The following is a 115,343-nucleotide window of genomic DNA, read 5'->3' as shown; positions in this document are numbered from 1 at the left end:
AGGGACGCCGTACACGATATCTATTATCCTTTGATCGACGAACTGATCGCCAAATTGGAAGAGCTGTCCGAAGAGTGGAAAGAGATTCCCATGTTAGCCAAAACACACGGTCAACCGGCGTCTCCTACCCGTTTGGGAAAAGAGATTAAAGTATTTGTTTATCGTCTGACCAAACAACTGGATCTGCTGAAAAAAATCGCTTGTTCGGGAAAATTCGGAGGAGCTACCGGCAATTTCAATGCCCACCACATCGCCTACCCCGAAATCAATTGGACGGAGTTCGGCAATTCATTCCTGACCGGAAAATTGAAAATAGAAAGAGAACAATATACAACTCAAATTTCAAACTACGATAATTTCGCTGCCGTGTGCGATAATTTAAGACGCCTCAATAATATCGTCATCGATCTGGACCGGGATTTCTGGACCTATATCTCTATGGCTTATTTCAAACAACGCATAAAAGCAGGAGAAGTCGGATCGTCGGCCATGCCTCACAAGGTGAATCCTATCGATTTTGAAAACTCGGAAGGGAATCTGGGTATCTCCAACGCCATACTGGACCACCTGAGCAATAAATTACCGATTTCCCGTTTACAACGGGACCTGACCGACTCCACCGTCCTTCGGAATATCGGTGTTCCGTTAGCCCACACGGTTATCGCGTTCAAATCCACCCTTAAAGGATTGAACAAACTGATTATCAACCAGACGGCCATAGAAGCTGATCTGGAGGAAAACTGGGCGGTCGTTGCCGAAGCCATACAAACGATTTTGCGCCGCGAAGCCTATCCGAACCCTTATGAAACACTGAAAGCCCTGACGCGAACGAATAGTAAGGTGACACAACAATCGATTGCCGAATTTATCGATACCTTAGAGGTATCTCCGGAATTGAAAGAGAAGCTAAAACGAATCACTCCTTCGAACTATACAGGAATCTGAATCATATTACCGGATTGAATCCGGTAATATATAACTCCGTAAATATGCACGATCTACTCACTATATTCAAAAGGTTTATTCCTCCCTATAAACTGAAGCTGACTAAAAGTATTCTTTTCAATTTCCTGCATGCCCTTTTCGGTAGTCTGGCTATCGCTATGCTTATGCCGGTATTGGGAATTATTTTCGACAATCAAAAGGACGTACACGAGCTTGTTCCGTATGCGCTCACCAAGGAGGCCGTCAGTAATAATTTCTATTATTACATCACGCAAATCAAACACGCCTTCGGCCCTTCGACGACCTTGATTTTTGTCGGTCTTCTCGCCGTAATAGCAACTGCTCTAAAAACCGGATTTGCTTATTTGGCAGCCTACGAATTGATCTATATCCGAAACGGCGTCGTGAGAGACATTCGCCGTAAAATTTACAGCAAAATATTATCCCTGCCTCTGCCTTTTTTCTCGGAAGAACGCAAAGGGGATATCATCTCCCGTATGACGGGAGACGTGCAAGAGGTGGAAGCTTCCGTAATGAGCTCCTTGGATATGCTATTTCAAAGTCCCATTCTAATTATAGTATACTTAACAACCATGCTGATCATGAGTTGGCAATTGACCCTGTTTGTCTTTGTCTTACTCCCCATCATGGGAGGATTGATCGGTAAAATCGGTAAGAATCTCAAGCGTCACTCCTGGGAAGGACAAAACAAAATGGGAGAAATATTATCATTAATGGAAGAGACCTTATCGGGATTACGTATCATCAAGGCCTTCAGCGCAGAGAAAAAAATGAAAAGCAAATTCTCGGAAGAGAACGAGTCCTACCGTCGTATCCAAAACCGGCTGATGCGCCGCCGGTCATTAGCCCATCCGGTCAGCGAATTTTTAGGTACCATCGTCATTGTTATCGTCCTTTGGTTCGGGGGATCATTGGTATTAGAGCACCGGGGAGCCTTAGATGCAGAAGCCTTTATCGCCTATATCGCCTTATTCTACTCCATCATAAATCCGGCTAAAAATTTAACGAACGCCTATTACAGCGTACAAAAAGGTTTGGCCGCCATGGACCGAATCGATATGATCCTGGACACTCAACCCTCTATTCAAGAACCGGCAGAACCGCAACGACTCGAAGAGTTTCAAACGAGCATAGAATATAAACAGGTCCGATTTTCTTACAATGACAGCAAACAGGTACTGAAAAATATCAATGTCTGCATCCCCAAAGGCAAAACGGTTGCCCTCGTCGGTCAATCCGGTTCGGGGAAAAGTACATTCGTGGATTTATTGCCCCGATTCTATGATGTCAATAACGGAGCCATAACTATCGACGGCATCGATATTCGCAATCTGACATTTCACAACCTGAGGGAATTAATGGGAAATGTCAACCAAGACCCTATTCTGTTTAACGATACGATATACAATAATATCGCTTTCGGGGTGGAACAGGCTACGCAAGAGGAGATAGAAAACGCCGCCCGTATAGCCAATGCTCACGATTTCATCCTACAAACCGAACAAGGTTATCAAACCGTAATCGGGGACCGGGGATGTAAACTAAGCGGAGGTCAACGACAACGGTTAAGCATTGCGCGAGCCGTTCTGAAAAATCCTCCGATCATGATTTTGGACGAAGCGACTTCGGCTTTAGACACGGAATCGGAGAAATTGGTTCAGGATGCGTTAGATAACCTGATGAAGAACAGAACATCTATTGTTATTGCCCACAGGCTCTCCACGATCAGAAATGCAGATCTGATCTGCGTATTCCATGAGGGAGAGATCGTAGAGCGGGGACGCCATGAAGAATTGCTCGCCCTAAACGGCGTATACGCCAAACTATACAACATGCAAAATTTCTGATCATGGAAATTGAAGCCAAAGTACTGGGGCAACAGGTCGCTTATCCCACGGATTACTGTCCGTCGATACTCGTCCCTGTTCCTCGTAGCTTAAACCGGGAAATGTATGACATTCGTCAACCGGAAGAACTTTTCTGCGGTTACGATACCTGGCATGCTTATGAAGCAGGTTTCATCACCCGAAAAGGACTTCCCGTTTGTGGCGTGCTTAAAATCGTATACCCTTCCACCAGCAAAAAATTGGTGGAGAGCAAGTCCCTGAAGCTCTACTTGAACTCCTTTAATATGGCTCGTTTGGGAGAGAACGTTTCCGAGGGGATCAGGTTATTTACTCAAACCGTTCAATCCGACCTGCAAGAATTGTTGAACACCTCCGTTCAAGTCTGTTTTCATGAAAAACTTCCTGATCGCATACCGTTTGATTTTGAAGGTTATACTCTACTGGAAGAAATTCCGTTAAATCAGGAGACAGAGTTTACGGAATACAACGAGGCTCCTGCCTTACTTCGACAGACAATCCAACCCGGGGGAGAGATAAAAGTATATAGCAATCTGTTAAGAAGCAATTGTAAGATTACCAAACAACCGGACTGGGGAACCTTGTACGTCTGGATAAAGGCGCAACAACTGCCCTCTCCCGTTTCCCTGTTGAAATACATCGTCTCTTTACGAAACGAGAATCATTTTCACGAAGAGATATGCGAGATGACCTATAAACGCCTGTGGGACCTGTTTCATCCGGAAATACTTTCCGTCAGTTGTTTATATACTCGTCGCGGAGGCATAGACATATGTCCCTCCCGGGCCAATAGAAAAGAGTATCTTCCCTCGTATTTGCACACTCCGGAAATATTGACCCGAAGAAATCTGAGGCAATAAAAAAACCGATCTCGACGGATCGGTTTTCCTGTTTATCTCGTTCCCGATTAAAATCTCCAACCGGCAGAGAGTTGAAACAATCTATTCTGGTTGTTATCTCCAAACGTATCTTTGTCTATCGCATTGCTCAACCCTAAATTATAACGGGCCGATACCATCAATCCCATATTGAAATGGTAAGTAGCTCCGAGAGCAAAGGTCAGTCCGACCGTATTTAATTTCCGGATTTTCTCTTTCACGGTAGTTCCTCCCTGCTTAGCCACATGCTTCCCGTTCAACACGAGATCCAATTGAGGACCGCAATCGATACTGAGAGCTTCCAACACGTAGAATTTTGCTAACACCGGGATATTCAAATAATTTAATCTTGATTTTATTTTTACTCCCCCAACCTTATCGCGAGCTCCTTGCCTGGAGTACAATAACTCGGGTTGTAAACCGAAAAAGTCATTGAATTTAAACTCCGCAAACGCACCTACATGAAAACTGAATTTATTATCCATTTCAGAATTATGGACATTAGACAGATTAAAGCCGAATTTCGGTCCGAAATAGAATTCAGTTCCTGTAACACCTTCCACTCTTGACTTAAACATACTTTGAGCGTTTACTGTACCACACAACATAACCGCTACCACCAACATCAATACTAATTTTTTCATTTTCTAATAATTTGTTTGGTTTATTATTTTGAATATCAATTACCTATGCAATAAACACATGGATAAACGTTGCAAATATATAAAATTATCCAAACAAAAAACAGGCCAACTAAAATTTACTGTTCAGAAAACCGTTTAGGTCAATAAAACAGAGCATGAAAAAAAGGAGAGCACAATTGTTATTTTTCAGGAAATACGATGAACTTTTTCCTGTTTGACTCCTCAACCCGACTTATCCGGTAGAAGTCTCTCTTCACTTCGATGTTATAAACCAATCATTTTACCGGATGCCAAAACTTCACGTACCGCATGACAAAACCCGCAAACCATCTCCGCCCATCCCATCCAAGTGTAAACAACGATACCCGTAATGACGATCAGCAAAAAGATCACGATAAACATTTGATTTCCTTTTAATTTCATAGTCCTTTCGAATTAAGTATATCAAATATCCATCTCTCGCTCCGATCCTTTCTTTCCAGTAAATATATAACAATATTTTTATTTATCCAAATTATTTCTTGGAAATATCTTAAAACTGTTAAATACCATTTATCGGATCTATCTCCTGCAAAGCCTTTGCCAATTGATCCGGACAGGATGTCGTTTTCTGCTTACAACATATTCCCCGCAACCTCCGAATAGCTTCCTCCCTCTGCATTCCGCACAACAAAGCAGCTATTCCCTGTGTGTTTCCGTGGCATCCTCCGGTAAAACACATGCGAATAATTCTATCATCTTCCAATTCAATAAGAATCTCCTTCGAACAAACCTCAGCTGAAGGAATAAAATGAATCTCTCTTTTCATACAACCATTCGTTATTAACGAGACAAAAATATAATTTATGTCTCGAAGAACAAAAGCAATCCAATTGATTGTCGAAGGTCAAAAAAGCAAAACAGAAAAATGTTCAGGGTAAGTCCGCGTGTCTTACCCCATCACTATAAATTAATCCTTCTTAAAAAAAGCAGAAAAAGCAACTTTTTACAATCATTACAGTAAAACATATAAAAACATAAACAGAAAAAAATATGAAAACAACATTATCGCTTATAATCGTTTTTATGGCTACCATGATAGCCGCAGCAAATACCACATACGATAAACACCGTGTACCTGACCCGAAAATAGTTAAAGCATTCAATGCAAAATATCCCGATGCTATACACGTGGAATGGGAAACGAAATACAACTACTATATCGCCGAGTTCAACTTAGGGAACATAGAGACCGAAGCCTGGTTTACTCAAGAAGGAGTGTGGCAAATGACCCAAAGCGAACTTTCTTATAACTTATTGCCGGAAATAATTAAAACCAATTTCGTTACAAGCGAATACGCTACCTGGAAAACAGAGGATGTAAAAAAGATCGAAAGAGCGGGCATGGAGACAATCTATATTTTGGAAATTGAAAAAGGAGAAGAAGAGATTGATCTTTATTATACTGAAAACGGAATACTTTTGAAGAGAATGTCCCACAACATGAAGGAGCATTTACCGGATACTCTCCCACAAGCCGTTTTAACTTTTATACAACAAAAATATCCTCAAGCGACGATCGTTGAAATAGACCGGGAAAAAGGCATGCTCGAGGTGGAAATATTTGACAGCAACATAAAAAAAGAGGTAGTGTTCAATGTTCAGGATCAATGGCAAACCACAACCTGGGAGGTTCGTAAAAACAGCGTCCCGGCATCTGTCATGAATACCCTGCAAAAAATGGGTTATAAAGATTACCGGATAGATGACATCTACTTTCAACAGAGAAATAACGGTTCTGAAGTTTATATATTCGAGCTGGAAAAAGGGAATAATGAAATTAAGCTCACGCTCAACGCGGCAAATGGCGAAGTTATTTCAAATATACCTAAACGATAAATTCAAATACTACTGACTTTAGTAAAAAACCTTTCATGTATTCCGGGGGATGACAACATATCTTCCGGAATATTTTTTATCCCGATAAATAGGGATTCGTATCTATCATAATCCCCACAAATAGCGATTGCCCGCCTCTTAGATCCGGTCTATTTTTGTCCATACTAAAAATAGTACATAGGATGATTCATAGATTATGGTTTATTAAGGTGTTTTTGTTACTTCTGCATGTACATTTTTTCTCACTGCTGTCTTTCGCACAAAAAGACAGTGGTGAGTTTAGTTTGCAACTGACGGTAACAGATGCGCGGACAAACGAAAAATTGGAATTTGCCACGGTATCCCTTCGGGACTCAATTCGTAAAAGACAATTTTCCACGATTACGGATACCAAAGGTATGTCCCGGTTAAAAAACATCCCACAAGGCGAATACCAACTTCACATCTCGTTCATAGGTTATCAAAAGCTGCTCCTTTCTCTTGTACTGGACAGAGACACATCCCTGACCCTCTTCCTGACACCCACCGCAACACAATTAAAAGATATCATAGTCACGGCTTCCGAATCGAGGGGATTGACAAGCTCTTCCAGAATAGATCGCAAAGCCATGGAACTGTTACAACCTTCCAGTTTCTCGGATATTCTGTCATTGATACCCGGACATATGTCCCAAGATCCGGCCCTGGGAAAAGTAAACCTAATCGGACTCAGGGAAGTAGGCACTTCTTCCGAACAATACAATACCTCTTCGTTGGGAACTTCTTTTATGATCGACGGGGTTCCCATCAGCACGGATGCCAATATGCAATACGTGTTAGGAAGCTCACAAAGTGAAAAGAGTCATAGTCTCGACATCACGGGAAAAGGTGTCGATATGCGAACCATTCCCACCGACGATATTGAAACGGTGCAAATCATTCGGGGTATTCCTTCCGTAGAGTTCGGAGATCTGACCAGTGGATTGATTAAAATAAAACGTAAAACAGGATATACCGAATGGGAAGCTCGCTTTAAAGCAGATCCGGGCAGTAAACTATTTTATGTCGGGAAAGGATTTTCTACCTCGAATAACTGGAATTTCAATATAGGAATCGATTACCTGAACGCCAAACCCGATCCCAGGAATAACCTGGAAATTTACAAGAGATTCACCACATCTTTGCGAATCTATAAACAATGGAAAACCTCTTCTCACGAGGTCAATTATAACTTAAATCTGGACTATGGAGGATCTTTCGATAATCAGAAAAGTGATCCGGATATCAGTTATCAAAAAGTAGATCGGTATAAATCTACCTATAATCGCATGGCTATCTCCAACCAGGTAGAATGGAAGACAAAAAAAGAACTTTTTATTCGTTCATTTTCCCTGCTGACAGCCGTGAATTATCAGAAAGATCAAATAAAACAAACCAAATTCGTCTCCTTAAACCGGGATACTCCTATTCCTACCCATGACGAAGAAGGTGAATACGACGGGGTATTCCTCCCCTATCAATATACAGCCAACTTATTGGTAGATGGACAACCGATAAATGCGTATGCCAAAGCAACAAGTAATCTTCAACTCTCTACTTATCAGATTACCCATAACATAAAGGCCGGTATCGAGTGGAGTATGGACAAAAATCTGGGTCGAGGACAAGTATATGACCTTGCACAACCTCTCTATCCTTCGATGAGTGCAAGACCTCGTCCCTATAAGGATATCCCGGCTGGTCACGAACTCTCTTTCTTTGTTGAGGATGTTCTATACATGCCCATCAAGAACCATGATTTGACGCTCTCGGCCGGTATTCGTTCCCTCTCCTCATTAAACTTGAAAAGTACCTATAGAATGCACGGAAAATTGTACTGGGATCCGAGAATCAATATTTTATGGAGCCTTCCCTCCCTCTTTATTAAAGGATATGCCTTAAAGGTACAAATAGCAGGAGGTATCGGATGGCATACTAAAGTTCCGGTACTGGCTGACCTTTACCCTAACCTGATTTACAGGGACTTCATCCAATTCAACTATTACCACACGAATGAAACTTTCAGACGAATAAACATCCGGACTTACAAAATAGATCCCACGAATTACGAGCTGGAACCCGCCCGAAATAAAAAGATAGAATTACGGGCAGACCTCTCCTACCGACAACACTTGTTATCCGTCACCTATTTTCATGAACAATTAAATTCAGGCTTCCGGAATTCATCCCGGTTTCGTACATTCGAATATAAAAAATACGATAACAACTCGGTCGATGCCTCCCAGTTACAAGGACCCCCGGATTTGAATAAAGTAAGCTATATACTCGATACCGTTATATCGTCTTACAATATTACAACAAACGGAAGTACCATACGCAAAGAGGGTATCGAGTTTCAATACTCTTCCCAACGAATCCCTTTTATCCAAACCAAAATAACGATAAACGGAGCCTGGTTCAAATCCATCTACCGAAATAGCCAGCCCATATACAGCAAACCGTCGGTCATCCTCGGGGGAAAAGAACTTCCCTACGTCGGACTCTATAAAGACGACAGCGGATATAACAAACAACAACTGAATACCAATTTTACCTTCGACACCTATTTACCTTCGTTGGGACTCAGTTTTGCCACCTCCGTACAATGTATGTGGTTTTCCAATCAACGGAATATGAAACAAAACGGGATTCCTATAAAATACATCGATATACAAGGTATAGAACACGACTATACCGAAGCCGACAAAACTCACGCCGAACGTCAATGGCTGACCGTCAACTATAACGACATCTTGTGGAAAAAACAGACGGAACCGCTCTATTTTTATGTCAATTTCAAAGCGACCAAAACGTTCAAGGAAAGAGTAAGGTTGGCCCTTTTCGTGAACAAGATGTTGGACTATACCCCGGATTATACCTCCAACGGAATTAAAGTCCGTCGAAATGTTACCCCCTATTTCGGAATGGAATTAAATCTTAAACTTTAAATAATAAATTATGAGACAATTTATCTATCTATTACTTATTATCATCATCTATGGAGTATCTTCCTGCCAGAAAGACGATAATGCCCGAATCACGAGCTTTACAATCAGCCTAAGCACTCCCGAAAACCTGGGAGAAGCGACCCTGTCCGGTATTACTTCTACCTTTGAAAACGTAAATACCGGTAAAAAAATCACGGGAGGCGTCTATAATAACAATCAAATAAGCGTTGATCTTCCCGAAGGTTTGTATCACGTGACTATAGAAGGAAAAGTAAGTTATACATGGGAAGATCAATCGTTAACTTCCGACATCAAAGGGTATCAAGAATCCGTAAGTATCGTGGGTGAAACGAAAGTCGAGACTATCCCGCTTTTTCTTCACACCTCAAAAGCCGATTTTGTGATTTCTGAAATCTTCTTTTCCGGAACATTAACCAAGGAAGGCAAACAATACTACGGAGATCAGTATATCAAAATATATAATAACTCGGATGAAATCTTATACGCAGACGGATTGGCCGTCGTTGCCTCCACGTTTTACAACAACATGAAACAGGATATTTCACCGGATATTCGCTCCATGGGTTTAACCGTCGAGTGTCTTGCCGTTATTCCGGGAAACGGCAAACAATATCCGGTTGAACCTGGTGAGTCGATAATTCTTGCAACCGACGGCATCGACCATAGTCAAGCAACCGGCAATTCGTTCGACCTGAGTCATGCCGATTTTGAATTTTACCAGGACGGAAGTTACGACGGGGATGTCGATAACCCCGGCGTTCCCAACATAATCAATATTTACGGCTTCTTCATGCTCAACAACCAAGGGAATCAGACTTACGCCATAGTCCGCTTACCCGTATCCGCCGAAACCTTCCTGGAAAAAAATAAACACGATTATACTTGGACCTATGTCTATCCCGGAGGGACCTTAGTAAACAATTACAGTGCTTATCAAGTCCCTAACGAATGGATAATCGATGCCGTCAATCTTTGTCCCTCCAAAGAGTACGAATGGCTCGTGACCGCCCCCTCCGTAGACATGGGATATACCTATGTTTCCGAAAACGCAAGTAATAACGATCGCTACGGGAAAAGCGTCCGACGGAAAGTCTCCGCAACCCAAAAAGATGGACGGCAAATTCTACAGGATACCAATAATTCCAGTGCCGATTTTATACACGGAACAACCCCTTCTTTGAAACAATAACCAACAATCGATAAAATCATGAAAAACAAAACATTCTATTATCTCTTACTTTTAAGCTGTATTTTCGGACTCCACGCGTGCGATAAGGACGATAATATAAAAACGACTGTATATACCTTAAGTTTAACCGCCCCTGACGGATTAAACGACGCCCTGTTATCGGATCTCAACGTCTCGTTTAAAAACACGAACACGACCAGAACGATAACAAGCGGTGATTTTACAGAAAATAAAATCACCCTCTCATTACCGGAAGGATTATATACCGTTACCGTTGAAGGTAAAATCCAATATACGATGGATCAGAAAGTAATGGAAGGTGCGGTAAAAGGATACAAAGAATCGGTTTATATCGCCGGAGAGACGAATCAAGCTACTCTTCCTCTATTCCTGCACGATGCGAAAGCAAATTTCGTGATAGAAGAGGTTTTCTTCGTTGGAAATATTACACCGGAAGGAGATGTATACGACGGGGATCAATACCTCAAGATTTATAATAACTCCGATACTATTCTCTATGCCGACGGTCTGGTTATCCTGGAATCGGCATTCCTGACCTCGACGAAATACGAATACGATCCGGACATTATGTCCACCCATTTTGCCGTCACGGCAGTCTATAAAATTCCGGGAAACGGGAACGAACATCCCGTAAATCCAGGAGAATCGATCCTGATCTGCGATATCGGTAAAAATCATTCACAAACGAACCCCAATTCATTCGACTTGAGCAACGCCGATTTCGAATGGTTTGACGAGGGCACAAACGATGTGGATACTCCCGTACCGAATATGGAAAAGATCTATTGCTCCTCGAAAACCATCTGGACCATGCATAAACAAGGTCTGAAGGCATATGCCATCGGTCGGTTAGGTGTAGACAAGGAGACTTTCCTGCAAGGTTATAAATATGATTACAACTACACGATGGTATTGCCCAGCGGAACCTATCCCATGAGTAACAGCGCCTATAAAATTCCGAACGAATGGATCATTGACGCCGTTAACGTAAGTAACGTGTCCCAATACGTATGGAATGTCACGGCCCCGACTTTGGATACGGGATGGACCTATTGTGCCGAAATCAAAAACGACAATGACAGATACGGAAAAAGTATCAAACGAAAGACATTAAGTACAACCTCGGACGGAAGAAAGATTCTAAAAGACACGAATAATTCGACCAACGATTTCGAAGCCAAAGCTACACCGACATTAAAAAGGAATTAACAGATGAACATGAGCTCTCGTTTAAGTTTTATTCTGATCTTACTCACTTGCTATCTTACAGGATGGGCAAAAGATTCTATCCCCCCGACTGAACGGATTCGAATATATTTCTCTCCGGGAGAGGACTTTGCATCGCAAATATATCGAAATCCGGCCACAAATTATTATTTCAGGGATATAACCTTTTCTGAACTCAGCTTGGGATGGAAACACGAAAAAGCCAATAAACCGCTTATACTTCAAAAGGGGAATGGAGATGAAAGCTTCATGTTTAACGCCTCTTCCTATCTCTCTTTAAAAAAGAACAGCAAGGTGTGGGGAAAAGCCCATTTCTATACCGGTAAGAAAAAAGACATCACTTACAACGAGAGCTCTGATATAGACATTACATACCCTTATATTTCAGCCGATACGTTAGGAGGAAATCTCACTTACGAAGAGTATTTCTTTGCGGGAGGCTATGCCCAGGAAATTCGAAAAATAGTATGGGGTATCTATGCAAACTACCGAGCTCTGATGGAGTATCGCCGGGTAGATCCGCGACCGAAAAACACGACTTCGGATCTGAACGTTTCCGTCGGTATCACCCTAAAAACAAAATCCCGTTATTCCGGGGGAATCGCACTGCATGTAAGGAAGTACAAACAAACGAATCTTATTAAGTTCTTTAGCGAATTAGGAGGTATTAAAATATTTCATGCCAGTGGTTTAGGTATGGATTACAATCGTTTCTCTGGCAACAATACCAACTCTTATTATAAAGGCTGGGGATACGGTAGCAGTCTCTCTCTGTTTCCCAAAACAAAACAAGGAATCTTTATCACGGCCTCCTACGATTATTTTACCTTCGAGAAAATTATCTCGGACCTGAATGAACTACCTCTCAATCAACTGAACGAAAATAAAGGAGATATCGAAATGGGATATCGGTTCAAACGGGGAAACCGGGAATGGGGTGTCAAACTCCAAGGGAAGCTATTATCGAAAAAAGGGATTGAGAACTTATTCGGAGATGCAGCCAGTAATATCTATCCTCAAATCGGAGAAGCCAAACAATTCACCCTCCAAAACTATCACGTAGCACTGGAAGCGACATACGGCAAATTTTCTCAAAGCAAGCGTTACCAATGGTTTATCTTACCCCGTTTGGGGATGAATAACACGGAGATGAAATACGCGGATCCGCATCGCCTGATGAGACTCTGTCTCCTCTCGGGAGGAGTGGAATTCCGGTTATCTGCCCTATACAAAAAATCCATCTTCCAATTTCATTTGGAAGGAGAATACAATTACACCTATCACTCCGATCTGCAACTGACGGAGATTGAAGAAAAACAAAAAATGCTTTACCCACTACAAATCAACTATTCCAATCTGTCAGGTAATGGAAAAAACGGTTCGACCTCCATCCGTTGGGATCATCCCATTGCCGGAGATAAAGGTATATTTATTTCTCTGCAATACAGCAAGCACTTCCACGCTAATTCCATCCACAACGACGGTGTACAGATAAAGGGAGGACTCACTTTTTAAAATATTATACATGGAAAAAGTAATCGAATGCAAAAATATTACATATGTCATGCGGACAAAGTTCTCTGATCGCACGAGGACTTCTATTCGCCCAAGACCCGGAATCGTTCTCTTCACGGGAATCGTCAGATCCATCACGATAACCTTATTAAATAACGAAAAAAATAATGTTTCATCTAATAAATCATACTATGGTAAAAACAATCGCTATTTTAATTTTGGCAGGAACTCTTTCTTATTCTCTAACCTCCTGCAAAGAAAGTCAAAAGACCAAACAAGCAACAACAAGCGTACAAACCCAAACGAGCTTGAATGTAGATAGTTTACTACAAGTGGCAGAACAGAAAGTAAACGACACGATCGTTTTACAGGGAAAGGTAAAACATACCTGCAGCAATTCAGGACGCCGTTGCTTCATTACCGACCCGAGCGGAGAAACCACCCTCCGGGTAGAAGCCTCCGGTAATATCAAAGGCTTTAACAAAGAGTTGGTAGGTTCGGAGATACAAGTCACCGGAATCGTGAAAGAACAACGTCTCTCCCAGGAATACATAGACAATTGGGAAAAAAAGATCAAGGAAAAAGAGGAAGAGGGAGAACATTGTGATTCTGAAAGCAATAACATTACCCAAATGAGGGAATGGATGAAAAAAAACAATAAAGATTTTTACTCCATCTACTACCTCCAAGGTATTGATTACGAAATCGTAAAATAAATTCATCCGGTTAGGAAACCCGGTGATTAGAGGATTCTGTGATTAAGTGATGTCATATGAATGATTATTCGTCACACTCACAGAATCTTTTTTGATTTACGACTCTTCTTTTCCAGTTTCTTTCCAGAATATTTCACTATTTTTGTTTGAATAATATATCGTATACCATGAAAATCTTAATTATTGAAGACGAAGAGAATTTACGGGAAGTCATGACAAAATCGTTGGAAAAAGAGCGTTTTGTCGTGGAACAGGCTCCCGATTACCATTCCGCATTATTAAAAATCAATGATTACGATTACGACTGCATATTGTTAGATATTATGCTACCGGATGGAAACGGACTTACTTTACTCGAAGAACTAAAGAAAAACAAGAAAAGAGAAAGCGTTATTATCATATCGGCCAAGGATTCCATAGAAGACAAAGTTTCCGGATTGGATCTCGGCGCAGACGACTATTTAGCCAAACCTTTTCATCTGGCAGAACTCAATGCGCGGGTTAAATCGGTCATCCGTCGCAATCAACAAGACGGGAATATAGGCATAGAACTGGCAAATTTAAACGTGTACCCCGATCGGCATACCGTTCAGGTCAACGGTTCGGAGCTGACTTTAAACCGGAAAGAGTTCGATCTGCTCTACTATTTCGTAACCAACCCCGATCGGTTGATCAACAAGACCACCTTAGCCGAATCCGTATGGGGCGATCGTATCGATCAGGCGGACAGCTTGGATTTTATTTATTCACAGGTGAAAAACCTACGCAAGAAAATGAAACATGCCGGAGCGATACCCGAAATAAAAGCTATTTACGGATTCGGCTACAAACTAACCACTCACCCGGAAGAACTATGAAATTACTTCACCACACGCTTGCCCGTCTTTCTGTCCTATTGATTGTAATCCTTTCCGTATGGGCTTACCTGTTCTATCTGAATATTTTAGATGAAATAATGGATGAAACAGACGATACCCTCGAAAACACAAAGGAACTGATCATTAAACAATCCCTCCGAAACGGAGTCGTGACCGGCGAGCATAAGGACGTGATGACACATTATTCCATCAGGGAAATATCCCCGCAAGAGGCCGAAAACTACAAGGAACACTATTTCAATTCCACCCGCTTTTACGAAGTAGAACTCGAAGACGATCCGGTAAGGGTACTCAAAACTTCTTTCAAATCCAAAGAAAACCGTTATTATGAACTGACAATCATGATCTCGACTTTGGAGCAGGACGACATGATCGAAGCCATGATTCAATGGATCATTATTTTATACGTCTCTCTATTGATTACGATCCTTATCGTTACGGAGATCGTTTTTCGCAAGAGCCTACGCCCTCTACACAAATTATTGAAATGGCTGGATTCCTTCACCTTGGGAACGAACTGCAAACCTTTAGACAATCAGACTAAAATCAAAGAGTTCAAACAACTGAACACCACCATCGAAAAGATGACCCGCCGAAATGAAGAACTTTATGCACAACAAAGACAGTTCATTGAAAATGCCTCTCATGAGCTACAAACCCCATTGGCCATATGTCAGAACAAATTAGAGATGTTGGCAGAAAAAACAGAAGGCAATGAAGAGATGCTGCAAGAAATAGAGGAGATACAAAAGAATATCGGACGAAGTGTAAAATTGAATAAATCGCTTTTATTACTTTCACGTATCGAAAACGGGCAATTCCATGAAGAGAAAGAGGTTTGTTTCAATACCTTGATTCGAGATACGATAGAAGATTTTTCCGAAATCTATGCGAATAAATCTATCCGGACAAACGTAAACGAAGAGGCAGAACTAATCCGTCCCATGAACGAATCATTGGCCACCACACTCATCACCAATTTGCTAAAAAACGCCTTTCTTCATTCTCCCGAAAAAAGTGAGATAATAATCTCCGTAACCGATAACAGCATACGGTTCACCAATGAAGATACGGACGGACCTTTAGACCGGGAAAAAATTTTCACGCGGTTTTATTCCGGACGTAAAAAAACAGGATCTACAGGATTAGGGCTATCCATTATTAAATCCATCGCTACCCTGTACCGGATTCAAGTTTCGTACCGATACGACGGTAAACACCATTTTAAATTGCAATGGCCTCGCCGAAATTGTAGTTGAAATAATAAATTACCGTTTGTCCTCAAAAAAAATAGGAAAAACACGTTTTTCCCAAATCTTTCCCAAATTCAATTGTTTTTTTGTATCAAAATTAAAAGCAAAAGATATGAAAAAAATTATTGTATTTCTCATCTGTATCCTATGGTTTACCGGAACCTATGCTTACAATGATAAAATAGTAAACGACACGAATGCTCTGCCGGTAAAAGCTCGAAATTTCATAAAGAAACATTTCCCCCGGTCCGATATTTCGCACATGGAAGAAGAGGACGGAATCTGGTTATGGAAAAAATACGAAGTTATTTTAACGGATGGTTTCGATCTGGAATTCGATTACAAAGGAAGATGGACGGAGGTGGATTGCCAAAGACAACCCGTTCCTGTCGATATCATTCCGAAAAAGATTTACCAGTATGTAAAAACAAATTTTAAAGACCAAACAATCGTTTCCATAAAAAAAGAGGATAAAGGTTATGAAATCCAATTACTCAACGGGGCGGAACTGAAATTCGACAAAAATGAAAAGTTTCTGCGTTTCGATGATTAAATAAGCAAATCACTAAAATAATAACATTATGAAAACAAGATTCACTATTTTAATTCTATTGTTGGCTACAACATTAACCGCCACGAGTTGTGACAAGGATGACGATAACAACTACCGGCCGAATGAAAAAGTTATCGGTACGTTCAACTCTAAGTATCCCGATGCTCAACACGTCGAATGGGAGATAAAAAACAATTACAATGTAGCCGAATTCCGGAATAACGGAATCAAAACCGAAACTTGGATCAATTCATCCGGAATATGGTACATGACCGAAAGCGATATTCCGTTTGAGAGTTTACCGGAAGCAGTGAAGACGAGTTTCAACGCCAGCGAATACGCCCGATGGAGAAAAGAAGATGTGGATAAAGTGGAAAGAGCGGACATGGAAACCATTTACGTAATAGAGGTAGAACAAGGAAATCAGGAGATGGATCTCTATTACACGGAAGACGGGAACTTATTCAAAGCCGTACCGGATAACGATTCCGATAATTACCTGCCTACCTCTCTCCCCGAAGAGATAAAAAACTTTATCAATCAAACCTACGATAACGCACCTATCATCGATATGGAAATCGAGCTCGGTTTTATCGAAGTAGAAATATGGGATAACAATCGGAAAAAAGAGGTAATATTCGCGGCCAAAGACAACAAATGGCAACTCACGACCTGGGAAATTCGGGAAAATGAAGTACCGGCAGATATATTAAACCTGATCCGTTCCCGCTATGCCGATTATCTTATAGATGATATCGATTACGAAGAGAGAGCAAACGGCACGAACGTTTATCTTTTCGAACTGGAAAAAGGAAAAGAAGAGCTTCAAGTCGTGGTGGACTCCGAGGGAAATATATTGTAATTAATGTATTCATGAATCAAAATACTCCGCCGAAATTCGGCGGAGTATTTTAATTTCACCCTATCATTCACTATCTGCAATCGTCAACCTGCATTTCCATAAAAACCTATCCCTACCGATGAGGAGTACAACATAAAATATCCCCACAAATAGGGATTGCTACTACCTCCCTATCCCCTTACTTTTGCAAAAGTAGATTAAGGTATTTCGTTATTTCTTTGTTTTGTACCCGCCATTGTTCTGAAACGATGGCGGGTTTCGTTTCATATGTTACCGGAATAACCTCACCTCCACGGGATCGTCCTTCACCTCTACCCTTTTTTCGTATTCCTTCCCCTCATCATCCCAATATTTCAACGTGTATCCTTTATTCTTTTCGACGATAAACTCCAAAACATCATTCATATCCCGAGTCGGACCGGCCGTTCGTCCTCCGCCGACCTGATCGGAACCGCAAAAAATATCGATATTGCCGGCAATTCTGTCTTCCGATTTTTGCGAACATCCGGCATTTTTAAACATCATGACCCGCATCGCCACGTGGTTACCGTCCGATAATTGTTTATCAGCTACTTTTTTGTAGAGATCTATATAACGCTGAGTCACGTTCCATGCCGGAACATAGGTAATATTCTCATCCCAAACCAACGGAAAACTCTCTCCCGTGGACTTAAAGGAAGAAGCAAAAATAGCATGCTCCCGGTCTTCCGGATCGGCTTTACCCGCATCCGCCAAAAACCACGAGCGATTCAGTTCGTTCGGATAATACTCCGTGAAATACCACTCTCCGTCTACCCAAACCTCACACCAATTGTGATTACCGCGATTATCATGCCAATTAGGAGTTCCGGCAATACGGGAAGGGATACCGACCGCACGAAAAGCATCTGTCAACAAGATCGACAAACCGCTGCAGGATGCCATTCCCTGACGCATGGATTCGGAAGGATTCTGGTCCGGCTTTTCCCGGTTCGTATTGTAATCGACCCTCACCTCATCCCGTATATGTTTATTAACAGCCCATACGGCCTCTTTCAAGGTCTTACAATTCTCCACGTACGGAGTAAAACGATTGTAAAAATCGGAACGCCAATCATCGCGTTCCTCGTTCAAGCAAGCATAAGGCAATACCTCGTTCAAAAAAATAGAATCAGGTACGCTCTTCGCCCATTCGAAACGATTCCTTGCCTTATAAGCAGACTCCACATTATCCAAAAGGAATTTTCCTTTCATGGAGAGTAGATCCCGTTTCGGCATATACGCGATTAAAAACGCCACTCCCTCCTTCGTCTCCGGGGAAGCCTGCTTCAATGCCCAAGCCAATTCGCTCCGGTTCGAATCGGCCTTCGCCAAAGCCTCGTCCAACAAAGCGTGATATTTTTCAGGTACACCGTCATACTTGCTGCAAGCCATGCAGATACAACAAAACACGATCCAGCATATCCTTTTCATCTCAATACTGCTTGTTGCTAAAGTATTTCATGAATTGAGCCCGCTCGTATAAATCCGGATTCTCAATGGAGGAATAAGATAGCTGTCCCCTGTACTCCTCTACCGAATGGAAACCTTTGGATTCCATCCATTCCGATACGAATTGATTGATCTCCCCGATCACCGGAAGGCCTTTTTCGTAAAGCACGGAACAAAGTTGCACGGTAGTAGCCCCGGCCAGTAACATCTTAACCACAGCTTCTCCGCTATGCACTCCCGTGGAAGCCGAAATCTCCAATTGTTTATCTTTCCCGGCCAAGATTCCGGTCCATCTTAAAGTCGTTCTCAGCTCGTTCGCCGTACTGAATACGGAAGCCGCTCCCATTGTCATCGTGTTTATATTGATATCCGGTTCGTAAAAACGATTGAACATCGTTACGGCATTCGCACCATATGCCTTAAGCTTATCCACGAAAGCCGAAAGATTAGTAAAATAATGACTGATCTTCACCGATACCGGAATCTTTATCTGTTTCTTAATGGATTTCACTATTTCGAAATAAATATTTTCGACCTCGGCGCTCTCCGTAAACTCGTTGACAGGCAAAATAAAGACATTCAATTCCAAGGCATCCGCACCGGCCAACTCTAATTGATGGGCAAAAGTAACCCACTCTCCCCCGCTAAAACAATTGACACTCGCTATTACCGGAATGGTCAAACGACTTTTAGCCGTACGGACCAACTCTACATACTTTTGAATCGTGTTGGAACGAATATAGGCTTTAATATAATCTTCCGCTTCAGGATAGGCATCTCCCATACCGTAACCGGACTTAAATATTCCCACGCTCTCCTCGTTGATTTGCTCCTCAAAAATGGACTTCAAAACAACAGCTCCGACTCCCGCTTTTTCCATCTCTACCATTTTTTCTATATCCGAGGTCAAACCGCAACTACCGGCGACAATAGGGCTTACCAAATCCAACCCCATGTATTTCGTCTTTAAATTTGCCATATGAACAATATTTAATTAATAATGTATGTTACTTCTTTCAATTCCGATACCCGAAAATGGAACTCCCTACTCTGACCATGGTACTTCCCTCTTCCACGGCAATCGGATAGTCCCCGGACATTCCCATGGACAACTCTTTAAATGCCGGATCATGGGAGAAATAGTTTTGTTTCAAATCATCGAAAATCGTTTTCAAATGATGAAACTCTTTCCGAATCTGTTTCCTGTCCTCCGTGAAAGTAGCCATTCCCATCACACCCATGATATGTATATTCTTCATCCGGCCATAGTTTTCACTCTCCAACAACTCTTTAGCCTCCGCCTCATCCAAACCGAATTTAGTCTCCTCTTCTGCGATGTGGAACTGCAATAAACAGGGAATCACCCGTCCGTTCTTCTCTCCCTCCTTATTGATCGTATCCAGTAACCTTAAACTCTCCACTCCATGAATCATGGCAACGAAAGGAGCCACGTACTTCACCTTATTGGTCTGCAAATGACCGATCAAATGCCACTCTATATCTTTGGGAAGCGCCTCGTACTTCTCGACTAACTCCTGCACCCGGTTTTCTCCGAACACCCTTTGTCCTACCTTATAAGCCTCTTCGATCGCTTCTACCGGTTTTGTTTTGGAAACCGCAATCAATTTCACCCGCGAAGGTAAATTATTCAATACCTGCTTCAAATGCTCACTAATATCACTCATCTCATTTCAATTATACATTCCAAACGAACTATGAATTCACAAATATAGCGTAAAAAGATCATAATTTGTTATCGACTACCGACAAAATATAAAAGGCATTCGGATTATTTCAGGGATTTGTACTACTTTTGAAACACAAATCCAAAAACAGGAGCTGAGTATGTGCAGGTATTTTATTGAATTAGCTTACAACGGGAGAGAGTACAACGGCTGGCAAATACAACCGAACGCCCCTTCTGTCCAGGAAGATTTAAACCGGGCCCTCTCTCTCCTTCTCGGACAAGAGGTTAACGTTACTGGAGCCGGAAGAACGGATACCGGAGTACATGCCTCTTTTTTCGTGGCACACTTCGACAGTCGTACTCCGATCGAAGAGGTATCGGTTCTTACCGATAAATTGAACCGTTTTCTAAATAAAAACATTGCCATCAAACGAATTTATCCGGTAAAAGAGGAGGCTCATGCCCGCTTCTCCGCCCTCTCCCGTACTTACAAATATTATATCGACAAGGCAAAAGATCCTTTTACCTATCCGTTCACGTTTCGCATTCGTCCTTTACCGGATATAGACCGCATGAACGAAGCTTGCCGGATACTGTTCGAATACGATGATTTTACCAGTTTTTCGAAACTCCATACAGACGTGAAGACCAATAATTGCCGAATCATGGAAGCTCATTGGAAAGAAGAGAACGGTCAATTGGTATTTACCATAAAAGCCGACCGCTTTCTTCGCAACATGGTACGTGCCATTGTCGGTACTTTATTGCAAGTAGGACAACATAAAATTACACCGGAACAATTTCGCCGGATCATCGAATCCCGGAACAGGGGAAATGCCGGAACATCCGTTCCAGGAAACGCTCTTTTCCTTTGTGACATCGAGTACCCCGATCTTTTAAAACGCTAAACAAGACTTTATGAAAAATATCCTGACACTCTATCGGACCTTATGGTTGATCCTATGTTTTTCCTTTCCGGCCACAGCTTCAGAAGAGAAAATCACGCTCTCCGAAAAGGCTACCATCAGCATATTGACCTGTGCCCCGGGAAATGAACTCTACTCCCTGTTCGGACATACGGGTATACGGGTAACAGATCCAACCAACCGGATCGACGTCGTTTTCAACTACGGGACATTCGACTTCGATACCCAGGGGTTCTATCTGAAATTCGCCCGGGGATTACTTCCCTATCAACTTTCCATCAGCAACTATTACGGACCTTACGGTTTCCTTAGTGCATACGACAAACAGAAAAGAAGCATCTATTCTCAAACCCTTAACCTCGATTCCATACAGAAACAAGAGTTGATGAATCTTCTGTTAGAAAATTACGAGCCGCAAAACCGCTCTTACCTGTATAATTTCCTGTATGACAATTGCTCTACCCGGGTCCGGGATATCATTGAAAAAAGTTTGAACAACGAGATCACGTGGAAAACACTGGAACAGGACAAAAGTTTCTGGAATCTTTTGGACGAATACCTGCAACGTTCGCCCTGGACCCAATGGGGAATCCATACCATCCTCGGTTCCCCGGCCAATGCCGACGCCACGAACCGGGAGCAGATGTTTTTGCCCGACTACCTGATGTATGCCCTCGACTCGGCATATTATCCCGACGGAACCCGTTTGGCCCAGCCGATAGAAATCCTTTACCAGGCACCGGAACAGGATCATGCGACCCCTTGGTTTCTATCTCCTTTCTTCGTCTTTTTCATCGGCATGGGAGTATTGATTTTCATCTACCAAAAAGCCAAAAGAACTCGCCTCCTCGGAAGCTTGTCCGTACTCTTTTTCGCGGTAACCGGATTAATCGGATGCCTGATCGTTTTTTTAGGCTTTTTCACGAAACATCCTACCACTTTCCCGAACTTCAATATCCTATGGGCGAACCCTCTCAACCTGATTGCAGCCTTTTTTATAGCCCGGAAACACACTCCCCCGTTAATTGGCAACTACCTATTGATTTACTTAGGGTTCCTTATCATCGGACTGATCAGCTGGTTCTTTCTGACTCCGGCTGTTCTACCTTCGACACTGTTTATCATTATCTGGATGATCTATCTGACAATCTACACCCGCTATCTTAGACCCAGAATGAAATTTTCTTAAAACACCCTTGCAAATTCAAATAAAACCTCTATATTTGCACCCGCAATGAAAGCTGGTGCCATAGCTCAGTCGGTAGAGCAAAGGACTGAAAATCCTTGTGTCCCCGGTTCGATTCCTGGTGGCACCACGCAAAAGAGAGTCACGAAAGTGATTCTCTTTTTTATTATAGATTGACGATTTTAACTATAGAGCAACTTTCCCTTACGAACATAGTAATTCAACCGTTCGTTTAGTTTCTTAAAATCGCTCTCCCCGATAAGCATTTTAGTTAACAAAAACAAGAAGTAATTCTGATTCGGCATGCTTTAATATCTATCAGGTATACGCATGGCAGCCCGATTTTGACCGGAATAACCTTTCCCGTTGGGTGAAGAAAGGGTATCATCCGATTGAGACAGGGATACTTTATCTTTTTTGAATATAAGAGCAAGCCAGATTATTTCCTATATTTCGTCAACAGAATTTATCAACCATCCTATATTAGCCTGCATACGGCATTGGCATTTTACGGAGTGATACCGGAAGTAGTAGTACAAATTGTTAGTATATCATCGTTGAAAACCGCATCATTTAGCAATTGCATTGGAGAATATTCTTATCATAGTGTCAAAGAAAACCTAATGTTTGGTTACGAGTTTAAGCCAATGGCAGACAACCGCACCATCCAGTTTGCCACATCCGAAAAGGCATTACTTGATTTGCTGTATTTTTATCCGTTCTATAACAGCGAACAAGAATTGGAAGAATTGCGTTTGGATGAATATTATCTGAATAACAATTTGAACAAAGATTTGCTGATGGATTATTGCGATAAATTCCAAAGTAGAGCTCTTTTTCATAGGGTAAAACTGCTTCTTAAAACTTACCAACTTTAAGAGAATACTACTTCTTTCATTTTAAATAAAAGATTTCTTTCATTATATCGAAAGATTTCGTATCTTTACAGTGAAAGATTATTCATATTATAGTTAAGAATATGATACGGCAGGAAGAAATAGCTTTAGTTATAGATGCACAGCGGGAAACTTTTTTGAAACGAGATTCCGGTTTCACCCGTGATGCGCTCTCTGAAATACCCGTTGCAGATTCGTTTGCCACGATAATAACCGGAATACGCCGATGCGGAAAAAGTACCTTGCTTCTGCAACTGCTTCGCCGGGATTATCAGGATGCTATATACCTCAATTTCGATGATATACGTCTATCCGGTTTTGAAACCGGAGACCTTGTACGCCTTCACCGGGAAATAGAAAAACGTGGAATAAAAGTACTCTTTTTTGATGAAATACAAACTGTCAAAGGATGGGAAACGTATATCAATCAGCTTTTGCGCGAAGGATACAAGGTATTTATAACAGGTTCCAACGCTTCTATGCTTAGTGTAGAATTAGGAACACATTTAACAGGCAGGCATTTGACTATGGAACTGTTTCCTTTTTCTTATTCGGAATTTATCCGGTTTAAAATATTAAATAGCGGAGAGAACTCCGTAATGGATTATCTGAAAAACGGAGGAATACCCGAATATCTTAAAACCGGAGCATCTATTATTCTGAATGCATTAGTGGACGATATATTAATGCGGGATATAGCTGTCAGGAATAATATCCGTGATGTAATCTCATTGAGGCAATTAACAGCATACCTGATAACGAATATAGGGAATCTCGTTTCTGCAAACAAGCTCGTTGGAATGTTTGATATCAAATCACCGGCTACTTTTCTGGAATATTTTTCATTCCTGAAAGATGCTTATCTATTTGAATTTATCCCCATATTCAGTCATTCATTGAAGGTACAGGCACGTAATCCCAAAAAGATATATGTTATGGACTTGGGAATCTATACGGAAAACGCTATATCGATAAGCGACAATATGGGAAGACGTTTAGAGAATCTCGTATTTTTGCATTTACGCCGGAAATACAAGCATATCTTTTATTACAAAGACCGTGGCGAATGTGATTTCATCACAATGGAAAAGGGTACGGTAAAAGAAGCCATACAGGTATGCCTGACCATAGACGATGAGAATTTTGAAAGAGAATACAACGGTTTGCTTGTAGCCATGCAGAATCTCGGCATAAAAGAAGGAAGTATCGTAACCCTCAACCAAAGTGATACATTTGAGAAGTACGGCATGACAATCAGAATGATACCTGCTCATATGTTTTTTCAAGAATGAGGGTTAGTCAGATACAATTAAAATATATTTGTCGCAAATTTGCAAAAGCAATTGCGCACATGGCAACTCTATTTTGACTGGAATAGCCTTCATTATGCTAAGAAAGGATTACAGAAAACAGTCGATTTGAAGAAGAAGCAAAAAGACTTCGAACACTTACTTTTCAATAAAACAAATAGCGAGAAGATTTTGCGATTTGGGGAATTTGTAGGTTCGTTTACAGAATAATTCGATTCGAAACGTACATTTCGGAATAAAGGAAAGGCGAATTAAAATACCAACATATAACGAATAAAAGAATCTCAATATCTTAATAGTGACACCACTTTTTAAAAATATGCCATAAAAAGATAATTATCCTATTCTTTTACAATATGTTGTGTCATCTGAAACCAGATAAAGAAGTAACCCACTGGATAATTTCAACGAGTTCTCAGGTTTCAGGCAGTCGTCGAAGACAGGAGATTTTCTTTTGCAGCGGGGTTATGCCGGAAAACAGCTCCGACTATCCGGCAATGTTCCAATTCCTTACAGTCGCCGCAAGTTCCGAATCCTTTTTCAGATACACATTTGCGGATTTCACAATAATCGCTGCAATAGGCAAATTTCACCCCGACGGATCGGCATCCCGTACAGTTGATCGTCGCAGCCGTAATCTCCGGGGCATTATTCATTACGCTCCATTTCCGAGCCGTCCTTTCTCTCAACTCATTGTCATTCCTGACCGTGGCGATACGGGCCTCGCAACTTTCGCAATCCAACCCGCAACAGGCTATCAGTTGTTTCGTCATCATCAAAATACAACACATTCAAATCTTCCGATGTACAAACTTGCCATCTATCCAAAACGTAGCGTGATGCCCGGTAAATTTCAACAAAACATAATTCGGGTCCGTTACTCCTCCCGTGAAATGCTCTATAAACCAACCTTGCCAAAATTTCTCCAAAGAGACCTTATCGGTAATAATTTCGACGATCCCTGTCAGGACGACACTGTTCCCGTTTTCGGAAAAACATAAACCGGCTTTCGGATTTCCGGCAAAATCTCGTGTCTTCAATGAATCTTTCCCGGTAGCCATCCACACCTCCGCATATCCTTCCGAATGGATTTTGCTCATGGGAACGGGACGAGGGAATCCCCCATTATTTACGGATGCAACAACAACCGTTTCGCATCGCTTCAACATTTCTGCCGCCTGTTCTTTCAATGTTTTCATTTCAATTGTCTTATTCGTTTGAAAAATAAATTAACCACATACTCTATCATTCCATTGTATAAAAACGACTTTATGAAGAAACGCAGCTTAAAGTAACATCCTCGGGACAAAATATAATCTTCGTATGTAAGAAACTTATGCCGAATACAATTATCTTCGCCTTTAGAAATCGTTTACAAGATACAAATTTGCATTGAATGGCGCAAACCTGCAAAAACGTTATTCGATTATCAATACTAAACATATTCTTATACTTTTGTTTTTATAAAAGCAGCCGTCGGAAATGAGTACAAAAAAATATGATTTCAGCCATACGAGATCAATCGATACGACCAGAGAAGAGCTATGGGCAAAACAACATTTATCAGCCTCGGATATCGATTACAGCATTTGGGAAAAGGATAAAAATATTCTCCGCCAGATGTCAAGATTTAACCGAAACTGTACCTTTGTCGTCGATGTATTCAAATGCAGATATGCTTTTGCGTCCTCTAATTTTGTCGATATGTTAGGGTACGACAGTCATAAGATCACAACCATTGAGAGACAAGGGGACTACCTAGAATCACGTATCCATCCCGACGATTTGACACGGTTAAAAACGTTACAGGTCCTATTGGGGAAATTTATTTACAGTTTGCCCATCGAACAAAGAAACAACTATTGTAACATATACGGGTTTCGGGTACGTAATGCGAAACAAAAATACATACGGGTGGTCAGCAAACATCAGGTTTTGGAACAAGACCGTAACGGAAAAGCCTGGCTTATCGTAGGTTGTATGGACATCGATCCCGATCAGAAAAAATTCGATCAGGTAGACTGCACCGTATTCGATCTTAAAAACGGAGAGATGTTTTCTCCCTCCGCTTTATCGACACCCTCCGTACATTTGACCCAAAGGGAAACGGAAATATTACGACTGATCCAAAAAGGATCGCAAAGCAAAGAGATCGCAAATAAACTCCATATCAGCATCCACACGGTGCATATCCACCGCCAAAACTTACTCCGGAAACTGGGAGTACAACACTCTATTGAGGCTATTAACGCGGGTATCGAATTAGGCTTACTTCATTAATAATGGAATACACGATACCGGATTACTTATTTATGGCAGCCATTCCACGACGCCCGTGACAGGATGTGACTTTCTCCATCGCTCAAATTCGGCATAATTTTCCACCCCATATTGTAGAACAGCCTGATAATACTCCACTCCCATAATCTTTTCCGTTTCAGGCGTTTCGTATTTCAATTGCAAGATCGTCCGCCTGGCCCGATCGGTCAACACGGCGGAAACACGTTCGGCAACTCGTTCGAAATAACCGTCATACCGGGAGCCTTTCTGGATATGGATCATATCGATCTGCCAAAGTTCACCCTCGGCATCCCGATACCAGGCATGCCACTCCACACAAGATTCTACGGTATGCAACAGGTTGACACACTCTATTCTTTGAATAGAGATATTTTCTGCCAATTGTGACATGGCTTTAAAACTGTCTGACAAAACCAATGGCGAAGAATAGATGTGAAAATCGATATCCCGGTGCTTCATCAGCAATCCCATTCTCAAAGAACCTACCAAATTGACTCGCGCACCGATACTCTCCCATATCGGAATAACACGAGTGGCTTCTACGATTTCCCAAGCCTTCTGCTGATTTTGTTTTGCAATATCGAGGAGATCCATCTTTCTTTATTCGAACGAGTGACAAAAATAGAAAAAAGAGCCAAAATATAGCTATAAATAACTATTTAATACCCGATCGGACCGAACTAACTTTGTCTCCCTTTCAAAACATTTCAATACAATAGTAAAAACTTTATGGTATTCAATAAAACAGAAGAACAGGAAAAAAAGTATTTACAACAGATCATAGGCCTTATAGCGGCCATGATAAATAATACGGACAGATCGGTTAAAGAACAGGTTGATACGTTACAGGAATACAAGGAGTACCTGTGGTCCAATAAAGATATCGATCCACACGAGATTCGTTCCATGAGAGAAAGTATTCTAAATCATTTTGCTTTGGGAGAAAGCATTATTGACAAACGCAAACGATTGGCTAAAATGCTGGATACCCCTTATTTCGGACGAATAGACTTTACAGAAAATAAGGACGGTAATAGAATTACCCCCATTTACATCGGAATACACACATTCTACGATCCCGATAAAAAAATGAACTTAATCTACGATTGGAGAGCTCCTATTGCAAGCCTATTTTACGATCACGAGTTAGGAAAAGCCGTTTATTCCTCTCCTGCCGGTAAAGTAAGCGGAGATATCTCACTAAAACGTCAATACCGTGTACGAAACGGCAGGATGGAATATATGATCGAAAGTTCCCTGACTGTTCATGATGATATTTTACAACGAGAACTAAGTGCCAATGCCGACGACAAAATGAAGCATATCGTTACGACCATCCAGCGGGAGCAAAACCGGATTATCCGCAACAACGAGGCGGATGTACTTATCATTCAGGGAGTCGCCGGATCGGGTAAAACATCTATTGCATTGCATCGTATCGCTTATTTGCTTTACACCCTGAAAGGAAACATCTCGTCCAAAGAGATACTGATCATCTCGCCAAACAAGGTTTTTGCCGATTACATCTCCAACGTACTACCCGAACTCGGAGAAGAGAACGTACCTGAAATCGGCATGGAACAGATCCTTTCCAGCGTGCTGGATAACAAATACAAATACCAAAATTACTTTGAACAGATAACAGAACTACTCGAGGGGGCAGATCAGGATTTTATCGAACGGATACGCTACAAAGCCTCGTTCGATTTTATCGCGCAACTCGATCGGTTTATTCTTTACCTGGAAAATCGCTATTTTCAAGCAAAAGAGGTCAAGCTAACCGAACAGATCACGGTTCCTGCCGAATTTATCGAAGAACAATTCAAACGTTTCAACCGTTCCCCCATACGCCAGCGTTTCGAAGCCATGACCGATTATATAATAGAAAGAATGTACCTCCAATACAACTTCAAAATTGCCGCCGCCGAGAAAAACCGATTAAAAAAGGAGATAAAGAAGATGTTTGCCGGAAACAACGACCTCCAAGTTTATAAGGACTTTTTCAAATGGATCGGGAAGCCGGAAATGTTAAAGGCAGGTAAAAACCGCCAATTAGAATATACGGATTTAGCTCCTTTGGCCTATTTGCACATCGCCTTGTCCGGAAATACCCCTCGGTACAGGGTCAAACATCTTTTAATCGATGAAATGCAAGATTATACCCCGATACAATACAGGGTCATCCAAAAGCTCTACCCCTGCCGGAAAACTATTCTGGGAGATGCGAATCAATCCGTCAATCCTTACGGTTCGTCCACTGCCGACACGATCATGAAGGCATTTGCGAAAGGAGAAGTCATGAAACTCTGCAAAAGCTACCGATCGACTTTTGAAATCACGAATTTTGCCCAGAAAATTCAAACGAATGGAGAATTACAGCCCGTCGAACGACACGGAAAACAACCTGATGTCCTTCAATTTCAAAATATGGAAGATCAAATTTCCGGCATAATCGATTTGATCTCCTCTTTTAGAATATCCGGGTATAAATCACTCGGTATTATCTGTAAAACGGAATTACAGGCAAAAGAGATGATGGAAAACCTCCAGCCCCATACCGGTGAAATTTACTTTCTATCCAATCAAAGTCCAGCTTTCGTGAAAGGTATAATCGTTACTTCGGCTCATATGGCGAAAGGACTGGAATTCGACGAGGTCATCGTTCCTCAGGCGGACCGTGTGAATTATCACTCGGAAATAGAAAGAAATATGCTTTACGTGGCCGTAACGAGAGCGATGCATAAATTATCACTTACTTACTGCGGAAAACAGAGTGAACTCATTCCTGCTTCCCCGAAGCTATAATAAGACCTGAATATAATCACGGTATTTCTCTACGCTTAAAAGAAAAAAGTCGCAGAACGGATAATCACTCGTAAAAATCTCTACTGTTTTTTACGAGTGATCTTTTCCCTTGCAACTATCGATTCACGGGTAACTGGATCTCCGTCAGCCACTCGTCCACCGACACTTTGTTCCAAATACCGTCCATGTAACAAAAACGAGGTCTTCCGCTAACCTCATAACCATTCGCCTCGGCATAGGCATACAGCTCGGCAATCTCTTCAAGACTAAATCCCAATCGTTTAAGATAAACGATTCTTGTCATTTGCCTGAGCTGACCAATATCATAGTAACGATAACCTGTCCACTCATCCACTTCGAAAGGGATAAGTAATCCTATTTCCTCGTAGTGACGAAGCGTTTTGACCGTGACCTGGCACAATTTGGAAAACTCTCCGATTTTAAACCTCATTTTACTTTTCATAAACTCCCGCGCATTTGTTTACAACACAAAGATAAGTCCTCCCCTAAGGTACGAGTCAAGAGATTTATCGAAAATATTTCTTTTTAACCATCGCAAATAAAATAGGTAATATATTACGTATTTTGTTTGTTTTCAAATACGATTTTCGTATCTTCACATAAAATAGATAATATATAACACTATGGATATATAAAAATTTATAGTCTCCGTACCATCGTGAGCATCGAACGAGGTAAAGGCAGCCTGTCGCCCGCAACTTTATGTAAAACAGCTGCCGCATTAGGATCAGAGATAACCGCTGTCGTTAAAAGAATCATATAATCATGAGAAAAGCACAAATATTCGTCAATAACATTTTAGCCTATTTCATACACCTGATAAAGACAGCCTATACCGACACGATCGGAGCAGTAACGTTCCATAACGCATAATATAATACTAAATACGATAATGAAAGAGACAATTGCCCCTTGCGGTATGGATTGCGAATTATGCCATTCCTATCAAAACGATAAAAAAAAATGTCCGGGATGCAGGAACAGAAGTACGAATTGTGTCATTCGAAACTGTGACAAGAGACAATCTTATTGTTTCGAATGTACCCGTTTTCCGTGTAAACGCCTACAAACGCTCGACACAAGATACCACACGAAATATGGCATGGGCATGCTTGATAATCTTACTTATATCCGGGAATACGGAGAAGAAGCTTTTCTTAGCCGGCAAGCCTACCTACATACCTGTCCCGATTGCGGCAAATTGAAAACGGTACATTATGACGATTGTATTTATTGTAAACAATTAAAACGAGATAGAATGAGAACCTTCCAGCCACCCGCTTCGGAAGAGTTGCTCCGCATGATAGGAGAACCCTTACACCGGGTCTGGACGGATCTTTGCCGGTTAATCGAACAGAAATACGAGATGGAAAAACGATGGAATCACGGGGGCAAAGCCTGGAAATACGAATGCAAATACCGCAAAGGCGGAAAAACGTTATGTGCTTTATATGCCAAAGAAAACAACTTGGGTTTTATGATCATTTTAGGCAAAGAAGAACGGACTAAATTTGAATTTGATAAAGAATCCTATTCAACAGAAGTACGAAAAGTATACGAGGAAACTAAAACGTACCATGACGGGAAATGGCTAATGTTTGAATTAAAGGATACATCCCTATTTCCCGATATGGAAAAATTACTGTACATCAAACGTAGACCGACACCTACCTTAAAAGAAAGCATCAATGTTGTCAAATAAAACCAAAAGGATCCGGTTAAAGACCGAATTTCCTCTACCGATCATCTCCGAATCTTATCCTTAAACGATAGCAAGGCATGAACGAATACAACCGTTTTCACAATACCTTATTTCGAATTATCCTTTAGTCTTACCAGCGGACGATTCAGTCCGTTGACGATATTCTTTATCACCAGAATGAATACCGTGAATAAACAAAAAACGACATCTCCTTTTATGTTTATAATATAAGATCTTTTATTACAACTTTTACCTGTTTTTACTCTATTATTCACAGAAAAAGTTATCTTTGCAAGAAGATGTGAAAGGATATGCAGAATCATTTACTACTGGAACAAGTCTTTACTTCAACGATAAACACGGATAATAAAAGAGTATACATTGCCAGCTATCCGACCGTAAACTTTTTTAAACTATTCAATAAAATAAGATCATACGGCCTGTTTCTCCTTTCATTAACGTTAGTAGCATGTAACCCGGCAAGAGACCATGTCTACACGACAAAAGAGCGGCGGTCCATCGATAGTACCGTACGGGCAAACCGCTCCTTGGATTCGTTGGAAAGCCTGTTGCAACATTTTTCCGCAGCCAACGATAAAATAGGCATTATTTATACCTGCAAAGAACTCGGCAAACGCTACCGGGAAACAAGCCGTTTCACGGAAGCCATAGAACAACACCGGAAAGGGTTAAACACCGCCGTCGAACTTCACGATACATTGGAAATCATACAGGCACTGAATAATATAGGTACCAATTTCCGCCGTCTCGGGATTCTCGACGAAGCATCCTCTTACCATTATCAGGCTTTAGCCTACTGTGAACAATACAGCGATAAGAAAAGCTATACGTCCCAAAAAAACCGGGTGGTCTCCCTGAACGGTATCGGGAACGTACATTTGACACTAAATAACAAAGAAGAGGCCGATACGGTCTTTAGAGCAGCCCTTGCCGGGGAACGGGAGTTAAACAGCCCTTTGGGACAAGCTATCAACTACGCCAATTTGGGCGCTATATTCGAATCCCGCAACCTGATCGATTCGGCATGGATGTATTACCGTCATTCATTGGAATTTAACCGTCAGGCAAAATCCGACCTGGGCATTTCGTTATGTCATACCCATTTCGGAAGACTTTACGAACAAGTAAAGAAATGGGATAAAGCGCTTGAAGAATACCGCGTAGCCTACGACCTGATGGAGAAAAGCAGCGATCGTTGGCATTGGTTGGAATCCTGCCTTGCTTTGGCAAGAGTCAATATATCCAAAGGCGACCTTCCGGCAGCACGGCAATACCTGCAACAGGCAAAACACACGGCAGAAGGGATTCACTCGTTGGAGCATTTGGCATCGGTATATAATTTATACCACCTCTGGTACGAAAAACAAGGGGATTGCCGAAAAGCGTTAGATTACTATCTACAAAGTATCGCGTACGCCGATAGCGTCAGCAACACCAAAAACATCAATCACATGCAGAACGTCCGCGTGAAATACGAACGGGAGAAAAGCCAACGGGAGATGGAGCTGGTGCGACAAAACTACGAAACCCGGCAAAGACTTAAAAATATCGTTATCATTGCCTGCTTATCCGTTTTGTTATTAGCTATTGCCGTAATGGTATTTTTATGGTATGCCCTGAAAATGCGTTCCCGCAATCAACGGATGATGCAACAGATGGAAAAGGTGCGCACCCAATTTTTTACCCATATCACCCATGAATTCCGAACTCCGCTTACCGTTATTCTCGGGATAGGCAAACAAATACAAGCGGGTAAACCGGAAAAAGGAGAAAGCCTCGAATCTTTAGGAACGATGATTGTAAGACAAGGAGATAATCTATTGGGATTAATCAATCAGCTGTTAGACATCTCAAAAATAAAATCCGCGGTAGGAAAACCGGATTGGCGCACGGGAGATGTAATTGTGTACCTGCGCATGATGGTAGAGAGTTATCAAGCGCTTGCCCGTCAAAAACACATCGAACTCTGTTTCGTGCCTGCCGAAACAAGCGTTATCATGGACTTCGCTCCCGATTACCTGCGAAAGATCGTACGCAATCTCATCTCCAATGCATTGAAGTTCACTCCCGAAAACGGGAAAATATTCATTACCTCCAAACAAAAAGAAAAACATCTCCTGATCCGTATCATGGATACGGGAAGGGGCATAGCCAAAGAGGACCTACCTCATATCTTTGAAGCTTTTTATCAGGGCGAAAACAGTCAAACGGGTGTCGGAACAGGCATAGGGCTATCGCTGGTTTACCAGATCATCGAGAGTATCGGGGGAGAGATAAAAGTCCAAAGCGCACCGGGTAAAGGTTCCGTATTTACCGTAACGCTACCGATACAACACGATAGTGAAGAGCCATTGGAAGAATGGACGCCGGATTTCCGGATAGAATCCATAACCGCGGAGGTGCTGCCGGAAGAGATGAGCTTACCCGATAAGGAACAAACGAATGATACGCGTCCGACCCTGTTGATCGTAGAAGACAATACCGACGTATCCCATTATATCGGTTCTCAACTGAAAGCCCGTTATCGCGTACAATATGCCCGTAACGGTGATGAAGGACTGGAAAAAGTCATGGAGCTGATGCCCGACCTGCTCATTACCGATTTAATGATGCCGGGAATGGACGGTTATGAGCTATGCCGTCAAATTCGAACATCGGAAATATCGAACCATATTCCTATCATCATCATCTCTGCCAAATGCGAAGAGCATAATCGTATCGAAGGATTGCAAGCCGGTGCCGATGCATACCTCTATAAACCTTTCAATTCGGACGAATTAAACATAAGAGTGGAAAAATTACTCGAACAACGCCGCCTGTTGCGAGAGAAATACTCGCTTGCCTTGAATCAGGGAATGGAACAAACGATCAAACTGGTACCGGCCGAACAGGAGTTTTTGAATAAACTAATCAATATCATCTATGTACAAATGAACACCGGTGAATTCGACGGAGAGACCATTTCAGGCAAGATGTTTATGAGTCGTTCCCAACTGAACCGTAAAATTCTTTCCATCACCGGTTACAGCACGGCAGCCTATATCCTTCAAATCCGAATGGGAAAAGCCAAACGTCTGTTAACCTCGGATGAAGAAACGCCTATCGGAGAGATTGCCGTTAAATGCGGCTTTGCAGACGTGGCACATTTTTCGCGTCTGTTTAAACAAACATGTCAAATGACACCGTCACAATACCGGAAAAGAGGAAAATAAAAACAATTCCCGATTAAGAATTCAAAGATTCCGCACTTCGACGATTTAGAGATTCGGAGATTTCGTCTCTTTTTATTCCCATCTGCATTTGACTGAATATACTATTTATTATCAGTTATTTATCGTTTCATCATGACACATATCGTCAAATCGTACATTTGACAATGCTACACATGGTCAAAAAGTTGACTAAAATATCCAAACAGGTAATTTTTTTATCTCCTTACTTTGTTTACAGTCAAGTTACCTATTCAAAAATGTCGAGCATGAACGAAGAAAAATCCGATAAACCCAAACTGACTTATGAGGAGGTACAACAAATTATAGACGACCAGCTCAGCAGTATCGAAACGGCAGAGAAAATGAAAAAAATACAAGAAATCAGATGCCCGGCAGCGAATTCGGTTAAAAGATCCCTGCCGGAAAAGAAACAGCGAAACAGATTCAGGAGTTACCTCCGAAAACTGTTTAAATGCGGATCGTGAAACACTTCAATTACTAACCCATTAAAATAAACTCCTATGAATCAACTTGCCGACAATGTAAAAAATCTTATCTCCTCCAAAAAGCGAGCGGGAAATGATCGGAGACACTCTCGGTTTACCATTGTATCACTTTTAAATTATAGAAGTCATGAAAAAAACAATACCTATTGTCGTCATACTGACTCTTCTCTCCTATCCCGGAACATTAGCCCACGGACAAGGACTTCTTAAGAAAATCAAGCAGAAAGCAGAGAAAGTACTTAAGCAGCAAGAAGAGAAACAGAAAAAACAACAGACGGACACGACCGACGAAAGTCTGTTCTATGTTGACGAATTCGAAAACGAAGAAGAACCCGTCCTGGGGCCCAATTCGCCGGATGCCCCTAAACTCCTTTCATTCACTATCGGTAAAGAAAAAGGTAAATTCAATCATGAAAAAGGAACAATCGAGATTACTGTAGAACCGGACATAGATTTCAATCAGATTGTGCCCTATATGACGGCCACCGAAGGTGCTTCGATATCCCCGAAATCAGGTCAGACTCTTAATTTCAGAAAAGGCGGTTATATTACGGTAAGGGATAAAGAGGGGCGTAAACGCGTTTACGAACTTACGCTCAACATCCGGGGAATGGAAAAAAAGGACCTTCGTACCGGGGTAAAGCAGGGTACCCTGCAAATGCGTAATACGATCCAAGGTTTTCCGGAAATGAAATGTACCTACTATTTTGATCATTACGGGAAGCTGTTCGCCATGATGACCACAATGGGTACAGGGGCAATCTACGATTACGATAAAGGAAAAATCACCCTGCTCTCTGCTGTCCCCACGGTCGAAAAGGTCAAACGAGATGTCGAAAAAGTAGCGAACCTTCAAACCGTCGAGCTCAAGGAACCGACCATGAAGGAGCTGGAAAACGCAATGAAAAACGGACTGAAAGAGGTGGAGTTCGTCTACGACATATATGAAATTCCCCATTTAGAGGATAAACTGGAATGTCCCTTGATCAGCAATTACGAAAAAATGCCGCCCGCATTCCTTTCGCTAATGAACGCCCGCAAACTACCCCACACCACGGTGGCCGGAAAATCCTGTTTTACCCTGGAGTTTGCAGACCCGGAAAGCGGAATGAGCATGTTATATTATTGTTGGAATAATATTCATTTCGGGGGAGGAATACGGGGGCTGGCATGGACCCAGGTAGAAAACTTCAGCGAAAGCGTACCCGACGGCATTTTCTTACCCCCGAAAAACTATCGTCCCCGGGCGGAATATCAGGCTGAAATTAATGCCATAGTCGAAGCAGCCGGAAAAAAACTGCAACAACACGTGCAACCGTTTATGGAAACTCCCGAGGTCCAGGCCCTAAAGACTTTCCTCGAGGCAGAAATGCGAGCGCAAGGTGTCAAAAATGAAATTACTAACCCCTAAATCCATACCGACATGAAACAGATTTTATATACCCTACTCTGCTCGATCATGATCGTCGGAACAATATCCTGCGGTAACAGCAACAAAAAGAAACCGGCATCCGGCAATTTGAGTGGCAAACAGAAAAAAGAGCTCCGTCAACTCGCCAAAAAAATCAAAGTCAAACTGGAAGAAAAAAAGAATCGGATTATCAAAACGATAAATACCCCCTACGGGGATAATTCTACCGTGTACACGTTTGACGGCGATAAGTGCATCGGCTACAAAGAGACGATCGCTTTTACAGATGCGGAAACAGCGAAAAAAACACACGACGGCCTCAAAGAGGTCAACGATCTGTCGCACACCATGAAGAATCTCTCCGTCAACGGCAAGATTTTGAGTTACGAATACTCGCAGGAGACAATCGACGGGATGTATGAAGGGATGACCCGGGCCCAGGTATTGGAGCAAATCAAAAAAGAGATCAAACAGTCCGAAGAATTTTTTAAATAAAAAGTCATGAAAAAGATACTATGTATAATGACCGTCTTGCTCCTTGCCATAGGAACAACGGATGCCTACTCGCAAGGCTGGTTAGAGGAATTAGGTAAAAAAGCCAAAAAGAGAGCCAAGGAAAAAGTGGAAGAAAAAATCAATAAAAAAGTAGACGACACCGTTGACAAAGCTCTCGAATCGGCCGAGGAGGCGATGAAGAAAAAAGAGAAGCAACAAAAAGACTCGATACAAAAAAAAGAGACCGGCAAGACGCCTCTCCCCAAAAACGCCGAGATGGCTTATGCCAAATCGGATTTCGTAAGAGGAGATGTCATCATCTTCGAAGATCTGATGGACGATGAGCAATTGGGAGAATTCCCCTCGATGTGGGACCTGAAGGAAGGGAGTGCCGAAGTGGCCTCGATCAACGGGAAAAAAGCGATTTTCCGTAGCGACAAAGAGGAGGGAACTTATACCGTAGCTCCTTTGATGAAGAATCCGAATAATTACCTGCCCGAAAAGTACACCATCGAGATGGACTTGTGGATGGGCGTGGTAAAAGACAGAACCGCAGAGGGAAATGAGTCCGAATACTATTCCTACCGGTTGTTCTTTTACCATGAAGACGGTAGGGATGTGGCTACATTAGAGATCAATAATTTCGGCGATCCGACCATAAAGTGGTCCTATCACTCCAATTCCGGTGCTTATACCCACGGTGATGCCGCATTGTCCGTAGATGCCGACGGCTGGCACCATCTGGCCATTTCGTTCAACAAGCGAGCGTTCAAGGTCTATCTGGACGGTATTCGCCTGGCCAACATTCCCAATATGACGCAAGCCTCGAATTTCGCGATACAAGACCAAAATATCAACCATATCAGTTGGGCCAGCGCGATCACCAATGTACGCATCGCAGAGGGAGCCGTCCCGCTCTACGACCGCATGATGAGCGACGGCAAGTTCATCACCTACGGCATCACCTTCGACGTGGGCAAATCGACTATCAAACCCGAATCCATGGGCGAGATCAGCCGTATCGTGCAGTTGATGAACGAGAATCCCGACCTGAAATTCTCCGTCGAGGGACATACCGATAACACGGGTAATGCCACCTCGAACCAGATGCTCAGCGAGGCCCGCTCGAAAGCCATCGTCGATAAATTAGTGGAAATGGGTATCGCCGCCGACCGCCTTACCTCGATAGGCAAAGGCCAGACCTCGCCCATCGCCGATAACTCCACCGATGAAGGACGAGCAAAAAACCGCAGGGTGGAGTTCGTGAAAAAAGAAGAAATTTGAGGGTATATCAACTTGCATAAACAAATAACAGGCTTACGAAAAAGACGGATTATCATGCTTTACGGGGCGGTATGTTAAATAATGGCACCCGCCGCTGCACAAATACAGAATTAAAAAAAAATCGAAACGAAAGGACATCTAAAAAGTAATAGACAAGTAGTATAACGATAACCCAAAAGAAGGACAACGGCAAGGAATACATGAGAACAACCGAAAAAAACAAATAAAACAACAATCTTAAAACCTAAAAATATGGCTTATTGTAACCATTGCGGAACAGAACTCGCCGAAGGAACAAAATTTTGTTCCTCGTGCGGAACTCCGGCAGGAGCGACCGCAGCCCAAGAAAACCGCCAACAACAGTCCGAACAGCAGTCACGACAAGCAGGACAGCAGGAGTGTACCGAGAATAAATTTGCCGCCGCCATGAACGACACGTCGGATAACACCGCACAGTTCGATCCGAAAGACATCGAGCAAAACAAGGGAATGGGCATTCTGGCTTACCTCGGTATTCTGGTACTGATTCCCATCTTCGGAGCGAAAGACTCGCCTTTCGCCCGCTTCCACGCCAATCAGGGGTTGGTGCTATGCATCGCAGCCATCGTGTACGGCGTGGCATACAGTATTCTGACCACGATCATCCTCGCCATCTCGTGGCGACTCTATATCCTGGTGAGCCTTATCGGCCTGGTGGGAATCGTGTTTCTGATACTGGCTGTTATCGGCATCATCAACGCAATAAACGGGCGGGCAAAAGAATTGCCCCTGATCGGAAAATACAGGTTATTGAAATAATAACCTCACGATGTTTAACCCTTATTAAATTACAAAACTATGAAAACAAACATTTTTAAAGGTATGCTAATCCTCGTGGGATTACTTATCGTGTCGTCAGCAGGTATGGCACAAGCGAAAAAGCAAAAGTCGCAAGTGAAAAAAGAAATCAAACAAATTAAACAATTAGACAAAAGTGACTTCCTCAAGAAAAAATCCGTACTCCTAAGAGCACCAAGGATTATTGCTACAGCCGGAGGTAGCATCATTATCGTTCCTTCCGAGAAGTCGACGGACGAAAAGACAAAAAGACAAAACTTTCTGGATCGTTGGGCTCAATATAACTTAGGAGGGACGAACAGCAATCCGGTGGGAAAATACTACCCCTCGTGGCAATATAAAACAATCTCCTGTCCCCCGGGCTATCGCCTGCCTACGTTCGTGGAGATAAAGAAATTATTGAGCGAATACACCATCTACATCCAACGGGATCTCGGCAAAAATCCGGGAGGTAAGGACGGGCTTTGGATCGGTATGAACGAAGAGACCTGTAAAAAAGCCGACAAGAATAATTTTAACGGATGCGTGTTTCTGCCGGTTACCAATTTCTACTCCGAACCTTACGGATGGAGCAATACGCTCCAGAATTACGGTTTCTACATGACATCGAGCCTAAACTCCAATTCGAGACCCATGCTAAAAGCGATGTGTTTTTCTATTGATGCGAAATTCGATTGTTACGAACATGGTTACATGGCCACGGAACCGAATTCACTGTATAAAGATTACCTGTTTGTCCGCCCGATAACAAAGTAACAAAAATCCGGTGAATGCCCGTCATGCCCATTGAAAGTCAAAAGCCAAAAACGGTAGCGTCAATGCCGCGGACGAAAGGGGCGTTTCCTTCGCCCGGAAATGCCCCGTACAACGAATGAAAACGAATAACATCGATCGGATAACGAAAGGGAGGCGATTCTCCGAATACACGGCAAAAGTAAAAAAGAGAAACAGACTAAGGGCTATCAAACCATCGAAAAACACCATCGGAACCAACAAAAATTATGGGAGATAAATTAACAGGTATAGCAAAAGGGTCGTCCGGTTTCATACCACAGAACGACCCCGACGTGAAGATCTTCAACGCACAAACCGAAATCAGAGAACTGACTGAAAAAATGGAAAAAGCGTATGCCCGGTTGGGACGACAGGTGTATGAATCGGGCGGAAACGAAACCTACCCCGAGACGAAAGCCGAACTGGAACTGTTAACCGTCAACCGCCAGGAAGCCGAACGCCGCTTGCAGGAAGCCCGTGATGAAAAAACCGCTCGCGAGCGGGCAGAGAAAGAAGAGACAATACTCATCTGTCCCGCCTGCGGAGCGGCAAACCCGGAAGGAACCAAGTTTTGTCAGGAATGCGGCATCAGACAGCCTGTAACGGCAAACAAACGCTTCTGTACCGATTGCGGTACGGAAATACCGGAAGGGAGTCGTTTTTGCGGAGCGTGCGGAGCAAAAGTCACGGAATAAGTATCAACGTATTAATCATGGAGGAAACGAATTATGGCATTTTGTACAAATTGCGGAAAACAAGTAGCGGACGGAGTGAAATTCTGCACCTCGTGCGGGACTCCCATGGCATCCTACATACCACCGGCACCACCACCGGCACAGACGGTTCCCCCGCAAGCGGCACCCGTACCACAACAACCCGTGTACGCTGTTCCGGTAACGGTCCGGCAGGAAGAACCCATCTCGACGGGCGAATATATCGGCATTTTCCTGTTGATGATCGTACCGCTGGTCAACCTGATTTGCCTCCTCATCTGGGCATGCGGCGGATGCAAAAAGGTGAACAAGCGCAACCTCGCCCGCGCCATGTTAGTATTGATACTGATCGTCACCGTCCTGACCGGTCTGCTCGTGCTGGCAGGCGGTTTGTTATTCGGCGACATGCTCAACGAGCTAAAAGAATTAAGTACTCAATTGGAAGGAATCTCCACGCGATAAACAAATAACGAAAAAATACGATGACAATTAAAGAAATTTACCTGAAAACCCTCGTCTTCGGCTGGATAAAATTGGGATTGGGGATACTGAATATCGTGATCGCCCTCCTGCTGTTTGCCCTGTTGGTGGGTATCTCCGTACTCTTCGAGAGCAAGGGGGCTGTAGCTATCCTGTTCTTTACCTGGCTCGCCGCCGTCGGCGTGATCAATTTCGCGCTGAACCGTTACATCGGCTATTTAGTGAAAGCGGGCCACGTGGCCGTCATCTCCTATGCTTTCAAACAGGGGACGGTACCGAACAATCCCGTAAGTACGGGCAAGGAGATGGTAAAAAAACGTTTCGGCACAAGCAACGCCTACTTCGCCCTGGACAAGTTAGTGGCAGGCTCGGTGAAACAATTGCAGCGTACCTTGGGGCGATTGACCGACAACCTTTTCGGCACTATTCCCGGCTTGAACGGGGTAAAGAGCTTAACCAATCTGTTTTTAAATATCTCTTTGGGGTATATCGACGAATGTTGCTTAGGCTATACCTTCTATCACGATAAGCAAAACCCGTATAAAAGTGCTGCCGACGGCGTGGTGATCTACGCACAGAACTGGAAAACACTGCTAAAGAATTCAGCTAAGTCGACGGGTATCGTCATCTTTTCCCTCGCGGTAGTGACACTTGCGGCGTTTATCCTTTTCGGGGGAGTGTTTCGGCTGTTCGGTTGGAACGGCTTCGTGGCGTTCGTTCTATCGATCTTATTTGCCCGGTCGGTGAAATATGCCTTCATAGACAGCTGGATCTTAGTAAAGATGATGAGTAGTTATATGCAGGTCGCCCCTACGACGGTCATCGCATTCGATTTGTACGGAAAACTGAGTGGACTCTCCGGCAAATTCAAGGAGTTGTTCCGCAGAAGCAGCGAAAGTTACCCTCAACCGAAGAGCGACACCGGACAACCCGCTACAACAACAGAAACAACGCAGGTTGTTCCGGCTGCCGACACTCCTTCTCTCTCGAAGTTCGCCCGCTCTTTCTGTCCATCATGCGGCAGTCCGCAGACCGAAGGCAAAACATTTTGCGGGAATTGCGGGACACGGATCGGCATATCGCCGGGATAAAGCGGCTCGATTCAGTATGTTTGTTCTGTTAACTGTATATCACTCTTTATATCTGCGGACATTATTGCCGCAAAAGCTTATTTCGAATTATCCTTTAATCTTACCAACGGATGATTCAGTCCGTTGACGATATTCTTTATCACCTTGTATTTCTTAATACTTTCCATCAGTTTCGTCAGATTTGAAAAACCGTATGTCCTGGGGTCAAAACTCGGATCAATTTTTCGTAAATTCATTCCGACATTCGCGATATAGGCCTCCTCGTCCTCATTGGTCGAAATTTCAAAAGCCTTATCAATAATATCCCTGGGCAAGCTCTCCCTCGTATTCTTTTCCTTAGCGGGCGGCTCCTCCTGTACCGAACTTTTAGGAGTATTTCTTTTAGTCGCTTTGGGTTTTTGTTCCGCCTCCGCCATTTTTACCTCTTGTTTAATCAAGTTTTCAGAGAAAGTAAATATTTCACAAGATTGAACAAAGGCCACGGGAGTTTTCCTTTCTCCGATACCCATTACAAAAAGCCCTTCCTCCCGGATTCTTTTAGCTAAACCGGTATAATCGCTATCACTCGAAACGATACAAAACCCATCGCAATTTTTGGCATGAAGGATATCCATAGCATCGATGATCAACGAACTGTCCGTTGAATTTTTACCCGTTGTATACGAAAATTTCTGAACAGGATTAATCGAATATTCATTGACAATATCTTTCCAACTATTCATCTGAGGTTGAGTCCAATCCCCGTATATCCTCCGTATGGTAGCCTTGCCATACTTAGATACCTCCTGCAACACCTCCTTAATCAACTTTGCCTGTGCGTTATCTCCATCGATTAGAACGGCAATATTAAATCTTTGATTCTTCATATTCATGAACATTTTATACTTTCAAACTTACAATATTTATGTTAATAACCCTAACCATTCACCTATTTTCTTTCCGAGAAAAAACATTTTAGCAAGAACAGACAAGTGGGATGAAGGGGAGTAACATATATTTGTAACGTGAAATACGATTAAATGATGAAACAAAAGAAAACGACACGGGAAGAGTATCAAAAATGCGTGAATACCGTTATAGATTATATCAATTTGCATCTCGGCGAAGAGATCGATGTGAAATCATTGGCCAAAATTTCACATTTCTCCTCTTTCTATTTTCACCGCATCATGACAGCTTTTTTGGGCGAACCCATCGGAACGTTCATCGTCCGGACACGAACCGAAGCAGCCGCTCGCTTATTACGGTACTCCGATTTACCGGTAGCCGATATAGCCTATCGCATCGGGTATTCCACGCCCTCTTCTTTATCTAAAGTATTCAAACAATTTTACGGTATTTCACCTATTGAATATCGAAACAATAAAAATTTTGTCATTATGAAACCAGCCATGATCAGACCGGACTTGGAACTGCAAAAAGAGATCAGAGAGCTTCCCGCTCGAAATGTAATCTATATTCGTCTGTTCGGAGACTATAAACTAAACGATTATTGCGGTACCTGGCTCCGTTTGTTCCAATTCGCCGAAGAACACAACTTACGGGCAAACGATCCCTCCCCACTCTGTATTTATCACGACGACCCGAAAGTTACCCCGGTAGAAAAATTACGGACGGATGTTTGTATGGTATTACCCGTTGCCGCTATCCCAAAAGGAGATATCGGTTCTAAACAGCTTCCCGCAGGACGATACGCGACCTTTCTTTACAAAGGCCCATATAGTAATCTGCAAGCCGTGTACGATACGATTTACGGAAAATATTTGCCGGAAATGGAATGTACACTCCGAGAGGAAGCGAGTGCCGAACGTTACTTGAACGATCCTTCCCGCACCGCACCGGAAGACCTATTAACGGAAATCTATATTCCCGTGGAATGATTGACAATTCTAAACTATAGATTGTAAATTAGAAGATTAGATAATGATGAGATTCTGTGATTCAGAAAATAATCACAGAATCTTTTAATTATTGAATCAATAAGTCTCTTTTTATTTTCTTTTTTCCAATATCCGGGACATATTTTGCATGGCCCAATCCACCAAAGCATTGATATGAGGTATAAGGCTGACTCCCATCGGGGTCAGACTATATTCGACGCGCGGAGGTACCTCCGCGTAAACCTTTCTTCGAATCAGCCCGTCTTGTTCAAGCGTCCGCAAGGTAACGGACAACATTCGTTGAGAGATATCGTCTATCGTCTTTTGAATCTCGTTGAAGCGCATCGTACCGTTAGCCTGCAAAGTTATCAACACCAATACGGACCATTTATCCCCAAAACGACAAAGGATATCCCTAACCGGACAATTCCCCGTAGAATGAAAATTTTTTAATTTTTTTTCGTCCATAAAAACGTAATAATGAATATTAGTTACTTACAGGTAAGTACATTACAAAAACATTCGTTCTTGTTTATTTCAAATTACATACCTACTTTTGCTTTACAAAAGTAATAAACTTACAAATAATAACTATTATCTCGTTTAAAAAATTAAAATCATGGAAAAGAGAGTCGCCGTCATGGCAGTAAATCCGGTAAACGGTTACGGATTATTTCAATACCTGGAAGCATTTTTTGAAAACAAAATCCCCTTCACGGTTTATGCCGTGGCAGAATCGAAAACAATCAAAACAAATTCAGGCCTTACCTTGGTAACAGACGGCGTAATTGCCGATCTGAAAGGACATTCCGGAGATTATGAAGCATTGGTTTTTTCCTGTGGTGATGCCATGCCCACATTCGCTGAGAATATTTCTAAAAACTACAATCAGGATATGCTTGCCGTTATCAAAGAGTTCGGCGAAGCCGGAAAATTAATCGCAGGTCATTGCGTAGGCGGTTTACTGTTTGATATCGCCGGAATAACAAAGGGACGAACGGTTGCAGCACATCCTTTCGTTCAATCAGCGATAAAAGGAGGCAAAGCCACGAATGAGCCTTATGCCATAGATGGTAAATTATACACGGCCCAAACGGAGAACACATTAAGCAGCCTGATACCGTTGTTGGTTTCCGTCTTAAAATAGAGAAGTAGGGGTTCCCCCCTACTTCCCTGCATAATTTCAATACAGCAAATTCTTCTGTCGCTTCAGTAGTAACACTCTATTACAAACCCAACCCACCGAGAGCATTTAAACGAAAGAGCATACAAAGCTCAAATATCCATGCCGCTTTTCTTTTTTAGAGTTTCAAGGGCCCTTTGGTAAATATCGATATAGGTATCCAAAAAAGTTATAAATACTTCCCGATTCTCGAAAGATTCATTTTCCCAATCCCGATTTTTTACTTCCGGCATGTTCAATATTTTCTGTACCTGACTGATCTCAAGCATTATTTCCAATTCCTCAAACGAAAAACGTTTGATCCGTACGATCAATGAAATCAGATGTGCCATTTTTTCTTTATAGGTATCCATAACTGTCTCCATTAAAAATTACAACCAACTGACTTTATAAAACAATAACTTGAACCTGTCCAAGCGACCTTTCATTTACCTAACCGCACTTTTACAAAGTAAACAAAAAAAAAGGATAATCATAACTTTTTCACTCTGTTTTCAGAAAATCGGCTCCAATTCTATTGAAAACAAATCTAGCATCTGTTCTTTGCCATAATCTTTTCTTTATTATGATTTGTTATTTATCTTTGCTAACAGTTAATTCTCCTGAAGCTTCAGGAGAGAACATGACAAACGATCCGTTATGAACGTAAAGATAGAAGAGAGCTGGCGTCAACGCCTACAGACAGAATTCGAGAAGCCCTATTTCGAGAAGTTAACCCGCTTCGTAAAAGAGGAGTATGCCAAATACACGATCTTCCCGCCGGGAAAATATATTTTCCACGCCTTCAATACCTGTCCGTTCGACAAAGTGAAGGTCGTCATCATCGGTCAAGATCCTTACCATGAACCGGGACAGTACTACGGATTATGTTTCTCTGTCCTCGATGGTGTCCCCTACCCTCCCTCTCTGATTAATATTTTCAAAGAGATTGAAAACGATCTGGGTAAACCGATGCCTACCTCCGGAAGATTGGAAAGATGGACCGAACAAGGAGTATTACTGATCAATGCCATACTCACGGTCAGGGCCCATCAGGCAGGTTCACATCAGGGAAGAGGATGGGAAGAATTTACCGATGCCGTAATCAGGCATATCAACGACGAAAAGGAACATGTCGTTTTTATGCTATGGGGGGCCTATGCTCAAAAAAAAGGAGCCTTTATCGACAGGAACCGGCATTGTGTACTCACGGCCCCGCATCCCTCGCCACTATCCGCAGACAGGGGCTTTTTCGGGTGCAAACATTTCAGTAAGGCCAACCGTTACTTCAAAAGTCACCATTTACCGGAGATCGAATGGTAACCCGCCCGGAGACCGATAATCCATTCCTTATCCCCATTTCCCCTTTCTTATATATGAAAACGAAAAAAGGAACAAACAAACAACATATAACTGTTCCGCAGTCCAATAAACGGCTAAAGGGAAAGATTTACTGCCCGCCAATAAAAACAAATAGATAAAATAAACGGCAATAGTCACCAGTTGAAAAACAAATGCCAATCTTGTCTTTCCCAGGCCGATCACGGCATTACAATAGACATATGCCGGTACTGAAAGAAGATAGGTCGACAACATCACAAGCAAAGGATAAAAAGCAACCCGGACAACCATGATTTCCTCCGTGAAAAGTTGCAAGAGCTTTTCAGAAAAAGCAAAGGTCATCAAAATCAAAGGCAATCCCATCACGTAAGCCAATAACATAACCCTTTTGCAAACAATAGCGATCTTCTCTTTTTCTTTCGCCCCGCATAAACTACTTACCAATGAAATATTTGTAGTAGCGAATGAGTTCACGATCACGAAAAACAACATGGAGACGCTCCTTACGATATTAGCTGCCGCCAAATCGGTCTCTCCCAGATGTTCGATAGCAATAAAAAATAAAAACCAGGGAGCTACACAAAAAAAGGAACGGACCATAGTCCAAACCGAAAGTTTAACCAACCGGTTCATTAAGCCGGGTTCAAAACCAAACTTCAATCCGTATTTTTTCCTATCCGCACACAGATACATGTATATGCCCAAACTCAACAAGGCCACCCCCTCCGATAGAGAAGAAGCCATCGCGGCCCCGGCAATTCCATATGCCGGAAAACCCATTTTACCGAATATGAACATATAATTGAATATCACGTTACAAAAAATCATAAGGATCGAATTTCCCGTAAGAATTTCCGTACGGATAATTCCCATAAAAAAGGATCGAATCCCCAATAAAGGAAAAGCAAATAAAAAACTGTAATTTCGCCAATTCACGTACTGTATGACTGCCGTGTAGACATTATCGGAAATTATCAACCTCCGCAATATCACGGGAGCATAAAAAACGGAAAGGCCCCAAATAAAAACGGCAAGCAGGAATAAAAACGATATGCCCTGATAAAAAGTTTTACCGATCTTATCGTAAGCCCCTTCCCCGTGCTGCCTGGCGATCATAACCTGCAAGCCAAGACTAAAGCCGAACCCGAGCATATAAATCGATGTATAATACATGCCTGCTAAAGCAGAAGCTCCCAATTCTACCTTTCCTACATGTCCTAAAAAAAGAGAATCCGTCAAATTAATAAGTTGCTCCATGAGCAGGCTCACCATCACCGGATAGTTGATGAGCCAGATTTGTTTATAAGTATAATTCATCGTTCAATTTTAATAGCATAGCCCGATGCATCGATTCGATACATCACAACCGTTTATAAGATATATAATGAAATAAGTCTCTTTCGAAGGAAAGAAACACGTTAAAGATCAGATACTTTACATTCCGGGCATAGCTATCTGCACAGTTGCCATTTCATAGATTGAACTTTGTCATTATTCGATAGGCAAAAGTAAGAAAAACTTCCATACGTATGCCAGCTAAAGAACTATTTAATAAAAAGTTCACCCCCAAACCATGTTTTCATTCCGCAACGATACACCTTTAAAACGTCTACTCTTTGCATTTGCCTTTTTAGTTGACATCGCAACGTAATATTCAGTATTATAACACAATAGACTTCAATAAGTCATAAAAAGATTCGCATACCTCTTCTTCCTTAAAAGGCGAATGACCGCATCGAGGTAATACGATTTTCCGAAATTTTATATTTGCCCGGAACAAAGGTTCGATTACGCCTTCCAACGGATGCGGATCCATCTCCCCATGAATCACATATACCGGACATCGAACACGAGACAATAAATTCTTCCACCTTCCGTCTTTTCGTATTTTCTCCGCTTCCCGCCAAACGGAAGAATACATCTTACCATCGACCGGCAGAATATCACGTTTGTCCTCTTCAGTTTCCCGGAACCGGTAATGATCGCTTTTTACAACTAATCTCTCCAACTCCATCAGAACGTCGTCCCGGTTGTATCCTCGTTCCAACTTACCGACAAGCAAATCCCAATACGTACCCTCCTCTTCTGAAAGTTTTTTTTTCCGTCGTTCGGATATCAATGAGACATACTCCTCCTCGAAAGGGGCACACCCGACCAGTATCAATTGTTTAACCTTTCCCGGATAGCGAACGGCATATAACAAAGCGAGCCATGCTCCCCATGAATGCCCCACAAAAGAAAGAGGTTCGTTGGTATAGGTCTCGACCTGTTCTTTTAATTCTTTTATTAACCCGTCAACGGTATATTTAGATTGAATAGGTTCAAGCACTCCCACACTCGACGATAAATTACGGGCTATCGCGGCGACATCTCCCAATGCTCCAGGTCCCCCGTGGACAACGACTACCCGATAAGGCTCTCGACCGTATTTCCTAACCATCAGTTTCTGTATTATTCCCAACAAATATAAACTTTCACAAAACAGCATCCCCCTATTTTAAAAATAATTCTATATTTGTAGAGAGAATCGATTAAAAATGAAGGAACAATGACAATGCAAATTTGCCAAAGCTGCGGGATGCCCATGAACGCGGATAGTGATTACGGAACCAATCAGGACGAGAGTAAAAACAGAGAATATTGCTGCTACTGTTTTCAAGAAGGTCGTTTTACCAAAAATGTCACGATGGAACAAATGATCGAAGAGTGTGCAGACTACGTGGATGAATTCAATGCCGGAAGCGGACTAAATTATACCCGGGAAGAAGCTATTCAGGAGATGAAAAAATACTTTCCTACTCTTAAGCGCTGGCAAAAATAATTAGCGGAATAATTATTATCAAGTCATACCGTTCGTGAGTTTTTCTATACAAACAAGAAAAAAGAGACTCCACTTTGGTAGAATCAAAAACAAGCATTATATTTGCACCCGCAATACAAAATTGCTCTTTAAAATTTTGGTGTGGTAGTTCAGCTGGTTAGAATACATGCCTGTCACGCATGGGGTCGCGGGTTCGAGTCCCGTCCGCACCGCAAAAAAAAACTCTGAGTTAGTTAAAGTAACGACTTAGAGTTTTTTTATAATAAGATACGCTTGCGAAATCATCCGTTTACTTGTCATCGTGTTTTTTCCGTACAATAGATAATCATTTGATCGTTCACGCAAATACAATGGCGGAGGTATTCGAGAAGAATACCTCCGCCATAAAATCGAAATCAGAAATTCCCTTTCCGTTTCTTCACTTCATCCACGAGTTTTAAAAAGGATTTATCCTTTTTACGCTTTTCATGCTCCGAAACAGAGAAGCGCCATGCTTCCCGTCAGTTCGCATCGAAACAGCCCATTTTCGGAAATAATCTCGTAACACGTGCGGTGCACGACGGTCACACGAGCAGGAGTAAGAGCCCTACGCGTGGATTCTTGTTTCAGCCGGTTTAACTTATCGTTCCAACCACACGTATTTAAATCAGTCATAATCCGATCTTTTTTGCAATGTAAAATACATAACCGTAAAACTCCTTATACCGGTAGTACAGCCCCTCCTCATAACGTTCAAAAGCAACAAATCCTTCTGCGGCCTTATTGCCGGCATATTTTTTTAAGAATAATTCCCGAACAGAAATCTGCGGAATGTAATAATGTTCCGTCCAGCAATTTTCCGGCAGGACAAAGCTGGCAACAGGAATATAACCGGCTTTCTGAATCTGGGCTATTTTACGGGGAATCGTATCTATCTCCGGATAAGCCTCCATCCAAAAATCACTGATTTCCGCCGGACGTTTCTCGGTGAACCATGATACTTCCGAAACGGCAACATATCCTCCTGGTTTAAGAAACTTTCGCCATTCGTTCAATCCACGCTCAAAGCCGATATGATAAATCGCTCCTTCCGACCAGATCAGGTCCAATTCTTCCTTTCCGAAAGGAAGATTATCCATGGAACCGACCATCCCTCCCACTCGATTTTGCAACCCCAATCTCCCGGCATTGCGATTGAAGATACGGATGAAATCGGGACACAAATCCACCCCGGTAATTTGCCCCTGAACTGACCCGGCAAGTGTCATTGTCTGCCCGCCCGTTCCGCAACCGACGTCCGCAATAAGGGATTTATAGGTAAGGTTATCTATAAAACTCAATGCTTTAAGAGTTATTTCAGGACTTCCGGGTCCTTGACGTTCTGTATTTGAAAAATAATCACATACCAAATTATAGTCGAATTCGTAAATAGACTGATTAAACGAGGAGGAATCAAGTGCGTTCGGCCGGCCGGACATGAGGTCGCCGGAGTTGTTTCCAATTGTTTTATTTTCATTACTCATTATCTGTATGTATGTAGCATACAAGCAAAAACATAACCATGCTTTCATCATTGTATGCAAATTAAAAACTGAAATTATATATAATGGAAATGACCCTCGAAAAGGTTATCCGAGAGCAACGAAAGGACAATCTGTACGGTAAGTGCAGATTGTTTACGACACCAAATCCGATTTATGTAAAATTTTTACCATGTCGTAAAGGTAAGAAATATTTTATTTGACTAAAAATATATCACAAACAAAAAATCAGGGCTAAATATTACCCTGATTATGGATTATACCTCGAAATCGTGCTTTAACGGGCATGGAAGGCCGAATGACATAGTGGCGGCAAAAGCCGTAAGATCCCGGCTACCAACGACACTATAAACATGTAGCCGAATAACCCGAGCGAGCAGCCTGAGGTATAAACCCATACTTGGGTTCGTATGCTTTGCGGCCTTATACAAAAACGAGATTAGACCCTCTCTACCGAGACTATTGAGTTTCCGCTTCTATCAACATATCACAACAATCCATTGAAACGATTCAATACGCAAAAAATTTCACCCAAAGCCAAACCGCCATTAAAAGCAACCGCATAGTTCTGGATATCGCTCACATCTTCATCGAAATGTCCCAAGCGATCGGTTATCGGTGAAAGAAAAATGACCGGACACTCCGTAGAAACCCTGACTATACCATGGGTAGTCTCGATAGACTTCAACTCATAACCCAATGGAGCGATCGACTCGAAATGTTGCTTAGCCATCTTATCTTGATTATCGTATTCCCGGTAATCCGTAATATTAATAGAACTTACAGCAGAGAAGCCGGGTAATATTTCACAGGTAAATCCCCAGGTTGCCGGAGCATTGGAAGGCATGATGAACTTTTTTACGGCAGCAGGTCCGCATTCCCGATTAATGGTATCGAGTAAAGCGGAGCTTATGTGCCCGGTAAGTAATTGTCCATCGTAAGGGGTCTGCAAGTTACTTTCGGGATTATCCGGATGACCGTTATGAATAAAAAAGTTTGTTCCCAAATATACCGATCCGTTTGCCGAAAACCTCGATCCTTCCTCTACCGGATAATTGGCTGTACTCACGCTAATAACCAGTTGGGGATTGCATTTGGCAATAACGGACGGTAAAATCCGATATTTTTCCTCGGAACTGGAACTATTTACTTCCGGAGACATCAGATCCTCGATACACCAAATGGAAATTTCAGTGCAATTCCGCTTATCGGGTGATAAACGAAAAATAGCCCGAGGCGTATCCATCTTATTATCGCCATCCTTGGGGGTATCGATATACTCCGGAAAAGGAAGAGTAATAGGACGTAACTTAGGGTTTGTCAATGCACTCAATACCGGTTCTATTTCCCAATTTTTATTCACCAACACCATAACGATTTGCTTGCTCATAACACCTTTATTTTTAATTATACATTTACTTCTATTCATAACTTTTTCTTTTCGAGAAAAGCAATCCCGATCCACTCGGACCTATATTCCTTACGCCTCGATAGGAAAGACACATCAGTCGAAACAGAAAACAATTTATCTCAAAACAACATAACAAATTTATTATCAATATCATAAAAACTAAATTTCCAAATATAGAATAAATAACAAACAAGATAAACTTATCACATCAATGAATGTAAAAATACGTAATCAATAATTTGATTGCAAATAATTAAGCCAATATTTATATTATTTTGGAATAATAACAATCAGCATGTATCTATTTTGATATAAAAATAAGGCATATTTCTTTTAAAAAAGAAATATGCCTTATATGACTTCATTCTTTTTCCTCTCGAAAATAGTTATAGAGCTACGTATGCTTCAGGTGTAGATTTTTCCCACGATAGCATTGATGTTGTAATCAGTTCATTGGTATTCCACCACATTGAATCGTTCGAAGATGTATGTAAAAAAGTCATTCCGAGAACGGTGAATGAGTTACGCGGAACGATGACGCTACTTATCTCTGTTCTTAAAAAGTAAATCAAGAGGACAATCCTTTGATAAAAAGAGTAATACCATCAAAAATCATCTGTAGACCGATGGTTGCCACAATTAAGCCGATAATCCGGATCAAGGGATTCATAAAATTATATTTTATCAAAAAATTCCCGATCCGTCGAGCTTCCAGCATAAAAAACAGATTTACTCCCAAAGCAAGAAGGATGGCAATAATGGTAATCTCCCTACCGTATTGTACGGGAAAGGTTACAGCAGCCGTAATCGTAGCCGGACCAGCAATCATGGGAATCGCGATCGGGACCGTTGTCAGGTCGGCAATTTTTATATTTTCATCGACTTTCAGGAAAAATCCCTTCAGCAGACCGGATAAACCGTTATACATCAACACGGCACCGCAGGTAATCTGAAAAGAGTACAGCTCTACCCGAAATACATAACTAAACGTTATCTCTCCCAAAAACAGGAAAAAAATCAAGATCATGGCTGCCGTAATCGTTGACTTGATGGAGATATATCGTAATTCTTTAGGAGAAAACCGCTCTTGCAAGGTCGTAACGATCAAAACTTTTTGGACGGGATTAACCAAAGCCAAAAGAGCGACAATACAACTCAATATCAATTTTACTGTCATAATAATCCTTATTTACGCGAATGACAATTACGTTTGCCTTCTGCAAAGGTAGGGATAAATTACCCATTCCCTATACTTATGTTCAAAAATCATTTAAGCCCACCCTGTTTTACACTTGCAGTTCTCCTCCTTCCCCAACCCCTTTTAATAAACAAATAAAATTAAAATTAACATAAAGTTCATTTGATAAAATAAAAAGCTATACAGCAATCCGAAATAATATATTACTTTTGAGATCGGAATTTTACGAAAGCAATGGGAAAGTTTGTATTTTTATACCTGATTATTATTCTATCTTTTTCAGTGACCGATATTTTTTCGGACTCTTTTGAGGGTTCAAAAAATAAAATGGACGAATTGTTCGACTTAGAACAACTCTCCTCGTTAGACTCCGAATCCATTTCCATACATCCCTATTCAGAACAACACGGGATCACGTCAAAAGCAGGTCTAAAGAGTTCCACCAACCGAAGAATCGGTTGGTATAAAACTTCTCAATTTAAATCAATAAACCGGGAAACTATCATTCAATCCAAAGTTTTCTCTTTTCTCGAACGTCTGTCTTTCAAAAGAGAAAATTATATCCATGTGCTCGCGTCTCGTTATATAAACGGATTTTATATTTATTCGCTGAAAAAACTCATCGTATGACAAGGGTTCCCTCTTTTTACGAGCGATGTTGAACATAAGTAATAAGCGAAATAAATGATTTATGACAGATGGACTTCAGACCATTCTCGATTGGTATCTTCAAAATATAAACTATTGGAGCATCATTATGTGTATGACTATTGAAAGTTCCATACTCCCGTTTCCAGCCGAATTGATCATCCCTCCTGCAGCATGGAAAGCCGCAAACGGAGAATTGAACCTGATCGGCATCATTTTGACAGGAAGCGTAGGGGCCGTTTTAGGAGCTCTGTTGAATTACCTTCTTGCCTACACATTAGGTCGAAATTTTATTTATACCTTTGCCTCTACCAAATTCGGTAAATGGTGCATGATTTCAAAAGAAAAAATAGAACAATCAGAACAATACTTTCTCAAATATGGCAACAGTTCTACATTTATAGGGCGGTTGACTCCCGGAGTCAGAAGTTTTATTTCCATTCCGGCAGGTCTTGTAAGAATGCCTTTAAAAAGTTTCATTATCTACACCTTCCTCGGAAGCTGTGTCTGGAACACTCTCCTCGCTTTGGCGGGTTATTTTTTATATTCACAACAGGAGTTATTGCAACACTATTTTATCGAATTAAGTATAATAACCTTAATCATAGGAATAGTCTTTTGGGGATTTTTAATTATACGCGGTATTCGTAACAAAAAAAATAAATAAGCAGCATGGAATCAAAAAAACATTATACAGGTTTAACCGACGCACAGGTGATAGAAAGTCGCCGAAAACACGGGGCAAACATATTGACACCTCCCAAAAGGGAATCCCTGTGGCAAATATTCATCGATAATTTTAAAGACCCTGTCATACGTATTTTATTGATAGCCGTTTTTCTGTCCGGAGGCATTGCCATCGCCATGTACCTATCGGAAGATGTCATCGAAATCGCAGAAACTATCGGTATTGCAGCAGCCGTATTACTGGCAACGGGAGTTGCGACCTGGTTTGTTTGGGATGCCAACAAAAAATTCGATGTTTTGAATCAGATAAACGACGATACGTTAGTCAAAGTCTTCCGGAATAAAAATGTTCGGGAGGTTCCTAAAAAAGAGATCGTCGTGGGAGATATCGTTATTCTGGAACAAGGAGAAGAAATCCCCGCAGACGGAATCTTACTGGAGGCTGTTTCCTTACAAGTAAATGAATCCAGTCTTACGGGTGAGCCCATGACTGCCAAAAGTGTAATAGAAGAAGAATTCGACCGGGAAGCTACCTACCCTACCGATCATGTTATGCGCGGCACAACGGTAGCCGACGGACATGGCGTCATGGAAGTGACTGCCGTGGGAGACCAGACTGAGTTCGGTAAAGTCGCCGAAAAATCTACAGAAAAAAGCGAAGAACAGACTCCTTTGGACAAACAATTAGAGGTACTGGCAAAATTTATCGGTATCGTCGGTTTCTGCGGTGCAATCGTGACCTTTACGATTCTTTTCATAAAAGGGCTTTTTTTCAACCCGGCGTTTCCTACCCCTTCTTTAGGACAACTGGGACTGATCGGAGCTGTCATTATTACGGCTGTCATCATGTTGGCTAAAGTATGGATACCTGTCATATACGATGTGTACGAATTACGGGGAATAAAAAAAGAGATGCCCGCATCCGTTGAAAAAGGAAGCTGGGGACGATGGATACTGTATGCTTTGGCCGCTTTGGTTATCCTGTTGGGTGTCGGATTATTATTCGGGGTAAAACCTTGGGATCCGCATGCATGGGTATCTCTGAGCGTAGGTAAAAAGATACTCTCGGCCTTTATGGCTTCCGTCACGCTGATTGTCGTAACTGTCCCCGAAGGCCTGCCGATGAGCGTTACCCTCAGCTTGGCATTAAGTATGCGTAAAATGTTAAAATCAAACAATTTGGTAAGAAAAATGCATGCCTGCGAAACCATGGGTGCTACCACGGTTATTTGCACGGATAAAACAGGTACTTTGACCCAAAATCAAATGACTGTTTACCAAACTAATTTTTACGGTTTGGAAGAACAGAAGACCGGCGATAACGAAATAACCCGGCTTATATTCGAGGGTATTGCCGCCAACACAACGGCTTTTCTCGATCTATCCGAACCGGGAAAAATAAAAACACTGGGAAATCCTACCGAAGCGGCTCTTTTACTTTGGCTAAACCGGCAACACACCGACTATTCCGCACTAAGAGAAAACGTCCGCATTATCGATCAATTGACCTTTTCGACAGAACGTAAATACATGGCAACACTCGTGGAATCCTCCCTGATCGGGAAACGCGTATTGTATGTAAAAGGAGCTCCGGAAATTGTTTACTCTCATTGCAAAAACGTACAAACAGCCGGTGGTCTGAAATCAACGGCAGATTTCCAAACGACGGTAAATACGCAATTATCCGAATATCAAAAACAGGCGATGCGTACTTTAGGTTTCGCTTACCAGATTATTGACGATAACGACTCCCATTTCCATGAAGGACGTCTGTTCCATACGGAATTAACTTTTTTAGGCATCGTTGCCATATCGGATCCCATACGGAAAGAGGTTCCCGAGGCTGTAAAACGATGTTCAGAGGCCGGCATCAAAGTCAAAATGGTGACGGGTGACACTCCCGGTACAGCAAAAGAGATCGGTTCACAAATCGGTCTATGGACAAAGCAAGATACCGAACGGAATCACATTACCGGCAGCGAATTTGCTCAATTATCCGATAAAGAGGCATTGGAATGCGTTCTGGACTTAAAAATCATGTCCCGCGCCCGTCCGACAGATAAGCAACGTTTGGTACAGTTGTTACAGCAAAAAGGGGCCGTCGTGGCCGTCACCGGAGACGGAACGAATGATGCTCCCGCCTTGAACCACGCTCACGTGGGCCTCTCCATGGGTAGCGGTACTTCCGTTGCTAAAGAGGCCAGCGACATTACGCTGTTGGATGACTCGTTCAGCAGTATCGCGACAGCCGTTATGTGGGGACGTTCCGTGTATCAAAACATACAACGTTTCATCCTTTTTCAGTTAACCATTAACGTGGCAGCTTTAATCATCGTGTTGCTCGGATCTCTATTGGGTTCCGAATTACCACTTACCGTCACTCAAATGTTATGGGTAAACTTGATCATGGACACTTTTGCCGCAGGAGCTTTGGCCTCACTTCCTCCCAATCCGGAAGTAATGAAAAGAAAACCGAGAGATTCGAACGCTTTCATCATCGTTCCTCAAATGAGAACGTTGATTTTAGGAACAGGCTTTATATTTGTTATCATCCTATTGGGACTTTTGTACTACCTGTCAAACTACGCCGGAGGCATAGACGCCGATACTCCGGAAGGTCTACGAAATCTAACCCTATTCTTTACGGTATTCGTAATGCTTCAGTTCTGGAACATGTTTAACGCCAAAACCTTTGGAACAAACAACTCCGCCTTTAAAGGATTACTTAAAAGCGAGGGTTTTCTTATTGTGGGATTGGCTATCGTTATCGGACAAATATTAGTTGTCAACTGGGGGGGAAGCGTGTTTAGAACCGTTCCCCTAAGCTGGAACGAATGGATATGGATTACTCTCTCAACCTCTTTCGTTCTATGGACCGGCGAACTATTCAGAGCTTTAAAACGAATAAAAGAAAAAACATTACATTAAAATGAATCTCATAATACATAAACAGTTGTTATATCAAATACGGAATAACATCTCTGCAACAAGATTAAAATCTATTTTTAATATTACAATTAAAATGGAAATCATCATCATATTAGCCTTGATATTACTGAACGGTATACTGTCAATGTCCGAAATTGCGATGGTATCCGCACGTAAAACCCGTTTGGAGACAGAAGCGAAACAAGGAAATAAATCGGCAAAAACAGCCTTAAAATTAGCTCAGGAACCGGATCGTTTCCTATCCACGATCCAAATAGGTATCACCTTAATAGGAATCCTTACCGGTCTTTACTCCGGGGAGACGTTAGCCAACGATTTTGCTTTACTCCTCTCCCGGATAACACCCCTCGATGCCCACGCCCTGGCTGTTTCCAAAGGAATCATCGTGGTCATAGTGACTTATCTTACCTTAATTTTAGGAGAGCTGGTTCCTAAACGCATCGGTATGAATGCTGCAGAAAAAGTAGCCAAGATCGTGGCTCCCGTCATGACTTTTCTCTCTAAAATAGCCTCTCCTTTCGTGTGGTTACTATCCGCCAGCACAATACTGGTAACGAAAATCCTGGGACTAAAAGAATCCAAGGACGGGAAAGTAACGGAAGAAGAGATAAAGGCTATTATTAAAGAAGGAAAGGACGACGGGGAAGTTCAGGAAGTAGAGCAAGACATCGTGGAACGGGTTTTCAATCTCGGAGACCGGAACATCGGTTCCATCATGACCCACCGCAGTGATTTGGTCTGGTTAGATATTACCGAATCCAACGATCAGATCCGGAAAATCGTAAATAAGCATCTTTATAATATTTACCCCGTAGCCGATTCAAAATTAGACAACATCATCGGTGTCGTCTATTTGAAAGACCTGTTCGGAAAGATTGATTTACCGGATTTCAATTTAGAAAAAATCATCCGGACGGCTCAGTATTTCCCTAAAAATCAAAGTGTTTACAATGCTTTGGAACATCTGAAAACCGAACACCTGAAATACGGACTGGTCACGGATGAATTCGGAAGCATAGAGGGGATTTTCACCTTGAAAGACATTCTGACGGCTCTTATCGGGGACGTACCCGAAATAGGAGAAGAGCCGGATATCATCCGTAGGAACGACGGCTCATACCTGATAGACGGCCAATGTTCTTTCTACGATTTCCTGGCTTATTTCGACATGGAAGATTTATATCCCAACCATTATTACAACACGGTAAGCGGGCTGATTTTAAAAATTTTGGAACATGTACCTAAAACAGGGGAACAGTTATCCTGGCTATGTTTCGATTTGGAAATCGTGGATATGGACGGGGCCAGGATAGATAAAATATTAGTGAAATTGAACACTCCTCTTTTATCCGAATAACCCTATCGTTCAACGAGTAAATCGAAACTTGCCTTGATTTACTTGTTGAACCCGTCATTTGTAAAATAACTCATAATTCTCAGCCACCTCCGTTTTAGAAAGTTGGTATACTTCAGATACCGGAAAGGGTATGCGGTTACGTTCAACCATCAATTGCACAAAAGCAATGGTCAAAGCCTGATCTACCCAAACCTCTAAAAAAACATCACTATTTTCCTTTGCCTCATACTTCAAAAATTTATGAAAACTTCTCTCCTTCAACCATTGGAAATACTGTTCCATCCCTTCCCGAACAAGTACTACTTTCTTTATTAAAAACACCCCCTTAGATACGGTGTAAACATATTTTGCCTTGTTTTGTACGAAAATAAATACTCCTCCGCATACCACACTAAAAGAGAGTAGGGAAGCAAACATCAAAAAAGGAGAACGCTGCATCCTTTGAGACAAATAATGAATGGCAACCAGCGCTATAATCCCGATTACGATTAATAAGAGAGGTATCATATAGCCCTCATTTTTCTTTACGACCTTCCCTTGCGTAAGAGATATAATTTGATCTTTTATGAATTTATATTCTTCCATTCTTTTTACATTTTAATTATTTAGTATCACAACAAACATCACCGCACATTATTTTTGTTTTTATCCAAAATAATCACGCCATCAGCATTAACTAAATAATCAATTTCTGTAAAAAAAGCAGATAACCGCGTTGTCGACCGCGTATCGAAAGATAAAGAAGAAATTGGGTAGCGAAGGATTTTTTTGTCTGTCTTCCCGTATTGGCAACTATCCCGTTTCTGAAAAAAGAAGGACTTGAATCATACTGTTCCCCTGACTCTGCACCATTTATATGCATTCCCTGCAATATGCCCGAAATCGTATGAATCCCCATCGCCCCCGTCTCTTCATAGCATACTGTTTTTTCCGTTCCGATCTTTAGGTCATAATCGTATCCGCTTACACCTTCTTCTAAAAGAAGTAAGCAAAAAAAGAGAGAGAACAAACTATAAATCCAACCTTGTTTCATGCACACAATCGGACCGAGATTAGGCATTCAAAATTAAAAAAAAATTCCATTGTTTTCCTAAATATAATCTATAAAATAAGCATATACCATAAGTCATCGATCAAAAAAAACGAAAAAACAAGAGATGCTGCGATTAGGAGAAAAGATCGAATCACCCAATCGCAGAAACATCCAATCACAGACCGCATTTATGTTCCCCTCCCTCGTGGTGATGACACCCTATTCCAGAATCGAGAACAAAACCCTTCAAATAAGAGTCGGCTAAAACACGGACATCTCCCTTACAACCGCGGAAAACTTTAATACCTTGATTATTCAGTACATTTAAAGCTCCGTCCCCCATGTTGCCTGCCAACATCACGGTTACTCCTTTCTCTCTTAACACGGAGGCAATATTCGATTTACAACCGCATCCTTGCGGAGCTGCAAGCGTCTCCGTTTTCATAATATTCTTTTCTTCACTCACCGTAAAAATGGTGTAATACTCACAATGTCCAAAATGGTCATCCACCACATTGGCTCTCGTCGGAATTGCAATTTTCATGATTTTTTTCTTCTTCTGTTTTTAAAATAAGTTTATGATGAGGCCCGTTTTCCCGTATCATTTTACCGCTACAAGAAGGGCACTTTGTCTCCCGACAAGGCTGTCCCTTAACATGAGGGAGCCTTGTTCCGCAGTGCACACAAATACAATAGGCATCGCTACATAAAGAAGCCTCCGGCTTATTTAATGCCCGCAACTTACTCGACTGGCAAAAACGACAACAGGTTACAGGCTCTTTTTCTACCATAATCTTCCGACAAGTATCACATCGATACCAATAATAATCGATGTGATAATCCCCACCCTCTATAAAAATAACTTTTCCCTCCACCAGGGCAGTTGCTATTGTACGCCGGGCTTTCTCGTATATACGTGTATAAGTAGGCCGGGATACGCCCATTTGCAATGCCGCCTTTTCCTGAGGTAAAAGTTCATAATCACTCAACCGGAGAGCCTCATATTCCTCAAACAGCAAAACTTCCGGATCCAGATCCGTCATGGGCAATCCAAAAGGCTTGAAACCTTCCATCAAAGGAGGATTCTTTATCACTCGGCTACGTTTCGGTCTTGACATAACTCTATTTTGGAACAAAGATAATTCTTTTTATGAACATATGTTCATAAAAAACGCCAATTAACACAGATTATTTTTCCATTTTTAAGTCGTGCGAATAGAAAAGGATTTCGCTCCTTTTGTCAATTGACGGGGCAACTACCGGCTCCGGCGTAGTCTCTTCCTATTTTACCGTTATATTCCGGATGTCTTCGCAACCAGACTACCGCGTAAGAACAGGTCGCAACCGGCCGCAAATCATGCTCCGCGGCATAATCATAAATATATTTAACCAAAGCCGCAGCTATACCCCTTCCCCCGATTTCCGAAGGAACCATCGTATGTCTGACATCCAACTCCCCGTTTTCTATCACATAGGTGACATAAGCCACACGGCCGTCCACAACCGTCTTAACTGTACGATTCTCCGCATCATGTATTATTTCCATAACATAAACGATTAAAATTACATGGCAAATATAACGACGACTGACAATCAATGATCACAAATCGTAGAATTTGGAATTAAAACGATTCCACAATTAAACGGTTAGGCTTCCCTCCCGCGGATTTTGCAAGCATTGAAAGAGCTTCTCCTATCTAAAATCGCTTGGTATACCCATGACAATAAGGAAGAGAACCTTTCCGGTTATAGTAATTTTGATGATAATCCTCGGCTGGCCAAAAAGTCGTGGCAGGCGAAACCAGTGTTACGACCGGATAACCTTTCGTTTTCAACCGTTCGATCAATTTCTCGGCAACCTCTTTTTGTTGAGGATTCGCATAAAATATTTCGGAACGATATTGTTCTCCCCTATCGGGCCCTTGACGATTCAACTGGGTAGGATCATGGATTTCGAAAAAAAGTTTCGCTAACGCCTCATAGGTCGTTTGGGAAGCATCGAAAACCACTCTGACAGCCTCTGCATGCCCCGTGTTTTTCCGGCAAACATCTTCATAAGTAGGATGATCCGTTTCACCTCCTATATACCCTGATTCTACGGTCAAAACTCCGGGTGCCTTCTGCATAAAATATTCCACCCCCCAGAAACATCCTCCTGCAAAAATGGCCGTATCGGTTTTCAGCTCCCGATCAGGAATAAACTCCATAGAGATCGAATTTACACAGTGCCGGGTATTCTTAGAAGTGAAACCTTCCCCCACAAACACATGTCCCAAATGCGCACCACATCCGGCACACAGAATCTCTGTCCGTCTTCCGTCCGCATCCGTAACCCTTTTCACCGCTCCTTTGATTTCGTCATCGAAACTGGGCCATCCGCACCGGGAATCAAATTTATCTTCCGAACGATACAATGAAGCCCCGCATTGTTTGCACACATAGGTTCCTTTTCCTTTAAAATCATAATATTTGCCCGTGAAAGGTAATTCCGTTCCTTTATGAATTATTACCTGTTTTTCCGCTTCGGTCAATTCTCTTTTTTGTGCCATAACCATATAGTTTGCCAATATCAATACAAGAATCACAATTCTTCTCTTCATCATTGCTATTTCTTCATTACGTTATATTACAAATTTAGTTCAATTTACCCTCAAATAAAATAAACCAGTTTACCATTTCAATTTATTTCAGCAAAATAAACAGTTCTTTTCTTGCTTATGCCCACACAATATGCTCATATTCCTTTCCTTTTTCGTACGTTTGCTCTTTTAATAATCCAAATTTTATCAATTCAATTATGGTAGTTGCATATTTACGAGTAAGTACAAACAGACAACATCTTGAGAATCAACAAGAGGAAATCAAGCGATTTGCGCATAACCGAGGATTGACCATAAACAAATGGTACAATGACATCATTAGCGGTAAAGTAAACAGCAGTGATCGGAAATTAGGAGATATTCTCAGCTCTCTGCAGGAAGGAGATTGCCTGATCGTCACCGAAGTCTCCAGACTAAGCAGGACGCTAATCGATATTATGAATATCATCAACACGTGCATACAACGTAAAATCATCTTACACAGTACGAAAGAAGGGTATACATTCGAAAATAACCTGAACAGTAAAATATTAGGGTTTGCATTCGGTTTAGTGGCTGAAATTGAGCGTAACCTAATTTCCATTCGAACCAAAGAAGCTCTCGCCGTTCGCAAAGCGGAAGGCAAAAAATTAGGACGTCCGATAGGAAGTAGCCCGCAATTAAAATTATTGATCGAAAACAAAGCTAAAATCATTGAAATGATGGACAATAGCATATCTTATAAGAAGATAGCCAAACAATACAAAGTATCCGTGTGTACTGTCAATCGATTTGTGAAATACCACGTCAACGCGGATAAATAGACGTGGTATTCACTTCAAAAAAGAACCGGACGATCTTTTGATTATATTTCCTAATTTTTCTATTTTCGCATCATATATTTAGAGCTATTATGTTAACAGAGCAAGAAAAAGAGCGGTACAATCGCCAAGTTATCCTATCTGAAATCGGGGTGGAAGGACAAGAAAAGATGAAGCAAGCCAACGTCCTGGTCGTGGGAGCCGGAGGACTGGGCTCCCCCGTTCTTCTTTATCTCACCGCTGCCGGTATAGGACATATCGGAATCATCGATAACGATCTGGTATCCGAGTCGAACCTGCAGCGACAGATTCTTTACGATTCGACATGCGGCGACATGCCTAAAGCAGCTATTGCCGAACAAAAATTGGAGAAATTGAATCCTTTCTGTCGTTTCACGCTTTACGAAGCACGTCTTGTTGCTGAAAATGCTTCCGAGATCATTTCCCATTACGATATAGTCGTAGACGCAACAGACAACCTGGCGACCCGTTATCTTATCGACGAGGTATGCAATACACAAAAGAAGCCCATGGTTTACGGAAGCATATGCGAATTTTCCGGACAGCTCTCTGTTTTTCACTATCAAGACGGTCCCTCTTACCGGAAACTATACCCTTACCACAACAACATCCAACACTTCACCCAACCTCTTGGGGTATTGGGAACTCTTCCGGGAGTCATCGGAACCCTCCAAGCCAATGAGGTCATAAAAATCATCCTGGGCAAACCGGAGGTCCTGTCCGGCAAGCTTCTTTTGATTGATTTACTGAACATGAACTTTACAAAACTGAACCTTTAGAGCCAAATTCGTTTTTTACCTGTATCGGGTCAACAATTCGCGATCGACGATCCTGATGGTTCGCTTATCCATTTTAATCCCACCCTCTTCGATCAATTCGGCAAGCACACGAGCCAAAGAAGGGCGAGCCACCCCTAACACGTCTGCAATCTCCTGTTGACTGTGTTGTCCCTCCCGTTCCAATAAATAAGCAGCCAAACGTCCCTTCAAATTCCGCAAGGCAAACGAATTCAACTTCCGACTCAGAAATATACTACAATCGGAGATAATCCGTAAAAAATTTTGCATAACAACAGGTTCTTTCTGCATTAAGCCGACAAACTCCTCCTTATTAATAACCAATACTTCACAAGGTGTAACGGTTAAAATATTCACGGGAAACCTGTTATCCGTGGCGAAAATAAAAGCCGGGGCCAACAGACGGGGAGCCTCTATATCCTCTATCGTCACCTGTTTGCCTTCCCCGTTTACCATATGAGTACGTACCTTTCCCTCGTACAATAAATAAAGCGAATGACACAAAGAGTTTTGCAGAGCAACAAAATCATTCGGGGAATAAACGCGTAAAACAGCAGGAGCAGAACGCAAGAACTCCTTCAAACGTTCTTCTGGAAAATTCCGGAAAACAGGGCTGGTCAGTAATTTCTCTATCTCCATTAACTCTTCATTTATGCAAATTTAGAATTTCCGACAGATAAAAAAGAAAAATCGACCTGAAAATTCTCTTTTGTAACAAATGTGACAATTATCCTTCTTGCAAGAAACGATCTTTGTAACATTAAAACAAAAAGGATGAAACGTACTATTATCAAAATCAATGAAGCTCTCTGCAACGGATGCGGTCTATGTGTAAAAGGTTGTCACGAAGGAGCCCTGCGGCTGATCGACGGGAAAGCCACCCTTATCAGCGAACTGTATTGTGACGGATTGGGTGCTTGCATCGGAGATTGTCCTCGAGGAGCCATTACCCAAGAAGAACGGGAAGCTGAAAAATACGACGAGAAAGCTGTTATAAAAAGACTGATTCCCAAAGGGGAAGAGGTAATCAAAGCTCACTTGCAGCATCTTTCCGATCACAAACAAGTCGAATTTTTACGGGAAGCTCACGAGGAACTCCGCCAACAAGGTATTCACGATATTCCTATTCGTCCCGTCTCTTCCTCTCCCACCTTTTCCTGTCCCGGGTCAAAAACTCGAAGTTTTGTACCCGGAACCTCTTCGACTGTCGCAGAGAAGGAGGTCGAGAAGGGAGAACTGCGACAATGGCCGATACAGTTGCATCTATTACCGCCGGCCGCACCCTTTTTCCAGGATGCGGACCTATTGGTCGCCGCAGATTGTACCGCTTACGCCTTAGGCAACTTCCACAACCTATTCCTAAAAGAAAAGCGGTTAGCCATCGCCTGTCCCAAATTAGACGAAAAAAACGGAATTTACACAGATAAAATCAAAGCCATCATAGATCAGGGAGGTATCAGCACCTTAACCGTCATGATCATGGAGGTTCCTTGCTGTAGCGGATTACTACGCGTATGCGAAGCAGCAAGAGAGAAAGCCGAAAGGAAAATTCCTTTAAAACTTATCAGGGTCGGTATTCACGGAGAGATACGAGAAACCCGATGGTTATAATTTATAATTACATGATAAAACCTTAAAACCATGGAAAATTCAATGTTTTGTTTTCAATGTCAGGAAACGGCTCTCGGAACGGGTTGTACCCTTCGCGGAATTTGCGGTAAAGATAGTGAAACCGCCAATACGATGGATTTACTGCTGTTTGTCGTAAAAGGCATATCGATCGTACATAACGAACTACGAAAACACCTAATAAAAGGAGATCAACAGGTAAATAAATTTGTCATCGACGCCCTTTTCTCTACCATTACCAACGCCAACTTCGATCGACAAAGCCTCATCAACCGAATCGAAAAGGGACTACAAATAAAAAGGCGGTTAATATCGCTATCCATAGAAAAAAGAGTCGATCTTCCCGAAATAGAAGAGGTTTACTGGGAAGGAACTACCGATACTTTTTTCCTAAAGGAAAAAGAGGCCGGCATACTGAATGAAAAAAACGAGGATATCCGTTCTTTGAAAGAACTTATCATTTACGGCATAAAAGGAATGGCCGCCTATTTAGCACATACCATACGTTTGGGATTCGATGATGAATCCATCCATCGTTTCATTCAAGAAACCCTCGCGGATATAACTGTCCGGAAACTACCCGTAGAAATGCTAACCGCTCTCGTCATTCAAACAGGAGAATTCGGGGTAAAAGGAATGGCTCTTTTGGATAAGGCAAACACCGAACGTTTCGGCCATCCCGAAATAACAGAAGTGAATCTCGGTGTCCGTAAAAATCCCGGTATTTTAATCAGCGGACACGACCTGAAAGACATGGAAGAGTTATTGGAACAAACAGAAGGAAGCGGAATAGACATTTATACCCACGGAGAGATGCTACCGGCACATTATTATCCGGCATTTAAAAAATTCAAACATTTCGCGGGAAATTACGGTAACGCTTGGTGGCGTCAACGAGAAGAGTTTGAATCGTTTCGCGGCCCTATCCTTTTCACGACCAACTGCATCGTGCCACCTTTGGCTTCCGCCTCCTACAAAGAGAGGACGTTTACCACGAACGCATCAGGATATCCGGGCTGCAATCACATCGAAACCGACGAGAACGGTCATAAAGACTTTTCCGAAATTATACGGAAAGCCCGGACATGTTCCGCACCACTGGAAATCGAAAAGGGTACTATCACCGGAGGATTCGCGCATCATCAGGTATTACAGGTAGCCGACAAGATCGTGGAAGCGGTAAAAAACGGTTCCATCCGCAAATTTGTCGTTATGGCCGGTTGTGACGGCAGGATGTCGAACCGTAATTATTACGCCGAATTTGCACAAGCCCTACCGAAAGACACGATCATCCTCACGGCAGGATGCGCCAAATACCGCTATAATAAATTACAGTTAGGAGAGATCAACGGTATTCCCCGTGTTCTCGATGCCGGACAATGTAACGACAGCTATTCTTTGGCGATTATCGCCTTAAAATTAAAAGAAATTTTCAAACTTCAAGATATCAATGAATTACCCATCGTCTATAACATCGCCTGGTATGAACAAAAAGCGGTTATCGTCTTACTCGCCCTGCTTAGTTTAGGGGTAAAAAAAATCCATATAGGCCCCACCCTGCCCGCCTTTCTATCCCCCCGGATTACCCGGACATTAACCGATACGTTCGGTATCGGTTCGATTACCACGGTAGATAAGGATATCGAGAATATGATATATAGTTGATTCAGATTCGGTCATAAGGTTATTCCGAGCCCCAATCGAACACGAGATTCGGGTGAAACAAGTCCTTCCGACAGGATCATCCTATTACATAAAAACGAGATTCATAAACGAATCTCGTTTCCTATCTTTTAAAAACAGATTCTACTTGTATCCCGGTTTTCCCAAAAGAGCAAACATATTATTCTTATAGGCTTCCACCCCCGGTTGATCGAAGGTGTTTACTCCCAGAATCCCGCCAGATATACCGCATGCCAGTTCATAAAAATAAAACAGTTGTCCCAAATAGTATTCCGTCAACTCGGGAATCCTGATCTGCATATTAGGAACCCCCCCGTCGACATGGGCCAAACGGGTTCCCAATTCGGCCATCTTATTCACTTCATCCACCCGTTTACCAGCCAAATAATTCAATTTATCCAAATCCGACGCATCACGGGGTATTTGTACCTCGTATTTCGTTTTCTCAATGGAAAGTACGGTTTCAAACAAATTACGCCTTCCCTCCTGTATATATTGTCCCATAGAGTGAAGATCCGTAGAAAAATCCACGCTGGTTGGAAAAATACCTTTATGCTCCTTCCCCTCGCTCTCGCCGAACAATTGCTTCCACCACTCTCCCACGAAATGCAGTTTAGGATTATAATTTACCGTTATCTCCGTCGTATACCCCTTCTCGTAGAGAGCATTCCTCACGGAAGCGTAATCCATCACGATCTTACGCCCCTCGCCCAAGGCGAAGTTTTGCATATCGCCAGCTCCTTTAACCAAAGCCTCGATATCAAATCCAGCCATAGCGATCGGCAACAAACCTACCGGTGTAAGTACCGAAAAACGGCCTCCCACGTTGTCCGGAATAACAAAAGTAGCATACCCTTCCCGATCTGCCAATACTCTCAATGCACCTTTTTTCTCATCCGTAATCGCCACGACCCGTTTACGGGCTTCCTCCTGTCCTACCTGTTTTTCCAACATTTCTTTCAATAAACGGAATGCAATAGCAGGTTCCGTCGTCGTTCCCGACTTCGATATTACACAAAGTCCAAAACTCTTATCAGCCAAATACCGTTGAAGTTCATACAGATAATCTTCACTCAAGTTATGACCGGCAAAAACCACCTGCTTGCAACAGTCAAAACTCCCGGACATAGCCTCGATAACGGCCTTTGCACCAAGATAAGATCCTCCTATTCCGATTACGACTATGACTTCTGCACGTGATTTCAGATTTCTGACACAATCGTTTATCTTTCTCAGTTCGTCATCTGAAATTTGTGACGGAAGAGTAAGCCAGCCTAAAAAATCGTTTCCTTTACAAGTACCTTTCATCACTCCTTCCAAGGATAAAACTGCTTTCTGGCGTTGAACATCAATCTCCTTTTCCGTTACAAAATTCAAAACTTTAGCGTAATCAAATTCGATGCGATTCATAGTAAGCATATTAAATTAATCTGAATTTTTCGCTTTTAGCATATCCCTGAAACGAGAGGCATTTTCGTAATCTTCATTTTTTACAGCCTCTTCCATCAAACGGGTCAACTCCTCAACCGACAGCTCCTGGTTAGATTCTGTGATCGCAGGTTCCAGGTCGTTTGCTTTAACCTCCTGCTCCTGCATCTCCTTCTCCGGAACAGAGATAGAGGTCTTTTCCACCACTTCGGGAGTCGTGTATATCGGACAACCGTATCTTAAAGCCAAGGCCACGGCATCCGAAGTACGCGCATCAATACGCAGCTCTTTTTCCTCTTGTCTGAAAAGTAACTCCGAATAGAATATTCCGGCTTCCCAACGATAAATAAAAACCTCTTCCAAACTTACGTTCAACCCATCCGTTAACCGTTTAACCAAGTCATGAGTAAGCGGGCGTTGCGTCTGGAGATGTTCCAATTGTATCGCTATAGATTGAGCTTCGGAAATCCCAATGATGATCGGAATCCGATACGTATCATTTAGATCGGAAAGGACTAACGCGTAAGCCCCTGACTGAGACATACTATATGATAATCCTAATATTTTTAATCTTACTCTATCCATATCGCCTAAATTATTTCAAACTTCGCAATAGTATCTGACAAACTAACGTCTATTACCCGATTTAGTTTCAAATTTAACGAATAAACTTACTTCCGTATGGGAGCCCGATAGATACGAGCCAATCCTCCCAAACTCGTTTCCCGGTATTTAGCTTGCATATCACATCCGGTTTGCATCATGGTTTCCACGACATCGTCGAAGGAGACCTTATGACGGCCGTCGGAAAACAAAGCGTAAATAGCACACTCCCTGGCTTTTTGAGAAATAAAAGCATTCCGCTCTATACAAGGAATCTGCACGTATCCCCCTACCGGATCACAAGTCAATCCCAAGTTATGTTCAAATCCCATCTCTGCAGCATACTCTACTTGCATGGGTGTTCCGCCCAATATTTGCGCGGCCGCCCCCGCAGCCATGGCACAAGCCGTACCCAACTCGCCCTGGCAGCCGACTTCCGCTCCCGAGATCGAACCGTTTGTTTTTACGATATTACCGATTAATCCGGCCGTCGCCAACCCTTTAATGATCCGACGGTCACTAATATTCTGATCATGCTTTAAAAAGTAAAGAACCGCAGGAACGACTCCGGCAGATCCGCAAGTGGGTGCCGTCACGATACGCCCGCCGCCGGCATTCTCCTCCGCAACAGCCAATGCAGCGGCAAAAACCATCCCCATGTGCCGTAAAGTTCCCGCCGATTGCTGTGCCCGAATATGATAAGAACAAGCTTTCCGCGCCAACCGCAGATTTCCCGGCAACACACCTTCATTCTCCAACCCATTGTGAATCGCCCCAATCATCACCTCCCACACTTCCGCTAAATAATCGAATATTTCAGGTCCCTCATGCAGTTCCACGTACTCCACGAAAGAACGACCTTCCGCTTTACACCAGTTCAAAATATCCGTCATTTTAGTATCCGGATAAACCTCTTCTTCTTTAAAAGTCCCCTTTTCATCCCACAAGGCTCCCCCTCCCACACTATACACTTCCCATGAATCCGTAAGCCCTCCACACACGAAAGCCTCGAACAGCATTCCGTTCGGATGATGGGGAAGCGTTTTCTCCGGCTCCCAAATAATCTCGGTTTTTTCCGGATCATCGATCATTCGTTGAATGGCACTGTCCGTTCCATGTCCGCGTCCGGTAAGAGCCAAGCTACCATATAAAGTTACCCTGTATAAATCCGCTTCCGGATTTTTCTCTTTAAAATACAAGGCAGCACGTCCCGGCCCCATCGTGTGACTGGAAGAGGGACCATACCCTATCCTGAATATTTCTCGAATTGATTTCACCTTATACCCATTTTAGATTTATGATTTTAAATTTCAGATTACAATGCTTTCTATCGATACGATTCTCCGAATGTTTCCTGTAATCCTTTCTTAATCTACAATAAAAAAAGCAGGCCTGTAAGCCGGGTTCCGTACCTTGCGGTTTCTATCATTTATCTAGTCTGCAGATCTCTCCACAGCTCAAGCGACCTACCCCCTAACATCAGCCGGGCCGGCCTAAGCGTTAGTGTACATGGTCTTGCAACTCGTGAGATGTACGGCTACTCCGGTTACCCGGAATACCGGTGGGCTCTTACCCCGCCTTTTCACCCTTATTCCACGGAGGGAACGGTTTTTTTCTGTTACATTACTATATCCTTTCGGATATCTTCCCGTTAGGAAGCACGATGCCCTATGTTGCCCGGACTTTCCTCTCTCCTTTTCAGGACAGCGATAGAACGGCCTGCTTTTATCATTTTCTATTTATTCATCGGACGATTTCGCTCTATCACCCGACGTTCAGTTCATAATAGGATCTTCCGGAAAATTAGCCCAAATCTTATACCTCCCTCCCAAACTTCCCATGGATTGTTCCCACAATTGAGGGTTCGGCAACTGAAACAAAATCTCCGTTTCTATGTCCCCGACCATCCAGGAGTTTTCTTCCAACTCCCCTTGCAGTTGTTTTCCGTTCCAGCCGCTATAACCGGCAAAAAAACGCACGTCACCCGACGTCATTTTCCCCGATTTCAACCACTCGGTGAGCAGCCGAAAATTTCCTCCCCAATAGACTCCCTCTCTTATCATCAAAGCTCCGGACAAACCGCTTTTCCGGTGAATATAATACAATTGATTTCGCTCCACGGGTCCACCTAAGTACACCGGTAACTCAATCCCTTCCAAACCTTTTACCAATTGGGAAGTGGTATACGGTAACGGCTTATTCAACACAAAGCCCACGCTTCCCGTTTCATCGTGTTCAACGATATAGACCACGGAACGATTAAAATAGTTTCCCTGCAAAAAAGGCTCTGCAATTAAAACCTTTCCGATCTCCACCCGATCACTATTGTGTCGTATCCTAAACAGATCTTGAAATTGTTCTTCCACGATATTCGCTTTAATTAATCAAATATAACCATTAAATTTGTATACCTATGTATCTATGCAAAGATAATACAATGTACAAAATATTCTTCATATTGCTGCTATCTTTATTTATGAACAGCCTTACTTCCGGACAAAGCAAGGTATTACCTGTTATCGTCATCCAAAACGACACACTCCCCCACGTGCAACTGCCCGAGGTTCTCGTAAAGGTCAGAAAAAGAAACCACAATTACTACGAAAGGCAACATCAAAAATACAATCGTATGGTTCATAACGTACGAAAAGCACTTCCGTACGCCAAGATAGCTGCTCTGAAAATCAATAAAATAGAACAAAAACTAAAAACCATCCACTCCGAAAAAGAGAAAAAAAGAGTAGTAAAAGAAGAGTACAAACAGTTAATGAAAACCTTTAAACAGCCCTTGATGAAACTTACCGTCACGCAAGGTCGAATACTGATACGTTTAATCTATCGGGAAACTCAAAATACCTCATTCCACCATATAAAAGAGTACAGAGGTAGTGTAAACGCTTATTTCTGGCAATCCATCGCTTTACTGTTCGGCCATAATCTGAAGGCGGATTACGAGCCCAACGGCAGAGACCGGGAGATCGAAGAGATTGTAAGGAGCATAGAAAAGGATCTCTATCAATAAAAGCACCCCTTGATATTTACATCATAAAAATAACAATCCCTACTCTCCTATTTTTAGTTTTTAAAGATAGACTCCTCATTCCAAAAATTACTACTTTTGTAATATGAAATACGAAGACATCATAGCGGATTTGAAAAAAGGGAATTACGCTCCAATCTATTTTTTAAGCGGCGAGGAACCCTATTATTTGGATAAAATTAGCGAATGGGTTGAAGAACATGTTCTTTCGGAAGAAGAGAAAGCATTCAACCAAGTCATTTTTTATGGAAATGACGTCTCGATGACCACGGTCACCGATACCGCAAGGCGATTTCCCATGATGTCGCCGCATCAGGTTGTCATCGTAAAAGAAGCCCAAAACATACGGGACTTTGACAATCTCCTCCCTTACATCGATCATTTTCAGGCAACGACCGTACTTGTATTCTTATACAAGAATAAAAAACCGGATAAGCGAAAAGGAGTTTTTAAGAAATTGGGAAATACTAAAAATTGCGTCTATTTCGAATCCGCCAGGCTATACGAGAACAAAATACCGGATTGGATCATCAATTACTGTAAAGAAAAAAAATGTATGATTACCATGAAGGCAGCAGGAATTTTAGCCGAAAGCCTGGGGAACGACCTGAGTAAAGTCGCCAACGAATTGGATAAACTCATGCTGCTACTGCCCGGAGGGGGAGAAATCAAAGAGAATCTGGTGGAAGAACATACGGGGATCAGTAAAGAATACAATACCTTTGAACTGATCAATGCCATTATCCTGCAAGATCATTTAAAAGCGAATCGTATTATCAATTATTTTGAGGCAAATCCCAAAAACAATCCGTTGGTATTAACCATAGCAACACTGTTTAAATACTTCAGGGATCTATTGACCTTTCATTATCAGAAAAAAACGACCCCGAACCAGCAGGAAATGGCTCGATTGCTCGGTATCAATCCTTATTTTATGAAAGATTACACGGAGGGAAGTAAAAAATACAACGCCATGAAATGCGCTAACATCATTTCGTGGTTACGGGAATACGACATGAAGTCCAAAGGGGTTGGGAACAGTAATATTTCAGATGGGGAACTATTGAAAGAGCTGATTTTCAAAATTATGCATTGATCATTAATTTCAGAGAACATGAATAAAGCCGTATTTTTAGATCGGGATGGAACCATTAACTCGGATGAAGGCCATTATTATATATACAAAAAAGAAGATTTTATCTTTAACCCGGGAGTGGTAAAAGGAATCAGACGCCTGAACGAGGCAGGCTATTTAATCATTGTAGTAACTAACCAGGGAGGAGTGGCCAAAGGAGAATACTCGGAGAGAGAGGTAGAGCTACTCCACGAATACATGTGCTCGGAACTGGCAAAAGCAGGAGCCCGCATTGATAAAATCTATTACTGCCCCCACCACGACAGCGTTTCGATATGCAAATGCCGGAAACCTTCGCCTTATATGATTGAAAAGGCCATAGAAGAATTTGATATCGACAAATCGGCCTCGTATTTGATCGGGGACGGAACAAGGGATATCGAAGCTGCCGAGGCTGCCGGAATCCGGGGAATTAAGATACCTAAAAATAGCGACATCACACCCGTCGTAGATGCAATCTTAGGTTAAAATTTAAAAATAGGGCGGATTTGTATACGTCCGTCCTATTTCTTGCAAATCAATATTCGGTTACCGACAATCGACGGTAGTTTTTCTCGACCTTGGTAAACCGGAACACCCGGATATGATACATCTAACCCCTTTTCTGCAAATGGAGTGTTTTTCGGTGTGTAAATATTTGTATCATCTCAAAAAAGATAGAAATCAAAAAGCAGCCAATAACAAATCAATATCTCTTGATATTAAGCCGAATTTATCGGCAATGATTTTACGCGTCAACAGGCCATTATATATATATACGCCGTGCCGGAGCCCCGCATCCGTTTTTATTGCATTGCGAAAACCTCCGTTACAAGAGATCTTTTCCATCAAAGGAGTAAATATATTACTATAAGCGATAGACGCTGTCCGGGCTACCCGTGAAGCCACGTTGGGAACACAATAATGAATGACTCCGTTATACACGTAAACCGGTTTTTCGTGTGTCGTCGGCCCGGAAGTTTCGAAACACCCCCCGTGATCAATAGACATATCCACAATAACGGCTCCCCGTTTCATCAGTTTCACCTGCTCCTCGGTAACAGAAACACCTTGATCGTCATCAAAATAACGCAAAGCTCCGATGACAACATCCGCGGACAACAAAGCTCTATCCAACACGGGTTTATGGAAAACGGAAGTAAATACCCGTTGTCCCAAACAGGCGTTTAACCGACGCAACCGTTCCAACGAATGGTCGAAAACTTTCACGACAGCACCTAATGACAAAGCCGTACGAGCTGCATATTCACCTAAGGTACCCGCCCCTAAAATAACAATTTCCGTAGGTGTGATTCCGGTAATTCCGCCTAAAAAAATTCCTTTTCCGTTCCGGGAATTACTCAGATATTCGCTGGCAATCAGGATCGCCGCACCACCACAAATTTCGCTCATGATACGTACCACCGGATAAAATCCGTCCTCGTCTTTCAGAATATCGAAGCCGATGGCCGTCACTTTCTTATGCATCATCTCAATGATCGCATCTCTCCGCAGTTCAAAGAGCTTCAAGGGAGACATAATGACCTGACGCTCCCGCATATATTCAGCATCTTTCGGACTTACAGGTGTTGATTTCATAATGATATCGGCAACATATACTTCTTCCGGCGTCTCGACAACACGAGCCCCCACATCCGCATACTCCCGATCCGTATAATTTGCCTGAAAACCCGCCCCTCTTTGCACGATAACCGCATGACCCGCATCTATCAGTATCCCGGCAGACTCCGGAGTCAAACAAATCCGATTTTCATCCCGATCCGTTTCATTAGGCAGGCCTATCGCAAATTTCTGCCGCTTCCACTCCTGAAACACCTCTTTTTCCTGAAATACGAACCACTCCCTATCAATCGTGGCCCCGGACAATTTACCAGAGTTATCCATAGTACGTTATATTTGTTTATTACATTCCTTCTACAGCCAATTCCCGGCGTCCGTCCGGCAACTCCGAAAAACGACAAATTACCGCATCTTCAGGTAAAAGCGGCTCGATCATTTCCGGCCATTCGATAAAACAAAGGTTTCCACTATAAAAATACTCTTCATAGCCAAAATCCATTGCCTCTGTCGTATTTTTAACCCGATAAAAATCGAAATGATACACCCGTTTCTCATCCGCCGTAATATATTCATTCACGATAGCAAAAGTAGGCGAGGTCACATCATCTTCCACTCCCAAACAGGCGGCAACAGCTTTTACAAAAGTCGTTTTACCTACTCCCATGGGACCATATAAGGCAAACAACGTACGGTCCCCTACTCTCTCTAAAAATTCAGCAGCAACCCGATTTAAATCCTCCAACCCGTTTATTATCCAACGCATATTTTTCATTTTTACAAGGGACATCCTACAAATAAATTTCGAATGTCCCTTATGGATAAAATTCATCCTTTCGTAACGCGGACTCTTTTAGCCGTAAGATTGACCTCTTCCACGGACTCAACCACCTGACGAGCCAAATCAAGAAACGCCTCTCCGGTAATCGTATTTTCATCTGCCGCAACCGGAACACCACTCTCTCCACCCTCCATGATACTCATCACGATAGGTATTTGTCCCAACAAACGCAACCCCTTCTTTTCAGCCAAAAATTTAGCCCCTTCCTTTCCGAAAATATAATATTTATTATCTGGCAGTTCCGCCGGAGTAAACCAAGACATATTCTCCACGATTCCTAACACGGGAACAGCAATTCCGGGAGATTCGAACATATTGATACCTTTCACGGCATCGGCCAATGCCACTTGTTGAGGAGTACTTACTACAATGGCACCGCTTAAAGCCACCGTCTGTACCAAGGTCAAATGGATATCGCTCGTTCCCGGCGGAAGGTCAATCAACATGAAATCCAACTCGTCCCAATGCCCCTCTTCTACCATCTGTTTCAATGCATTGGAGGCCATCGGACCTCGCCATACCGTCGCCGCATCGGGATCAACAAAAAATCCGATAGACAGTAACTTAACCCCGTACTTCTCAACCGGCTCTATCAACTCTTTTCCCCCGACCTCTACCATATAGGGGCGAGCCTCCTCACACCCGAACATTTTAGGAACAGAAGGGCCGAAAATATCAGCATCCACCAAACCCACCTTATATCCCAATTTAGCTAAAGCAACGGCCATGTTGGTAGCCACGGTCGATTTACCGACCCCTCCCTTGCCCGACGAAACGGCTATAATATGTTTAACCTTTTCCAACGAGAGAGGTTTTTCCAAATCATGCATGAAAACACTCTCTATATCGACGGTATTATATCCTAACTTCTCTTTCAGCAACTGCTCGCATTTATTTTTTATAGCGTTGATAAACGGATCATTTGATTTCTGAAATACTAACCGGAAACTTACCCGATCTCCATCCGCCTTCATATTTTGTACCATATCCAGACCAACGATATTTTTCGATGTCCCGGGATATTTGATCTCTGCTAATACATCCCGTATTCCTTTTACTATTTCTTGCATATCATCATCAGTTTATATAAATTGTATTCTACAAAATTACAGGAATAAAACCATTTTCCGGCATTTTCTATCCACAAAATCACCCGTCATACGAAAAAGTCATATTAAACAATATAATTTAGAGATCATACAACAGATTTAACCTCATATCCGGATTCCTCATTCTTATCGCTTGCCGGATACAACTCTCCATCCGGTGAAACAAACTATGACAAAAGCTTCCGGTAAAGTTCGTAATCCGAAAGGCTAAAACAAACCACGTATACTTTTTTAAAATCCGGGTGCATACTTAAAAAAGCCCGGATCTCCCGAAGAGCGATCGGGGCTGCCCGTTCTATCGGATAACCGTAAGCCCCCGTACTGATAGAGGGGAATGCGATCGTCTTCAAACAGTTCTCTTCGGCGACCTTCAGACTGTTACGGTAACAGGCTGCCAGCAACTCCGGCTCCCCGTGATTTCCGTCCGCGTATATCGGTCCTACCGTATGGATAACATGACGAGCTTTCAAACGATAACCTCCGGTTATTTTCGCCTCTCCCGTCGGACAACCGCCCAACGTCCGGCACTCTTCGAGTAACTCTTTCCCGGCAGCCCGGTGGATAGCACCATCCACCCCGCCCCCTCCTAACAGGGTACGATTTGCCGCATTCACGATGGCATCCACGTTCAAAGTCGTGATATCGGCTTTAACTATTTCCAATCGCTCCATAAATTCCTATTTTAAATACAATCTATATTCTTGCGGAAGTATCTCGAATATCCGGTCCAGCTCAAAATGAGCCAAACCGTCGTCTTTTTGCTCTAATCCCCGCATCTGCATATATATTTTCAACGCCAACGACCTACACGCTTCTTCGAATACTTGCCGATGATCGAAAGCCAGAAGCGGCATATCGTCAACCGGATACCAACGGGCCTCCGCCGCATCATCATTTCCCTCTACCCTGTATTCTTCTGGATCGACCAAAGCATAAAAAGCAATGGTGACGGTCCTTCCCCTCGGATCCCGTTCCACGGCGGAAAATGTATGGAATTGTTCTACAAAAATCCCCTTCATTCCCGTCTCCTCCTCCAATTCACGCAAAGCTCCGGTCTCCGCCGTTTCATCCATGTTTAAAAATCCCCCGGGAAAAGCCCAGGCTCCTTTAAAGGGTTCATTGCCCCGCCGTATCAGCAATACGTTCAGTTTTTCTCCGTCAAATCCAAAAACCACACAATCCGTCGTTACTGCCGGACGAGGATACCGATAACAATATGCTTCTTCCATAACTCAGCCTTTTAACTTTCTCTTGCAAAATAGCAATCAATTTTGCCAATAAACAAATTATCGAATCTCATATTAGCAAACTCTTTCCGGTAAAAAACCGCCTTCCGATACGAACACACGCATCAGAACGATACAATTTCATATATTTTCAATTTAATTATACTCTTTTTTTCAAACATTTTATCTCCCGTTCGTATACTACTCTGTCAATCAAGGTTTAATTTTAAAATTCACATTATGAAAAAGATTGAAACACTACTGTTTTTAACCTGTTCTGTTATTGTACTATCCTTATGGTTAGCCGCTTGTAGCGATGATGATAAAAACGAACGAAAGGATTTACTCCAAGGCAGCTGGAATATAGATCAGGCCGTGGCTATTGCTACCCCGGTCGAAAATGCTACCATGACCAAGGAGCAATTAGAAACCGTATTCAACAATTATACATTCTTCGAACAGGGCTCCGAAATAACATTCGTCGATGATACCGTTAAGCTGGTCGCCACTTTCGGAGACGTGGAACTCCCGATGAAATTGCCTTATACATTCGAAAAAGACACACTGACGATTACGGCTGCCGCCTCTCCCACCGTTACCTTTGAGATCAAGGGCGCCGTCGACTTCTATACCTCCCATTTCGAACTAAATCTAACCGACAAATCATACATGAGTATTCTGCAGTTCGTAGTCCTATTGACGCAGGAACCGAATTTACAAAATGCTCTTTCCCAGACGCAACAGGCTCATGCCTCTTACAATCTGGTAAAAAAATAACCGAAAATGACAAAAGCCTCCCGAAGTCCAACACTACTCCCGGGAGGCTTTCTTAAAGAAAGGAGTATATGCTTTTTCTCACGTTATGTAAATACTCTTTGGAACCACATAATACGGATCACTCATCTTTTCCCGTTCGATCTCATAACGTCCCGTCTCCAAGAGGTCATTATACTCTTCCCATCTATCCGTAACATATTCGAATATATTTTGCGTCATTCTTAATTCCGCTCCCTCCTTTACTTCCCATTTAAAACGGTTATTTTCTATCTTTAGATGCCTTTCAAGCCGTAATAATGCTTTAAGGTAAATAGCTACATTGTCCCATATCGTACGACGATCCATCAAATCTCCTTCAAATACTAAAAAAACTGAATCTTTATACATTGCAGGATAAAACGATTTTGAAACTACTACCTCATCATTTAAAACACAACTATTGAGAAATAAAAATGCAACAAAAATACACTTTAAAAAAATGATACATCTTCATTGCGTCTAATCTATAGATAAACATTAGACGCAATATAACAACATTTACAATACAACGCAATGTTTTAATCTAAAACATTACAATTTCAGAAAATCAGACCAGAATGTAGGATAAGATTTGGATACGACTTCTGCCTCGGCAATAATCACAGGTGCGGAACTTCGTAAGGCTGCCGTTGCCAAAGCCATAGCCACGCGATGATCCTTTCGGGAAGATACTTCTCCCCCCTTGATTACTCCTCCGGTAACCAACATCGTATCATCGTCGACTTCGATTCGAATGCCCATTTTGGCAAATTCTTCCTGTAAACTCTCGATACGATTACTCTCTTTGTATACCAATCGATGAGCCCCTCGTATTCGACTCGTCCCCGTACATCCGGAAGCCAAGGCGACTAAAGCAGGAAATAGATCCGGACTATCCGTGGCTTCGCATTCGAAAGGCCGCAACTCTTTGTGGGAAACCGTCACGCTATCCCATTTTTCTCCGGGTTCGACGAGGACCTCCGCTCCTACCTGACGCAACACCTCCAATATTTGACGATCGGCCTGTGTCGAATTGATATTCAAATTGGTAATCTTCACCTTACCGGCTAAAGCTCCAGCCACCAAAAAACAGGAAGCACCACTCCAATCCCCTTCCACAGGAAAAATACAGGAATGATATGCTTGCCTTCCCCGTATCTTAAAACAACGGTAACCTTCCCGTTCGATCTCTATCCCGAAAGCCTCAAGCACACTTAAAGTCATATCGATATAGGGCTTGCTTTTCAAATTCTCCACGTATAAGATACTGTCTCTTTCCGCCAAAGGCAACGCCATCAAAAATCCCGTGATTATTTGGGAACTTATGCTTCCGTCCAAACGACATTCACCCCCCCGTAAAGGACCGCAAAGAGTAATCGGTAATCCGCCCGCGCAAGTGCGTATATTTACCCCCAACTCCCTTAAAGGAGAAACCAACATCTGCATCGGCCGCTTCAAGACAGAACCGCTTCCCATGATTACCACCTCCCGGTCCAATAAAGCAGCTACAGGGACAATCATTCGGGTTAATAATCCGGACTCCCCGCAAAACAAAGTCAATACACCCTCCCTCTTGCCTCCTGCTCCCGGGATAATCAGGTAATCTGCCCCCATCTCCCTTACCTCTGCACCCCATGTCTTCGCCACGTCAATGGCCCTCTTCGTATCATCGCACAACGAAACATCACAGAGATAGGTGCTCTCTTCGGCCAATATGGCAGCAATAATTGCCCGTTGCGCGATACTCTTGGAAGCAGGCACCGCTATCTCTCCGTTTACCTCAATACACTTTACTAATTTCTCCATATATAATCTCACTTACCTCTTCTACATTCCGGTCATTTGTAGATATCAACAGGTCCGCAACCCGCGCATAATCTGACTTACGGGATTCAAACAACTCACCGGCCGCCCTTACCGGATCAGCATACCGGGCCAGCAAAGGGCGAGTCGGTACCTCAATCCTTCCGACACAAATTTCAGGCCGGGCGTAAAGCCATATAACCCAACTGAGTTCCCGTAAACGCAATCTGTTCTCCGGACACAACACCGCTCCTCCGCCACAAGAAATAACAGTAGCTTCCTCCCTTTTCAACAATTCAATCAACACTTCGGATTCTATCTCTCTAAAACGGATCTCCCCATATCGCTTTATTAATGATGGTATCGCCAAACCGCTCCGCCTCTCTATCTCTTGGTCCACGTCCACATAAGGAAGATTCAATCGACCGGAAATCAGAGGAGCTATCGTTGTTTTCCCTACTCCCATAAAACCGACCAAAGAGATATGCAGGGGTTTCTTTCTATTGCTTTCCAACGCTTTTTTCATTCCGTCAATATCCGGATCAGTACCGACAAAACGCCGATAGGCCGGAATTCCCTGATACAACAACCAAGAACGTCCGTCGATATAAGTAACCCCTCTTTTAAACGAAAGATTTTTCAAATAAGAACCCTGATAAACGGCATCCAACACGACCTGCCCCTCTTGTAACCACTCCTCCTTTATCACTTCTATTCCCGCATATAAAGTGTTCACTATAATTTTCGCATCCGACATTTCTCCGGATAACTCCTCTAATCCGCAATACCGGCACCCCACAATCTCCGCGACCCCCTTCGCTTTCTCCAAGGTTCGATTCGCTATAACCACGGCTCCACCCTTTACGCGTAAAGCATAAGCAGCAGCCCTTCCGGCACCTCCGGCACCTATCACCAAACACTTCTCTCCGGCAATATCCATACCCTGAGCTTCAATAGCCCCGCCCACTCCATCCACATCCGTATTTGCCAATACACATCCCTCACCCTGTCGCCACAAAGTATTTCCAGCCTGAAGTATCCTTACCGTCTCCGTTTGAGAGGCGTCTCCCCAATTTTCTACAGCTTTAAAAGGGGCGGTTATATTCATTCCCGACAATCCCAATTCCCGAAATAACCGCATAGCCTCCCCGGCAGAAGCCGCCACCATCCGGAAATAGGCCAAATCACTTCTTCCAGCAAAAGCGGCATAAAATACTTCCGGACTTTTACTGTGTAAAATAGGACTTCCCGTTACAGCAAAATAAAACATAGTACTACAATTGAGCTATCAAACTTTCCAATTCGGCAAAAGAGACAAACTCCTCCTTGCATTGTCCTATCCCGATAGGCAGAATCAAATGGATATGCTCTTTATCCCTCTTTTTATCTTTACGCATGGCATTCAGCAATTGAGAAACCGCTATCGAAGTTCGAATTGGCAAATGAAAAAGTTCCAATAAACGTCTCACCCGCTCGGCTTCTTCTTCTGACATATACCCTTTACAAACAGACAGCCGAGACGCCATACACAATCCGATACTGACTGCCTCCCCGTGAAGAGGAATACCGTTTTTCTCCAAAGCATGTGCAAAAGTATGTCCTAAGTTCAACAGACGACGGACACCCCCTTCTTTCATATCTCGTTCGACAATCGAAGCCTTAATGTTCACCGCCGCCTTCACCAAAACTTCCAGACAAGCCCGGTCCTTTTGCCATGCCGGTTTCACATGTTCTTCCATATAGCAAAATAATCCGGCATCGGCAATCATGGCAGCTTTTACGATCTCTGAAAAACCAGCCGCGTATTCCCTATCGTCCAAAGTATCCAAAACCTCAGGATCGCAGATAACAAATTCAGGCTGGTTAAAGACACCGAGTATATTTTTATAACCGTGATAATTTACCCCGTTCTTTCCTCCCACACTCGCATCCACCTGTGCAAGCAAAGTGGTGGGCACAAAACCGAAACGACATCCCCTCATATAGATAGAGGCCACAAAACCGGTAATATCACAGACAATTCCTCCACCGAATCCCACGATAAAGGTATTTCGATCCGCTTCCAGACGTATCAACTCTCCGGTAATTCTATCTATAGTCTCCCAGCTTTTATGTACCTCTCCCCCTCTAATCCGGATCACTTCATAATCCCGTAAAATATTTTGATAAATAGAATAAACGGACTCTTCAGTAATCACAATTACCTTCTGCCCCGGAGGTAAATACTTTCGTAAATGTACTATTTGTTCTCCGATAACGATTCGGGAGTCCTGTATGAATATTATACCTGTCATACTAAATTATATTCTGGTATTGTATTTTCGTAATTGTTTCCTCGATTCGCCATAGTCAGGACAGACCCGTTTTACCAAAGCCCAAAACCTGTCCGAATGATTCTTCTCTATCGTATGGCATAACTCGTGCAAAATAACATAATCAATCAACACGTCCGGTAGTTTCATCAACTTGATATTAAGACTGATATTGTCTTCTCCAGAACAGCTTCCCCAGTTCGAAATATTGTTCCGAAACGAAAGTTTACCGTATTTAAAACCGTAACGATCGGCCAATTCCCGTACCCTGTCGGGCAAATACCTACGACTTTCCAACCTATATACTTCGATTAGAAAATTTTCGATATAAGGAGCAATCCGCTCATAAGGTGTCTGAACCGGAACAAATAGATGGATCTCATCGCCATCTATCCGGTAAGAAGGCACGCTTTCGCTACAAGAACGTACTTTCAAGATATGAAACTTAGTTCTTATCTCCGTATTTATTCCTAAGCCGACTCCCGTATCCTTCTCATATACTTTCAATCTCGAAAATTGTTCTTTTATCCATTCTTGCTGGGATACGACAAAGTCCTTGGCCTTCCTTTCACTCACCCCATAAGGAACATTAACCCACACCCCTCTTCCCGGAGCCATCTTTATGGATAATATCTTAATATGCAAACCCCGTCTCACTTTGACTTTCCCGATTCCGGGTATCTCTATTTCATCTTTCATCCTCCCCCTTCATATACACGAAAACGATTCTCTGTCGCGGAGAATCCGCCATAGAGAACCGTCCACGTTTATGTATTTTTTATTGCTTACCCCTTTCGAATCGTTTCACTCAAACGGGTAAAATGTCCGTCTACCGTTTTCAACAAATCGATAGCAAGCCCTTTAAAATAGGCGTGCTTCTCTTTCTTACCCGCAAATTTCTCCCGGGTATTGATTTTATTTCTCATTTGATTCCGATAATCGATAACCGATTGTATTATATCAACAACTTCTGCCTCGTGTTCATCGGTCACGGCATTGTAATTCATACAATCTTCGATAACTGCAAAAGTCAAATAATCGACATCTTTCTTTAATCTTCTTATACTTGCCATAACAATATGTATTTAAATTTGAATCAAAAGTACGAAACGAATCCGTCTCTTACAAACTATTTTTCAAAATTAATCAACAAATGGCCTTCCAACATCAAATCCAGCACCGCCATCGCAGCCATGGCTTCAACCACAGGAATCGCCCGGGGAACTACACAAGGATCATGCCTTCCATTTGCCTCTATTACCGTATTTTCTCCCCGCGTGTTAACCGTGTCTTGCCTCATTCCAATTGTAGCCGCAGGCTTAAAAGCCACATTAAAATAGATATCTTCTCCGTTTGAAACACCCCCTAAAATACCACCCGCATGATTTGTTTTCGTGCGAACCGCACCGTCTATCTTCCGGAAAAAATCATTATGCTCGCTTCCCCTGAAAGATGCCGCCCTAAATCCCTCTCCGTATTCAAATCCTTTCGCCGCATTTATACTCAACATATAGTAAGCCAAGCGAGCCTGCAAACGATCGAAAACCGGTTCTCCCACCCCCACCGGCACCCCGCGTACCACGCAAGATACGATACCTCCGACAGAGTCTTTTACCCGCTTCACCTCCCGGATTTGCCGAATCATCTTTTCCGACACATCAGGATCGGGACACCCCACCGCACTCTCCATCACCCGGTTCAAATCCAACTCCCGGTAATTCTGTTCCACACATACCGTACCGATCCGAGAGGTATACCCCTGTATGGAGATCCCCTGTAACGCCAGCACTTGCCGGGCAATAGCACCCCCGACCACCCGGGCTATATGCTCTCGGGCCGAAGCCCTTCCTCCTCCCCGGTAATCCCGTACACCATATTTTTTCAACCAGGTATAATCGGAGTGAGAAGGCCGGTACACCTCTCTTAACGCCTCATAATCCTCACTTCTCTGGTCCTCGTTACGAACTAAAAAGCCGATAGGCATCCCCGTCGTGACCCCTTCCCAAATCCCCGAAAGGATCTCTAACCGATCCCGTTCGTTCCGTCCTGTCGTCAGGTCCGATTGACCGGGCCGACGACGATCCAACTCTTGTTGTATTGCCTCGACAGACAGACGCACTCCGGCAGGACATCCGTCCACCACACCGCCTATCGCTTTTCCGTGAGACTCCCCGAAGGAAGTCAACGTGTATAATTTACCGATTGTATTCCCAGCCATACGATTTGTTTTAAGGTCTCAAATATAAAAAAAGAGAGAATCGTTTCCAATTCTCCCTCCATTTCAGATATCTTCTAAACGATCAATGACAACATCCGTCACTACAAGAGTGTCCCGAGTCGCATCCTCCCTCGGATCCGCATCCGTGACATCCCCCGCACTTGGAAGAATGCAGTTTTTCCAATTCTTCATCCGTCGCATCTCTCACGGCCAATACCTTTCCTTTAAAATAGAGATCTTTTCCGGCTAACGGATGATTAAAATCCATCTTCACGTTCTCGTCATCCACTCCGACAATAACACCTTCCAAATGGCGTCCCAAACTATCCATCATAGGTAAGGAATTCCCTACAGTCAACTCCTCAGGTGAAACTTCTGCAAATATATTTTTAGGAAGGTCTACGATCATATCCTGATTCACTTCACCATAGGCATTCGCCACCGGAATTTTGAAATCAAAAGAATTACCCGTATTCAAATCCAAGAGATTCATCTCGAAATATTCTAACGTTTGACCTTGCCCACAAATGAATTCCAACGGAGTATCAGCATCAGCCATTTCCAAAATCTCCCCATTCGGTTCTGTTCTCAACTCATAGCTTACGCTCACAAATTTATTTTTTGTAATCATCTCATAGTTTTTTAATTATTCATTCGCAAAAGTAGGATTTTTTACCTGAAGAACAATATATATTCCGTTTAATATCCTACAAAATAATAAATATCCGGAAAACATTCAGTACAAGCATTTATAGAAGCCATGTATTCAAATGTTTTCCGGATATTTCACGTTGTCCAAAGTCGTGGCCGACGAATCGTGTTATTCGACAATAGCGACGCGATTCAATTGGATATCGCCATTGTACAAGCCGTCAACGCCACCCATACCGATTACTTCCAACTGATTCGGATTCACTCCGAACTTCTTAATCAAAGCATCGGCTACATTACGGGCTCTCTTTTCACTTAACTTCTGGTTGTAAGCAGGCGTTCCGGTTGCCTTATCCGCATAACCCGTTACTTTATATTTCTTATTCGGATTTTCTTTGATAATTTCCGCGTAATATTTCAAATTGATCATCTCTTTAGCCGTAATATTGGCCTTATTGATTTTAAAGAAAATAGCCAAAGGAGCGGCTTTACTCTCTTTCGCAACCTGTACGGCTTCCTGTCTTGCTTTTGCACGTTCCTGAGCTAAAGCATCCTGCAACTGTTGCGCACGTGCGGTCTGTTCTGCCAACAAAGCTTCCACGGCTGCTAAATCGGCCGGAGAGATTCCGGTAGAGATGATTTCAGCCTTTTTCTCTCTTCTGAATTTCCGTTGATTAAACTTATAGGTAAACCCGGCAGAAACGCCAAGGATTCCTTCTCCCCGGCTACCGCCGACCTCACCGTCGAACTTCTGAGGAACCAAAGAACCTTTAATCTCCACGTTGAAATCAAAAGCATCCGATAAACGGAATTTATTGATCAAACCGCCAACAAACATAAAATCGGTCGTTCCATCCGACTGACAACCATGTATCATACCGAATCCAGCAAAAGGTATGGCCTCATAAAAACGATCGGTACGATAACCTCCTATCCAGTTAGATAGATTTAACAACCCATCCACATGAATATTGAACTGCTGCCACTTTTGTTTGTAAAGTCCTTCGCCTTTATTGGAAACTCCCTTCGCATAAATATTATTCGGGTCATTCGTCAATCCTCTCAATGTAAATCCTCCGGCTTGTACACGGGCTCCCAAAGTGGGAACAATCCATTTTCCGATTGAAAAATCAAAAGTCGGCGTAATCCGTCTTCCGAAATCCTCTTTGGAATCAAATTCCCCGAAATAAACCTGCCCACCGGCACTTATAGAGATAAACCAATTATCCCAGAACCGATTTGTTACAAATCCACTCCATGAAGGGGCTTGTTCTTTCTCCTTCACTTTTACTTTCACTTCTTCTTCCTGTGCAGTTGCGATCAAAGGCATAACTGCAACCAATAGCATAAATAGAGTCTTTTTCATCTTCTTTCATTTATTTTAGTAACTTGTATTTTTCAAAGTCTGACTGCCGTCATTCTTTCGAACAACAAAAATACGAAACTTCACCCTCTAAATGTTACATACCGAAGTGTCAGAAACACTTTTTTGTCTTGTTTTTAAATTAATTTAATTAATATTACCCAATAGGAAACATATTTTAACACAAGTAACCCCGAAGATTTCACGAATTAATCCAAACGATAAAACTCTTCACTCTTCCATAAATCATGTTCCTAATTTCGCCCGCTGAAATAAATAGGAGATATTCCTTCATTATGCTCTCATTTTAATTTGTTACACACAAAATAATTTAATACTTTCGCATCAATTTACATGAATCAAAATGTGTAGTTACGATTATATCATTGTCGGAAGTGGTTTAGCGGGTTTGTATACGGCTTATCGGGCCTCTCTTTACGGGAAAGTAGCCTTATTGACTAAATCCAATATAAGAGAAAGTAATTCATACTTCGCACAAGGGGGAATCGCTGCCGTAACAGACGAACACGACGCCCCGTCTTTTCATTTTCAGGATACGATTACAGCCGGAAGAGGACTTTGTGACTATCCCGCCGTTAATATTCTGGTAAACGAAGGTCCCCGGAGAATACAGGAACTTATCGACGAGGGGATGCATTTCGATACGGAGAACGGAACCTTGGCTCTCGGCTTGGAAGGAGGACATCACCAAAAACGGATTTTACACGCGGGAGGAGATGCCACGGGAAAAATGATCACGAATTTCGTCATCGACAAAGTAGAGCATTGTCAGAACGTAACCGTTTTCGACAATCATGCCGCAATCGATTTACTGATAGATGAACACGGATGCTATGGAGTACGTTGTTGGGATTTCAACGCGAACCGGGAGGAAATCTTTACCGGAGACAATATCTTTTTAACCTCCGGAGGAGCCTCTGCCATCTACAAGCGTACCACCAATCCCCACTCGACGATTGGAGACGGGTTGGCTCTCGCCTATTTCGCCGGATGTGAAATTGCCGACATGGAGTTCATTCAATTTCACCCCTCTGCCATATATACGCCCACTGGAGAAGCTTACCTCGTAAGTGAAGCCGTCCGCGGCGAGGGAGCCCATTTGCTCAATCAACAAGGAGAAAGATTTATGGTGGGTAAACATGAATTGGCCGAACTGGCTCCCCGAGATATCGTGGCCCAATCCATATTCGAGCAGATGCAGAAGCATCATCAGGAATTCGTGTACCTGTCTTTGAAACATTTAGATCCTCAAAAAATAAAAAGACGTTTTCCGAACATATTCGAAAAGTGTACCGAATTGGGGATAGACATGACCGATCGCATACCCGTAGCTCCGGCAGCCCATTACACGGTCGGAGGAGTAAGGACGGATGTGGCGGGACGTACGAATATCCCCCATCTCTACTGCTGCGGAGAATTAGCTTCATCGGGAATCATGGGAGCAAACAGATTGGCTTCCAACTCCCTGATCGAATGCCTCGTATTCGGCAAACGGGCCGTGGAAGATTCGATAATGAACAAAAGAGTACACCCCTTCCCGGTCGTCACTTCTCATTTTAAATTATTGCCGGAAAAGCAGAATGCTTACCTGGAACTGAAAAACAAGATCGCCGACATCATGACCCGAAATGCAGGTATTATCCGGACCGAATCAGGATTACGACAAGGACTCGACGATTTAGACGAATGGCTGTCGGCACAAACTTTCGAAAAGAACGAATACTATTCGACAGTGAGTAAGAATCTGATTTATGTCGCCAAATTGATCATACAATCGGCTTTATACCGCAAAGAGAGCCGCGGAGGTCATTTCAGGGCGGACTATCCCGCTCAGAACGACCCCATTTACGCGTGTCACATTATTCAACAATTGAATCGCGAGATAAAAAAATCTCCCGTAAACTTAAACATGAAATAACTAAACATATGCAAAACGATAGCCTCATTGAACGATTAATCGATCTCGCCATCGAAGAAGACATCTCCACGGGAGATATCACGACCAATGCCATTATTCCGAGCCACTCCAAGACTACTGCCGAAATGAAGGCAAAAGCCGACGGAATTATTTCCGGGTTGGAGATAGCCCGAAGGGTATTCGAACGATTTGAAAAAGATATCGTTTGGAAGCCGTTGGTAAACGACGGCACCCCCGTGAAAAAAGGAGACATCATCCTGCGCATTGAAGCCAGTTATCGCACCCTGCTATGCGGAGAACGTCTCTCTTTGAATATCCTGCAACGGATGTCCGGAATCGCCACCGCAACGGCACGATACATGAAGGAGTTATCCGGAACGCACACCCAATTATTAGATACCCGAAAGACGGCTCCCGGATTAAGACTATTGGATAAAATGGCCGTTCATCAAGGCGGCGGAACCAATCACCGGATGGGGCTTTACGATATGATCATGTTGAAGGACAATCACATCAAAGTAGCGGGAGGAATCCCCAACGCCGTAAAACAAGTGCGAGCCAATCTACCGCTAAGTGTCAAATTGGAAGTGGAAACGACCAACTTAGAGGAAGTACAACAGGCCATCGATTGCGGAGTCGATCTCATCATGCTCGATAATATGAGCAACGAGATGATGGCCAAAGCCGTAAAAATGATTGCCGGAAGAGCCAAAACGGAGGCCTCCGGAAACATGAGCATTCCCCGGTTGAAAGAGGTGGCCGCGACAGGTGTGGATTATATCAGTGTCGGAGCCCTGACCCATTCGGTAACGGCTTTGGATATCAGCATGAATATCATCGGCGATCAAAAATAATTTCATTATCTTTGATTCTCAAAAGGAAAAATTATGACAACGACAGAGATCATCGACAAAATAAAGCAGCTAAAAGCAGAAAAAAACGCTATTATTCTGGCACATTACTATACCCGTCCCGAAGTTCAGGATATTGCCGATTATTTGGGAGACTCCCTCGGCTTATCCCGCATGGCAGGGAATACGGACGCCGACCTTATTGTTTTCTGCGGAGTTCACTTTATGGCAGAAACAGCCTCTATCATCTCACCGGATAAAAAGGTATTAATTCCTGCCAAAGGAGCAGGATGTTCTTTGGCTGAAAGCGTGACAGGTTATGACCTTCTACAATGGAAAAAGGCAAATCCCGACGGCTTAGTAGTCAGTTACGTGAACACGACGGCAGAAGTAAAAGCCTATACGGATTATTGCTGTACTTCATCCAACGCGTTAAAAGTCGTGCAGAGCCTCCCAAAAGATAAAAAGATTCTTTTCGTCCCGGACAAAAATTTAGGAGCCTACATCCAAAAAGTAACCGGAAGAGAGATGGAAATCTGGAACGGAGACTGCTGTGTCCACGATAAGATAGACGCGGATATGGTGCTGGAAAAATTAGAACAATACCCTGAAGCCGACGTATTGATTCACCCGGAATCTTCCTGCTCGGCCGACGATCGTATTCTGAACCATCCGCGGGCATACATGTACTCCACGGCAGGTATTATCAAGCACGCGAAAGAATCGCCCAAACAGCAATTCATCATCGCTACCGAATTGGAAACCATACACAAGTTACAACAAGATAATCCGACGAAAGAATTTATCCCGATCCATCCCAAAACTATTTGCGGACAAATGAAGAAAGTGACTTTAGAAAGCGTTTGGGAAGCATTGGAAAAAGAGCAGTTCGAAGTACGGGTCCCGGATGAGTTAAGGGAAAAAGCCTGGTTACCCATCCAGCGCATGCTGGAGATCGGATAACGTAAAAGAGTTCGTGATCCCGATACGATCACTCAAGCATTTAATAACTTAAACACAAAATGGCAACATGAATATATCACTGAACTGGTTGAAAGACTATTTGAAAATCAACCGCAACACGGAGGAGATTTGTAAGATTCTGACAAGTATCGGCCTGGAAGTAGGAGGTTACGAAGAATTCGAAGCGATAAAAGGAAGTTTGAAAGGATTAGTCGTGGGACACGTACTGACGTGTGAGGCGCATCCGGATTCGGACCATCTTCACGTGACCACGGTCGATCTCGGACATGGAGAACCGGAACAAATCGTATGCGGGGCCCCAAACGTGGCGGCCGGCCAGAAAGTGGTCGTTGCAACCGTCGGTACAACCCTGTACAAGGATGACGAAGAGTTTGTCATAAAGAAATCAAAAATCAGAGGGATCTCTTCCAACGGTATGATATGCGCCGAAGATGAAATCGGCGTCGGCACGGATCACGCGGGTATTATGGTCCTTCCGGAGGATACTCCCGTAGGCATACCTGCCGCCGACTATTTTAATATTTACCGCGATACCACGATAGAAATAGACATTACGCCCAACCGTATCGACGGAGCTTCCCACCTTGGAGTCGCCCGCGACCTGGCAGCCTACCTGCAACAAACGGAAGAGATCCGTTACACCTTGCCCTCCGTAGACGCCTTTAAGGCAGACCGTACGGATTCTTCTATTTCAATACGTCTTGAACGCCCTGAAGCTTGCCGGCGTTACGCTGGAATTTGCATAGAAGGGGTAACGGTAAAGCCCTCTCCGGAGTGGTTACAGAACAGGATGAAGGCGATCGGCTTACATCCGATCAATAACATCGTAGACGTCACCAACTACATTCTCTTCGGTTTGGGACAACCACTTCACTCTTTCGACAAGGCTAAAATCAAAGGAGACGAGGTCATTGTCAAAAGCGTTGCGAAAGGCACTAAATTCATCACGTTAGACGGAGTGGAAAGGGAGTTGCATGAAGACGACCTGATGATCTGTAACCGGGAAGAGCCCATGTGCATCGCCGGAGTTTTCGGTGGTTTGGAAAGCGGTATTTCGGAATCTACTACCGGTGTATTCTTGGAAAGCGCCTGTTTTGATCCTGTTTTCGTTCGTAAAACAGCCCGTCGTCACGGTTTGAATACGGATGCCTCTTTCCGGTACGAGAGAGGAACAGATCCCAATATCGTGATTTACGCTTTAAAATTAGCCGCCTTACTGATCAAAGAGGTCGCCGGAGGTGAAATCACCTCCGAGATCATCGATATTTATCCCGAACCGGTAAAAGATTTCGAGGTAAGCATAAAATATGCCCACGTAGACCGTTTGATCGGTAAAAAGATCGAACATGAAAAAATAAAAAAGATATTGCGGGCATTAGAAATCAAAATCGTAAAAGAAGAGGAAGAAGGAGTGTTGTTAAATGTTCCTCCTTACCGGGTAGACGTGAGAAGAGAAGCCGACGTCATCGAAGATATCCTGAGGATTTACGGGTTCAATAACGTGGAAGTTCCCGCAAAGGTAAATTCCACGCTCAGCTATTCGGAAAAACCAGACGATTTCCGGTTAAAAAATCTGATATCCGATCTATTGGCAGCCAACGGATTCAACGAGGTGATGAATAACTCCCTGACTAAGGCGAGCTATTTCGAAGAAACGAAAACTTATCAACCGGAACACACCGTCATGCTGTACAATCCGCTCAGCTCAGACCTGAACGCGATGCGTCAGACTTTACTTTTCGGCGGACTGGAAAACATAAGCTACAATATCAACCGCAAAAACAACAATCTGAAATTATTCGAATTCGGCAAGTCATACACTTTCCATAAAAAAGAGGGGATCGACAATCCTTTGAAACAATACAAAGAAGAAGACCTGTTGGCTTTGTTTATCACCGGTAGTAAAAATAACTTGAATTGGAACGCCAAAGAGACAAAAACGGACTTTTTCTATCTGAAAGGGTATTGCGAAATGATCCTGAATCGATTGGGGATCCACCCGGATCACCTGAAAACGGAAGAGACCGACAAAGATATCTTCAAAGAGGGATTGATTTACAAGATGGGAGACAAACCTATCGTCTCCATGGGAATACTTAGCAAACTGCCTCTGAAAAAAACCGATGTAAACCAGGAGGTCTATTATGCCGAATTCTCGTGGGAAAATATTTTAAAAGCCCTGAAAAACCATAAGATAGCCTTCGTCCCCATGCCTAAATTTCCATCGGTGAAACGCGACTTGGCCTTGTTATTGGATAAACAGGTCAGTTTTAAAGAGGTTAAAGAGTTGGCTTTACGGACAGAGAAATCTTTACTGAAATCAGTTACGCTCTTCGATGTATACGAGGGTGAAAAATTAGGAAACGGCAAAAAATCATACGCTGTCAGCTTCACTTTGTTAGACGAAGAGAAAACGCTCACGGATAAACAGATTGATAAAATCATGAACAAATTGATCGGTGCCTACAAACATCAGTTTAACGCTGAGATTCGATAACCTACACGGCAGGGAAATCCCTGCCGTTTTTTTCAATTATTTGATCATGGCTCCATACAAATCATTGCTTCCCTCCTTTCTTTTAATCGTCGCTTATTTTATTGCTGACGAATTCTTCGGCCCTAAGATCGGATTGCTCGCGGCCATCGTATTGGGAGGAGGCGAATTTTTGTATGCTTTATTGAAGGACAAAAGGGTTGATAAACCGATTCTATGGAATACCGTTCTATTCATAGTATTGGGAATTTTGTCCGTAGTCTCTGAAGGTAGTTCCTTAGAAAAGTTGCAACCGGCCGTTATCGAGGCAGCCCTAACCCTTTTATTGGGTATATTTGCTTTTTCCAAGGCCGATATCACGTACACCCTACCAGCCCCCTATAGACGTTCCGTACAAATTACCCCGGAACAAAAAAATGCTATGCGCCGCATAATCAAATTCCTGTTTTATCTATTAGGAATACACACTTTAATTGTATTTGTCTCAGCCTTTACAGTCTCCGAATCAGTCTATTCATTCATCAACGGCCCGTTATTGTACCTGTTGATCGGATTGTTTTTCGTTACCCTGTTTGTCAAAAACAGAATACTTGCCGGAGCGGCCCGTTACGAGGAGTGGTTACCCGTGGTAAATGAAAAAGGGGAGATAACCGGCAAAGCCACCCGGCGCAGCTGCCATTCCGGTTCCAAATTACTCCATCCTGTCGTTCACCTTCATCTGATCAATTCGAAAGGAGACCTCTTTTTGCAAAAACGGAGCCGGAAAAAAGATCTTCTCCCGGGGATGTGGGATACGGCCGTAGGAGGCCACGTGGGATTCGGCGAAAAAATAGAAGAGGCTCTAAAACGGGAAACATTCGAAGAGTTGGGAATTCGCCAGTTCAAAGCAAGATTTTTAGGTTCCTACGTGTGGGAATCCCCACAAGAACGAGAATTGGTTTTCTCCTTTCTTTCCACCTCACATGACCCGATCGACATCCATAACGATGAAGTAGAAGAGGGCCGTTATTGGAGCCGTCAAGAGATAGAAAACAACCTGCAAAACAACATTTTCACGCCGAACTTTATTCACGAATATTCCCGAATGCTAAAGAAGCGTCCGGCATAATCCTGAGAATCAGCAGCCGCTGTCTACTCTTAGGGAATATTTTCAAACTAAATATACAATAGTAAATATTTTATTCTTTATATTTGTAAAAAAGTAAAATATTATCATGTCGGCAAGTATTGATATGCCGATCATGATTTAACCATTTCTTTACATCGAACGCGATACTAAAAAATTAAACATGAATTTTCGAAATGTTGGCCTGCTTGCCCGTTACGAGGCTAAAACGATATCGAGAGAGTGGAGTTTCCGTGTGATCGCCGTGTTAACCGTGTTGATCGTAACCTTTCTTCACGGTATAACACAAAGCAATTTAGTTGAACCGGAATGGATTGCCATATCGTTACCATCGGCCATACCCTACGCGAACGCTTACCTGATTGATATCCTGCTGATACTTGTCGTTATTTTTTACGCGGGTAATTATTTATTGGAAAAGCATCCCGAAGGAGCCAACTCGGTTTTATCGGCACGTCCCTATTCCAACATGGAGTTAGTATGGGGTAAATAGCCCCAAGGGAATTAAAATAAGGAGTGGAGATGGGCGACCAGGAAAAAGCAGAAGTTCTTTCATTTTATCTAATAGCATATCTGTAAATAAAACTCAAGAAACAAAACTTCTTTACAAGAAAGAAGATTAGCTTAAATATATCCTCTATATTATCAAAATAGCCATTAATCGATTCTCTCTAATATTTAAAATAAAAGCCACCATAAAAATGGTGGCTTTTATTTAATGCTTTCTGTCTCTAATACTCATCTTCATTAAAGAAGAAATCATCTTTACTCGGATAATCCGGCCAAATATCCTCGATACTTTCGAATATCTCTTCGTCGTCTTCAATATCCTGAAGATTCTCAATAACTTCCATAGGCGCCCCTGAACGAATGGCATAGTCTATCAACTCATCTTTTGATGCAGGCCAAGGTGCATCTTCCAATTTAGAGGCAAGTTCCAGTGTCCAATACATGATATATCGTTTTAGAGTAAATTCTATATTTTGCCGCGAATATATGTTTTATTTCTAAAAATACAACTCTATTCGCGGAATAAGAAGTTATTTAGAATTAATACAAATAACATACTCCTTATTCCTAACCAAATAGCACTAAAGTTTCTATTTTCGTTACTCATCATCCGAGAAATGGATCAACACTTTACGATAAGTATTGAATATCTTTGCCTTAGACACGAATCCCAAGTATTTATGATCCTGAATAACAGGCAGATTCCATGCACCCGACTCTTCAAATTTCTTCATCACTTTTTCCATCGAATCTTCTATATCTATAACGACGGAAGGAGCTATCATAAAATCTCGGACATAGGTTTTGGAATACATTTCCTGATTGAACATTATTTTACGGATATCATCCAACAAAACGATTCCCAATAAATGGCCGTCGTTATCCAATACGGGAAAGAGATTACGACTCGATTTGGAAACAATTTTAACCAAATCGCCCAAGGTCGAATCGATCCCGATGGTTTTGAAATCCGTTTCCACCACTTTATTCAATTTCATCAACGTCAGAACGGCCTTGTCTTTATTATGAGTCAACAGATCGCCCTGCATCGCCAACCGACGGGCATAGATCGAGTAAGGCTCCATTCCCCGGCTCGTCAGATATGCCATAACCGATGTCAACATCAACGGCAGAAGTAACGCGTAACCGCCCGATATTTCAGCGATCAGGAACATGGCTGTCAAGGGGGCATTCATTACTCCGGACATTACCCCGGCCATGCCTGCCAAAACGAAATGACTCTCCGGCACCTCGCGAATACCGCTTAAATTGATCAACATGGCTAACAGGTAACCTGCAACCCCTCCCGTAAACAGACTCGGAGCAAAAACACCGCCGACACCGCCGCTACCATTAGTCAATGCCGTGGCTATAACTTTTATAAACACCATACCGATAACAAAAAGCGGCAGTATCCATATCTTGTCCCTAAAATCGAAGAAATAAGTATTATTCAACAACTTATCCGGCTGCCCTCCCATCATCGTATCCAAAGCTGTATATCCCTCACCGTACAAAGGAGGAAAAATAAAAATAATAACACCCAACAACGCTCCTCCGATAGCCATCTTCTTAAACGGGTGTTTGATCTTATTCAGAAAATGTTCCACCCGGAGATTCATCCGGATAAAATAGACGGAAAGAAGTCCCGTACATACTCCCAATAACACATAATAAGGAAAATTCCCCATGGCGAACTTATCCGTAATCTGGTAAGAAAACAGAAAACCGTCACCCATAAAAAAGAAAGCGATCACGTAAGAAGTAATAGCCGTAAACATCAAGGGGACGAGCGAAGCCATCGTCAAATCCAACATCAACACCTCCATCGTGAAAACGATGCCGGCAATGGGAGCTTTAAAAATTCCCGCGATGGCTCCCGCGGCACCGCATCCGATCATCAACGTCATGACCTTGTAGTTCATACGGAAGAGACGGGCTAAGTTAGAACCGATGGAAGCTCCCGTTAAAACAATCGTGGCCTCCGTTCCCACCGAACCTCCGAAACCGATGGTGAGCGTACTGGCAATCATCGAAGAATAGTTATTATGAGGTTTAATCATACTATTCCTCCGGGATATGGCATACAAGACTTTCGTTACCCCATGACTGATATCCTCTTTGACAAAATATTTCACGAATAAGGTGGTCAACAATATACCGATAAAAGGATATACAAAAAAAAGGAGACTCCCGCTATCGACCTGCATTCTCTCCGTGAAAAACACATGCGTATAATGTACCATATTTTTCAACAAAACTCCCGCAAGTCCCGTCACAATCCCGACTAATATACTTAATATCACGATAAATTGCTTCTCCTTGATATTACGCACACGCCACATTAAAAATTTTCCAAGAAACCCCTTCTCTCCAGTTGACTCAGCCATATTTCAATTCCTTTTATCGGTTCTTCTTCACGCTTTTTAACGAACCGTACCGGGGATAAAAGTCTATACTTATTCCCTCGTTATTGATCACATCCAAAGGAAATATCTTCGTATACCCTAATTGAGGAATAACACACCGTTCCGTTATCACACTTTTATTGCCGCAAGTTAAAACCAAATCGGCAACGGCCGGAACCCGATAAGTCACCCCAATTACGGGTTTATGTGCAGAATCGTTCTCTTTCGGAGGTAAAATTACATTCTTCACTTCAATCACATAGGGTTCGGCTGATACGTTATTTTTAGCGGTAATACCGCTTGTCTTCGAAAAACGGAAGAGCGTTACCGTTTCATCCTCTTTTTGCGGAACATAGACAAACTCTCGTTTCACCCGCTCTTTCACCTTTTTACCCATAAAAAGACTCAGATAATCTTTTTCCAAAGCGTCCAACTCTTTCAATGCTTCCCGAGTAGCAGGCCCGGAGCTACTTACACCGGACAATAAATCCAATCTTTTTTTACGGATATTAAAAATTTCGTCCGTGATCTCCTTTACATAATCTTTCTCCTCTTTCAACACGTACCGTTCAATCGGGTCCCATACCCGACGCATCTCCCCCTCGACCTCTATCATGGAAAAATTAGAATCCAATACCTCTTTCAAAGTAGAACGTACCCCGAAACGAACGTAATCAATCTTCTGCTCCTTATTATCTTTAGGTACGATATAGAACACCTCTTTTTCCGCATCCGCACTATTCTGGCTACCGTTCACCCCGGACAAAAAACCCTCCGGCGTCAAGTTTAAACAAATTCCGGCATACTCTCCCGTGGTTGTCACTGAATAGATATTTTTAGTATCGGGAAGAGCCTGGGGAATAATACGTATATCCTTAAGTTCCCACTCTTCCCCCGCCGCATTTATATCCGGTCCGATCCCCAACTGCTGTTCGGCATACTGACGGAAAGGACCCGGTATTAATTTCACACGCTCCATGGTTACTTCCACTTTAAAGCTTATTTTAGGGAGCATATAACTCACCGAAACCGGGGTGGACAACTCTCTCTTCTTCTGTCCTAAAACCGACAAGGAGAGACATCCGATCAATATCCATATAAAACAAATCTTTTTCATGATCTTTTTCCTAAATTATTTTAAAAAGAATCCTTACACACTCTTTTCCTACCCTTTAAACCAACGTTTCCAATTTTCTCCATGCTTTTCCAAGAAAAGCAATAATATCTCCGGATTTCATACCGCGTACTCCCATCTCCTCTCTCGCCAAATCGCCGGCCATTCCATGAACAAAAACTCCCGTTAATACCGCATCCGGTACAGGCATACCGCTTGCCAACAGTCCTGTAATAATCCCCGTCAAAACATCTCCCGCTCCGCCCTTGGCCATTCCCGGATTACCACTCATGTTAAAATAACATTTCCCCTCCGGTGTAGCTACCACAGAATGAGCACCTTTTAACACAACATATACATTGTATTTTTCTGCAAAAATGCTCAATTTATTTAATCTATCAAAATCATTTTCACTTTTTCCTGCTAATCTTTCAAATTCTTTGGGATGGGGTGTCAAAACCGCACTTTCGGGTAATAATTTCAATAAACGGGCATCAGCGGCAAGTAAATTCAAGGCATCCGCATCCAGTACCATCCTTCCTTTCCAATCTTTCAACAAACGCTCCAACCCGAAAGCTGTTTCCGTCGACGTTCCTATTCCCGGCCCGATACCCACGACCCGGTATTTTGACCAATCGAAAATACGGGAAAAGCAATTTTCATTCACGTCTTCTTCGATCAAAACCTCCGGTACGGCAAGATGTACTATTTTTTTCAAAGAACGAGGGAGGTGAAGGGTCAGCAAACCCACTCCCGAATGCAAAGCCCCTTCGGCTGCCAGTATCGCAGCTCCCATCATCCTATAAGAGCCTGCTATCAACAAAGCATGCCCCATCTCCCCTTTATGAGTGAACTTTCCGACCTTCGGCAAACGGGCTGCAAGCACATCCGGCGTCAAATAAAAATAAGAGGAAAACAGATCCCGTAATATTTCCGGATGCAAACCTATGTCCAAAACTTCAAAATCTCCCACATAACGATAATTTTCGGGGAACATAAAAGACAATTTGGGAAACTGGAAAGTAAGCGTGTAATCGGCTTCCATTATACTTCCGGTATTTTTCGCGTTATCCTCTCCCAATAAACCGGAAGGAATATCCACCGCAACAACGGGCAAAACGGAGCGATTTATCCTATCTATCACTCCGGCACACCATCCTGTTACCGGACGACTCAATCCGGCTCCGAACAAAGCATCGATCCATATTCCCTCCACGGATTCCGCATCGAAGTCGGAAATCTCCCGAACATCAACACAACTTCCGGAACGAGCCAGATAATCTTCCCGATACTTCTTGCAATCAGCGGACAAACACGCTCCCGTCCACACGTGATACACCACAACCTCGTACCCTTTTTCCAACAAGAGTCCGGCAAGGGCAAAACCGTCTCCCCCATTATTCCCGACTCCTGAAACTATGTTAAAAATAGAATTATTCGGAAAAATTTTCAAAAGCCGACAGGCAATAGCTTCAGCCGCTCTCTTCATTAATAGAGATGAACTTATCGGCTCATGCTCAACGGTATATCTATCAATTTCTTTTAAATCAGATGTTTTAAAAATCTTATTATACTTTTTCATAGGTTCTAAGTTCAAACGTTTTCGTGTTTTAAAGATAAAAAATTATCCTATATTTGCGAGGTTGGAGTGCGAACAAAGTTAAATCATTATTAATTTATAAATATCAAAATCATGTTTAAAAAACACCCCAAAGGACTATTGGCGGCTGCCCTTGCTAATATGGGAGAACGCTTTGGTTTTTACATTATGATGGCAATTCTTACGTTGTTCATCTCTGCAAAATTCGGTCTATCCGAGACCACAACCGGATATGTCTACTCGGCTTTTTATGCTTCTATTTATCTACTGGCATTAGTCGGAGGAGTCATTGCCGATAAAACAAAAAATTATAAAGGTACAATACTTATCGGGTTGGTTCTGATGGCCGTCGGCTATCTGATCATAGCCATACCGACCCCAACTCCCGTTCCAAGTATGGGACTTTATCTAACGATTACCTGCGTTGGACTTTTGGTTATTGCTTTCGGTAACGGTTTATTCAAAGGAAATTTACAGGCTTTAGTCGGTCAGATGTACGACAACAAAGAATATTCCGATAAAAGGGATTCCGGTTTCCAGATATTCTATATGTTTATCAATATCGGAGGATTCTTCGCTCCCTGGATCGCAATCGGCGTCAGAAACTGGTGGTTGAAAGTGAATAACTTCGATTACAATGCCGGCCTACCGGAATTATGCCACCAATACCTCGAACAAGGTAGTTCCATGCCCGCGGAATCTTTAACCCGTTTGACGGAGTATGCCAATACCGCTTACCTGAGCGGTTCCATGTCAGATCTACCCACCTTTGTAAACAGCTATTTAGATGTTTTCAATCGCGGTTTCCAATATGCCTTTATGGCTGCAATCGTGGCCATGTTGATCTCACTGGTGATCTACATCGTCAACAAACAAAAATTCCCGGATCCTGCCAAAAAAGCCGTATCGAACGTCAAAGGCGCTCCCCAAATAAGCAGGGAAGAGATTACCATGAATGCGCAAGAGATCAAACAACGCATATACGCCCTGTTCGCCGTATTCGGCGTCGTTATCTTTTTCTGGCTCTCGTTCCATCAAAACGGTTACTCCCTGACGTATTTCGCCCGCGATTACGTGGATTTGAGCGTCATCGATATCAACTTGGGATTCACCAGAATCAAAGGAGCCGAAATATTCCAATGCGTGAATCCTTTCTTCGTGGTAACCTTAACACCGCTGATCATGTGGTTATTCGGATATTTGAAGAGACAAAGAAGAGAACCTTCCACCCCGATGAAAATCGCTATCGGTATGGGAATCGCGGCACTTGCCTACATTTTCCTAATGATCTTCTCTTTCGTGTTACCGGCAAAAGAGACCTTAAGCACGATGACGGAAGCACAAATCAGTGCCATTCGCGTTACTCCCTGGATCATGGTGGGACTCTATTTCATCCTTACCGTTGCAGAGTTATTCATCTCTCCTCTCGGATTGTCTTTCGTTTCCAAAGTAGCACCTCCGCATTTACAAGGCTTAATGCAAGGTTGTTGGTTAGCGGCCACGGCTGTAGGAAACTCACTGTTATTCATCGGAGGACTCCTTTATACCTCCGTACCCATATGGGCTTGTTGGTTAGTATTTGTTTGTGCAACGGCGGCTTCCATGATTGTCATGCTCTCTATGGTGAAATGGCTTGAAAGAGTCGCAAAATAAATAAAGCATAATATTTCAAAAGCGAGGTGAAAGCCTCGCTTTTTTTATATCTTTGCGACAGCAAACTATAATATTAATTTTAAAATAACGTTGTATGTTAAAAGATCATCCAAGAGGATTATTTGTATTGGCATTTGCTAATATGGGAGAACGCTTCGGTTACTACACCATGTTGGCTATCTTTACATTGTATCTTCAAGCTCGCTATGGTTGGACATCTGCAGCCACAGGACAAGTTTTCGGTGGCTTCCTCGCTGCTGTTTATTTTTTACCCGTATTCGGAGGATTTATCGCCGATAAATATTTAGGCTACGGTAAAACGATTACACTCGGTACAGTTATCATGTTTTTCGGTTATGCTTTACTCGCATTCGGAAGCGGTCTGGCCAGTATGTTCGTATCGTTAGGCCTTATAGCTCTCGGTACCGGATTCTTTAAGGGGAACTTACAAGTTCTGGTGGGTAATCTCTATGATTCGCCCAAATACAGCAAAAACCGGGATTTAGCGTTCAGTATTTTTTACATGTGCATTAACATCGGTGCTTTCTTCGCTCCCAGTATGGCCGAGGCCATCACGAACTCCATCATGGGAAAATCCGGTCTGGAATATTCAGGGAAAATACCGGCATTAGCACATCAGTTAATCGACGGAACCATTAATCAGGCTTCTGCCGGATATACCGAATTGGTTAACTTCGCTGCATCTCAGGGACAAACCATTAGCAGCTTAGACGGATTAAAGGCTTTTGCTCAAAACTACATCGACGTGCTATGCCAATCCTATAACTACGGTTTCGGTGTGGCTTGTATCAGTTTGATCGTATCGTTAGCCATATTTTTAGGCTTCCGTAAATTTTATAAATCTGCTGATGCTACCGAAAAAGAAAAAGCGCAGGGTAAAGGAGCTAAAGACGCTGTTGTCATAGAACTGACCCCCAAACAAACTAAAGAACGTTTGATTGCTTTAGGATTGGTTTTCGCCGTGGTTATTTTCTTCTGGATGTCATTCCACCAGAACGGTTTGACCATGACACTTTTTGCTCGTGATTACACGGTTTCGCATGTAACCGGTTACTCCAGTCTTCTGTTCTCTCTTTACGGTTTAGTACCTATCATATTATTATTCTACGGACTATTCATGGTTATTACCGGAGAGAAAAAAGTGAAACCCATTGGAGGAATTATGTCCGTCGTGTTTATTTTAGTACTCTATTTCGTTTACCAAACCAAATTTGCCGGTGTCGAAACACCGATCACTCCGCAAATCTTCCAGCAATTTAACCCGATGTTCATCATCATATTGACACCCGTGTTCGTGGGCCTGTTCAGCTGGTTAAACAGCAAGAAAAAAGAGCCGTCCGCCCCTCGTAAAATCGGAATCGGTATGATCATCGCGGCATTAGGTTTCTTAGTACTCATGTTCGGTTCGTTCGGATTAACGGCTCCTGCCGATCTACAAGCCAACCCGATGTCGGAAAGCGATATGGTTTCTCCCTACTGGTTGATCAATACATACCTTGTTTTAACTTGTGCCGAGCTGTTTTTAAGCCCGATGGGTATCTCCTTCGTGTCGAAAGTCGCTCCTCCAAAGTACAAAGGTTTAATGCAGGGAGGATGGTTTGCCGCCACTGCTATCGGTAATTACTTAGTAGGTATCATCGGATATTTCTGGGAAAAAGTAAGCTTAGTCGCTCTTTGGGGCATCCTTATCGGTTGTTGTGCCCTCTCTGCAATCTTTATCTTCTCTATCATGGGACGTCTCGAAAAAGTAACCCGCGAATCAGAGGAACAATTAGCCGCTGCCGAGGCCGCTGCCAAACAAAAAGAAAATTAATTTTTTTCCACATAAAATAAAGCGAGGTCGGAAAACCTCGCTTTTTTATTCAAGTCCGGAATCGTATTTCCCAAAATGTTAACTATATTTGTAAGATATAGAAAGCGTCCGGCAATTATCCGAAAACAGTTTTTTCGATTGTACTTGGCTTTTATATTTCGAATAGAGAGATTCAATTATTATAACCATGTAAATCATTCGATGGTTTATACGGTTATTATTAAATAAAACAAGACAAATATGGCACGAAGCAACACGTTGTTCAAATGGTTACTAACTACCTCGTTTGTGTTTATGACAAGTTTTACCCATCCTCTTTTTTCACAGGATTTTTCCAAAAACAATCTGTTTTCCTACAAAGAAGTAGACGTCAAACCGTCATTAAAGACCGAGCAAAACATATCCTTCTCCCAATGGATAGTCAATCAAATTACCCACAGAGAACTATCTTTCCAAGGTAAACCTTCAGAAGGAGCATCCCCGTACAATCTTTTCATATTTAATGATTCTTCAGGGATATATCACAAAATAGAAGTCACATTTACGGTAAAGAACAACGGAAAAGTAGGCGATATAGATATAGAGAAAACAAATTACCCGCTCCTTGAAGAAGAAGTAGCCAGAGTATTAACCCAATCTCCGAAGTGGAACGCCGGATACCATGACAAACGCAAAGTGGACACACGTATCAGAACTTCCCTTATCTTCGATTTAAAAGGGAGTCCCGTAAAATTAGATAAAAACCCACTATACTTCAAGAGTATTTCTCGAAACAATCCGGGGAAAGGAGCCACTATTTCCAATTACATTTACGATGTAGCCACCACCCTACATTCACACAAAAACGACAGTATTCACGGAAAACTCGAGTTGAGTTTTGTCATCGATAAAAACGGGCATTTTACCCTTTTGGAGGAAAAACACGGCTTATCCTCCGCTCTCCGCTTCTCTAACAACGGTTTATCATCTAAAGATACCCGATGGGAACCGGGCAGGCTTGCCAATCGTCCTGTAAGCATAAAAATTGTGACAACTATCGATTTCGATAGAAAAGTTTACGAATACGACTGTTATCTGATTCACGATTAAAAAACGAGACCTTCAGAAGGTCTCGTTTTTTAATCGTGAGCTATAATAAACACGCTCCCCGTAATCAAAAACTAAATTGCAAACCGACTCCCAATACCTCCTTAAATTGCAAACGAGGGCCTGCGGTTCCGTCTTTTTGAGCAACCTTCACGTCATCGTCATACAACATATTGGTAGAAATTGTAGCTGAAATCCATTTATTGACGGTCATATTCAATTGAACCTCCCAACGTACATCCACATTTTGCGGCTTTCTTAAATAATCGGAAAACAACTCCAAACGGGAATATATTTTCATATTCTCCCAAAATTCATAAGTTACCTCAGCCCTTAAATTAGCACCGAATTCCGATAAAAGATGCTTTCCCTCCTTGACACCGAAGGCCCCTTCATCGGACAAACGGGAATCGGCAACAACAGTTCCTCTCCATGAAACCGGAGTCAGCGTGGCCGTAAAATAAGATTTGGGAGTCCACGTCAAACCGGTACCGACCACGATATAAGCAGGAGCCATAAATTTAGAGATAAAACTTGCATCCTCGTTGGAGTAATCATATCCTTTGGCAAATTGGGTGTTAAAATTCAGCAACATACTCCAATACAAAGACTTATACAACTGATAACCATAGGTTGAAGCCAAATAGATTTTATCATTGGTTTTCCTGGCACTTTTCCCATCGTTTTTGGTTAACCCGTATCCCAACTCCAACCGATTTTGCCATAAATTCCGATCTTTTTTATAATCGGCACTATACGTGAGCTGGGCATCGAAAGCTAATGCAGACTCACCTCCGGCGGCCCAATTACTTAAACTGACCTGTGTCATCTTTAGTCCAAAAAAACCGGCATTCTTCCAGGAAGAGTCACGAACAGGTCCCTCTGCCGCATGCAAAGATCCTCCTATAAGCAATAGGAAAATCAAAAATACATATCCTTTTACCATTTTCTAATTTTTTATTATTCGTAATTACAAGTATTTATTTTTTCACAAAAGTAATCATTTCCATGTGAAACGAAAAAACAGGACAAACAGTTATGAATAATGTGGAAATTATAGAGATGGATCCCGATAAATTTCCTTATCAGCCATATCAATTTCAAATTTTTGTACAAAGTTCCGATATCCGAACAAGCAGATTTACCACTTTTATCATGGAGGAAACGGGAATATACTCGTAACGTCCATGCGAATTATGTGCTCCATTGGAAAGATTCGGAGTCGGCAGTCCCATGAAAGACAAGCGTGAACCGTTTGTACCTCCCCGAATAGGGACAATCAAAGGCTTTATTTCCAACTCATTCATGGCCTGTTTGGCAATATCTACAATATAGTGAAGCGGTTCCAGTTTTTCCCGCATATTCGCGTATTGATCTTTTAACTCCAATAAAATCGGTAATTCATATTTCCGGGAGAAATCTCGCACGCCATTCTCTATCACCCCTTTTCTCCACTCAAAATTTTCCCGGTCAAAGTCACGTATCAAAATCTCTACCGTCGTCTCTTCCACTGTCCCTTTTATAGAATAAAGATGGAAAAAGCCCTCGTAGCCCGATGTCAACTCCGGAACTTCCCGCTTGGGCAAACTGGATATGAATTCATAGGCGACTTTCATTGAATTGACCATTTTATTTTTGGCATATCCGGGATGAAAATTCCTTCCTTTAAAAACCAATCTAACCATCGCGGCATTGAAATTTTCATACTCCAACTCACCGACCTCCCCTCCGTCCAAAGTATACGCGAACTTTGCCCCGAATTTCTTCAAATCGAAATGATCGGGCCCCTCGCCGATCTCCTCATCCGGAGTAAAACAGACAGCAATGGTCCCGTGTTTTACTTCCGGGTGTTGAATCAGGTATTCCATCGCCGTTAAAATCTCGGCTATACCGGCTTTATCGTCTGCTCCCAATAATGTGTTTCCATCCGTCACGATCAGATCGCTTCCCACATAATTCATAAGCTCCGGAAAATCATCCGGGGATAAAGTATACCCTTTCTCTTTGCTTAATAAGATATCCACGCCAGTATATTTCTCAATGATCTGCGGTTTCACATGTTTGCCACTCATATCCGGACTCGTATCCATATGGGCAATAAATCCAATAGAAACACTCTCCCTCTCCATATTAGAAGGAACAAATCCCATCACATAGCCATTCTCATCTACCGATACATTCTCCATACCGATCTCCCTCATCTCATCACAAAGAAGATAGGCAAATTCTAATTGCCCCGGTGTGCTGGGATTCAATCCGGTTTCCCGGTCAGACTGGGTATGTATTTTTGCGTATTTAATAAAACGCTCGACAACTGGCAACATATATTCAATTTATGATTCAGAGGTTTTCGATTAAGAGATTCGGTTTTCGCGATAAAAATCGCACGATCACTCATTACCTAATCACAGAATCTTCTCTATTTAAATTAATAAGCTCTTGCAATTAATACTCTACGATGAGAAGGCTTTCCCGTCACCATACATTTTCCCTCTTCTTCTTCAGCATCGAAGGGAATACAACGTATCGTCGCTTTCGTTTCTTCCTTGATGCGGGCCTCCGTTTCTGGAGTTCCATCCCAATGACAAAGGAAAAATCCTCCCTTCTCATCCAAAAGCGTTTTGAACTCCTCGTACGAATCTACCTTCGTGATCATTTTACTCCGGAAATCCAAGGCTTTCTTATACACGTTTTCTTGAATATCATCCAACAACCTGATAATATATTGTTCTATTCCCTCCAAAGGTAGAGTCTCTTTCGTCAGTGTATCGCGACGGGCTACTTCAATGGTACCGTTTTCCAAGTCCCTCTCTCCCATAGCTAAACGCACCGGAACCCCTTTCAACTCGTAATCGGCAAATTTCCATCCCGGTTTTTGCGTATCACGATCGTCAAATTTCACACTGATACCCAATTGTTGAAGCTTGCCTATTATTCCGTTAACTTTCTCCCTGATCTTTTCAAGGCCCTCCTTTCCCTTGTATATCGGCACAATAACCACCTGCAAAGGAGCTAATCTCGGAGGCAACACCAATCCGTTATCATCCGAATGACACATAATCAAAGCACCCATCAAGCGAGTGGAAACTCCCCACGAAGTAGCCCAAACATACTCCTGCTTACCCTCTTTTGAAGCAAATGTCACATCAAAAGCTTTCGCAAAATTTTGCCCCAGAAAATGAGATGTCCCTGCTTGCAAAGCCTTACCGTCTTGCATCAAGGCTTCGATAGTCAAGGTATCCAAAGCTCCCGCGAAACGTTCCGTTTCGCTCTTATGTCCCATAATTACGGGTACAGCCATCCATTTTTCCGCAAATTCGGCATATACCCGAACCATCTTATCCGCTTCCTCCATGGCTTCCTCTTTCGTCGCGTGAGCCGTATGACCTTCCTGCCACAAAAACTCAGCCGTACGCAAAAACATACGGGTCCTCATCTCCCAACGCATCACGTTAGCCCATTGATTACATAAAATCGGAAGATCCCTGTAGGATTGAATCCAATTCTTATAAGTATTCCATATAATGGTCTCTGAAGTGGGCCGAATAATAAATTCTTCCTCCAATTTCGCATCCGGATCAACGACAATGCCATTCCCGTCCGGATCGTTCTTTAAACGATAATGAGTTACAACTGCACACTCTTTCGCAAACCCCTCCACATGATCAGCCTCTTTTGAAAAAAAAGACTTGGGAATCAATAATGGGAAATAAGCATTATAATGTCCCGTATCTTTAAACATCTTATCCAATTGTTGCTGCATCTTCTCCCATATGGCATAACCGTAAGGTTTGATCACCATACATCCTCGAACTGCCGAATTTTCCGCCAAACCGGCTTTTACAACCAATTCATTATACCATTGCGAATAATTCTCTTCTCTTGTTGTTAAAAACTTAGCCATCTCATTATTTTTTGATAAAACCGCAGCAAATTTAAACAAAAAAGTAGGAATTCAGATTGGTAATGGTTATTTTTATACCTAATACCGATTTATGCTTTACGAACCATGAAAAGTGTGGTATATTTTTTGATAAGATAAAAGAAACAGGTCAATCTAATAACTATGAAAACAATACTATCTATACTGACATTGGCCGCTTTAGTCAGCGCCTGTTCGACGACACGAGACTTCGCTCGTGTTTCCGAAGACGACATCTATTACGTACCCGGCAAACAATCGCTTTTGGTACAGGAGATAGAAAGAAAAACGGGGAGTACGCTCTCTTTATATCCCGCGGAAGAACAACATAAATCCAAAGAGATAGATCCGGCCGTACTGGCAAAAGAACAAGCGGAAGCCAATAGCGGAAAAGTAAATCCGAGAGCGAAGGCTATCGGGATGGCTCGCTACGCTACACAAAAACAGGTAGAAGAAGCTCAGGCCCAAAGTACCACCCCTATTCTCATCGACGAAGAGTCCCAGGGATACTGGATAGGAGGCTTCAAAGGAAATCAACGCGATTTGGATGAATGTGTTCGGATCATGAACCGATACCCGGAAGGATTCGCTATTTTCGGCAATGCCCACGAGATCGCCATGAGGCTGTCATTCGATTCGGATTGGAATGTTTATACGGTCAATAATCGCTATTGGTGGTTTCCTTCCAATACCAACATCGAGCTATACTCTAAATTACATTTCGGAACCTACCCGGATTTCATGTGGACCGTCATGTGGAACGATCCGCGCTTCGACCGTTTTGCCATGGACCGATGGAATTCCCGTTGGAATTTCGGTTTCGGTTACTCATCCTGGGGGAACAACTGGGGATGGAACAGCTGGTATAATCCTTGGGGGTGGAATCACTCCTCTTACTGGGGATACGGATATTATCCGGGATGGAGGCATGATCCATGGTACTGGCATAATCACTGGAATTACGGTTACTGGCATCCGTATTATCCGGGAGGACGCCCTCATTGGGGGCACACCACCAAACCGAATCTAAAACCGAATTACGCGACGAGAACACATTACACGAACAATCGAAATGCCCGAAGCTATAATACCTACTCCCGCAGTAATCGTTACTCTTCGTACGGCAGAAACAACAACCAGAGTTGGGGATCACGCAATCAAGGCTCTTCCTCGTCTAATTCAGGGCACGATAGCGGTTATTCAAGAAGTAACAGCAACTCCTACGGAAAGAGTTCCACGACAAGAAGCGGAGGCTACACGGGCACGAGAGAACATAAAGAAACCGGACGTAGAAAATAATTTGACAAAAAGCATTATATGAAAGCATTATATTATACCATCGTGTTATTACTCTGCACGTCGGGCCTTAGGGCTCAAACCGAGGCAGACGCTCTGCGATATTCCAGAATATTCCCTTTTGGTAGTGCCAGAGTCACCGCCATGGGAGGAGCATTCGGAGCCTTAGGAGGAGATCTCTCCGTTGCGACGATGAACCCCGGAGGAATCGGAGTTTTCCGTAATTCTGAAATCAGCTTCACCTCTGTTCTCGATTTCACTCACTCCAAATCGGGCAACAGAAATATGGAAAAAAATCCTTATCTCATCGGTAATTTAGGATTTGTTATCGCCTTTCATCCCATACATGAAAAGTGGAAAAACATAAATTTCGCCTTCAACTATACCAATCTGAATAATTTCAACCGAAACATTTACCAGGGAGGAGACATCAATGATAAAAATTCGTTATTGGACGTATGGCTGATGGAAGCAAACGGAAACGACAGAAACTCACTGAACGAATTTACCACCAGTTTAGCCTACGATGCCTATCTGATCAAATTGCAGCCGGAAAGCAAGAACCAATACGAAATTCCCATCGTAGCAGGGGACAGTATGAGGCAATCGAACTACATCCGGGAAAGGGGATTTCAAGGAGAATACGCGCTATCCGTGGGGGCTAATTACGATGACAAACTCTACCTCGGAGCAACCCTTGGTATACAAAACATCCACTACAAGCATTATTCCACCTACACGGAGATCGTCGAGGGGAAAGAGATAGATTCCAAACTCATGTGGTTCGACTTCGTACAGGATTACACGACCAGCGGAGTAGGCATAAACTTCAAAGTCGGGGCAATCTATCGGCCGATCCCCCAACTTCGGTTAGGTCTGGCCATACATACTCCCACCTATTACAGCTTGACAGACAAGGTTACGAATGGGGCTTATTCACAATTCATAGAACCACCGGCAGGAGAAAAAGAGACCCAATGGGGAAATCATGCCAACACCTCTTTCGATTATAATCTGAAAACTCCATGGCGTTTTATCGCAAGCATCGCTACCGTACTCGGCCAGCGGGCTATCCTCAGCGTGGATTACGAATTCGTGGATTACAGCTCGTCTAAATTGAGCGGCGGAGACGGAACGAATTATTACGGCACAGAAGATGTAAACGGCGATTATATACCGGGAGCTAACGATATGATCAAGGAAGTATATCGAAATACCAATAACCTCAGGGCCGGAGCGGAATTCAGAGTTTCCAGCGTATTGAGTTTGCGAGGAGGTTATTCCTACACGGCATCCCCTTATAAAAAAGGAGAATTGAATGAAAAAAATAACGTACAAACCGTTTCCGGTGGTTTGGGACTTAATTTCAACTCTTTATACGTGGATTTAGCCTACATGCGTAAATATTCAAAAGAACAAAGTCTTTTTTATGCTTACAAATCCATAGAATCCCCCGTTATACAAACAAAATACCAGGATAACCAATTCCGGTTAACCGTCGGAGTACGATTCTGAAACAGCAAATCGGTCGATATTTTATTTTCGACCGATTTTTATCAGAATAAACCCTAATTATAACGCTCTTTTTCCTCGGGACTACATCCTTTTTTATTAATTTTGCCCCTCAAACGAAAGAGTAAATGAAAGCAAAAAAATTTTATATCGAGACCTATGGGTGTCAGATGAATGTAGCGGATAGTGAAGTAGTAGCAGCCATACTGGAAAGTAAAGGTCTCCAACATACAAGTGATAGAAACGAAGCCGACGTAATATTAGTAAACACCTGTTCCGTTCGGGAAAACGCGGAACAACGAGTACGGGGTCGCGTACAAGGGTTTTCTGAAATTAAGAAAAAAAATCCGAAAGTACTGGTGGGTATCATGGGTTGTATGGCGGAACGTCTCGGTGAAGCTCTTTTTGAGCAGGAAAAAAATGTAAACATCGTTGTCGGACCGGATGCTTATATGGATCTTCCCCTTTTAATCGAGCAAGCGGAGAAAGGGGAAAAAGCCATTAATATCCATCTATCTGCGACAGAAACCTATAAAGATATCTGTCCTTCCCGGATTGACGAAACAGCCATATCAGGATTCGTATCCATCATGCGCGGATGCAACAACTTCTGTACATACTGTATCGTTCCTTATACCCGCGGCCGCGAAAGAAGCCGAAGTCCGCACAGCATCTTGAATGAAGTGCTTGATTTGCATGCCAAAGGATACAAGGAAGTTACCCTGTTAGGTCAAAACGTCAATTCATACCTTTGGAAAGGAGAGCGTAACGAAGTTGATTTTCCGACATTATTGGCAAAAGCCGCTACTGCGGTACCCGATATGCGTATCCGCTTCGCCACTTCTCACCCGAAAGACATGAGTGACGAAATTTTACGCGCCATCGCATCTTATGACAATATTTGCAAACACATCCATCTTCCCGTTCAATCAGGAAGCAATGCCGTCCTGAAAAAAATGAACCGGAAATACACGAGAGAATGGTACCTCGATCGCATCCGGGCAATCCGCGAGATCATTCCCCAATGCGGGATATCGACGGATGTTTTCGTTGGTTTCCATGATGAAAGTGAAGAGGATTACCGCGAGACTCTTAGCCTTATGCAGGAGGTGGAATTCGATCTTGCCTACATGTTCAAATATTCAGAACGCCCCGGCACTTTGGCATCAAAACATATGCCGGACAACGTGGATGAAGCGACTAAAGGACGTCGTCTACAGGAACTTATCGATATACAGACCCATCTTTCTCTCATCAGTAACCGGAAAGATATAGGAAAAATATTCGAAGTTCTGGTCGAAGGGACTTCCAAGAAGAAGGCAGACGAATTATTCGGACGAAGCAGCCAGAACAAAGTGATCGTATTTCCCGATAACGGAGCTAAAATTGGAGATTTGGTACAGGTCAGGGTAAAAGAATGTACTTCCGCTACCCTTATGGGAGAAATTGTTGAAAACCGCTAAATACAAGCTCATGGAATACCGAAAACGATTAAATGAAGAGTTGAATCGACTCTCTCCGGAAGAATATAAAAAAGCTGAAAAACTTCCTATCGTGGTCGTTTTGGATAATGTACGCAGCTTAAACAACATAGGATCGGTATTCCGAACTTCCGATGCTTTCCGATTGGAAAAGATATATCTTTGCGGCATTACCGCCACCCCTCCCCACCGCGAGATTCATAAAACAGCCTTAGGAGCGGAAGAAAGCATGGCATGGGAATACTTCGAGGAGACCATAGAAGCGATTCGAAAATTAAAAACGGAAGGTTTTACGATTGTTAGCGTAGAGCAAACAGAAAACAGCCTCTCATTGGAAGATTACGCCATTGAAAAAACACGAAAATATGCTTTCATATTCGGGAACGAGGTAAAAGGTGTCCAACAAAATGTGGTAAACCTCTCCGACTTGTGCTTGGAAATTCCTCAATTCGGAACCAAACATTCATTCAACATCTCCGTTTCTGCCGGGATTGTATTATGGGAAGTTATTCATCCCCTATTCAAGGAGTTAAAAAAATAATATTTCACTCTTCAACTCGGGAAACCTGGAATCTTCATTTACGAGAAAATACGAAAATCGATCTATTCTATTGATCGAAAATGCATTGCATCAACGATACGAATAGCCTCCACCGCTTCCCGGACATCATGGACACGTAAGATGTTCGCTCCCTTTAAAAGAGAGACGGTATTCAATACAGTCGTTCCGTTCAAAGCTTCCTGGGGAGTAACGTCCAATAGGCGACATATCATAGACTTACGGGAAACGCCCACCAACAAGGGATACCCCAACTCCAAAAAGATCTCCATCTTATCCATCAATTGATAGTTGTGAGCTACCGTTTTTCCGAAACCAAATCCCTGATCCACTATAATCTTGTCAAATCCCAAATCATTCAATCGCTTAATTCGCCCGGCCAGAAAATCATAAACCTCCCGAACGACATCCTCATAATGGGGATTTTTTTGCATGTCTTGAGGCGTTCCCTGGATATGCATTAAAACATAAGGTACATTCATCTCCGCTATCGTCTCAAACATACGATCATCCATCGTACCTCCGGAAATATCATTCACGATGACCGGCCCAAGGCAATGAAAGATCTCTTTAGCCACATTCGCCCGAAAAGTATCAATAGAAACAGGAAGTTCCGGATGATACTTACGAATCAATTCTACGGCAAAACTCAATCGTGACAACTCTTCCTTCTCATCCACGAAAGCAGCTCCCGGACGAGTGGAATAAGCTCCCACATCAATAATCGACGCTCCCTCCTCCACAATCGTATTTATCCGCTCGATCACCCGTACTTCGCTAAGGTATTTTCCTCCGT

Annotated in this window: 109 protein-coding genes, 2 tRNA genes, 1 other RNA gene and 4 pseudogenes (2 of these 116 cut by a window edge); 62 read left to right on the top strand and 54 right to left on the bottom strand. The window is 42.6% G+C overall.

The annotated features are described in order from the left end of the window. The 3 genes in view from purB to BN3283_RS05715 are tightly spaced (at most 44 nt apart) and all read left to right on the top strand, a layout consistent with a single transcriptional unit that may run on beyond the window. Positions 1-945, top strand: partial view of an adenylosuccinate lyase gene (purB, locus tag BN3283_RS05725; RefSeq protein ID WP_059026041.1) — the 3' portion only. It extends 393 nt beyond the left edge of the window; 945 of the gene's 1,338 nt are visible here — the last part of the coding sequence; its start codon lies beyond the left edge, outside the window; the stop codon is at positions 943-945. A gap of 44 nt (positions 946-989) precedes the next feature. Then, positions 990-2,813, top strand: a complete 1,824-nt coding sequence (locus tag BN3283_RS05720) for an ABC transporter ATP-binding protein (RefSeq protein WP_059026040.1) — start codon at positions 990-992, stop codon at positions 2,811-2,813. Positions 2,814-2,815: 2 nt separating this feature from the next. After that, on the top strand, positions 2,816-3,691 hold the full coding sequence (locus tag BN3283_RS05715) for a 7-cyano-7-deazaguanine reductase (RefSeq protein ID WP_041503843.1): 876 nt from the start codon (positions 2,816-2,818) through the stop codon (positions 3,689-3,691). Positions 3,692-3,738: 47 nt separating this feature from the next. Here the strand turns inward: BN3283_RS05715 and BN3283_RS05710 are convergent, their stop codons facing one another. From BN3283_RS05710 to BN3283_RS05705, 3 genes are all read right to left on the bottom strand, one after another. After that, positions 3,739-4,353, bottom strand: coding sequence for a porin family protein (locus BN3283_RS05710; protein WP_059026039.1), 615 nt, complete (start codon positions 4,351-4,353; stop codon positions 3,739-3,741). Between the two features lie 264 nt (positions 4,354-4,617). Next, positions 4,618-4,776 carry a hypothetical protein gene (locus BN3283_RS14485; RefSeq protein ID WP_154665525.1) on the bottom strand — a complete coding sequence of 53 codons (159 nt, stop codon included), beginning with the start codon at positions 4,774-4,776 and terminating at the stop codon, positions 4,618-4,620. A gap of 118 nt (positions 4,777-4,894) precedes the next feature. Beyond that, entirely contained in the window at positions 4,895-5,161 is a 267-nt protein-coding gene (locus BN3283_RS05705) for a TIGR03905 family TSCPD domain-containing protein (protein ID WP_059026038.1), read from the bottom strand. Positions 5,162-5,385: 224 nt separating this feature from the next. Between BN3283_RS05705 and BN3283_RS05700 the strand changes: the two genes are divergently transcribed. The 10 genes from BN3283_RS05700 to BN3283_RS05655 all read left to right on the top strand — a co-directional run bounded on the left by BN3283_RS05700 (position 5,386) and on the right by BN3283_RS05655 (position 17,432). Then, positions 5,386-6,231 (top strand): PepSY-like domain-containing protein, encoded by an 846-nt coding sequence (locus BN3283_RS05700; RefSeq protein WP_070807459.1) that lies wholly within the window; start codon positions 5,386-5,388, stop codon positions 6,229-6,231. A gap of 182 nt (positions 6,232-6,413) precedes the next feature. Further along, on the top strand, positions 6,414-9,197 hold the full coding sequence (locus BN3283_RS05695; RefSeq protein ID WP_059026036.1) for a TonB-dependent receptor: 2,784 nt from the start codon (positions 6,414-6,416) through the stop codon (positions 9,195-9,197). A 10-nt stretch (positions 9,198-9,207) separates the two neighbouring features. Then, positions 9,208-10,407 carry a DUF4876 domain-containing protein gene (locus tag BN3283_RS05690; RefSeq protein ID WP_059026035.1) on the top strand — a complete coding sequence of 400 codons (1,200 nt, stop codon included), beginning with the start codon at positions 9,208-9,210 and terminating at the stop codon, positions 10,405-10,407. An 18-nt stretch (positions 10,408-10,425) separates the two neighbouring features. Next, the gene (locus tag BN3283_RS05685; RefSeq protein WP_059026034.1) at positions 10,426-11,637 is read left to right on the top strand and encodes a DUF4876 domain-containing protein; all 1,212 of its coding nucleotides are present in this window, start codon (positions 10,426-10,428) and stop codon (positions 11,635-11,637) included. A gap of 3 nt (positions 11,638-11,640) precedes the next feature. Next, a complete protein-coding gene (locus tag BN3283_RS05680) occupies positions 11,641-13,170 on the top strand; it encodes a DUF6850 family outer membrane beta-barrel protein (protein WP_059026033.1) in 1,530 nt (509 codons plus the stop codon). A gap of 191 nt (positions 13,171-13,361) precedes the next feature. Then, positions 13,362-13,886 (top strand): hypothetical protein, encoded by a 525-nt coding sequence (locus BN3283_RS05675; RefSeq protein ID WP_059026032.1) that lies wholly within the window; start codon positions 13,362-13,364, stop codon positions 13,884-13,886. Between the two features lie 167 nt (positions 13,887-14,053). Beyond that, entirely contained in the window at positions 14,054-14,743 is a 690-nt protein-coding gene (locus BN3283_RS05670) for a response regulator transcription factor (RefSeq protein ID WP_059026031.1), read from the top strand. Then, positions 14,740-16,023 (top strand): sensor histidine kinase, encoded by a 1,284-nt coding sequence (locus tag BN3283_RS05665; RefSeq protein ID WP_041504962.1) that lies wholly within the window; start codon positions 14,740-14,742, stop codon positions 16,021-16,023. Before BN3283_RS05670 ends, BN3283_RS05665 begins: the two co-directional genes overlap by 4 nt. Before the next feature lie 106 nt (positions 16,024-16,129). After that, positions 16,130-16,570, top strand: coding sequence for a PepSY-like domain-containing protein (locus BN3283_RS05660; protein WP_059026030.1), 441 nt, complete (start codon positions 16,130-16,132; stop codon positions 16,568-16,570). Positions 16,571-16,598: 28 nt separating this feature from the next. Then, positions 16,599-17,432, top strand: a complete 834-nt coding sequence (locus BN3283_RS05655) for a PepSY-like domain-containing protein (protein ID WP_059026029.1) — start codon at positions 16,599-16,601, stop codon at positions 17,430-17,432. A gap of 270 nt (positions 17,433-17,702) precedes the next feature. On the opposite strand, the gene BN3283_RS05650 is transcribed toward BN3283_RS05655, so the two are convergent. The 3 genes from BN3283_RS05650 to BN3283_RS05640 are packed head-to-tail and all read right to left on the bottom strand — an operon-like array spanning position 17,703 to position 20,587. Further along, positions 17,703-18,884 (bottom strand): transglutaminase-like domain-containing protein, encoded by a 1,182-nt coding sequence (locus BN3283_RS05650; protein ID WP_059026028.1) that lies wholly within the window; start codon positions 18,882-18,884, stop codon positions 17,703-17,705. A 1-nt stretch (position 18,885) separates the two neighbouring features. Continuing rightward, the gene (locus BN3283_RS05645) at positions 18,886-19,881 is read right to left on the bottom strand and encodes a dihydroorotate dehydrogenase-like protein (RefSeq protein WP_059026027.1); all 996 of its coding nucleotides are present in this window, start codon (positions 19,879-19,881) and stop codon (positions 18,886-18,888) included. Positions 19,882-19,918: 37 nt separating this feature from the next. Further along, positions 19,919-20,587, bottom strand: coding sequence for a YggS family pyridoxal phosphate-dependent enzyme (locus BN3283_RS05640; protein WP_059026026.1), 669 nt, complete (start codon positions 20,585-20,587; stop codon positions 19,919-19,921). Positions 20,588-20,747: 160 nt separating this feature from the next. On the opposite strand from BN3283_RS05640, the gene truA reads away from it, so the two are divergent. From truA to BN3283_RS05615, 5 genes are all read left to right on the top strand, one after another. Then, on the top strand, positions 20,748-21,497 hold the full coding sequence (gene truA / locus BN3283_RS05635; RefSeq protein ID WP_082667075.1) for a tRNA pseudouridine(38-40) synthase TruA: 750 nt from the start codon (positions 20,748-20,750) through the stop codon (positions 21,495-21,497). Positions 21,498-21,507: 10 nt separating this feature from the next. Then, entirely contained in the window at positions 21,508-22,704 is a 1,197-nt protein-coding gene (locus tag BN3283_RS05630) for an Lnb N-terminal periplasmic domain-containing protein (protein ID WP_059026024.1), read from the top strand. A gap of 54 nt (positions 22,705-22,758) precedes the next feature. After that, positions 22,759-22,831, top strand: a tRNA-Phe gene (locus BN3283_RS05625). Positions 22,832-23,324: 493 nt separating this feature from the next. After that, a complete protein-coding gene (locus tag BN3283_RS14660) occupies positions 23,325-23,579 on the top strand; it encodes a hypothetical protein (RefSeq protein WP_237143267.1) in 255 nt (84 codons plus the stop codon). A gap of 101 nt (positions 23,580-23,680) precedes the next feature. After that, positions 23,681-24,889, top strand: a complete 1,209-nt coding sequence (locus tag BN3283_RS05615; RefSeq protein ID WP_059026023.1) for an ATP-binding protein — start codon at positions 23,681-23,683, stop codon at positions 24,887-24,889. Between the two features lie 440 nt (positions 24,890-25,329). Here BN3283_RS05615 and BN3283_RS05605 read toward each other — a convergent pair whose 3' ends face one another. Then, positions 25,330-25,680 (bottom strand): DUF3795 domain-containing protein, encoded by a 351-nt coding sequence (locus BN3283_RS05605; RefSeq protein ID WP_041505018.1) that lies wholly within the window; start codon positions 25,678-25,680, stop codon positions 25,330-25,332. Between the two features lie 18 nt (positions 25,681-25,698). Further along, the gene (locus tag BN3283_RS05600; protein ID WP_059026021.1) at positions 25,699-26,106 is read right to left on the bottom strand and encodes a pyridoxamine 5'-phosphate oxidase family protein; all 408 of its coding nucleotides are present in this window, start codon (positions 26,104-26,106) and stop codon (positions 25,699-25,701) included. A 283-nt stretch (positions 26,107-26,389) separates the two neighbouring features. Between BN3283_RS05600 and BN3283_RS05595 the strand changes: the two genes are divergently transcribed. Beyond that, entirely contained in the window at positions 26,390-27,187 is a 798-nt protein-coding gene (locus BN3283_RS05595; RefSeq protein ID WP_059026020.1) for a LuxR C-terminal-related transcriptional regulator, read from the top strand. A 30-nt stretch (positions 27,188-27,217) separates the two neighbouring features. On the opposite strand, the gene BN3283_RS05590 is transcribed toward BN3283_RS05595, so the two are convergent. Further along, positions 27,218-27,802, bottom strand: coding sequence for a hypothetical protein (locus BN3283_RS05590; protein WP_041503859.1), 585 nt, complete (start codon positions 27,800-27,802; stop codon positions 27,218-27,220). A 135-nt stretch (positions 27,803-27,937) separates the two neighbouring features. Here BN3283_RS05590 and BN3283_RS05585 point away from each other — a divergent pair, with 135 nt between their 5' ends. Continuing rightward, a complete protein-coding gene (locus BN3283_RS05585) occupies positions 27,938-30,013 on the top strand; it encodes a HelD family protein (protein ID WP_059026019.1) in 2,076 nt (691 codons plus the stop codon). Between the two features lie 238 nt (positions 30,014-30,251). Here BN3283_RS05585 and BN3283_RS14805 read toward each other — a convergent pair. Continuing rightward, a pseudogene (locus BN3283_RS14805) lies at positions 30,252-30,476 on the bottom strand (MerR family DNA-binding transcriptional regulator); the annotation flags it as partial. Positions 30,477-30,926: 450 nt separating this feature from the next. On the opposite strand from BN3283_RS14805, the pseudogene BN3283_RS14655 reads away from it, so the two are divergent. The 11 genes and pseudogenes from BN3283_RS14655 to BN3283_RS14650 form a co-directional block, all read left to right on the top strand. Beyond that, positions 30,927-31,091, top strand: a pseudogene (locus BN3283_RS14655) (DUF3795 domain-containing protein); the annotation flags it as partial. 201 nt (positions 31,092-31,292) lie between these two features. Beyond that, a complete protein-coding gene (locus BN3283_RS05575; RefSeq protein WP_059027183.1) occupies positions 31,293-31,736 on the top strand; it encodes a DUF3788 domain-containing protein in 444 nt (147 codons plus the stop codon). Between the two features lie 311 nt (positions 31,737-32,047). Further along, positions 32,048-34,969 (top strand): ATP-binding protein, encoded by a 2,922-nt coding sequence (locus BN3283_RS05565; RefSeq protein WP_286137543.1) that lies wholly within the window; start codon positions 32,048-32,050, stop codon positions 34,967-34,969. 266 nt (positions 34,970-35,235) lie between these two features. After that, entirely contained in the window at positions 35,236-35,454 is a 219-nt protein-coding gene (locus BN3283_RS05560) for a hypothetical protein (RefSeq protein WP_147625547.1), read from the top strand. Positions 35,455-35,602: 148 nt separating this feature from the next. Next, positions 35,603-36,886, top strand: a complete 1,284-nt coding sequence (locus BN3283_RS05555) for an SGBP N-terminal domain-containing protein (RefSeq protein WP_059026015.1) — start codon at positions 35,603-35,605, stop codon at positions 36,884-36,886. 12 nt (positions 36,887-36,898) lie between these two features. Next, positions 36,899-37,381: a hypothetical protein gene (locus BN3283_RS05550; RefSeq protein ID WP_059026014.1), complete on the top strand. Its 483-nt coding sequence runs from the start codon at positions 36,899-36,901 to the stop codon at positions 37,379-37,381. A gap of 6 nt (positions 37,382-37,387) precedes the next feature. Then, positions 37,388-38,665: an OmpA family protein gene (locus tag BN3283_RS05545; RefSeq protein ID WP_059026013.1), complete on the top strand. Its 1,278-nt coding sequence runs from the start codon at positions 37,388-37,390 to the stop codon at positions 38,663-38,665. 252 nt (positions 38,666-38,917) lie between these two features. After that, on the top strand, positions 38,918-39,463 hold the full coding sequence (locus BN3283_RS05540) for a magnetosome magnetite crystal formation protein family (RefSeq protein ID WP_059026011.1): 546 nt from the start codon (positions 38,918-38,920) through the stop codon (positions 39,461-39,463). A 39-nt stretch (positions 39,464-39,502) separates the two neighbouring features. Continuing rightward, positions 39,503-40,258: a hypothetical protein gene (locus tag BN3283_RS05535; RefSeq protein WP_059026010.1), complete on the top strand. Its 756-nt coding sequence runs from the start codon at positions 39,503-39,505 to the stop codon at positions 40,256-40,258. A 245-nt stretch (positions 40,259-40,503) separates the two neighbouring features. After that, a complete protein-coding gene (locus tag BN3283_RS14185) occupies positions 40,504-40,971 on the top strand; it encodes a zinc ribbon domain-containing protein (protein ID WP_070807457.1) in 468 nt (155 codons plus the stop codon). 33 nt (positions 40,972-41,004) lie between these two features. Continuing rightward, positions 41,005-41,073 (top strand): annotated as a pseudogene (locus BN3283_RS14650) (zinc-ribbon domain-containing protein); the annotation flags it as partial. Positions 41,074-41,084: 11 nt separating this feature from the next. Here the strand turns inward: BN3283_RS14650 and BN3283_RS14645 are convergent. After that, on the bottom strand, positions 41,085-41,396 hold the full coding sequence (locus tag BN3283_RS14645) for a hypothetical protein (protein WP_286137694.1): 312 nt from the start codon (positions 41,394-41,396) through the stop codon (positions 41,085-41,087). A gap of 75 nt (positions 41,397-41,471) precedes the next feature. Between BN3283_RS14645 and BN3283_RS05515 the strand changes: the two genes are divergently transcribed. Next, positions 41,472-42,560 carry a zinc ribbon domain-containing protein gene (locus tag BN3283_RS05515; protein WP_059026007.1) on the top strand — a complete coding sequence of 363 codons (1,089 nt, stop codon included), beginning with the start codon at positions 41,472-41,474 and terminating at the stop codon, positions 42,558-42,560. Positions 42,561-42,637: 77 nt separating this feature from the next. Here the strand turns inward: BN3283_RS05515 and BN3283_RS05510 are convergent, their stop codons facing one another. Next, positions 42,638-43,426 carry an NYN domain-containing protein gene (locus BN3283_RS05510; RefSeq protein ID WP_041504085.1) on the bottom strand — a complete coding sequence of 263 codons (789 nt, stop codon included), beginning with the start codon at positions 43,424-43,426 and terminating at the stop codon, positions 42,638-42,640. Positions 43,427-43,582: 156 nt separating this feature from the next. Between BN3283_RS05510 and BN3283_RS05505 the strand changes: the two genes are divergently transcribed. Beyond that, positions 43,583-44,440, top strand: a complete 858-nt coding sequence (locus tag BN3283_RS05505; RefSeq protein ID WP_041504086.1) for an AraC family transcriptional regulator — start codon at positions 43,583-43,585, stop codon at positions 44,438-44,440. 111 nt (positions 44,441-44,551) lie between these two features. Here BN3283_RS05505 and BN3283_RS05500 read toward each other — a convergent pair whose 3' ends face one another. Further along, positions 44,552-44,908, bottom strand: a complete 357-nt coding sequence (locus tag BN3283_RS05500; protein ID WP_041503872.1) for a winged helix-turn-helix transcriptional regulator — start codon at positions 44,906-44,908, stop codon at positions 44,552-44,554. A 151-nt stretch (positions 44,909-45,059) separates the two neighbouring features. Between BN3283_RS05500 and BN3283_RS05495 the strand changes: the two genes are divergently transcribed. Continuing rightward, complete coding sequence (locus BN3283_RS05495; protein WP_059026005.1) at positions 45,060-45,587, top strand: DJ-1/PfpI family protein; 528 nt, start codon at positions 45,060-45,062, stop codon at positions 45,585-45,587. Between the two features lie 128 nt (positions 45,588-45,715). On the opposite strand, the gene BN3283_RS05490 is transcribed toward BN3283_RS05495, so the two are convergent. Next, entirely contained in the window at positions 45,716-45,976 is a 261-nt protein-coding gene (locus BN3283_RS05490; RefSeq protein ID WP_147625546.1) for a hypothetical protein, read from the bottom strand. A 286-nt stretch (positions 45,977-46,262) separates the two neighbouring features. Here BN3283_RS05490 and ung point away from each other — a divergent pair, with 286 nt between their 5' ends. Next, entirely contained in the window at positions 46,263-46,925 is a 663-nt protein-coding gene (ung, locus tag BN3283_RS05485; RefSeq protein WP_059026001.1) for a uracil-DNA glycosylase, read from the top strand. A 27-nt stretch (positions 46,926-46,952) separates the two neighbouring features. Here the strand turns inward: ung and BN3283_RS05480 are convergent, their stop codons facing one another. Both BN3283_RS05480 and BN3283_RS05475 read right to left on the bottom strand, forming a co-directional pair. Beyond that, positions 46,953-48,260 carry an MATE family efflux transporter gene (locus BN3283_RS05480; RefSeq protein ID WP_059025999.1) on the bottom strand — a complete coding sequence of 436 codons (1,308 nt, stop codon included), beginning with the start codon at positions 48,258-48,260 and terminating at the stop codon, positions 46,953-46,955. A gap of 343 nt (positions 48,261-48,603) precedes the next feature. Next, positions 48,604-49,383 (bottom strand): alpha/beta fold hydrolase, encoded by a 780-nt coding sequence (locus tag BN3283_RS05475; RefSeq protein ID WP_070807490.1) that lies wholly within the window; start codon positions 49,381-49,383, stop codon positions 48,604-48,606. Positions 49,384-49,491: 108 nt separating this feature from the next. Between BN3283_RS05475 and BN3283_RS05470 the strand changes: the two genes are divergently transcribed. Then, positions 49,492-49,764, top strand: a complete 273-nt coding sequence (locus tag BN3283_RS05470; protein WP_059025995.1) for a zinc ribbon domain-containing protein — start codon at positions 49,492-49,494, stop codon at positions 49,762-49,764. A 138-nt stretch (positions 49,765-49,902) separates the two neighbouring features. Continuing rightward, positions 49,903-49,976 (top strand) — tRNA-Asp (locus BN3283_RS05465). A gap of 277 nt (positions 49,977-50,253) precedes the next feature. Here BN3283_RS05465 and BN3283_RS05460 read toward each other — a convergent pair. The 4 genes and pseudogenes from BN3283_RS05460 to BN3283_RS05445 all read right to left on the bottom strand — a co-directional run. Beyond that, positions 50,254-50,418, bottom strand: a pseudogene (locus BN3283_RS05460) (ribosome small subunit-dependent GTPase A); the annotation flags it as partial. After that, a complete protein-coding gene (locus BN3283_RS05455; RefSeq protein ID WP_286137542.1) occupies positions 50,415-51,317 on the bottom strand; it encodes a class I SAM-dependent methyltransferase in 903 nt (300 codons plus the stop codon). The pseudogene BN3283_RS05460 and the gene BN3283_RS05455, both read right to left, overlap by 4 nt. 454 nt (positions 51,318-51,771) lie before the next feature. Beyond that, complete coding sequence (locus tag BN3283_RS05450; RefSeq protein WP_059027181.1) at positions 51,772-52,674, bottom strand: hypothetical protein; 903 nt, start codon at positions 52,672-52,674, stop codon at positions 51,772-51,774. Between the two features lie 589 nt (positions 52,675-53,263). Further along, positions 53,264-53,872 (bottom strand): MarC family protein, encoded by a 609-nt coding sequence (locus BN3283_RS05445; protein ID WP_041503880.1) that lies wholly within the window; start codon positions 53,870-53,872, stop codon positions 53,264-53,266. 255 nt (positions 53,873-54,127) lie between these two features. Here BN3283_RS05445 and BN3283_RS05440 point away from each other — a divergent pair, with 255 nt between their 5' ends. From BN3283_RS05440 to BN3283_RS05425, 4 genes are all read left to right on the top strand, one after another. Then, on the top strand, positions 54,128-54,523 hold the full coding sequence (locus BN3283_RS05440; RefSeq protein ID WP_059025989.1) for a hypothetical protein: 396 nt from the start codon (positions 54,128-54,130) through the stop codon (positions 54,521-54,523). Between the two features lie 61 nt (positions 54,524-54,584). Further along, positions 54,585-55,208: a DedA family protein gene (locus BN3283_RS05435; protein WP_041503882.1), complete on the top strand. Its 624-nt coding sequence runs from the start codon at positions 54,585-54,587 to the stop codon at positions 55,206-55,208. Positions 55,209-55,213: 5 nt separating this feature from the next. Then, complete coding sequence (locus BN3283_RS05430) at positions 55,214-58,156, top strand: calcium-translocating P-type ATPase, PMCA-type (protein WP_059025987.1); 2,943 nt, start codon at positions 55,214-55,216, stop codon at positions 58,154-58,156. A gap of 94 nt (positions 58,157-58,250) precedes the next feature. Further along, complete coding sequence (locus tag BN3283_RS05425) at positions 58,251-59,534, top strand: hemolysin family protein (RefSeq protein WP_059027180.1); 1,284 nt, start codon at positions 58,251-58,253, stop codon at positions 59,532-59,534. A 54-nt stretch (positions 59,535-59,588) separates the two neighbouring features. Here the strand turns inward: BN3283_RS05425 and BN3283_RS05420 are convergent, their stop codons facing one another. The 6 genes from BN3283_RS05420 to BN3283_RS05395 form a co-directional block, all read right to left on the bottom strand. Next, positions 59,589-60,119, bottom strand: a complete 531-nt coding sequence (locus BN3283_RS05420) for a hypothetical protein (RefSeq protein ID WP_059025985.1) — start codon at positions 60,117-60,119, stop codon at positions 59,589-59,591. A gap of 91 nt (positions 60,120-60,210) precedes the next feature. Continuing rightward, a complete protein-coding gene (locus BN3283_RS05415; protein ID WP_147625545.1) occupies positions 60,211-60,573 on the bottom strand; it encodes a hypothetical protein in 363 nt (120 codons plus the stop codon). Positions 60,574-60,742: 169 nt separating this feature from the next. Next, on the bottom strand, positions 60,743-61,111 hold the full coding sequence (locus BN3283_RS05410; RefSeq protein WP_059025982.1) for a NifB/NifX family molybdenum-iron cluster-binding protein: 369 nt from the start codon (positions 61,109-61,111) through the stop codon (positions 60,743-60,745). Next, positions 61,071-61,685 carry a DUF134 domain-containing protein gene (locus BN3283_RS05405; RefSeq protein ID WP_070807456.1) on the bottom strand — a complete coding sequence of 205 codons (615 nt, stop codon included), beginning with the start codon at positions 61,683-61,685 and terminating at the stop codon, positions 61,071-61,073. Before BN3283_RS05405 ends, BN3283_RS05410 begins: the two co-directional genes overlap by 41 nt. Before the next feature lie 122 nt (positions 61,686-61,807). Then, complete coding sequence (locus tag BN3283_RS05400; protein WP_059025980.1) at positions 61,808-62,113, bottom strand: GNAT family N-acetyltransferase; 306 nt, start codon at positions 62,111-62,113, stop codon at positions 61,808-61,810. Positions 62,114-62,264: 151 nt separating this feature from the next. Further along, on the bottom strand, positions 62,265-63,122 hold the full coding sequence (locus tag BN3283_RS05395; RefSeq protein WP_434059168.1) for a bifunctional methionine sulfoxide reductase B/A protein: 858 nt from the start codon (positions 63,120-63,122) through the stop codon (positions 62,265-62,267). Positions 63,123-63,364: 242 nt separating this feature from the next. Between BN3283_RS05395 and BN3283_RS05390 the strand changes: the two genes are divergently transcribed. Both BN3283_RS05390 and BN3283_RS05385 read left to right on the top strand, forming a co-directional pair. Continuing rightward, positions 63,365-63,970, top strand: a complete 606-nt coding sequence (locus BN3283_RS05390; RefSeq protein ID WP_041503889.1) for a recombinase family protein — start codon at positions 63,365-63,367, stop codon at positions 63,968-63,970. Positions 63,971-64,059: 89 nt separating this feature from the next. Then, positions 64,060-64,767 (top strand): HesA/MoeB/ThiF family protein, encoded by a 708-nt coding sequence (locus tag BN3283_RS05385; protein ID WP_286137540.1) that lies wholly within the window; start codon positions 64,060-64,062, stop codon positions 64,765-64,767. Positions 64,768-64,782: 15 nt separating this feature from the next. On the opposite strand, the gene BN3283_RS05380 is transcribed toward BN3283_RS05385, so the two are convergent. Continuing rightward, on the bottom strand, positions 64,783-65,424 hold the full coding sequence (locus tag BN3283_RS05380; RefSeq protein WP_059025976.1) for a Crp/Fnr family transcriptional regulator: 642 nt from the start codon (positions 65,422-65,424) through the stop codon (positions 64,783-64,785). A gap of 135 nt (positions 65,425-65,559) precedes the next feature. On the opposite strand from BN3283_RS05380, the gene BN3283_RS05375 reads away from it, so the two are divergent. Continuing rightward, entirely contained in the window at positions 65,560-66,396 is an 837-nt protein-coding gene (locus tag BN3283_RS05375; protein WP_059025974.1) for an ATP-binding protein, read from the top strand. Between the two features lie 30 nt (positions 66,397-66,426). After that, the gene (hcp, locus tag BN3283_RS05370) at positions 66,427-68,079 is read left to right on the top strand and encodes a hydroxylamine reductase (protein ID WP_059025972.1); all 1,653 of its coding nucleotides are present in this window, start codon (positions 66,427-66,429) and stop codon (positions 68,077-68,079) included. A gap of 141 nt (positions 68,080-68,220) precedes the next feature. Here the strand turns inward: hcp and BN3283_RS05365 are convergent, their stop codons facing one another. From BN3283_RS05365 to BN3283_RS05350, 5 genes are all read right to left on the bottom strand, one after another. Beyond that, a complete protein-coding gene (locus tag BN3283_RS05365; RefSeq protein WP_059025970.1) occupies positions 68,221-69,507 on the bottom strand; it encodes a glucose-6-phosphate isomerase in 1,287 nt (428 codons plus the stop codon). 15 nt (positions 69,508-69,522) lie between these two features. Beyond that, positions 69,523-70,110: a bifunctional nuclease family protein gene (locus tag BN3283_RS05360; protein ID WP_041503895.1), complete on the bottom strand. Its 588-nt coding sequence runs from the start codon at positions 70,108-70,110 to the stop codon at positions 69,523-69,525. An 86-nt stretch (positions 70,111-70,196) separates the two neighbouring features. Beyond that, complete coding sequence (locus BN3283_RS05355; RefSeq protein WP_059025968.1) at positions 70,197-71,405, bottom strand: L-serine ammonia-lyase; 1,209 nt, start codon at positions 71,403-71,405, stop codon at positions 70,197-70,199. A gap of 102 nt (positions 71,406-71,507) precedes the next feature. After that, an RNA gene (gene rnpB, locus BN3283_RS14160) (RNase P RNA component class A) lies at positions 71,508-71,854 on the bottom strand. A gap of 49 nt (positions 71,855-71,903) precedes the next feature. Beyond that, the gene (locus tag BN3283_RS05350) at positions 71,904-72,494 is read right to left on the bottom strand and encodes a YqgE/AlgH family protein (RefSeq protein ID WP_041503897.1); all 591 of its coding nucleotides are present in this window, start codon (positions 72,492-72,494) and stop codon (positions 71,904-71,906) included. Positions 72,495-72,565: 71 nt separating this feature from the next. Here BN3283_RS05350 and BN3283_RS05345 point away from each other — a divergent pair, with 71 nt between their 5' ends. The 3 genes from BN3283_RS05345 (at position 72,566) to BN3283_RS05335 (ending at position 74,771) form a co-directional block, all read left to right on the top strand. Then, positions 72,566-73,150: a DUF4294 domain-containing protein gene (locus tag BN3283_RS05345; protein ID WP_059025966.1), complete on the top strand. Its 585-nt coding sequence runs from the start codon at positions 72,566-72,568 to the stop codon at positions 73,148-73,150. Positions 73,151-73,253: 103 nt separating this feature from the next. Continuing rightward, the gene (holA, locus tag BN3283_RS05340; protein ID WP_059025964.1) at positions 73,254-74,264 is read left to right on the top strand and encodes a DNA polymerase III subunit delta; all 1,011 of its coding nucleotides are present in this window, start codon (positions 73,254-73,256) and stop codon (positions 74,262-74,264) included. Between the two features lie 18 nt (positions 74,265-74,282). Further along, a complete protein-coding gene (locus BN3283_RS05335) occupies positions 74,283-74,771 on the top strand; it encodes a D-glycero-alpha-D-manno-heptose-1,7-bisphosphate 7-phosphatase (protein ID WP_059025963.1) in 489 nt (162 codons plus the stop codon). 195 nt (positions 74,772-74,966) lie between these two features. Here the strand turns inward: BN3283_RS05335 and BN3283_RS05330 are convergent, their stop codons facing one another. From BN3283_RS05330 to BN3283_RS05310, 5 genes are all read right to left on the bottom strand, one after another. After that, positions 74,967-76,187 carry an alanine dehydrogenase gene (locus tag BN3283_RS05330; RefSeq protein ID WP_059025961.1) on the bottom strand — a complete coding sequence of 407 codons (1,221 nt, stop codon included), beginning with the start codon at positions 76,185-76,187 and terminating at the stop codon, positions 74,967-74,969. A gap of 19 nt (positions 76,188-76,206) precedes the next feature. Continuing rightward, positions 76,207-76,626 (bottom strand): tRNA (adenosine(37)-N6)-threonylcarbamoyltransferase complex ATPase subunit type 1 TsaE, encoded by a 420-nt coding sequence (tsaE, locus tag BN3283_RS05325; RefSeq protein WP_059027178.1) that lies wholly within the window; start codon positions 76,624-76,626, stop codon positions 76,207-76,209. 62 nt (positions 76,627-76,688) lie between these two features. Next, entirely contained in the window at positions 76,689-77,771 is a 1,083-nt protein-coding gene (locus BN3283_RS05320; RefSeq protein WP_041503906.1) for an Mrp/NBP35 family ATP-binding protein, read from the bottom strand. 206 nt (positions 77,772-77,977) lie between these two features. Next, the gene (locus BN3283_RS05315; RefSeq protein WP_041503907.1) at positions 77,978-78,481 is read right to left on the bottom strand and encodes an O-acetyl-ADP-ribose deacetylase; all 504 of its coding nucleotides are present in this window, start codon (positions 78,479-78,481) and stop codon (positions 77,978-77,980) included. Positions 78,482-78,487: 6 nt separating this feature from the next. Continuing rightward, on the bottom strand, positions 78,488-79,039 hold the full coding sequence (locus tag BN3283_RS05310) for an NUDIX domain-containing protein (RefSeq protein ID WP_059025958.1): 552 nt from the start codon (positions 79,037-79,039) through the stop codon (positions 78,488-78,490). A gap of 237 nt (positions 79,040-79,276) precedes the next feature. Here BN3283_RS05310 and BN3283_RS05305 point away from each other — a divergent pair, with 237 nt between their 5' ends. After that, positions 79,277-79,813 carry a hypothetical protein gene (locus BN3283_RS05305; protein WP_059025956.1) on the top strand — a complete coding sequence of 179 codons (537 nt, stop codon included), beginning with the start codon at positions 79,277-79,279 and terminating at the stop codon, positions 79,811-79,813. A gap of 78 nt (positions 79,814-79,891) precedes the next feature. Here BN3283_RS05305 and BN3283_RS05300 read toward each other — a convergent pair whose 3' ends face one another. From BN3283_RS05300 to BN3283_RS05260, 9 genes are all read right to left on the bottom strand, one after another. Continuing rightward, on the bottom strand, positions 79,892-80,200 hold the full coding sequence (locus BN3283_RS05300) for a hypothetical protein (RefSeq protein ID WP_059025955.1): 309 nt from the start codon (positions 80,198-80,200) through the stop codon (positions 79,892-79,894). Between the two features lie 183 nt (positions 80,201-80,383). Continuing rightward, positions 80,384-81,637: a 3-phosphoshikimate 1-carboxyvinyltransferase gene (gene aroA, locus BN3283_RS05295; protein WP_059025953.1), complete on the bottom strand. Its 1,254-nt coding sequence runs from the start codon at positions 81,635-81,637 to the stop codon at positions 80,384-80,386. Then, positions 81,612-82,904, bottom strand: a complete 1,293-nt coding sequence (locus tag BN3283_RS05290) for a shikimate kinase (RefSeq protein ID WP_059025951.1) — start codon at positions 82,902-82,904, stop codon at positions 81,612-81,614. Before BN3283_RS05290 ends, aroA begins: the two co-directional genes overlap by 26 nt. Positions 82,905-82,908: 4 nt before the next feature. Then, positions 82,909-83,928, bottom strand: a complete 1,020-nt coding sequence (gene aroB, locus BN3283_RS05285; RefSeq protein WP_059025949.1) for a 3-dehydroquinate synthase — start codon at positions 83,926-83,928, stop codon at positions 82,909-82,911. Between the two features lie 6 nt (positions 83,929-83,934). After that, a complete protein-coding gene (locus BN3283_RS05280; protein ID WP_059025947.1) occupies positions 83,935-84,645 on the bottom strand; it encodes a M48 family metallopeptidase in 711 nt (236 codons plus the stop codon). Positions 84,646-84,731: 86 nt separating this feature from the next. Then, on the bottom strand, positions 84,732-85,019 hold the full coding sequence (locus BN3283_RS05275) for a hypothetical protein (RefSeq protein ID WP_041503915.1): 288 nt from the start codon (positions 85,017-85,019) through the stop codon (positions 84,732-84,734). Positions 85,020-85,075: 56 nt separating this feature from the next. Then, positions 85,076-86,164, bottom strand: coding sequence for a chorismate synthase (gene aroC, locus BN3283_RS05270; protein ID WP_059025946.1), 1,089 nt, complete (start codon positions 86,162-86,164; stop codon positions 85,076-85,078). Positions 86,165-86,246: 82 nt separating this feature from the next. Next, positions 86,247-86,795, bottom strand: a complete 549-nt coding sequence (locus BN3283_RS05265) for an FKBP-type peptidyl-prolyl cis-trans isomerase (protein ID WP_041503917.1) — start codon at positions 86,793-86,795, stop codon at positions 86,247-86,249. A 189-nt stretch (positions 86,796-86,984) separates the two neighbouring features. Continuing rightward, the gene (locus BN3283_RS05260; protein ID WP_070807455.1) at positions 86,985-88,181 is read right to left on the bottom strand and encodes an OmpA family protein; all 1,197 of its coding nucleotides are present in this window, start codon (positions 88,179-88,181) and stop codon (positions 86,985-86,987) included. Positions 88,182-88,542: 361 nt separating this feature from the next. On the opposite strand from BN3283_RS05260, the gene nadB reads away from it, so the two are divergent. The 6 genes from nadB (at position 88,543) to BN3283_RS05230 (ending at position 96,065) form a co-directional block, all read left to right on the top strand. Next, positions 88,543-90,117 (top strand): L-aspartate oxidase, encoded by a 1,575-nt coding sequence (gene nadB, locus BN3283_RS05255; protein ID WP_059025942.1) that lies wholly within the window; start codon positions 88,543-88,545, stop codon positions 90,115-90,117. 8 nt (positions 90,118-90,125) lie between these two features. Beyond that, the gene (gene nadC / locus BN3283_RS05250) at positions 90,126-90,971 is read left to right on the top strand and encodes a carboxylating nicotinate-nucleotide diphosphorylase (protein WP_059025940.1); all 846 of its coding nucleotides are present in this window, start codon (positions 90,126-90,128) and stop codon (positions 90,969-90,971) included. Positions 90,972-91,004: 33 nt separating this feature from the next. After that, positions 91,005-91,931 (top strand): quinolinate synthase NadA, encoded by a 927-nt coding sequence (gene nadA / locus BN3283_RS05245; RefSeq protein ID WP_059025938.1) that lies wholly within the window; start codon positions 91,005-91,007, stop codon positions 91,929-91,931. 67 nt (positions 91,932-91,998) lie between these two features. Further along, the gene (pheT, locus tag BN3283_RS05240) at positions 91,999-94,449 is read left to right on the top strand and encodes a phenylalanine--tRNA ligase subunit beta (RefSeq protein WP_059025936.1); all 2,451 of its coding nucleotides are present in this window, start codon (positions 91,999-92,001) and stop codon (positions 94,447-94,449) included. 583 nt (positions 94,450-95,032) lie between these two features. Further along, positions 95,033-95,554, top strand: coding sequence for an NUDIX hydrolase (locus BN3283_RS14640; protein WP_059027177.1), 522 nt, complete (start codon positions 95,033-95,035; stop codon positions 95,552-95,554). A 181-nt stretch (positions 95,555-95,735) separates the two neighbouring features. Next, positions 95,736-96,065, top strand: a complete 330-nt coding sequence (locus BN3283_RS05230) for a hypothetical protein (protein ID WP_059025934.1) — start codon at positions 95,736-95,738, stop codon at positions 96,063-96,065. Positions 96,066-96,303: 238 nt separating this feature from the next. Here BN3283_RS05230 and BN3283_RS05225 read toward each other — a convergent pair whose 3' ends face one another. The 4 genes from BN3283_RS05225 to BN3283_RS05210 all read right to left on the bottom strand — a co-directional run bounded on the left by BN3283_RS05225 (position 96,304) and on the right by BN3283_RS05210 (position 101,186). Then, positions 96,304-96,525: a DUF2795 domain-containing protein gene (locus BN3283_RS05225; protein WP_009135471.1), complete on the bottom strand. Its 222-nt coding sequence runs from the start codon at positions 96,523-96,525 to the stop codon at positions 96,304-96,306. 156 nt (positions 96,526-96,681) lie between these two features. Then, entirely contained in the window at positions 96,682-98,472 is a 1,791-nt protein-coding gene (locus tag BN3283_RS05220) for a chloride channel protein (RefSeq protein ID WP_059025933.1), read from the bottom strand. Positions 98,473-98,485: 13 nt separating this feature from the next. Then, entirely contained in the window at positions 98,486-99,607 is a 1,122-nt protein-coding gene (locus tag BN3283_RS05215) for a DUF4831 family protein (protein WP_059025931.1), read from the bottom strand. A 55-nt stretch (positions 99,608-99,662) separates the two neighbouring features. Next, positions 99,663-101,186 carry a bifunctional ADP-dependent NAD(P)H-hydrate dehydratase/NAD(P)H-hydrate epimerase gene (locus BN3283_RS05210; RefSeq protein WP_059025930.1) on the bottom strand — a complete coding sequence of 508 codons (1,524 nt, stop codon included), beginning with the start codon at positions 101,184-101,186 and terminating at the stop codon, positions 99,663-99,665. Positions 101,187-101,297: 111 nt separating this feature from the next. Between BN3283_RS05210 and BN3283_RS05205 the strand changes: the two genes are divergently transcribed. The 3 genes from BN3283_RS05205 (at position 101,298) to BN3283_RS05190 (ending at position 105,780) form a co-directional block, all read left to right on the top strand. Beyond that, on the top strand, positions 101,298-102,857 hold the full coding sequence (locus BN3283_RS05205; protein WP_059025928.1) for a peptide MFS transporter: 1,560 nt from the start codon (positions 101,298-101,300) through the stop codon (positions 102,855-102,857). A 94-nt stretch (positions 102,858-102,951) separates the two neighbouring features. Further along, on the top strand, positions 102,952-104,691 hold the full coding sequence (locus BN3283_RS05200; protein ID WP_041503937.1) for a peptide MFS transporter: 1,740 nt from the start codon (positions 102,952-102,954) through the stop codon (positions 104,689-104,691). Between the two features lie 240 nt (positions 104,692-104,931). Next, positions 104,932-105,780: an energy transducer TonB gene (locus BN3283_RS05190; RefSeq protein WP_147625544.1), complete on the top strand. Its 849-nt coding sequence runs from the start codon at positions 104,932-104,934 to the stop codon at positions 105,778-105,780. 64 nt (positions 105,781-105,844) lie between these two features. Here the strand turns inward: BN3283_RS05190 and BN3283_RS05185 are convergent, their stop codons facing one another. The 3 genes from BN3283_RS05185 to proS all read right to left on the bottom strand — a co-directional run bounded on the left by BN3283_RS05185 (position 105,845) and on the right by proS (position 109,681). After that, positions 105,845-106,723, bottom strand: coding sequence for a DUF3078 domain-containing protein (locus BN3283_RS05185; RefSeq protein ID WP_059025922.1), 879 nt, complete (start codon positions 106,721-106,723; stop codon positions 105,845-105,847). Between the two features lie 154 nt (positions 106,724-106,877). Beyond that, the gene (gene pepT, locus BN3283_RS05180; protein WP_041503941.1) at positions 106,878-108,101 is read right to left on the bottom strand and encodes a peptidase T; all 1,224 of its coding nucleotides are present in this window, start codon (positions 108,099-108,101) and stop codon (positions 106,878-106,880) included. 104 nt (positions 108,102-108,205) lie between these two features. Continuing rightward, entirely contained in the window at positions 108,206-109,681 is a 1,476-nt protein-coding gene (proS, locus tag BN3283_RS05175) for a proline--tRNA ligase (RefSeq protein WP_041503942.1), read from the bottom strand. A gap of 162 nt (positions 109,682-109,843) precedes the next feature. Between proS and BN3283_RS05170 the strand changes: the two genes are divergently transcribed. The 4 genes from BN3283_RS05170 (at position 109,844) to BN3283_RS05155 (ending at position 114,529) form a co-directional block, all read left to right on the top strand. Next, positions 109,844-110,998: a hypothetical protein gene (locus BN3283_RS05170; protein ID WP_147625543.1), complete on the top strand. Its 1,155-nt coding sequence runs from the start codon at positions 109,844-109,846 to the stop codon at positions 110,996-110,998. Positions 110,999-111,016: 18 nt separating this feature from the next. Further along, positions 111,017-112,510 carry an OmpP1/FadL family transporter gene (locus BN3283_RS05165; protein WP_059025918.1) on the top strand — a complete coding sequence of 498 codons (1,494 nt, stop codon included), beginning with the start codon at positions 111,017-111,019 and terminating at the stop codon, positions 112,508-112,510. 125 nt (positions 112,511-112,635) lie between these two features. Continuing rightward, positions 112,636-113,970: a tRNA (N6-isopentenyl adenosine(37)-C2)-methylthiotransferase MiaB gene (gene miaB / locus BN3283_RS05160; protein WP_059025916.1), complete on the top strand. Its 1,335-nt coding sequence runs from the start codon at positions 112,636-112,638 to the stop codon at positions 113,968-113,970. 10 nt (positions 113,971-113,980) lie between these two features. After that, positions 113,981-114,529, top strand: a complete 549-nt coding sequence (locus BN3283_RS05155; RefSeq protein WP_059025914.1) for an RNA methyltransferase — start codon at positions 113,981-113,983, stop codon at positions 114,527-114,529. A gap of 62 nt (positions 114,530-114,591) precedes the next feature. On the opposite strand, the gene folP is transcribed toward BN3283_RS05155, so the two are convergent. Then, positions 114,592-115,343, bottom strand: the 3' portion of a protein-coding gene (folP, locus tag BN3283_RS05150) for a dihydropteroate synthase (RefSeq protein WP_059025912.1). 94 nt of this gene lie beyond the right edge of the window; the window shows 752 of its 846 coding nt (coding positions 95-846); its start codon lies beyond the right edge, outside the window — the gene reads right to left on this strand; the stop codon is at positions 114,592-114,594.

It is taken from the genome of Gabonibacter massiliensis, from assembly GCA_001487125.1.
In the GTDB taxonomy this organism is placed as follows: domain Bacteria; phylum Bacteroidota; class Bacteroidia; order Bacteroidales; family Marinifilaceae; genus Gabonibacter; species Gabonibacter massiliensis.
This window is presented reverse-complemented; position numbering and strand designations above follow the sequence as displayed.

What these genes read in the sequence shown, in the direction of transcription:
- BN3283_RS05360 (WP_041503895.1), bottom strand. Translation starts at nt 70,110, where the DNA reads ATGGATAGAGTAAGATTAAAAATATTAGGATTATCATATAGTATGTCT.
- BN3283_RS14185 (WP_070807457.1), top strand. Translation starts at nt 40,504, where the DNA reads ATGGGAGATAAATTAACAGGTATAGCAAAAGGGTCGTCCGGTTTCATA.
- BN3283_RS05345 (WP_059025966.1), top strand. Translation starts at nt 72,566, where the DNA reads ATGTACAAAATATTCTTCATATTGCTGCTATCTTTATTTATGAACAGC.
- BN3283_RS05365 (WP_059025970.1), bottom strand. Translation starts at nt 69,507, where the DNA reads ATGAATCGCATCGAATTTGATTACGCTAAAGTTTTGAATTTTGTAACG.
- BN3283_RS05705 (WP_059026038.1), bottom strand. Translation starts at nt 5,161, where the DNA reads ATGAAAAGAGAGATTCATTTTATTCCTTCAGCTGAGGTTTGTTCGAAG.
- BN3283_RS05605 (WP_041505018.1), bottom strand. Translation starts at nt 25,680, where the DNA reads ATGACGAAACAACTGATAGCCTGTTGCGGGTTGGATTGCGAAAGTTGC.
- BN3283_RS05670 (WP_059026031.1), top strand. Translation starts at nt 14,054, where the DNA reads ATGAAAATCTTAATTATTGAAGACGAAGAGAATTTACGGGAAGTCATG.
- BN3283_RS05585 (WP_059026019.1), top strand. Translation starts at nt 27,938, where the DNA reads ATGGTATTCAATAAAACAGAAGAACAGGAAAAAAAGTATTTACAACAG.
- BN3283_RS05315 (WP_041503907.1), bottom strand. Translation starts at nt 78,481, where the DNA reads ATGGAGCGATTGGAAATAGTTAAAGCCGATATCACGACTTTGAACGTG.
- BN3283_RS05305 (WP_059025956.1), top strand. Translation starts at nt 79,277, where the DNA reads ATGAAAAAGATTGAAACACTACTGTTTTTAACCTGTTCTGTTATTGTA.
- aroA (WP_059025953.1), bottom strand. Translation starts at nt 81,637, where the DNA reads ATGGAGAAATTAGTAAAGTGTATTGAGGTAAACGGAGAGATAGCGGTG.
- tsaE (WP_059027178.1), bottom strand. Translation starts at nt 76,626, where the DNA reads ATGCGTTGGATAATAAACGGGTTGGAGGATTTAAATCGGGTTGCTGCT.
- BN3283_RS05665 (WP_041504962.1), top strand. Translation starts at nt 14,740, where the DNA reads ATGAAATTACTTCACCACACGCTTGCCCGTCTTTCTGTCCTATTGATT.
- BN3283_RS05450 (WP_059027181.1), bottom strand. Translation starts at nt 52,674, where the DNA reads ATGAGCAAGCAAATCGTTATGGTGTTGGTGAATAAAAATTGGGAAATA.
- BN3283_RS05545 (WP_059026013.1), top strand. Translation starts at nt 37,388, where the DNA reads ATGAAAAAGATACTATGTATAATGACCGTCTTGCTCCTTGCCATAGGA.
- BN3283_RS14645 (WP_286137694.1), bottom strand. Translation starts at nt 41,396, where the DNA reads ATGTCGCCGAATAACAAACCGCCTGCCAGCACGAGCAGACCGGTCAGG.
- BN3283_RS05575 (WP_059027183.1), top strand. Translation starts at nt 31,293, where the DNA reads ATGAGAACCTTCCAGCCACCCGCTTCGGAAGAGTTGCTCCGCATGATA.
- aroB (WP_059025949.1), bottom strand. Translation starts at nt 83,928, where the DNA reads ATGACAGGTATAATATTCATACAGGACTCCCGAATCGTTATCGGAGAA.
- BN3283_RS05215 (WP_059025931.1), bottom strand. Translation starts at nt 99,607, where the DNA reads ATGAAAAAGATTTGTTTTATATGGATATTGATCGGATGTCTCTCCTTG.
- truA (WP_082667075.1), top strand. Translation starts at nt 20,748, where the DNA reads ATGTGCAGGTATTTTATTGAATTAGCTTACAACGGGAGAGAGTACAAC.
- BN3283_RS05600 (WP_059026021.1), bottom strand. Translation starts at nt 26,106, where the DNA reads ATGAAAACATTGAAAGAACAGGCGGCAGAAATGTTGAAGCGATGCGAA.
- BN3283_RS05300 (WP_059025955.1), bottom strand. Translation starts at nt 80,200, where the DNA reads ATGTATAAAGATTCAGTTTTTTTAGTATTTGAAGGAGATTTGATGGAT.
- BN3283_RS05550 (WP_059026014.1), top strand. Translation starts at nt 36,899, where the DNA reads ATGAAACAGATTTTATATACCCTACTCTGCTCGATCATGATCGTCGGA.
- BN3283_RS05495 (WP_059026005.1), top strand. Translation starts at nt 45,060, where the DNA reads ATGGAAAAGAGAGTCGCCGTCATGGCAGTAAATCCGGTAAACGGTTAC.
- BN3283_RS05445 (WP_041503880.1), bottom strand. Translation starts at nt 53,872, where the DNA reads ATGACAGTAAAATTGATATTGAGTTGTATTGTCGCTCTTTTGGCTTTG.
- BN3283_RS05395 (WP_434059168.1), bottom strand. Translation starts at nt 63,122, where the DNA reads ATGGTTATGGCACAAAAAAGAGAATTGACCGAAGCGGAAAAACAGGTA.
- BN3283_RS05435 (WP_041503882.1), top strand. Translation starts at nt 54,585, where the DNA reads ATGACAGATGGACTTCAGACCATTCTCGATTGGTATCTTCAAAATATA.
- pepT (WP_041503941.1), bottom strand. Translation starts at nt 108,101, where the DNA reads ATGTTGCCAGTTGTCGAGCGTTTTATTAAATACGCAAAAATACATACC.
- BN3283_RS14660 (WP_237143267.1), top strand. Translation starts at nt 23,325, where the DNA reads ATGTTTGGTTACGAGTTTAAGCCAATGGCAGACAACCGCACCATCCAG.
- BN3283_RS05205 (WP_059025928.1), top strand. Translation starts at nt 101,298, where the DNA reads ATGTTTAAAAAACACCCCAAAGGACTATTGGCGGCTGCCCTTGCTAAT.
- BN3283_RS05655 (WP_059026029.1), top strand. Translation starts at nt 16,599, where the DNA reads ATGAAAACAAGATTCACTATTTTAATTCTATTGTTGGCTACAACATTA.
- proS (WP_041503942.1), bottom strand. Translation starts at nt 109,681, where the DNA reads ATGGCTAAGTTTTTAACAACAAGAGAAGAGAATTATTCGCAATGGTAT.
- BN3283_RS05660 (WP_059026030.1), top strand. Translation starts at nt 16,130, where the DNA reads ATGAAAAAAATTATTGTATTTCTCATCTGTATCCTATGGTTTACCGGA.
- BN3283_RS05260 (WP_070807455.1), bottom strand. Translation starts at nt 88,181, where the DNA reads ATGAAAAAGACTCTATTTATGCTATTGGTTGCAGTTATGCCTTTGATC.
- BN3283_RS05720 (WP_059026040.1), top strand. Translation starts at nt 990, where the DNA reads ATGCACGATCTACTCACTATATTCAAAAGGTTTATTCCTCCCTATAAA.
- BN3283_RS05225 (WP_009135471.1), bottom strand. Translation starts at nt 96,525, where the DNA reads ATGTATTGGACACTGGAACTTGCCTCTAAATTGGAAGATGCACCTTGG.
- BN3283_RS05470 (WP_059025995.1), top strand. Translation starts at nt 49,492, where the DNA reads ATGACAATGCAAATTTGCCAAAGCTGCGGGATGCCCATGAACGCGGAT.
- BN3283_RS05555 (WP_059026015.1), top strand. Translation starts at nt 35,603, where the DNA reads ATGAAAAAAACAATACCTATTGTCGTCATACTGACTCTTCTCTCCTAT.
- BN3283_RS05425 (WP_059027180.1), top strand. Translation starts at nt 58,251, where the DNA reads ATGGAAATCATCATCATATTAGCCTTGATATTACTGAACGGTATACTG.
- aroC (WP_059025946.1), bottom strand. Translation starts at nt 86,164, where the DNA reads ATGGCTGGGAATACAATCGGTAAATTATACACGTTGACTTCCTTCGGG.
- BN3283_RS05405 (WP_070807456.1), bottom strand. Translation starts at nt 61,685, where the DNA reads ATGTCAAGACCGAAACGTAGCCGAGTGATAAAGAATCCTCCTTTGATG.
- BN3283_RS05710 (WP_059026039.1), bottom strand. Translation starts at nt 4,353, where the DNA reads ATGAAAAAATTAGTATTGATGTTGGTGGTAGCGGTTATGTTGTGTGGT.
- BN3283_RS05615 (WP_059026023.1), top strand. Translation starts at nt 23,681, where the DNA reads ATGATACGGCAGGAAGAAATAGCTTTAGTTATAGATGCACAGCGGGAA.
- nadC (WP_059025940.1), top strand. Translation starts at nt 90,126, where the DNA reads ATGCAAAACGATAGCCTCATTGAACGATTAATCGATCTCGCCATCGAA.
- pheT (WP_059025936.1), top strand. Translation starts at nt 91,999, where the DNA reads ATGAATATATCACTGAACTGGTTGAAAGACTATTTGAAAATCAACCGC.
- BN3283_RS05680 (WP_059026033.1), top strand. Translation starts at nt 11,641, where the DNA reads ATGAACATGAGCTCTCGTTTAAGTTTTATTCTGATCTTACTCACTTGC.
- BN3283_RS05265 (WP_041503917.1), bottom strand. Translation starts at nt 86,795, where the DNA reads ATGATTACAAAAAATAAATTTGTGAGCGTAAGCTATGAGTTGAGAACA.
- BN3283_RS05380 (WP_059025976.1), bottom strand. Translation starts at nt 65,424, where the DNA reads ATGGAGATAGAGAAATTACTGACCAGCCCTGTTTTCCGGAATTTTCCA.
- nadB (WP_059025942.1), top strand. Translation starts at nt 88,543, where the DNA reads ATGTGTAGTTACGATTATATCATTGTCGGAAGTGGTTTAGCGGGTTTG.
- BN3283_RS05165 (WP_059025918.1), top strand. Translation starts at nt 111,017, where the DNA reads ATGAAAGCATTATATTATACCATCGTGTTATTACTCTGCACGTCGGGC.
- BN3283_RS05190 (WP_147625544.1), top strand. Translation starts at nt 104,932, where the DNA reads ATGGCACGAAGCAACACGTTGTTCAAATGGTTACTAACTACCTCGTTT.
- nadA (WP_059025938.1), top strand. Translation starts at nt 91,005, where the DNA reads ATGACAACGACAGAGATCATCGACAAAATAAAGCAGCTAAAAGCAGAA.
- BN3283_RS05685 (WP_059026034.1), top strand. Translation starts at nt 10,426, where the DNA reads ATGAAAAACAAAACATTCTATTATCTCTTACTTTTAAGCTGTATTTTC.
- BN3283_RS05375 (WP_059025974.1), top strand. Translation starts at nt 65,560, where the DNA reads ATGAAACGTACTATTATCAAAATCAATGAAGCTCTCTGCAACGGATGC.
- BN3283_RS05410 (WP_059025982.1), bottom strand. Translation starts at nt 61,111, where the DNA reads ATGAAAATTGCAATTCCGACGAGAGCCAATGTGGTGGATGACCATTTT.
- BN3283_RS05475 (WP_070807490.1), bottom strand. Translation starts at nt 49,383, where the DNA reads ATGGTTAGGAAATACGGTCGAGAGCCTTATCGGGTAGTCGTTGTCCAC.
- BN3283_RS05420 (WP_059025985.1), bottom strand. Translation starts at nt 60,119, where the DNA reads ATGGAAGAATATAAATTCATAAAAGATCAAATTATATCTCTTACGCAA.
- BN3283_RS05290 (WP_059025951.1), bottom strand. Translation starts at nt 82,904, where the DNA reads ATGTTTTATTTTGCTGTAACGGGAAGTCCTATTTTACACAGTAAAAGT.
- miaB (WP_059025916.1), top strand. Translation starts at nt 112,636, where the DNA reads ATGAAAGCAAAAAAATTTTATATCGAGACCTATGGGTGTCAGATGAAT.
- BN3283_RS05385 (WP_286137540.1), top strand. Translation starts at nt 64,060, where the DNA reads ATGTTAACAGAGCAAGAAAAAGAGCGGTACAATCGCCAAGTTATCCTA.
- BN3283_RS05515 (WP_059026007.1), top strand. Translation starts at nt 41,472, where the DNA reads ATGACAATTAAAGAAATTTACCTGAAAACCCTCGTCTTCGGCTGGATA.
- BN3283_RS05630 (WP_059026024.1), top strand. Translation starts at nt 21,508, where the DNA reads ATGAAAAATATCCTGACACTCTATCGGACCTTATGGTTGATCCTATGT.
- BN3283_RS05430 (WP_059025987.1), top strand. Translation starts at nt 55,214, where the DNA reads ATGGAATCAAAAAAACATTATACAGGTTTAACCGACGCACAGGTGATA.
- BN3283_RS05590 (WP_041503859.1), bottom strand. Translation starts at nt 27,802, where the DNA reads ATGGATCTCCTCGATATTGCAAAACAAAATCAGCAGAAGGCTTGGGAA.
- BN3283_RS05335 (WP_059025963.1), top strand. Translation starts at nt 74,283, where the DNA reads ATGAATAAAGCCGTATTTTTAGATCGGGATGGAACCATTAACTCGGAT.
- BN3283_RS05700 (WP_070807459.1), top strand. Translation starts at nt 5,386, where the DNA reads ATGAAAACAACATTATCGCTTATAATCGTTTTTATGGCTACCATGATA.
- BN3283_RS05490 (WP_147625546.1), bottom strand. Translation starts at nt 45,976, where the DNA reads ATGGATACCTATAAAGAAAAAATGGCACATCTGATTTCATTGATCGTA.
- BN3283_RS05200 (WP_041503937.1), top strand. Translation starts at nt 102,952, where the DNA reads ATGTTAAAAGATCATCCAAGAGGATTATTTGTATTGGCATTTGCTAAT.
- BN3283_RS05695 (WP_059026036.1), top strand. Translation starts at nt 6,414, where the DNA reads ATGATTCATAGATTATGGTTTATTAAGGTGTTTTTGTTACTTCTGCAT.
- BN3283_RS05540 (WP_059026011.1), top strand. Translation starts at nt 38,918, where the DNA reads ATGGCTTATTGTAACCATTGCGGAACAGAACTCGCCGAAGGAACAAAA.
- BN3283_RS05510 (WP_041504085.1), bottom strand. Translation starts at nt 43,426, where the DNA reads ATGAAGAATCAAAGATTTAATATTGCCGTTCTAATCGATGGAGATAAC.
- BN3283_RS05455 (WP_286137542.1), bottom strand. Translation starts at nt 51,317, where the DNA reads ATGATGAAAGCATGGTTATGTTTTTGCTTGTATGCTACATACATACAG.
- BN3283_RS05505 (WP_041504086.1), top strand. Translation starts at nt 43,583, where the DNA reads ATGAAACAAAAGAAAACGACACGGGAAGAGTATCAAAAATGCGTGAAT.
- BN3283_RS05155 (WP_059025914.1), top strand. Translation starts at nt 113,981, where the DNA reads ATGGAATACCGAAAACGATTAAATGAAGAGTTGAATCGACTCTCTCCG.
- BN3283_RS05480 (WP_059025999.1), bottom strand. Translation starts at nt 48,260, where the DNA reads ATGAATTATACTTATAAACAAATCTGGCTCATCAACTATCCGGTGATG.
- BN3283_RS05650 (WP_059026028.1), bottom strand. Translation starts at nt 18,884, where the DNA reads ATGAAAAGGATATGCTGGATCGTGTTTTGTTGTATCTGCATGGCTTGC.
- holA (WP_059025964.1), top strand. Translation starts at nt 73,254, where the DNA reads ATGAAATACGAAGACATCATAGCGGATTTGAAAAAAGGGAATTACGCT.
- BN3283_RS05715 (WP_041503843.1), top strand. Translation starts at nt 2,816, where the DNA reads ATGGAAATTGAAGCCAAAGTACTGGGGCAACAGGTCGCTTATCCCACG.
- BN3283_RS05690 (WP_059026035.1), top strand. Translation starts at nt 9,208, where the DNA reads ATGAGACAATTTATCTATCTATTACTTATTATCATCATCTATGGAGTA.
- BN3283_RS05320 (WP_041503906.1), bottom strand. Translation starts at nt 77,771, where the DNA reads ATGCAAGAAATAGTAAAAGGAATACGGGATGTATTAGCAGAGATCAAA.
- BN3283_RS05390 (WP_041503889.1), top strand. Translation starts at nt 63,365, where the DNA reads ATGGTAGTTGCATATTTACGAGTAAGTACAAACAGACAACATCTTGAG.
- BN3283_RS05595 (WP_059026020.1), top strand. Translation starts at nt 26,390, where the DNA reads ATGAGTACAAAAAAATATGATTTCAGCCATACGAGATCAATCGATACG.
- BN3283_RS14485 (WP_154665525.1), bottom strand. Translation starts at nt 4,776, where the DNA reads ATGAAATTAAAAGGAAATCAAATGTTTATCGTGATCTTTTTGCTGATC.
- BN3283_RS05280 (WP_059025947.1), bottom strand. Translation starts at nt 84,645, where the DNA reads ATGAAAGATGAAATAGAGATACCCGGAATCGGGAAAGTCAAAGTGAGA.
- BN3283_RS05645 (WP_059026027.1), bottom strand. Translation starts at nt 19,881, where the DNA reads ATGGCAAATTTAAAGACGAAATACATGGGGTTGGATTTGGTAAGCCCT.
- BN3283_RS05565 (WP_286137543.1), top strand. Translation starts at nt 32,048, where the DNA reads ATGCAGAATCATTTACTACTGGAACAAGTCTTTACTTCAACGATAAAC.
- BN3283_RS05230 (WP_059025934.1), top strand. Translation starts at nt 95,736, where the DNA reads ATGAATTTTCGAAATGTTGGCCTGCTTGCCCGTTACGAGGCTAAAACG.
- BN3283_RS05330 (WP_059025961.1), bottom strand. Translation starts at nt 76,187, where the DNA reads ATGGATAACTCTGGTAAATTGTCCGGGGCCACGATTGATAGGGAGTGG.
- hcp (WP_059025972.1), top strand. Translation starts at nt 66,427, where the DNA reads ATGGAAAATTCAATGTTTTGTTTTCAATGTCAGGAAACGGCTCTCGGA.
- BN3283_RS05640 (WP_059026026.1), bottom strand. Translation starts at nt 20,587, where the DNA reads ATGAGTGATATTAGTGAGCATTTGAAGCAGGTATTGAATAATTTACCT.
- BN3283_RS05440 (WP_059025989.1), top strand. Translation starts at nt 54,128, where the DNA reads ATGGGAAAGTTTGTATTTTTATACCTGATTATTATTCTATCTTTTTCA.
- BN3283_RS05170 (WP_147625543.1), top strand. Translation starts at nt 109,844, where the DNA reads ATGAAAACAATACTATCTATACTGACATTGGCCGCTTTAGTCAGCGCC.
- BN3283_RS05275 (WP_041503915.1), bottom strand. Translation starts at nt 85,019, where the DNA reads ATGGCAAGTATAAGAAGATTAAAGAAAGATGTCGATTATTTGACTTTT.
- BN3283_RS05220 (WP_059025933.1), bottom strand. Translation starts at nt 98,472, where the DNA reads ATGGCTGAGTCAACTGGAGAGAAGGGGTTTCTTGGAAAATTTTTAATG.
- ung (WP_059026001.1), top strand. Translation starts at nt 46,263, where the DNA reads ATGAACGTAAAGATAGAAGAGAGCTGGCGTCAACGCCTACAGACAGAA.
- BN3283_RS05400 (WP_059025980.1), bottom strand. Translation starts at nt 62,113, where the DNA reads ATGGAAATAATACATGATGCGGAGAATCGTACAGTTAAGACGGTTGTG.
- BN3283_RS05185 (WP_059025922.1), bottom strand. Translation starts at nt 106,723, where the DNA reads ATGGTAAAAGGATATGTATTTTTGATTTTCCTATTGCTTATAGGAGGA.
- BN3283_RS05535 (WP_059026010.1), top strand. Translation starts at nt 39,503, where the DNA reads ATGAAAACAAACATTTTTAAAGGTATGCTAATCCTCGTGGGATTACTT.
- BN3283_RS05675 (WP_059026032.1), top strand. Translation starts at nt 13,362, where the DNA reads ATGGTAAAAACAATCGCTATTTTAATTTTGGCAGGAACTCTTTCTTAT.
- BN3283_RS05210 (WP_059025930.1), bottom strand. Translation starts at nt 101,186, where the DNA reads ATGAAAAAGTATAATAAGATTTTTAAAACATCTGATTTAAAAGAAATT.
- BN3283_RS05310 (WP_059025958.1), bottom strand. Translation starts at nt 79,039, where the DNA reads ATGGAAGAAGCATATTGTTATCGGTATCCTCGTCCGGCAGTAACGACG.
- BN3283_RS05560 (WP_147625547.1), top strand. Translation starts at nt 35,236, where the DNA reads ATGAACGAAGAAAAATCCGATAAACCCAAACTGACTTATGAGGAGGTA.
- BN3283_RS05500 (WP_041503872.1), bottom strand. Translation starts at nt 44,908, where the DNA reads ATGGACGAAAAAAAATTAAAAAATTTTCATTCTACGGGGAATTGTCCG.